The organism is Mycobacterium marinum, from assembly GCF_003391395.1.
GTDB classification, from domain to species: Bacteria; Actinomycetota; Actinomycetes; order Mycobacteriales; family Mycobacteriaceae; genus Mycobacterium; species Mycobacterium marinum.
Map to the genome: position 1 here is coordinate 3,223,966 of NZ_CP024190.1, position 115,343 is coordinate 3,339,308.

90 protein-coding genes, 14 pseudogenes and 1 riboswitch (1 of these 105 running past the window's edge) are annotated in these 115,343 nt (G+C 64.0%); of the genes and pseudogenes, 53 read left to right on the forward strand and 51 right to left on the reverse strand.

Annotated elements, in window-relative coordinates:
- From CCUG20998_RS29265 to CCUG20998_RS13505, 3 genes and pseudogenes are all read left to right on the forward strand, one after another.
- Positions 1-73 (forward strand): annotated as a pseudogene (locus CCUG20998_RS29265) (PE family protein); it begins 2,652 nt to the left of the window's first position.
- 164 nt (positions 74-237) lie between these two features.
- A complete protein-coding gene (locus CCUG20998_RS13500; RefSeq protein ID WP_020729031.1) occupies positions 238-2,169 on the forward strand; it encodes a flavin-containing monooxygenase in 1,932 nt (643 codons plus the stop codon).
- 10 nt (positions 2,170-2,179) lie between these two features.
- A pseudogene (locus CCUG20998_RS13505) lies at positions 2,180-3,320 on the forward strand (zinc-binding dehydrogenase); the annotation flags it as partial.
- Here CCUG20998_RS13505 and CCUG20998_RS13510 read toward each other — a convergent pair.
- Positions 3,201-4,106: pseudogene (locus CCUG20998_RS13510) on the reverse strand (class I SAM-dependent methyltransferase); the annotation flags it as partial. The pseudogenes CCUG20998_RS13505 and CCUG20998_RS13510 overlap by 120 nt on opposite strands.
- 41 nt (positions 4,107-4,147) lie before the next feature.
- Positions 4,148-4,579, reverse strand: a complete 432-nt coding sequence (gene dtd / locus CCUG20998_RS13515; protein ID WP_020729034.1) for a D-aminoacyl-tRNA deacylase — start codon at positions 4,577-4,579, stop codon at positions 4,148-4,150.
- Positions 4,580-4,875: 296 nt separating this feature from the next.
- On the opposite strand from dtd, the gene CCUG20998_RS13525 reads away from it, so the two are divergent.
- The gene (locus tag CCUG20998_RS13525) at positions 4,876-5,202 is read left to right on the forward strand and encodes an MTH1187 family thiamine-binding protein (protein WP_036455672.1); all 327 of its coding nucleotides are present in this window, start codon (positions 4,876-4,878) and stop codon (positions 5,200-5,202) included.
- On the opposite strand, the gene CCUG20998_RS13530 is transcribed toward CCUG20998_RS13525, so the two are convergent.
- Positions 5,199-5,693 carry a macro domain-containing protein gene (locus tag CCUG20998_RS13530; RefSeq protein ID WP_012394499.1) on the reverse strand — a complete coding sequence of 165 codons (495 nt, stop codon included), beginning with the start codon at positions 5,691-5,693 and terminating at the stop codon, positions 5,199-5,201. The two genes, CCUG20998_RS13525 and CCUG20998_RS13530, sit on opposite strands and share 4 nt — an antisense overlap.
- Positions 5,694-5,892: 199 nt before the next feature.
- Positions 5,893-6,234 carry a hypothetical protein gene (locus tag CCUG20998_RS28115; RefSeq protein ID WP_038579689.1) on the reverse strand — a complete coding sequence of 114 codons (342 nt, stop codon included), beginning with the start codon at positions 6,232-6,234 and terminating at the stop codon, positions 5,893-5,895.
- Between the two features lie 125 nt (positions 6,235-6,359).
- Here CCUG20998_RS28115 and CCUG20998_RS13540 point away from each other — a divergent pair, with 125 nt between their 5' ends.
- Positions 6,360-7,631, forward strand: a complete 1,272-nt coding sequence (locus tag CCUG20998_RS13540) for a competence/damage-inducible protein A (RefSeq protein WP_456319719.1) — start codon at positions 6,360-6,362, stop codon at positions 7,629-7,631.
- A 95-nt stretch (positions 7,632-7,726) separates the two neighbouring features.
- Here the strand turns inward: CCUG20998_RS13540 and CCUG20998_RS13545 are convergent, their stop codons facing one another.
- A complete protein-coding gene (locus CCUG20998_RS13545) occupies positions 7,727-8,995 on the reverse strand; it encodes a sialate:H+ symport family MFS transporter (protein WP_036455917.1) in 1,269 nt (422 codons plus the stop codon).
- A gap of 66 nt (positions 8,996-9,061) precedes the next feature.
- Between CCUG20998_RS13545 and CCUG20998_RS13550 the strand changes: the two genes are divergently transcribed.
- The 3 genes from CCUG20998_RS13550 (at position 9,062) to CCUG20998_RS13560 (ending at position 11,272) form a co-directional block, all read left to right on the forward strand.
- Complete coding sequence (locus CCUG20998_RS13550) at positions 9,062-10,129, forward strand: amidohydrolase family protein (protein WP_020729040.1); 1,068 nt, start codon at positions 9,062-9,064, stop codon at positions 10,127-10,129.
- A gap of 16 nt (positions 10,130-10,145) precedes the next feature.
- Complete coding sequence (locus CCUG20998_RS13555) at positions 10,146-10,547, forward strand: phage holin family protein (RefSeq protein ID WP_020725326.1); 402 nt, start codon at positions 10,146-10,148, stop codon at positions 10,545-10,547.
- Positions 10,548-10,840: 293 nt separating this feature from the next.
- Positions 10,841-11,272, forward strand: coding sequence for an anti-sigma factor antagonist (locus CCUG20998_RS13560; protein WP_011740808.1), 432 nt, complete (start codon positions 10,841-10,843; stop codon positions 11,270-11,272).
- Between the two features lie 14 nt (positions 11,273-11,286).
- Here CCUG20998_RS13560 and CCUG20998_RS13565 read toward each other — a convergent pair whose 3' ends face one another.
- From CCUG20998_RS13565 to CCUG20998_RS13595, 6 genes are all read right to left on the reverse strand, one after another.
- A complete protein-coding gene (locus CCUG20998_RS13565) occupies positions 11,287-12,270 on the reverse strand; it encodes an FAD-dependent oxidoreductase (RefSeq protein WP_020729041.1) in 984 nt (327 codons plus the stop codon).
- 12 nt (positions 12,271-12,282) lie between these two features.
- On the reverse strand, positions 12,283-12,753 hold the full coding sequence (locus CCUG20998_RS13570) for an Rv1352/Rv1906c domain-containing protein (RefSeq protein WP_020729042.1): 471 nt from the start codon (positions 12,751-12,753) through the stop codon (positions 12,283-12,285).
- A gap of 48 nt (positions 12,754-12,801) precedes the next feature.
- Positions 12,802-13,227 carry a hypothetical protein gene (locus CCUG20998_RS13575; RefSeq protein ID WP_036455673.1) on the reverse strand — a complete coding sequence of 142 codons (426 nt, stop codon included), beginning with the start codon at positions 13,225-13,227 and terminating at the stop codon, positions 12,802-12,804.
- The gene (locus CCUG20998_RS13580; RefSeq protein WP_237708331.1) at positions 13,215-13,850 is read right to left on the reverse strand and encodes a hypothetical protein; all 636 of its coding nucleotides are present in this window, start codon (positions 13,848-13,850) and stop codon (positions 13,215-13,217) included. Before CCUG20998_RS13580 ends, CCUG20998_RS13575 begins: the two co-directional genes overlap by 13 nt.
- 843 nt (positions 13,851-14,693) lie before the next feature.
- On the reverse strand, positions 14,694-15,935 hold the full coding sequence (locus tag CCUG20998_RS13590; protein ID WP_038579692.1) for a PPE family protein: 1,242 nt from the start codon (positions 15,933-15,935) through the stop codon (positions 14,694-14,696).
- A gap of 333 nt (positions 15,936-16,268) precedes the next feature.
- Entirely contained in the window at positions 16,269-16,868 is a 600-nt protein-coding gene (locus tag CCUG20998_RS13595) for a TetR/AcrR family transcriptional regulator (protein WP_038579694.1), read from the reverse strand.
- A 114-nt stretch (positions 16,869-16,982) separates the two neighbouring features.
- On the opposite strand from CCUG20998_RS13595, the pseudogene CCUG20998_RS13600 reads away from it, so the two are divergent.
- From CCUG20998_RS13600 to CCUG20998_RS13615, 3 genes and pseudogenes are all read left to right on the forward strand, one after another.
- Positions 16,983-17,285 (forward strand): annotated as a pseudogene (locus CCUG20998_RS13600) (NAD(P)-binding protein); the annotation flags it as partial.
- A 668-nt stretch (positions 17,286-17,953) separates the two neighbouring features.
- Positions 17,954-18,892, forward strand: a complete 939-nt coding sequence (locus CCUG20998_RS13610) for a metal-dependent hydrolase (protein WP_036455674.1) — start codon at positions 17,954-17,956, stop codon at positions 18,890-18,892.
- Positions 18,892-20,025, forward strand: coding sequence for a hypothetical protein (locus tag CCUG20998_RS13615; protein ID WP_036455675.1), 1,134 nt, complete (start codon positions 18,892-18,894; stop codon positions 20,023-20,025). Before CCUG20998_RS13610 ends, CCUG20998_RS13615 begins: the two co-directional genes overlap by 1 nt.
- Before the next feature lie 387 nt (positions 20,026-20,412).
- Here the strand turns inward: CCUG20998_RS13615 and CCUG20998_RS13620 are convergent, their stop codons facing one another.
- A complete protein-coding gene (locus tag CCUG20998_RS13620; RefSeq protein ID WP_038579694.1) occupies positions 20,413-21,012 on the reverse strand; it encodes a TetR/AcrR family transcriptional regulator in 600 nt (199 codons plus the stop codon).
- Positions 21,013-21,126: 114 nt separating this feature from the next.
- On the opposite strand from CCUG20998_RS13620, the gene CCUG20998_RS13625 reads away from it, so the two are divergent.
- The gene (locus CCUG20998_RS13625; RefSeq protein ID WP_038579702.1) at positions 21,127-22,707 is read left to right on the forward strand and encodes a phytoene desaturase family protein; all 1,581 of its coding nucleotides are present in this window, start codon (positions 21,127-21,129) and stop codon (positions 22,705-22,707) included.
- A 50-nt stretch (positions 22,708-22,757) separates the two neighbouring features.
- Here the strand turns inward: CCUG20998_RS13625 and CCUG20998_RS13630 are convergent, their stop codons facing one another.
- From CCUG20998_RS13630 to CCUG20998_RS13645, 4 genes are read right to left on the reverse strand one after another with little or no spacing between them, the layout of a single operon-like run.
- Positions 22,758-23,762: a zinc-binding dehydrogenase gene (locus CCUG20998_RS13630; protein WP_020729052.1), complete on the reverse strand. Its 1,005-nt coding sequence runs from the start codon at positions 23,760-23,762 to the stop codon at positions 22,758-22,760.
- Between the two features lie 42 nt (positions 23,763-23,804).
- Complete coding sequence (locus CCUG20998_RS13635) at positions 23,805-24,233, reverse strand: SRPBCC family protein (protein ID WP_036455676.1); 429 nt, start codon at positions 24,231-24,233, stop codon at positions 23,805-23,807.
- Positions 24,230-24,556, reverse strand: a complete 327-nt coding sequence (locus CCUG20998_RS13640) for an ArsR/SmtB family transcription factor (RefSeq protein WP_036455677.1) — start codon at positions 24,554-24,556, stop codon at positions 24,230-24,232. Before CCUG20998_RS13640 ends, CCUG20998_RS13635 begins: the two co-directional genes overlap by 4 nt.
- A gap of 58 nt (positions 24,557-24,614) precedes the next feature.
- Complete coding sequence (locus CCUG20998_RS13645) at positions 24,615-25,637, reverse strand: hypothetical protein (protein ID WP_231389678.1); 1,023 nt, start codon at positions 25,635-25,637, stop codon at positions 24,615-24,617.
- Between the two features lie 151 nt (positions 25,638-25,788).
- Between CCUG20998_RS13645 and CCUG20998_RS13650 the strand changes: the two genes are divergently transcribed.
- A complete protein-coding gene (locus tag CCUG20998_RS13650) occupies positions 25,789-26,511 on the forward strand; it encodes an MBL fold metallo-hydrolase (RefSeq protein WP_020729056.1) in 723 nt (240 codons plus the stop codon).
- Positions 26,512-26,517: 6 nt separating this feature from the next.
- Here the strand turns inward: CCUG20998_RS13650 and CCUG20998_RS13655 are convergent, their stop codons facing one another.
- Positions 26,518-26,886, reverse strand: coding sequence for a hypothetical protein (locus CCUG20998_RS13655; RefSeq protein WP_020729057.1), 369 nt, complete (start codon positions 26,884-26,886; stop codon positions 26,518-26,520).
- Between the two features lie 134 nt (positions 26,887-27,020).
- On the opposite strand from CCUG20998_RS13655, the gene aceA reads away from it, so the two are divergent.
- Positions 27,021-29,309 (forward strand): isocitrate lyase ICL2, encoded by a 2,289-nt coding sequence (aceA, locus tag CCUG20998_RS13660; RefSeq protein ID WP_020729058.1) that lies wholly within the window; start codon positions 27,021-27,023, stop codon positions 29,307-29,309.
- Positions 29,310-29,404: 95 nt separating this feature from the next.
- On the opposite strand, the gene CCUG20998_RS13665 is transcribed toward aceA, so the two are convergent.
- The gene (locus tag CCUG20998_RS13665; RefSeq protein WP_116267864.1) at positions 29,405-32,470 is read right to left on the reverse strand and encodes a PPE family protein; all 3,066 of its coding nucleotides are present in this window, start codon (positions 32,468-32,470) and stop codon (positions 29,405-29,407) included.
- 770 nt (positions 32,471-33,240) lie between these two features.
- Between CCUG20998_RS13665 and CCUG20998_RS27650 the strand changes: the two genes are divergently transcribed.
- Together CCUG20998_RS27650 and CCUG20998_RS13675 are read left to right on the forward strand one after the other, a co-directional pair.
- Complete coding sequence (locus tag CCUG20998_RS27650; protein ID WP_041299155.1) at positions 33,241-33,651, forward strand: hypothetical protein; 411 nt, start codon at positions 33,241-33,243, stop codon at positions 33,649-33,651.
- A gap of 150 nt (positions 33,652-33,801) precedes the next feature.
- The gene (locus CCUG20998_RS13675; RefSeq protein ID WP_020729061.1) at positions 33,802-34,965 is read left to right on the forward strand and encodes an LLM class flavin-dependent oxidoreductase; all 1,164 of its coding nucleotides are present in this window, start codon (positions 33,802-33,804) and stop codon (positions 34,963-34,965) included.
- A gap of 58 nt (positions 34,966-35,023) precedes the next feature.
- On the opposite strand, the gene CCUG20998_RS13680 is transcribed toward CCUG20998_RS13675, so the two are convergent.
- Entirely contained in the window at positions 35,024-35,491 is a 468-nt protein-coding gene (locus CCUG20998_RS13680) for an SRPBCC family protein (RefSeq protein WP_036455678.1), read from the reverse strand.
- 137 nt (positions 35,492-35,628) lie between these two features.
- On the opposite strand from CCUG20998_RS13680, the gene CCUG20998_RS13685 reads away from it, so the two are divergent.
- The 3 genes from CCUG20998_RS13685 to lipD all read left to right on the forward strand — a co-directional run bounded on the left by CCUG20998_RS13685 (position 35,629) and on the right by lipD (position 39,318).
- On the forward strand, positions 35,629-36,453 hold the full coding sequence (locus CCUG20998_RS13685) for a lysophospholipid acyltransferase family protein (protein WP_020729063.1): 825 nt from the start codon (positions 35,629-35,631) through the stop codon (positions 36,451-36,453).
- Positions 36,454-36,719: 266 nt separating this feature from the next.
- The gene (locus tag CCUG20998_RS13690) at positions 36,720-37,913 is read left to right on the forward strand and encodes a serine hydrolase domain-containing protein (protein WP_020729064.1); all 1,194 of its coding nucleotides are present in this window, start codon (positions 36,720-36,722) and stop codon (positions 37,911-37,913) included.
- A 121-nt stretch (positions 37,914-38,034) separates the two neighbouring features.
- Complete coding sequence (gene lipD, locus CCUG20998_RS13695) at positions 38,035-39,318, forward strand: lipase LipD (RefSeq protein ID WP_012394530.1); 1,284 nt, start codon at positions 38,035-38,037, stop codon at positions 39,316-39,318.
- A gap of 20 nt (positions 39,319-39,338) precedes the next feature.
- Here lipD and CCUG20998_RS13700 read toward each other — a convergent pair whose 3' ends face one another.
- Entirely contained in the window at positions 39,339-40,052 is a 714-nt protein-coding gene (locus CCUG20998_RS13700) for a maleylpyruvate isomerase family mycothiol-dependent enzyme (protein ID WP_036455679.1), read from the reverse strand.
- A gap of 258 nt (positions 40,053-40,310) precedes the next feature.
- Positions 40,311-42,929: a TetR family transcriptional regulator gene (locus tag CCUG20998_RS13705; protein WP_020729067.1), complete on the reverse strand. Its 2,619-nt coding sequence runs from the start codon at positions 42,927-42,929 to the stop codon at positions 40,311-40,313.
- A 770-nt stretch (positions 42,930-43,699) separates the two neighbouring features.
- Here CCUG20998_RS13705 and CCUG20998_RS13710 point away from each other — a divergent pair.
- The 3 pseudogenes from CCUG20998_RS13710 to CCUG20998_RS13720 all read left to right on the forward strand — a co-directional run.
- Positions 43,700-45,031, forward strand: a pseudogene (locus CCUG20998_RS13710) (ISL3 family transposase).
- A 45-nt stretch (positions 45,032-45,076) separates the two neighbouring features.
- Positions 45,077-45,567, forward strand: a pseudogene (locus tag CCUG20998_RS28450) (transposase); the annotation flags it as partial.
- An 87-nt stretch (positions 45,568-45,654) separates the two neighbouring features.
- A pseudogene (locus tag CCUG20998_RS13720) lies at positions 45,655-45,924 on the forward strand (transposase); the annotation flags it as partial.
- 16 nt (positions 45,925-45,940) lie between these two features.
- On the opposite strand, the gene CCUG20998_RS13725 reads toward CCUG20998_RS13720, so the two are convergent.
- Positions 45,941-47,002 carry an IS110 family RNA-guided transposase gene (locus CCUG20998_RS13725; protein ID WP_116269112.1) on the reverse strand — a complete coding sequence of 354 codons (1,062 nt, stop codon included), beginning with the start codon at positions 47,000-47,002 and terminating at the stop codon, positions 45,941-45,943.
- Between the two features lie 240 nt (positions 47,003-47,242).
- Between CCUG20998_RS13725 and CCUG20998_RS13730 the strand changes: the two are divergent.
- Positions 47,243-48,088, forward strand: a pseudogene (locus CCUG20998_RS13730) (IS3-like element ISMyma1 family transposase); the annotation flags it as partial.
- Positions 48,089-48,130: 42 nt separating this feature from the next.
- Positions 48,131-48,391, forward strand: a pseudogene (locus CCUG20998_RS13735) (integrase core domain-containing protein); the annotation flags it as partial.
- Here the strand turns inward: CCUG20998_RS13735 and CCUG20998_RS13740 are convergent.
- From CCUG20998_RS13740 to CCUG20998_RS28470, 5 genes and pseudogenes are all read right to left on the reverse strand, one after another.
- Positions 48,388-49,556 (reverse strand): IS3 family transposase gene (locus tag CCUG20998_RS13740; RefSeq protein WP_116269108.1). Its coding sequence is split into 2 segments (ribosomal slippage): positions 48,388-49,269 and positions 49,272-49,556, totalling 1,167 coding nucleotides; the frame shifts between segments, so codons are not numbered across the junction. The pseudogene CCUG20998_RS13735 and the gene CCUG20998_RS13740 sit on opposite strands and share 4 nt — an antisense overlap.
- Positions 49,557-49,742: 186 nt before the next feature.
- A pseudogene (locus CCUG20998_RS28455) lies at positions 49,743-50,007 on the reverse strand (hypothetical protein); the annotation flags it as partial.
- Positions 49,952-51,856 carry an AMP-binding protein gene (locus CCUG20998_RS29445; RefSeq protein WP_479687393.1) on the reverse strand — a complete coding sequence of 635 codons (1,905 nt, stop codon included), beginning with the start codon at positions 51,854-51,856 and terminating at the stop codon, positions 49,952-49,954. The pseudogene CCUG20998_RS28455 and the gene CCUG20998_RS29445, both read right to left, overlap by 56 nt.
- An 80-nt stretch (positions 51,857-51,936) precedes the next feature.
- Positions 51,937-56,426: pseudogene (locus CCUG20998_RS28465) on the reverse strand (amino acid adenylation domain-containing protein); the annotation flags it as partial.
- The gene (locus CCUG20998_RS28470; RefSeq protein ID WP_265339031.1) at positions 56,375-60,256 is read right to left on the reverse strand and encodes a non-ribosomal peptide synthetase; all 3,882 of its coding nucleotides are present in this window, start codon (positions 60,254-60,256) and stop codon (positions 56,375-56,377) included. The pseudogene CCUG20998_RS28465 and the gene CCUG20998_RS28470, both read right to left, overlap by 52 nt.
- A gap of 708 nt (positions 60,257-60,964) precedes the next feature.
- Between CCUG20998_RS28470 and CCUG20998_RS28120 the strand changes: the two genes are divergently transcribed.
- Positions 60,965-61,327 carry an ISL3 family transposase gene (locus CCUG20998_RS28120; protein ID WP_051173363.1) on the forward strand — a complete coding sequence of 121 codons (363 nt, stop codon included), beginning with the start codon at positions 60,965-60,967 and terminating at the stop codon, positions 61,325-61,327.
- A 41-nt stretch (positions 61,328-61,368) separates the two neighbouring features.
- On the opposite strand, the pseudogene CCUG20998_RS13755 reads toward CCUG20998_RS28120, so the two are convergent.
- Positions 61,369-63,005: pseudogene (locus CCUG20998_RS13755) on the reverse strand (IS1634 family transposase).
- A 149-nt stretch (positions 63,006-63,154) separates the two neighbouring features.
- Between CCUG20998_RS13755 and CCUG20998_RS28475 the strand changes: the two are divergent.
- Positions 63,155-63,635, forward strand: a pseudogene (locus CCUG20998_RS28475) (hypothetical protein); the annotation flags it as partial.
- A 260-nt stretch (positions 63,636-63,895) separates the two neighbouring features.
- Positions 63,896-65,182 (forward strand): annotated as a pseudogene (locus tag CCUG20998_RS13765) (ISL3 family transposase).
- A 192-nt stretch (positions 65,183-65,374) separates the two neighbouring features.
- Here the strand turns inward: CCUG20998_RS13765 and CCUG20998_RS13770 are convergent.
- From CCUG20998_RS13770 to CCUG20998_RS13790, 5 genes are all read right to left on the reverse strand, one after another.
- The gene (locus CCUG20998_RS13770) at positions 65,375-65,917 is read right to left on the reverse strand and encodes a TetR/AcrR family transcriptional regulator (RefSeq protein ID WP_012394533.1); all 543 of its coding nucleotides are present in this window, start codon (positions 65,915-65,917) and stop codon (positions 65,375-65,377) included.
- A 210-nt stretch (positions 65,918-66,127) separates the two neighbouring features.
- Positions 66,128-67,066 carry a hypothetical protein gene (locus CCUG20998_RS28480; RefSeq protein WP_020729079.1) on the reverse strand — a complete coding sequence of 313 codons (939 nt, stop codon included), beginning with the start codon at positions 67,064-67,066 and terminating at the stop codon, positions 66,128-66,130.
- Between the two features lie 37 nt (positions 67,067-67,103).
- Positions 67,104-67,322 (reverse strand): ATP-binding protein, encoded by a 219-nt coding sequence (locus CCUG20998_RS28485; RefSeq protein ID WP_036455681.1) that lies wholly within the window; start codon positions 67,320-67,322, stop codon positions 67,104-67,106.
- Positions 67,313-67,810, reverse strand: coding sequence for a TetR/AcrR family transcriptional regulator (locus tag CCUG20998_RS28490; protein ID WP_036455682.1), 498 nt, complete (start codon positions 67,808-67,810; stop codon positions 67,313-67,315). The genes CCUG20998_RS28485 and CCUG20998_RS28490 overlap by 10 nt, the downstream gene beginning before the upstream one ends.
- Positions 67,811-68,403: 593 nt before the next feature.
- Positions 68,404-68,784 (reverse strand): hypothetical protein, encoded by a 381-nt coding sequence (locus CCUG20998_RS13790; RefSeq protein WP_020729082.1) that lies wholly within the window; start codon positions 68,782-68,784, stop codon positions 68,404-68,406.
- Between the two features lie 154 nt (positions 68,785-68,938).
- On the opposite strand from CCUG20998_RS13790, the gene CCUG20998_RS13795 reads away from it, so the two are divergent.
- Entirely contained in the window at positions 68,939-70,813 is a 1,875-nt protein-coding gene (locus tag CCUG20998_RS13795) for a fatty acyl-AMP ligase (RefSeq protein ID WP_020729083.1), read from the forward strand.
- A gap of 3 nt (positions 70,814-70,816) precedes the next feature.
- Here CCUG20998_RS13795 and CCUG20998_RS13800 read toward each other — a convergent pair whose 3' ends face one another.
- The 4 genes from CCUG20998_RS13800 to CCUG20998_RS13820 form a co-directional block, all read right to left on the reverse strand.
- Positions 70,817-72,679, reverse strand: a complete 1,863-nt coding sequence (locus tag CCUG20998_RS13800) for a GNAT family N-acetyltransferase (protein WP_020729084.1) — start codon at positions 72,677-72,679, stop codon at positions 70,817-70,819.
- 80 nt (positions 72,680-72,759) lie between these two features.
- Entirely contained in the window at positions 72,760-73,365 is a 606-nt protein-coding gene (locus CCUG20998_RS13810; protein WP_020729085.1) for a hypothetical protein, read from the reverse strand.
- Between the two features lie 90 nt (positions 73,366-73,455).
- Positions 73,456-73,980 (reverse strand): hypothetical protein, encoded by a 525-nt coding sequence (locus CCUG20998_RS13815; RefSeq protein ID WP_231389680.1) that lies wholly within the window; start codon positions 73,978-73,980, stop codon positions 73,456-73,458.
- 67 nt (positions 73,981-74,047) lie between these two features.
- Entirely contained in the window at positions 74,048-74,527 is a 480-nt protein-coding gene (locus tag CCUG20998_RS13820) for an MPT63 family protein (protein ID WP_020729087.1), read from the reverse strand.
- A 231-nt stretch (positions 74,528-74,758) separates the two neighbouring features.
- Between CCUG20998_RS13820 and CCUG20998_RS13825 the strand changes: the two genes are divergently transcribed.
- Positions 74,759-77,086 (forward strand): arylsulfatase, encoded by a 2,328-nt coding sequence (locus CCUG20998_RS13825; RefSeq protein WP_020729088.1) that lies wholly within the window; start codon positions 74,759-74,761, stop codon positions 77,084-77,086.
- Between the two features lie 183 nt (positions 77,087-77,269).
- Positions 77,270-77,941 (forward strand): GAP family protein, encoded by a 672-nt coding sequence (locus CCUG20998_RS13830; RefSeq protein WP_231389709.1) that lies wholly within the window; start codon positions 77,270-77,272, stop codon positions 77,939-77,941.
- 36 nt (positions 77,942-77,977) lie between these two features.
- On the opposite strand, the gene CCUG20998_RS13835 is transcribed toward CCUG20998_RS13830, so the two are convergent.
- The gene (locus CCUG20998_RS13835; protein ID WP_231389710.1) at positions 77,978-78,829 is read right to left on the reverse strand and encodes a bile acid:sodium symporter family protein; all 852 of its coding nucleotides are present in this window, start codon (positions 78,827-78,829) and stop codon (positions 77,978-77,980) included.
- 75 nt (positions 78,830-78,904) lie between these two features.
- Positions 78,905-79,903 carry an antibiotic biosynthesis monooxygenase gene (locus tag CCUG20998_RS13840; protein WP_020729090.1) on the reverse strand — a complete coding sequence of 333 codons (999 nt, stop codon included), beginning with the start codon at positions 79,901-79,903 and terminating at the stop codon, positions 78,905-78,907.
- Positions 79,904-80,292: 389 nt separating this feature from the next.
- Here CCUG20998_RS13840 and CCUG20998_RS13845 point away from each other — a divergent pair, with 389 nt between their 5' ends.
- Positions 80,293-81,642 (forward strand): 8-oxoguanine deaminase, encoded by a 1,350-nt coding sequence (locus tag CCUG20998_RS13845; RefSeq protein WP_020729091.1) that lies wholly within the window; start codon positions 80,293-80,295, stop codon positions 81,640-81,642.
- A 422-nt stretch (positions 81,643-82,064) separates the two neighbouring features.
- Here the strand turns inward: CCUG20998_RS13845 and CCUG20998_RS13850 are convergent, their stop codons facing one another.
- The gene (locus tag CCUG20998_RS13850) at positions 82,065-82,796 is read right to left on the reverse strand and encodes a peroxiredoxin (protein ID WP_020725361.1); all 732 of its coding nucleotides are present in this window, start codon (positions 82,794-82,796) and stop codon (positions 82,065-82,067) included.
- 176 nt (positions 82,797-82,972) lie between these two features.
- Here CCUG20998_RS13850 and CCUG20998_RS13855 point away from each other — a divergent pair, with 176 nt between their 5' ends.
- The 3 genes from CCUG20998_RS13855 (at position 82,973) to CCUG20998_RS13865 (ending at position 85,796) form a co-directional block, all read left to right on the forward strand.
- Positions 82,973-84,442, forward strand: coding sequence for an alpha-L-fucosidase (locus tag CCUG20998_RS13855; protein ID WP_020729094.1), 1,470 nt, complete (start codon positions 82,973-82,975; stop codon positions 84,440-84,442).
- Positions 84,443-84,557: 115 nt separating this feature from the next.
- A complete protein-coding gene (locus CCUG20998_RS13860) occupies positions 84,558-84,926 on the forward strand; it encodes a SpoIIAA family protein (RefSeq protein WP_015355594.1) in 369 nt (122 codons plus the stop codon).
- Positions 84,927-85,022: 96 nt separating this feature from the next.
- On the forward strand, positions 85,023-85,796 hold the full coding sequence (locus CCUG20998_RS13865; protein WP_012394550.1) for a YqjF family protein: 774 nt from the start codon (positions 85,023-85,025) through the stop codon (positions 85,794-85,796).
- Between the two features lie 57 nt (positions 85,797-85,853).
- Here the strand turns inward: CCUG20998_RS13865 and CCUG20998_RS13870 are convergent, their stop codons facing one another.
- Complete coding sequence (locus CCUG20998_RS13870) at positions 85,854-86,621, reverse strand: SDR family oxidoreductase (protein WP_020729095.1); 768 nt, start codon at positions 86,619-86,621, stop codon at positions 85,854-85,856.
- A 56-nt stretch (positions 86,622-86,677) separates the two neighbouring features.
- Here CCUG20998_RS13870 and CCUG20998_RS13875 point away from each other — a divergent pair, with 56 nt between their 5' ends.
- Together CCUG20998_RS13875 and CCUG20998_RS13880 are read left to right on the forward strand one after the other, a co-directional pair.
- The gene (locus tag CCUG20998_RS13875; protein WP_036449942.1) at positions 86,678-87,154 is read left to right on the forward strand and encodes a nuclear transport factor 2 family protein; all 477 of its coding nucleotides are present in this window, start codon (positions 86,678-86,680) and stop codon (positions 87,152-87,154) included.
- A gap of 31 nt (positions 87,155-87,185) precedes the next feature.
- On the forward strand, positions 87,186-88,040 hold the full coding sequence (locus CCUG20998_RS13880) for an alpha/beta fold hydrolase (protein ID WP_020729096.1): 855 nt from the start codon (positions 87,186-87,188) through the stop codon (positions 88,038-88,040).
- Positions 88,041-88,070: 30 nt separating this feature from the next.
- Here CCUG20998_RS13880 and CCUG20998_RS13885 read toward each other — a convergent pair whose 3' ends face one another.
- On the reverse strand, positions 88,071-88,631 hold the full coding sequence (locus tag CCUG20998_RS13885) for a dihydrofolate reductase family protein (protein WP_050674542.1): 561 nt from the start codon (positions 88,629-88,631) through the stop codon (positions 88,071-88,073).
- A 97-nt stretch (positions 88,632-88,728) separates the two neighbouring features.
- Here CCUG20998_RS13885 and CCUG20998_RS13890 point away from each other — a divergent pair, with 97 nt between their 5' ends.
- Positions 88,729-89,319 (forward strand): DUF2781 domain-containing protein, encoded by a 591-nt coding sequence (locus CCUG20998_RS13890; protein ID WP_020729098.1) that lies wholly within the window; start codon positions 88,729-88,731, stop codon positions 89,317-89,319.
- Positions 89,320-89,457: 138 nt separating this feature from the next.
- On the opposite strand, the gene CCUG20998_RS13895 is transcribed toward CCUG20998_RS13890, so the two are convergent.
- The 3 genes from CCUG20998_RS13895 to CCUG20998_RS13905 form a co-directional block, all read right to left on the reverse strand.
- Positions 89,458-90,201 carry a DJ-1/PfpI family protein gene (locus CCUG20998_RS13895; protein WP_020729099.1) on the reverse strand — a complete coding sequence of 248 codons (744 nt, stop codon included), beginning with the start codon at positions 90,199-90,201 and terminating at the stop codon, positions 89,458-89,460.
- 18 nt (positions 90,202-90,219) lie between these two features.
- Positions 90,220-91,170, reverse strand: a complete 951-nt coding sequence (locus CCUG20998_RS13900) for a GlxA family transcriptional regulator (RefSeq protein ID WP_020725364.1) — start codon at positions 91,168-91,170, stop codon at positions 90,220-90,222.
- Positions 91,171-91,331: 161 nt separating this feature from the next.
- Positions 91,332-92,753 carry a TIGR00366 family protein gene (locus tag CCUG20998_RS13905; protein WP_103653959.1) on the reverse strand — a complete coding sequence of 474 codons (1,422 nt, stop codon included), beginning with the start codon at positions 92,751-92,753 and terminating at the stop codon, positions 91,332-91,334.
- Between the two features lie 439 nt (positions 92,754-93,192).
- Between CCUG20998_RS13905 and CCUG20998_RS13915 the strand changes: the two genes are divergently transcribed.
- From CCUG20998_RS13915 to tpx, 3 genes are all read left to right on the forward strand, one after another.
- Positions 93,193-93,588, forward strand: coding sequence for a hypothetical protein (locus CCUG20998_RS13915; protein WP_020729101.1), 396 nt, complete (start codon positions 93,193-93,195; stop codon positions 93,586-93,588).
- 37 nt (positions 93,589-93,625) lie between these two features.
- Positions 93,626-94,795, forward strand: a complete 1,170-nt coding sequence (locus CCUG20998_RS13920; protein ID WP_081651012.1) for a radical SAM protein — start codon at positions 93,626-93,628, stop codon at positions 94,793-94,795.
- Positions 94,796-94,882: 87 nt separating this feature from the next.
- Positions 94,883-95,380 carry a thiol peroxidase gene (gene tpx, locus CCUG20998_RS13925; RefSeq protein ID WP_020729103.1) on the forward strand — a complete coding sequence of 166 codons (498 nt, stop codon included), beginning with the start codon at positions 94,883-94,885 and terminating at the stop codon, positions 95,378-95,380.
- A 21-nt stretch (positions 95,381-95,401) separates the two neighbouring features.
- Here tpx and CCUG20998_RS13930 read toward each other — a convergent pair whose 3' ends face one another.
- Genes CCUG20998_RS13930 through CCUG20998_RS13940 form a run of 3 tightly spaced genes read right to left on the reverse strand, consistent with a single transcriptional unit; the run spans position 95,402 to position 98,686 of the window.
- Complete coding sequence (locus CCUG20998_RS13930) at positions 95,402-96,490, reverse strand: acyl-CoA dehydrogenase family protein (protein ID WP_020729104.1); 1,089 nt, start codon at positions 96,488-96,490, stop codon at positions 95,402-95,404.
- Position 96,491: 1 nt separating this feature from the next.
- A complete protein-coding gene (locus tag CCUG20998_RS13935) occupies positions 96,492-97,721 on the reverse strand; it encodes an acyl-CoA dehydrogenase (RefSeq protein WP_020729105.1) in 1,230 nt (409 codons plus the stop codon).
- Positions 97,722-97,735: 14 nt separating this feature from the next.
- Complete coding sequence (locus tag CCUG20998_RS13940) at positions 97,736-98,686, reverse strand: enoyl-CoA hydratase (RefSeq protein ID WP_020729106.1); 951 nt, start codon at positions 98,684-98,686, stop codon at positions 97,736-97,738.
- A gap of 234 nt (positions 98,687-98,920) precedes the next feature.
- Here CCUG20998_RS13940 and CCUG20998_RS13950 point away from each other — a divergent pair, with 234 nt between their 5' ends.
- Genes CCUG20998_RS13950 through CCUG20998_RS13975 form a run of 6 tightly spaced genes read left to right on the forward strand, consistent with a single transcriptional unit; the run spans position 98,921 to position 106,072 of the window.
- Positions 98,921-100,057, forward strand: a complete 1,137-nt coding sequence (locus CCUG20998_RS13950; protein ID WP_012394565.1) for an LLM class flavin-dependent oxidoreductase — start codon at positions 98,921-98,923, stop codon at positions 100,055-100,057.
- 27 nt (positions 100,058-100,084) lie between these two features.
- The gene (locus CCUG20998_RS13955; RefSeq protein WP_020729107.1) at positions 100,085-102,604 is read left to right on the forward strand and encodes an FAD-binding oxidoreductase; all 2,520 of its coding nucleotides are present in this window, start codon (positions 100,085-100,087) and stop codon (positions 102,602-102,604) included.
- A gap of 11 nt (positions 102,605-102,615) precedes the next feature.
- Complete coding sequence (locus tag CCUG20998_RS13960) at positions 102,616-103,674, forward strand: alpha/beta fold hydrolase (protein ID WP_020729108.1); 1,059 nt, start codon at positions 102,616-102,618, stop codon at positions 103,672-103,674.
- The gene (locus tag CCUG20998_RS13965; protein WP_020729109.1) at positions 103,671-104,204 is read left to right on the forward strand and encodes a flavin reductase family protein; all 534 of its coding nucleotides are present in this window, start codon (positions 103,671-103,673) and stop codon (positions 104,202-104,204) included. Before CCUG20998_RS13960 ends, CCUG20998_RS13965 begins: the two co-directional genes overlap by 4 nt.
- Complete coding sequence (locus CCUG20998_RS13970) at positions 104,201-105,298, forward strand: 3,4-dihydroxy-2-butanone-4-phosphate synthase (protein ID WP_020729110.1); 1,098 nt, start codon at positions 104,201-104,203, stop codon at positions 105,296-105,298. Before CCUG20998_RS13965 ends, CCUG20998_RS13970 begins: the two co-directional genes overlap by 4 nt.
- Before the next feature lie 3 nt (positions 105,299-105,301).
- Positions 105,302-106,072, forward strand: a complete 771-nt coding sequence (locus CCUG20998_RS13975; protein WP_020729111.1) for a glucose 1-dehydrogenase — start codon at positions 105,302-105,304, stop codon at positions 106,070-106,072.
- A gap of 18 nt (positions 106,073-106,090) precedes the next feature.
- Here CCUG20998_RS13975 and CCUG20998_RS13980 read toward each other — a convergent pair whose 3' ends face one another.
- On the reverse strand, positions 106,091-106,900 hold the full coding sequence (locus tag CCUG20998_RS13980; RefSeq protein WP_036455932.1) for a YoaK family protein: 810 nt from the start codon (positions 106,898-106,900) through the stop codon (positions 106,091-106,093).
- A 248-nt stretch (positions 106,901-107,148) separates the two neighbouring features.
- Between CCUG20998_RS13980 and CCUG20998_RS13985 the strand changes: the two genes are divergently transcribed.
- On the forward strand, positions 107,149-107,499 hold the full coding sequence (locus CCUG20998_RS13985; protein WP_050674543.1) for a helix-turn-helix transcriptional regulator: 351 nt from the start codon (positions 107,149-107,151) through the stop codon (positions 107,497-107,499).
- 307 nt (positions 107,500-107,806) lie between these two features.
- A riboswitch (guanidine-III (ykkC-III) riboswitch) is annotated at positions 107,807-107,872 on the forward strand.
- Between the two features lie 10 nt (positions 107,873-107,882).
- The gene (locus tag CCUG20998_RS13990) at positions 107,883-108,197 is read left to right on the forward strand and encodes a DMT family transporter (protein WP_020729115.1); all 315 of its coding nucleotides are present in this window, start codon (positions 107,883-107,885) and stop codon (positions 108,195-108,197) included.
- 326 nt (positions 108,198-108,523) lie between these two features.
- On the opposite strand, the gene CCUG20998_RS13995 is transcribed toward CCUG20998_RS13990, so the two are convergent.
- Positions 108,524-109,726, reverse strand: coding sequence for a TetR/AcrR family transcriptional regulator (locus CCUG20998_RS13995; protein WP_020729116.1), 1,203 nt, complete (start codon positions 109,724-109,726; stop codon positions 108,524-108,526).
- Between the two features lie 471 nt (positions 109,727-110,197).
- Here CCUG20998_RS13995 and CCUG20998_RS14000 point away from each other — a divergent pair, with 471 nt between their 5' ends.
- Positions 110,198-110,617 (forward strand): SCP2 sterol-binding domain-containing protein, encoded by a 420-nt coding sequence (locus CCUG20998_RS14000; RefSeq protein ID WP_020729117.1) that lies wholly within the window; start codon positions 110,198-110,200, stop codon positions 110,615-110,617.
- Positions 110,614-112,137, forward strand: a complete 1,524-nt coding sequence (locus CCUG20998_RS14005; protein ID WP_020729118.1) for an aldehyde dehydrogenase family protein — start codon at positions 110,614-110,616, stop codon at positions 112,135-112,137. Before CCUG20998_RS14000 ends, CCUG20998_RS14005 begins: the two co-directional genes overlap by 4 nt.
- A 2-nt stretch (positions 112,138-112,139) precedes the next feature.
- On the opposite strand, the gene CCUG20998_RS14010 is transcribed toward CCUG20998_RS14005, so the two are convergent.
- Positions 112,140-113,336, reverse strand: a complete 1,197-nt coding sequence (locus CCUG20998_RS14010; RefSeq protein ID WP_020729119.1) for a LuxR C-terminal-related transcriptional regulator — start codon at positions 113,334-113,336, stop codon at positions 112,140-112,142.
- 116 nt (positions 113,337-113,452) lie between these two features.
- Between CCUG20998_RS14010 and CCUG20998_RS14015 the strand changes: the two genes are divergently transcribed.
- The 3 genes from CCUG20998_RS14015 to CCUG20998_RS14025 are packed head-to-tail and all read left to right on the forward strand — an operon-like array spanning position 113,453 to position 115,340.
- The gene (locus CCUG20998_RS14015; RefSeq protein WP_036455685.1) at positions 113,453-114,736 is read left to right on the forward strand and encodes a cytochrome P450; all 1,284 of its coding nucleotides are present in this window, start codon (positions 113,453-113,455) and stop codon (positions 114,734-114,736) included.
- Positions 114,733-115,149, forward strand: coding sequence for a nuclear transport factor 2 family protein (locus tag CCUG20998_RS14020; RefSeq protein ID WP_012394578.1), 417 nt, complete (start codon positions 114,733-114,735; stop codon positions 115,147-115,149). The genes CCUG20998_RS14015 and CCUG20998_RS14020 overlap by 4 nt, the downstream gene beginning before the upstream one ends.
- Entirely contained in the window at positions 115,146-115,340 is a 195-nt protein-coding gene (locus tag CCUG20998_RS14025; protein ID WP_011740769.1) for a ferredoxin, read from the forward strand. The genes CCUG20998_RS14020 and CCUG20998_RS14025 overlap by 4 nt, the downstream gene beginning before the upstream one ends.
- Positions 115,341-115,343 lie beyond the last annotated feature (3 nt).

The window sequence follows — 115,343 nt, forward strand, 5'->3', positions numbered from 1 at the left end:
TTCCGGCGGAACCGGTGGCGCCGGCGGCACAGGTGGATCTCTGGCCGGCCACGATGGGTCCGACGGAGACTAAGGTGCCTGCCGCTTATTGATAGCGGTTGCCACCATCTGGATGACGCGCCTCGGTGCGCAAGAAATGGCGACTCTTGCTCAGGTACCGCAAGCAACGGTAGCGTTGTGCTGCTAATTACGACACGTAGAGTAGCGTAATTGCGGTCCGCCGAGAGAAAGGCCGAAATGCGAAGTCGTTACGCCGGCCTGCCGTTCGCCACGACCACAGCAGAGATCGCCGCCGCACTCGAGGACGTAAGCATCCCGACGCTGTTGCTCTCCCTGGTGCACATCACCGGCGATGCCCGTTTCATCCGTGACTTCAAGCCCATGGGTCTATTTCTCAACGAAGTGCAGGGATTCATGTCGGAGGACGACAAGGCCCGAGCACGCACTGAGGCTCTGGCGGTGATCAGCGAGTATCGCGACCAGGGCTGCCCCGAGCCCAAGCCCCTGAGCGGTGAGCTCATCCGGGAAATGCTGGACTGGGCCGCGTGCGAGCACGTCCCCGATGACTACTTGCCTCTGCTCGCTGAAGAGATGGACCTCGAGGGGCTGGACCCACGCCGGCCGGTAGCCCTGCCTTCGGAGAGCGCGGCGGAGTTCCCGGTCATCGTGATCGGCTGCGGCGAATCGGGGATCCTGGCCGGAATTCGCCTCAAGCAAGCCAACATTGCGTTCACGATTGTGGAGAAGAACGCCGGACCGGGCGGAACGTGGTGGGAAAACCGCTATCCCGGCGCGCGTGTTGATGTAGCCAACCATTTCTACTGCTACAGCTTTGAACCCAACAACGATTGGACGCATTTCTTCGCCGAACAGTGGGAGCTGCAGGACTATTTCGCAAAGGCGATCGACACGCACGATCTGGGTGGGCATATCCAGTGGAATACCGAAGCCCTGGGGGCCGAGTGGAACGATGACGACGGAGTCTGGACCGTTCGGCTGCGGTCGGCCGACGGCACAACGCGCACCCTCTCGGCGCGGGCGCTCATCACCGCCGTGGGTCAGCTGAACCGTCCCTATGTCCCGGAATTCGACGGCGCCGACACCTTTGCCGGGCCATCGCTTCACTCCGCAGCCTGGGACCGGTCGGTGGACCTGACCGGTAAGCGGGTCGCCCTGGTCGGGGCCGGCGCCAGCGGTTTCCAGATCGCACCGGCGATTGCCGGGGATGTGGCGCAGCTGTCCGTGTTTCAGCGCACGGCCCAATGGATGTTTCCCAACACCATGTATCACGACGAAGTCGGAGACGGCGTGCGCTGGGCGATGCGCCACCTGCCGTTCTACGGCAGGTGGTACCGATTCCTGCTGCTCTGGCCGGGAGCCGACAAGGGCCTCGACGCCGCCCGTACCGATCCGAACTACGCCGACCAGGACTATGCGGTCAGCGATATCAACGCCGCGGCGCGGATGATGTTCAGCCAGTGGATCAGCAGCCAAGTCGCCGACGGCGACGCGCTATTGAGCAAGGTGCTGCCCGACTATCCGGCTACCGGCAAGCGGACCCTGCAGGACAACGGTAGCTGGCTGGCCACGCTGCAGCGCGACAACGTGGACTTGGTGCGCACTCCGATTCAGCGCATCACACCCACCGGCATCGTTACCGAAGACGGCGTGACGCACAGCGTTGACGTGATTGTCTACGCCACCGGCTTTCGGCACACCGATGTGCTGTGGCCGCTGCAGGTCATCGGCCGCAATGGAATCGACCTGCACCGCGTGTGGGGGAGACGGCCCTACGCCTACCTGGGGATCACGGTTCCGGGATTTCCCAATCTCTTTCTCATCTACGGGCCCGGCACGCATCTCGCCCACGGCGGCAGCCTGATCTTTCAATCGGAACTTCAAATGCGCTATATCAACCTGTGCCTGGAACGCTTGGTGGCCGATGGCATTGGTTCACTGGAACCGACTGACGAAGCGGCCGCGGGCTGGCACGAGCGGACGCAAGCCGAGATCAAGAAGATGGTGTGGTCGCACCCGGCCGTCAAGCATTCCTACTTCAAGAACGCCGACGGGGAAATTCATACGGTCAGCCCGTGGCGGCTCAACGAGTATTGGGCCGCGGTACGTCAGCCCGATTGGTCTCAGTTCGTTCTCCGACAAAGAAAGTGAGCACGCCGACATGCGCACCGTAGTCATCGACGGGCCGGGCAGTATCCGCGTCGACAACCGCCCCGACCCGGCACTGCCCGGATCTGACGGAGTCATAGTCGCCGTGAGCGCCGCGGGCATCTGCGGTTCCGACCTGCATTTCTACGAGGGCGAATACCCCCTGGCCGAACCGGTGGCCCTGGGTCATGAGGCGGTTGGCACGGTGGTGGAGAAAGGACCCGACGTCCACACCGTCGAAGTTGGTGACCAGGTCATGGTGTCCTCGGTGGCCGGGTGCGGTGCCTGCGCGGGTTGCGCCACCCGCGATCCGGCGATGTGTGTTTCCGGGCCACAGATCTTCGGATCCGGCGCGCTGGGCGGCGCGCAGGCCGACCTGCTCGCGGTCCCGGCCGCGGACTTCCAGGTGCTCAAGATTCCCGCTGCGATCACCACCGAGCAGGCGTTGCTGCTCACCGACAACCTCGCAACCGGCTGGGCGGCCGCACGCCGGGCCGATATCCCCTTTGGCGCAACGGTGGCAGTCATCGGCCTGGGCGCGGTGGGGCTGTGCGCGGTGCGCAGTGCCCTCGCCCAAGGCGCTGCGACCGTGTTCGCGGTGGATCGAGTGCAGGGGCGCTTGCAGCGGGCCTCCGAATGGGGAGCGACCGCCGTCGCTTCTCCGGCGGCCGAGGCCATTGTCGCAGCGACGGGTGGGCGCGGCGCCGATTCGGTGATTGATGCCGTGGGCACCGACGCATCAATGACCGACGCGCTCAACGCCGTTCGGGTCGGCGGCACCGTGTCCGTTGTCGGCGTTCACGATCTGCAGCCGTTTCCGCTTCCCGCCCTGACCTGCCTGCTGCGCAGCATCACATTGCGACTGACCATCGCACCCGTGCAGCGCACCTGGTCAGAATTGATTCCGTTGCTCGAGTCGGGACGCCTTGATGTGGACGGGATCTTCACCACTTCATTGCCACTGGACGAAGCTGCCAAGGGGTACTCGATTGCCGGTTCCCGGTCCGGCAATGACGTGAAGGTGCTGCTCAAGGTTTAGTAGCGACGATGTACTCAGAGTGCATGATGGCGTCGAGGCGCACATCCACCGCGGGGGGCGTCATTCCATAGCCGGCTTCCAACTCGAGCGTGTTGCGAACAGGTTCGACGACCCACCCGCGCGCCGCCAGCCATTGGGCCGGACTGGTCTTGTCGTCATACGTCAAGGCAGAGAAGTTCACGTCGCCAGACAGATTGACCCCGGGGTGCGTCTGCTCCAGGGCGACGAGCTGATCGTGATCCAACCGCGACCCCAGGGCCCCCGTGGCGATTCGGCTGCCCGGCGCACAAAGGTCATCGATCCGCGCGAATAGGGCATCTTGCGCGTCAGCGGTCAGATATGGCAACAGTCCCTCCGCCGACCAGGCGCTGGGCTGACCCGGCTCGAACCCAGCTGCGTGCAGCGTCGCCGGCCAGTCGGTGCGCAGATCCGCCGCTACCTCGTTTCGTCGCGCTTTGGGCTCGACACCATGGCGCTGCAGCACCCGTGCTTTGAACTCGAGAACTTGTGGCAGGTCGATTTCGAATACCATTGTTCCGGATGGCCATTCGAGCCGATAGGCCCGCGAGTCAAGACCGGCGGCGACGATCACCGCCTGTTTGGTTCCCGCGGCGGCGGCGGAGCGGAAAAAGTCATCGAAAAACCGGGTCTGGACTCCGTAGAGGCGGGGGAACGCGGTTTCGTCCACGGAGGTTGGCGGATGGGCGAGTTGGTCGTTCAAATACGCATCCCCGGACGCCGCGATGAAGTACTTCGCATACTCGTCGGGAGCCAGCGGTTGCGGCCCGACCGTGTCCAGCGCGCGCCATCCCGCCACCAGCAATGCGGTGTAACCGACGCCGCTGACGATGTCCCACTGGTCATCGTCGGAACGACGAGATCCATATTCGGATGTAGTCATCGATACCTCCCGCTACGGCGCCAACCTACCGCCGCACGCGATCACAGTTCCAGCATGACGGTCACCGGACCGTCGTTGATGAGTTCAACCTGCATGTGGGCCCCGAAGACACCGGCTTCCACGTGGGCGCCCAGCGCCCGCAAGGCCTCAGCGAACGCGGCCACCAGCGGCTCGGCCACCGCCCTCGGCGCCGCAGCGTTCCACGATGGCCGCCGTCCCTTGACGGTATCGGCGTAGAGCGTGAACTGACTGACCACCAGAATCGGCGCGCCAAGGTCAGAAGCCGATTTCTCGTCGGTGAGAATACGCAAATACCAGAGCTTTTCGGCAAGCTGCCGGGCCTTGTCGCCGTCGTCACCGTGAGTCACACCGACGAAGGCCAGCAGTCCCTGGCCGGGCGGCCGGACGGCGCCGACCACGTCACCGTCGACCGTCACCGCTGCCGAGCACACCCGTTGCACCAGAACCCGCATGGGCCTCGATGCTGCCAGGTCGGGTCGTAGCGCCAAGGTGCCGGTCTGGGTAGGCGCATGTCGCTGTGAGCGTGAGGGTGCCACGTGTTGCGGTGGCGGAAATTCGATCGCCTGGTCTGGCGGTAGCGGCGGCACTGGCGGAAGCAACCGATCTCGCCAATTGCCGACGGCTGTTCTCCCACTGCGGGGCGTATCGTGCTGAGGGCCGGATTCTTGCTGCCGTGGCCGCGGTCCTGGCCGTCGCGGTGCCGAGTACAGCCGTGCCGACCGACAGCGGCTTGACATAGGAGAAAAGCGTGTCTGTGCTTGTCGCGTTTTCCGTTACCCCGATGGGCGTTGGTGAAGGCGTTGGCGAGATCGTGGCCGAAGCGGTTCGGGTGGTTCGCGATTCCGGATTGGCCAACCAGACGGACTCGATGTTCACCGTGATCGAAGGCGATACCTGGGAAGAGGTCATGGCGGTGGTACAGCGCGCGGTGGAGGCCGTCGCGGCCCGCGCGCCGCGAGTCAGCACCGTGATCAAGGCGGACTGGCGCCGGGAAGCCAGTGACGCAATGACCGGCAAAGTCGCGTCGGTAGAGCGTTACCTAGCTCAGCCCGGCAGCGATCAGCCAGCACCTTAGGCCTGCACTGCAGCGACAAATGCTTTCTCGGCCGCATTTCCGTGCACGGCAAAAACCACCCGCTTTAGCGAACCCGGGTGGTGTCGCCGCACCGCTTCGACCATCAGCCGTGCCGCCCGTTCGAGCGGGAAGCCGCCAACGCCGGTGCCAAATGCCACCAAGGCCAGCGAGCGGCAACCGAGCTCATCGGCCTTGCGCAAGGCAGAGCTGGTGGCCCGAGAGATGATCTCGGACGAGGTAGGACCGCCCAGCTCCATTGTCGCCGCGTGGATCACGTAGCGCGCCGGCATCTCGCCGGCCGTGGTTTCGACCGCCTCTCCGAGCCCGATCGGCGCCTTTTCATTCGATTCACGTTGGATATCCGGCCCACCGGCGCGGGAGATGGCCGCTGCGACGCCACCGGCATGGCGAAGTTGGGTATTGGCGGCGTTGGTGATCGCGTCGAGTTCGAGCTTCGTGACGTCGGCCTGGACTACCTCTAGCTCGATCATGGGCCCATTGTCCGTCGCGCACCGCCGGAAACGCCATCAAACGGCCGGCTTCGGCCAGCCAGCCGCGACGGCGCGGACCAAAGCGGAGGGACTGCCACGGCACGACCTGGAGTCTGATGCCGGTCGAGGCGGCCGCTGAGATAACGTGACACAACCGAGGAAGTTTGGCTGGCCCACCAGGAGGCACACCGATGGCTCGTCACTGCACACCCCTACCGGCGCGAATCGCATGAGTAGCGATACCGGTGAGCCCGGCGGCCAAGACAGCCAAGGCGGGGCGGGTGGCCGCGGTGGTGCCGGCGGAGCCGGTGGTGCCGGCGGCAGGGGCGGTGCCGGCGGCAGGGGCGGTGCCGGCGGTGCCGGCGGTCCTGGAGGTCAAGGCGGCCGGGGCGGCGCCGGCGGACCGGGCGGTGCGCCTGGCATAGGCGGTCGGCCCGGCGAGGGTGGTCCGGGCGGCGCCGGCGGTGAGCCGGGCCCCGGCGGAACCCCCGGTCAGCCCGGTCAGCCCGGCCAGCCGGGTCAACCTGGCAGCCCGGGCCACTAGATCACCTGCAGGCGCTGAGCGCCGAATATGCGGCCCCGGCCGTAGCACCCCAGCTGGGCACTAATCGACTTGCCAAGAAGGCACTTTCGTCGCCGGATCGGCCGGTGCGTAGGCTGATGGCGGTGAGCGCACGTGCGGGCATCGTGGTCACCGGAACTGAGGTTCTCACCGGCCGTGTCCAAGATCGCAACGGTCCGTGGATCGCCGACCAGCTGCTCGAGCTGGGTGTCGAGCTGGCCCACATCACCATCTGCGGCGACCGCCCTGCCGACATCGAAGCGCAGCTGCGATTCATGGCAGACCAGGACCTCGACCTGATCATCACCAGCGGTGGTCTAGGACCTACGGCCGATGACATGACCGTCGAGGTGGTCGCTCGTTTCTGTGGACGCGAGCTGATACTGGACGCGGAACTGGAAGACACGATCGCCAACATCCTCAAGAGGCTGATGGCGCGCAACCCGGGTTTCGACCCCGGCAACTTCGACTCGGTACTGGCCGCCAATCAGAAGCAAGCGATGATCCCGGCTGGTGCGCAAGTGATCAATCCGGTGGGTACCGCGCCTGGTCTGGTGGTGCCGGGAAAGCCGGCGGTCATGGTGCTTCCAGGACCCCCGCGCGAGCTTCAGCCCATGTGGCACAGTGCCATTCAGATGCCCGGGGCGCAGGAGGCGATCGCCGGCCGAACGACCTACCGGCAAGAGACAATACGGATGTTCGGACTGCCGGAGTCCGGGTTGGCCGAGACCTTGCGCAGCGCCGAGACGACCATCCCCGATTTTGGCGCGCTAGAGATCACAACATGCCTGCGACGCGGAGAAATCGAGATGGTCACGCGGTACGAACCGGGCGCGGCAGACACCTATGCGCAAGTAGCGCGACTGCTGCGCGATCGCCATGGCGATCAGATCTACTCCGAAGACGGCTCGCAGGTGGACGATCTGGTGGCACGATTGCTTGCCGACCGGCGCATCGCGACCGCGGAATCGTGCACCGCTGGACTCCTGGCCGCTCGGCTCACCGACCGTCCTGGCTCTTCGGCCTATGTCATGGGCGGTGTGGTGAGTTACTCCAATGAGGCTAAGGCCGAGTTGCTCGGCGTCGACCCAGCACTGATCGAGATGCACGGGGCAGTTTCAGAACGGGTGGCGCAGGCCATGGCGGCGGGGGCATTGCAGCGCTTCGGCGCCGACACCGCGGTCGCGATTACCGGAATCGCCGGTCCCGGTGGGGGAACCGAGCAAAAGCCGGTCGGGACAGTCTGCTTTTGCGTGTTGGTCGGCGACGGTCGCAACGTCACTCGAACGCTGCGGCTGCCCGGAAATCGGTCCGACATCCGCGAACGCTCAACGACCGTTGCCATGCACCTGTTGCGGCGTGCGTTGAGCGAATAACTCGGCCGACGATTCACCGCCGGTCGATCGTGCGGCGACCGCCCCCGAGTCGGGCTTGCCGGAGCGCGCATTTCGCGATCCCGACGCTGTCTGCGTCATGTCTTCCCTGGTAAAAAGGCGGTCTCGGCAGTGCCGAAGTGGATACCGGTCGCGTCCTTGCCGATCAGCGCCAGCACCGCGACCACGGTCAACACCGGCACGATTGTGACGGCCAAGGCAAACGGATACCCGTGGGTTTCGGCCAGATGTTCCTGAATGGGCAGGTTCATCGCCGCCAGCAGGTTGCCGAGCTGATAGGTGACCCCGGGGTAGAGGCCACGAATGGCGTCCGGCGACATCTCGGTCAAGTGCGCCGGGATCACGCCCCAGGCCCCCTGCACGCATAGCTGCATCAAGAAGGAACCCAGGCACAGCATCGCGGCGGTACGCGAATAAGCGAATATCGGCACGATCGGCAACGCCAATACCGCGCAGAACGCAATCGTGTATCGCCGGCCGAAGCGCTGCGAAAGGGTGCCGAACATCAGCCCGCCGATGATGGCGCCCGCGTTGTAGACGACCACGATCCAGCGGGCGGTAGCCGACGACAATCCGGCACCGTGGTCGGTGGTGGCGGTGAGGAAACTCGGGTAGACGTCCTGGGTACCGTGGCTCATCCAGTTGAAGGCGGTCATCAGCAACACCAGGTAGACGAACCGGCGGATGATCGCCGCGTTGCGCAGCACGTCTCGGACTCGGGTCTTGGTGAGCTTCATCCGGTCCTGCGCGGCCTCCCACACCTCGGATTCCTTCACCCGGTACCGAATGATCAGGCTGATCAACGCGGGGATGATGGACAACCCGAACAGCCAGCGCCAGGACAGACCCAGCCAGTTCATCACCACCAGGCTCGACACCGTGGCTAGCAGATAGCCGAACGCATAGCCCTCTTGCAGCAGCCCAGAGAAAAATCCGCGCCGACCGACGGGAACCTTCTCCATGGCAAGCGCCGCACCCAATCCCCACTCACCACCCATGCCGATGCCATAGAGCAGGCGCAAGATCACCAGCACCGTGAAGTTGGGGGCAAAGGCGCACAAGAACCCGACCACCGAGTACAAGGCCACGTCGACCATGAGCGGAACGCGCCTGCCGACCCGATCTGCCCACAGCCCGAAGATCAGCGCACCCACCGGCCGCATGGCCAGCGTCGCGGTGGTCACGAACGCGACTTCGGTCTTGGTGTGATGAAAGGTTTTTGCGATGTCGGCGTAGACCAGCACCACGATGAAGTAGTCGAACGCGTCCATCGTCCAGCCCAAGAACGCCGCGATAAACGAATTCCGCTGGTCGACGTTCAGCCACGGTGTTTTCACGTTCTGCATCGTGGCGTACCGCACGCCGGACCGCGCACCTGGGGTAGCGGCCACCCGCGAGTAGCTTGGGCGTATATGCGAATCATCGATGCCGATGGACATGTCGCCGAAAACGCGTCGCTGACCGGCGAAGCGCTGCGTCGTTGGCCGGACCGGGTGCGACTCACCACGCGCGGTCGACCGCATCTGATGATCGAGGGCCGGCACTACCCGCAGGACAACGGTCCCGGGGCCGGGTGTCCGCCCCAACACGGCATCAGCAAAGCGCCCGGAATCAACTGTGCGACAGCCGATGGCGTACTCGCCGACGCCGATCGCGATCACCTGGACACGATGGTGCTCTATCCCAGCGTCGGGCTCTGCGTTCCCAGCCTGGAAGACCCGGCGTTCGCCGCCGGTTTCGCGCGCCTCTACAACGAGTGGATCGCGGACTTCTGTGCCCCGACGAACGGGCGACTACGCGGTGTCGGTGTCACTCCCATCGAACACGGGCAAGTGGCCATCGACATCATGAAAGAGGCCAACGAGCTGGGGCTGGTCGCAACGTTGGTCCCACCCGCGCTCAAGTCCCGCAACCTTGACCATGCTGACCTGGATCCGTTCTACGCCGCCGCCGCCGAGCAGGGGATGCCGCTGGGAATTCACGGCGCCCCCGGCATGCACCTGCCCAAAATCGGCGTGGACCGCTTCACCAACTACATCCAGGTGCACTGCATCAGCTTCCCTTTCGACCAGATGACGGCGATGACCGCGCTGGTGTCGGGCGGTGTCTTTGACCGTCATCCCCGATTGCGAGTTGCCTTTCTGGAGGCGGGCGTCGGCTGGGTCCCCTTCTTTGTCGACCGCCTGCACGAGCACTACGAGAAGCGCGGTGACTGGATCGACGGAGGCTGGCGCCGCGACCCGCACGACTACCTGCGCGCCGGCAACGTCTGGGTGACCTGCGAGCCCGACGAGCCAATCCTGCCTGGCGTGATTGACGTGCTGGGCGATGACTTCATCATGTTCGCCAGCGACTACCCGCATTGGGACGGCGAGTGGCCCGAGAGCACGAAGCAGCTGCGCACCAGGACCGACATCGGTGAACAGTCTCGGAACAAGATCGCTGGACTCAACGCCCAGCGCTTCTACGAGCTGAATTGAATGGCAGGATCGGCGCATGGGACCTTTTCTGCTACGCGCCGCCGTCACCGGATTTGCATTGTGGGTGGTCACGCTCTGCATCTCGGGGATCCGATTTGTCGGTGGCGATACGACGTTGGAGAAGATCGGGATCATCTTCGTTGTCGCGGTGATCTTCGGCCTCGTCAACGCCATCATCAAGCCCATCGTGCAATTTCTGTCAATCCCGCTCTACATCCTGACGCTGGGCCTCATTCACGTCGTCATCAACGCGTTCATGTTGTGGATCACCGCCCGGATCACCGAGGACACCACCAGGTGGGGCCTGCAGATCGACCACTTCTGGTGGACCGCCATCTGGGCCGCCATCCTCTTGTCGATCGTGAGCTGGCTTCTGTCGTTGCTGACTCGTGATTTGCGCCGCGTAGCGCGCGGCTAGCCATTATTAGTTGGCCTTCGATTAGGTTGCTGAGGGCAGGTAGAACACGACCATAAATCGAAGTTCAGCCACCTACGTCGATCGATGTGACAAACTTGCCGAGCAAGAGCGCCCAAAATTACCGCACGCGACACCCTATGTTGTCAGCCACAGTTGCACATATGCTTACGAACACAGCTCGCTAACGCGCTCGGAGACAGTAGCTCTGCTGCGATTGCGAGGACCGATGGTTTGTCCTCGCGGATCCAGGTCGGCGCTACCTAACGGCACACTAGGACGGGATAGTGCGAAGAGTGAACACCGTCGCGATGGGGTCATCGCCCAGTTCATCGAGCACCCGGCTGAGTTCACCCGCCGGGGATCCGCATACCGGTCTACGGGCGGTCACCGAGTGCACCGGCTCGGCAGTGGTTGTTCACGTCGGAGGAGACGTTGACGCCAGCAATGAGGTGGTCTGGCAGCGGTTGGTGAATCGCAGCGCTGCCATCGCCATCGCGCCGGGTCCGTTCGTGATCGATATCCGTGACCTGGATTTCATTGGCTCGTGTGCCTATGCGGTTTTGGCCCAAGAGTCGGTGCGGTGCCGTCGGCGCGGCGTGAATCTGCGATTGGTGAGCAACCAGCCCATCGTTGCCCGCACCATTGCCGCGTGTGGACTGCGCCGTCTGCTGCCGATGTATTCGTCGGTCGAAGCCGCGTTGTCGCCCGTTCCCAACGGGCACTGAGCGGGCGCTGCCCTTCAGCAATCGAGGCCGGCCAGCCGCGCAACATCAAGCGCGCAACCCCACGACAAAGTCACACCATCGCCCCCGTGACCGTAGTTGTGAATGCACCGCGTCGCCCCAATCTGCTCGACTTCCACGCGCACCGACGGCCGATCGGGCCGCAGTCCGGTAATTGTTTCGATGACCGGCGCGTCGGCCAATCTGGGTTCGACCCGCCGGCAGTCTCGCAGGATACGGTCGGTCACCTGGGGATCCGCAGTGGTGTCCCAGCGATCAAGAATGCTGATGCCGCCGCACACCACCCGGTGCGGGTGAGGGAAGTAGCAGATCCATTCCGGGCCATCACCTAGCTGCATGAACAGTTGGTCCAAGCCAGGGTTGGCCAGCACAACATGCTGGCCAAATCGCGGCCGAAGGGTGTCATCGCCGGCCAACTCTCTGGCACCCAGACCAGAACAATTGATCACGATCGGTGTGCTCTGAGCGGCTTCGGTTAGCGACCGCACCGGGTGTATCTCAATTTCACAACCCGCCGCGGCAAGCCGCGTCGTCAAGTAATCAAGGTAGCGGGGCATATCGATCATCGGCAGGGTCGCTGCAGTGGCCGTGGGAAAGCCATCCGGAACGTCGGTGTCGGCGACCGGACGCAGGCCGGGAATCATGTCCTCCCCAGACGCCGTCACGTCCACCTCGGCTATCTCCCCAACACTGATAGCGGGCATCAGCTGCACACCGCTGGTCGGATCGTCGGCCAGCTCGCGAAACCGATGCAGTGACTGCTCGGCCCACTTTCGGGTCTTGACGACGGGTTCCACAAATCGCGGTCTCCACACCGCACCCGCCACCGCGGAGGTGGTTTGCCGTGGCAGCAGATCGGTCCACACCCGCACCGGCCAACCCGCTTCGGCCAGGCACAGGGCCGACGTCAGCCCGCTGACGCCGGCACCGATGACGACGACTTGTCGCGCATCACTTGCCGCAGTGCGACCGCTGCCCAAGATCGACCTCAATTAGGACGGGGGTACTTGCTGACCATTCGGAGCAAGCAGCCCGTTGAGTATCCCCAGATTCATCTGCAACTGGCCCCCGGCGGCCGGGCCGGGAAGCACGGCGGGCACATCGGCGTCAGGGGTGCTCTGCCAGGGTTGGCAGCCGCTCGTCTTGAACGCCTTGTCGGTCGGCTCGATTTGCACTACCTGAGGCCTCTTGGTCATCGCGTTGTCGATGAGGGCGCCATCGGGGTTGCTCATGCGCTTCCAATAACAGGTCCCGTCGCCGACCGGCCCCGCCGACGTATAGGTACCGGGAACGATGTCGGTGCCCACGGCATACGTGCCGTCGTGATCCATCGTCGTCTTCGGCGCGGGCGGCGCTGGTTGGGGATCGGCCGCGGCAACGCCCATCGACCCCGCCCAGCCCGCAAGCAGCAATCCCGCAGCGCCAAGGCGCGCCGCGTGGGATGCCATTACCTTCGAGCCCATAGCACTGCAGCCTACCGGGGTGAGCAGCGCATTTCGAACTGCTGGTATCTACGCCGCCAGACTCGGGTGCCCGCGTCCGCGGCGCGCGAGCATCCCGCGCGCATATAGATAGCAGAATGCGGTGCCGACCATCAGTGACGGCGCGATCGTGGTGGCAACGTGCGGCGTACCTACCAGGACGTGCCCCGTCACCAATGCGGTCGCGGCCAGCATCGACGACCCCAGCCACGACAGCCAAAAGCCGCGTCTGGGAGTGCGCCCCAAGCGAAATAGCCGTTCCAGCACCAGCTCCAACATCAGGGTCGCGGCCATACTCAACAGCATCTGTGTCAAAGCCGCGCGCAGCGCCACCGCGGCGCCGCCCGCCTGATTGGCAAACGCCGCCCAGCTGCCATACAACACACCGGCACCTAACGCGAGTAACACCTGGCGGGCGCCCTCGCGTGTCCAGCCGTTGCGAACTACTGCGACCATCGGAAGACGCGCAGCCTTACCTGGCGATACAACCCGCCGACGATGTTGGCGGCATTGAGCGGTATCCAGACCAACAGAGCATCACCCTCGCAGAATCGCGGATTGATTCGGCTGTAGAACCTCACGTCCGGGTGATCGTCGAGCTTGCTCATGCGAGACGCGTCGCGCGGAATCGCGTCCGAGCGCACCACCCAGGAATCCGCGTTGGTCCGAACGTAGTGTCGCCCCTCGCCAATGCTCTGCACCAAGTTGTCGACCTCAACCGGCGTCGCGCAGGTGCGACACGGATATACCCGCGGCATGGTCCGGGTGAACAGGCAGTAGGCAACCGGGGAGGAGGTGCGAGCGAGGTACCCCAAAGCGGTGCCCGGCTGGCGGAGTTTGAAGCGCAGCGCCTGACGCAGTCCGAAAAACATGGCGACCACGCCGCATCCGTTGTACCCGGGCCGGAAGAAGCCACCGCCGGAAAACGCCGCCATCCGACTTTTCCCATGAGTGACGCATTGAACACCGTTAAAGGCGAACCCGGCCAACTCGCCAAAAGTGCCGTAATAAAGCGCAAACGTGAGCTCGCCAGCGCTGAACAGGTGCTTTTCGAATTGTTCGCGCGTGTGCCCGTACATGGTCTCGCTGTAGACACAATAAAGACGGTCCAGCAGCGCCGAACGTTGGTCGTAAGACAGCGATCTCGACGGAACTCGCTCACATCTCACGATCCGATGATTTCCGGCTTCGGCAGACGGCGGTAAAGACGGCGGCGGCGGTGCAGGCGCCGATTCCGGTCGAAGTAGGGGAGACGTCGCCGCGGCGGACACCCGCGCAGACCCCTTGGAGCGAGTTGCTTTTAGCGTGAAAATGATGGCTCCTCTCTGGTCCTGCGTTCGGCGTGGCCTCGCGCAGCTGGCCACGTAGGCAATCCTGACATCGACCAGAGAAATGTGAGCACAAAATGGCCGAATTTTCGCACACGTTTAACAAATGAAGCTCATTTTGAATTCAAAACTACATTCTAGAATCTACATTTCATGATGCGATGAATTTTTGCTGCGGGGAGTTCGCATAAGCGCCGAACACGCATTCGCCCATATAGCACGTTAGCCTGCGGTGATGTAGCACGATATGGAGGGACGGAATTACCTCGCTGTAACCAGCAATCGCAGCGGGGAGTCATGGCACGCCCGCCAGAATGGCGCTAATAATTCACTTGACAGCACGTCAATTTTGTGATTGTTGACAGCCTCGGGGTCGACGAAGACATCCGCCGCATAGCCGTCGACGAGTCGATGCTCACCGAGCAGGGTTTGCGATCTCATATCTGATAGTGGCCGAGGACGGCGGCATACCCCGAAGCGCATCGGATCCCGGTCGGCGGCCACGAACGGGAAGCCATGGCCCCCGCGTTGGCCGGCGGGAAGGGCTGCCAGCTGTTGCGCTCTGGGTGGTCGGTAGTTGTCGGTGGTGTGCTCTCACAGGGCCGGCGGCGAGACCCCGCTACCGCTAGTGGAGCCGACAACCTGCAGCGGCCAGGTAGCCGGCAAGACGGGCACGCCGGCACCACTGCCGAATTCACCACCACCGGTCGCCGACAAACCCGCGGGCCGCACCTTGGTGCCGGTGGCGGAGACCCCCGCGAAGCCCACCGTTCCTGCACCACGGCCGCCTGCCAGCTCCGACACCGGCCTCCCATCGGACGCTGCCTGCACCACGGAGGCCGATCCCACTCCGGGACGCACCGAACCTGACGCCCCCGACTGGGCTGTGCCCGCGCGAGAATCACTGACGAGCATTTCGTGGGGTGCGTCCACCACAGCGCGATCGGAGTTGTCTCGTGCTGCCATCATCTGAAGGTCGCCAACGTGACGGGTGACCCCCAACGGCGTGCTGGTCGCCAACGGCACCCCAGCGCAGATGTGGCCGGTGGGAGCTAACGCCGCTCCCGAAAGCGGCGAGCCCGGTACTGCGGTCACATCCATAGCTGCGCCGAATCCCTGAGTCGTGGAGACGCTGACCAACTGGCAACCGTCAAGATCAAGGCCGTCGAACGGGTCAAACTCGCATAGTTCCCCCGCAACGTCCAGCCCAAGAACGCCGTCGTTGAAGGAGGAGACGGAGAATTCGTCGCTGTCGGCGAAGCCGGACCAACTGGTGGCATTGCCAACCCCCTCGACGCCGGGATTGACCAACACCGGGGATGGACAGGTCGGCGGCACCTCGAGTAGCGCCGCACTCGTGCAGGATTCATAAACGCCCATCACGCCGGCGGCCTGGATCCACATCCGCACATAGTCCGCCTCGTTCACAGCTATGGGAACCCCGTTTAGGCCAAAGAAATTCGTCGCGACCAGCACCCCGTGTACAGCATGATTTTCCTGCAATTCCGCCATCGTGGGCATCTCGGCTAAGGCATCGCCATATGCCGCCACCATCATCTGGAGCGCAGCACCAGCCCGCTGACAGACGATTGCGGCGTGGTCGAGCCACACCACGTAAGGGGTGTGCGCTGCTACATAATCATCGGCAGCACGGCCCTGCCAGAGGCGTATCGCTTCGCAAATTTGATGATCGACCTCTGCCGCTGTTGCCTCGAAAAGCGCACCCAGCGATAGCCACCCGGCGGCGGCCACCAGGATTCCTCCGGGCCCCGGTCCAGTGCTCAGCAACGACGAATGCACCTCAGGCGGCGAAGCCATCCAGAGCGGCGATGTCATGCCCGACTACCTCCGCAACAGCCAGGCTCACCGATCCGGCCCAATCCCGCGACACCGTAATCGGCCAGCGCGGTAGCGACCGTACCGGCGCTCGCCACCCCTGCACGAACCCGCAGGCTCACAACAATGCACCTCCAATGCATCACGCGAATCAAGGGCAGCCCGCCATGGCCGATCCCTGGCGTAACACTCACACTTCAGAAATCCTGGACTTGTCTTGCCCGCCTACGAATTTCGGTCGCCCTGGCCTGCCATGCCCCGGGACGCCGTAGACTAGAAGCCGCGACTGGCGTAACGCAGCGCCGTTGACAATACCGGACACCTTCACCGCCGCTAGGACAGCGGCGCCAAACCGGACCGCACCAGATCCAGGCTCGCGGCCACCAGTTCGCCGAGGTCTACGACACACCCGTTGCGGCCCCAATTTTCCACCGCCACCACAAGAGCCGCTGCAATCGTCGCGCCGGCGACCTCCGCAACCAGGTCGACATTGGCCACATCCGCATACCGGTCTCTGACGAACGCGGCCAGCACCTGCGCGAACGACGACTGCACCACCCGCAGATGGTTAGCGATCCGATCCGCGCTGATCAACTCGCTTCGAGCGGTTGCGGCCTGGCGCACCACTTCCAGATCATGAGGAAAGGCGGCGACACTGGCCAAGACCGCATCAAAGAGCGGCTCGGACACCGGGCGTTGGGCAAGCGCCTGCGCGAGCCACTCCAGCTGGTTCTCATAGTCCTGGAACAGCACCGCTTCTTTGGTCGGGAAATGCCGGAAGAACGTCCGTTCGGTAACACCGGCCTCTCGTGCCAGCTCGGTCACCGTCACCTGAGCAAATCCCTTACGCGCAAAGCTCTTTAATGCAGCCCGCCGCAGCGCTTCGTGGGTGGATCGTCGACGCAGTTCGTGACGGTTGGTGGGCACGGCCATCTCGCACCGATGCTATCTCAGCGGCGCCAAGGATGTCAGGGCCGACATCTTCAAATTATGTCAGTACTGACATAACCTGGGACGTGCGCATTGCCTACTCGGGAGGAAATAGCCGTGACGGACTATGACGCGATCGTGGTGGGAGCTGGGCACAACGGGTTGACCGCCGCCGCGGTTCTGCAACGCGCGGGACTTCGCACCCTATGCATGGAAGCCAACACATACGCCGGAGGAATGGCCGCAACGGTTGAACTGATCGACGGCTTCCACTTCGAGATCGCAGGATCGGTGCAATTTCCGACGGCCAGCCAAATCAGCAAAGAGCTTGGGCTGGACACCTTGCCCACCGTGGCACCCGAGGTGATGTCGACCAACATCGGCGAATCCGGCGAAGAGGCGATGATCTTCTATACGGATATACCCGCGGCATAGTCCGGGTGAACAGGCAGTAGGCAACCGGGGAGGAGGTGCGAGCGAGGTACCCCAAAGCGGTGCCCGGCTGGCGGAGTTTGAAGCGCAGCGCCTGACGCAGTCCGAAAAACATGACGACCACGCCGCATCCGTTGTACCCGGGCCGGAAGAAGCCACCGCCGGAAAACGCCGCCATCCGACTTTTCCCATGAGTGACGCATTGAACACCGTTAAAGGCGAACCCGGCCAACTCGCCAAAAGTGCCGTAATAAAGCGCAAACGTGAGCTCGCCAGCGCTGAACAGGTGCTTTTCGAATTGTTCGCGCGTGTGCCCGTACATGGTCTCGCTGTAGACACAATAAAGACGGTCCAGCAGCGCCAAACGTTGGTCGTAAGACAGCGATCTCGACGGAACTCGCTCACATCTCACGATCCGATGATTTCCGGCTTCGGCAGACGGCGGTAAAGACGGCGGCGGCGGTGCAGGCGCCGATTCCGGTCGAAGTAGGGGAGACGTCGCCGCGGCGGACACCCGATCAATCGTTGCCTCGGTTGATTCCTTCCCATGCAGGCACCGGCCACACGATCATACGACCACACACATCAATATGTGACTGTATGGTAACTTGGCGTGAGCCCCGACGCGGCTTCCCCGAGCAGAGAGATGTCAAGCGGTGACAGATCTGATTGTGCGAAAAATGCGCTTCGCGTTCGCTGACCACTACGTTCCGTTCCTGTGGAACGAAAAGAACCCGGCGTTTTCCAGCATGGCCAACGCGGTGTCGTTCCTAGCGATCGCGTTCGAGAAGATGGTCGTGAGCATGATCTCTGAGGCCAAGCCGATGATCACCGACCCCGCGATCGCTGAGGAAGCTGACGCGTTTGTGCGCCAAGAAGGCCAGCATTCGATGGCCCATCGCCAGCACGCCCGCGGACTTATCAAGAGTTATCCAGCCCTCAAGGAGACCCTCGACGAAGTGATCGCCGCCTTCGATGATCTGACGGCTAGCAAGCCCTTGAAGTACCGGTTGGCCTACACCGCCGACCTCGAGGCAACGTTCACGCCGGCGTTCAAGCTGATGCTCGACCACGATGACACCTTGTTCGCCCCGGGAGACGATCGGGTGGCCTCATTGTTTTTATGGCACTTCGTCGAAGAGGTCGAGCATCGCAGCTCAGCGTTGATCATCTACGACGCGGTGGTCGACGACCCCTGGTACCGCATGCGGGTAGCACCGTCGATCTTCAAACATGTCTGGTCGGTGTTGCAGATCGCCTGCCACGGGTTCAACAAGCACGTCCCGGTCGAGGAACGCAAGGTGGACGCCCTGTCGATGTTTGGCATGCAGCGCCAGAAGAAGGCCCTGATGCAGAGGCTGCCCTTCTTCGATGTCGCTGATGACGGCCCGTTGGGCAACGCCTTCGGACACCTTCCGTGGCGCGAGCAGCTGATCGCCATGTTCGGGGTCGTGCGCAGCCAAATTCCAGGCCACAATCCCGCTCACGAGAACCTACCGGCCCTGGCCGATGAATGGTTCAAACGTTACGCGGCGGGCTACGACGTCACTCAGTGGTATACGGCACCCGTCCAGCAGCTCGCGAGGGATCGCTGATGTTTGATCTGTGCGCCCCGACATTCGCCGGACTTGCTGCGCGGCTAGGCTTTTCGTGCGATGACGCGGGCGGGCTCATCGAATTGCGCAACCCATTCAGCCTGGCGAACTGGACGCTGCCCGTCCTGGAAGTCACCATGATCGCCGGGGCGGTGCTGACGTTGGTGTACGCGATCGTGCGGCTCCGTCGCCACAACGATCCGACCAACCTCGTGCTGTGGTTGGGCGCGATCTCCTACCTGGTCATCATCGAGCCGCCGTTGTACTTTCCCGCAGCCTTCGGCATCAGTAGCCACGTCGACACGATGTTTGCCCACAACGTGTTCACCGTCGATTTCTTGTGGGGCCGGCTACCGCTGTACATCGTCGCTGTCTATCCGACGATGGCGACAGTGGCTTATGAAATTGTCCGAATGCTGGGGGTTTTCCGGCGGTACGGGGCCCTGGTCGGCGCCGTCTGCGTGGGATTTGTGCACCACGCGTTCTACGAGATCTTCGACCAGCTCGGGCCACAACTGCGCTGGTGGGAATGGACGCTGGACAACCCGATGAACCGGCCATTCTTCGATTCGGTGCCACTGCCCAGCGTCGTGGTATTCGCTGCGTTGTGGCCGATGTCCCTGGCACTGTTCGTCCAACTTTTCGTTGGCCGCCACGTCGATGAGGGCAAGACCTTCTCAGCGGTGCAGCTGCTGTGGCGCACGATCGCTGTTGGCGTCCTGGCCTCGATCGGCACCGCAGTGCTGCCGCTGCCCGCCACGATCGCGGGAGCCCTGTCTCATAGTACGACCGTTGTGGGTTTCATCTACGGAGCCGAACTTGCCCTAGCCACCGTCATCGCCCTCGTGGTGATGAGCAACCAATGGCGCGGCCTACGCCGCGGCGACGTGCCCGGCGTCCTGCAATACGCCAACCCGCTCATCCTCGGCTACGCTGCGGCCTACCTGGCCGTCATGACGATCCTCTGGGCGACATCTCTGCCGGCCTACTTCGCGGCCGTCGACGGCGTAACTCCCAACGGTGATCCCATCGGCAGCCTCTGGTACACGATCGCCTGTCTTGTCATCGCCACTCTTAGCGTCACGGCCGCCAAGACCGTTGCCGTGCCACGCCAAACAAGTGTCCTCGTGTGATGGCGATGCGGGAGCTAGCACTATCCGGGACTCTCACATAGGCGAGCATCGATGCCTTGTCCCACGAGTGGCCCATTTGGCGGTGCGCGTGATGTTCCCGCGATGGCTGCCACGGGCTTGACGGATGCGTCGCGTTCTCGGCGGTCCGGAAACCGCACCGAGAGCATCTGCTCAATCTAGAGGTCAGCTGGTGTCGAGGTTGGGCACGAAATGGACTGGAAGCAATCGTCTGCGGGTAATGTCCGAAGTGCCCTAACGTCGCCGAATTCTGGCTTGCAGCACTCATGTCCACCACATCTGTGACGATGGCTCAGAAGCACGGTGCCTACTCCAGCGACGAGCGGGAGGGGGCTGCCGGCTGTTACGTTGCGAGGGGTCGGTAGTTGTCTAGGACAGCGGCGCCAAACCGGACCGCACCAGATCCAGGCTCGCGGCCACCAGTTCGCCGAGGTCTACGACACACCCGTTGCGGCCCCAATTTTCCACCGCCACCACAAGAGCCGCTGCAATCGTCGCGCCGGCGACCTCCGCAACCAGGTCGACATTGGCCACATCCGCATACCGGTCTCTGACGAACGCGGCCAGCACCTGCGCGAACGACGACTGCACCACCCGCAGATGGTTAGCGATCCGATCCGCGCTGATCAACTCGCTTCGAGCGGTTGCGGCCTGGCGCACCACTTCCAGATCATGAGGAAAGGCGGCGACACTGGCCAAGACCGCATCAAAGAGCGGCTCGGACACCGGGCGTTGGGCAAGCGCCTGCGCGAGCCACTCCAGCTGGTTCTCATAGTCCTGGAACAGCACCGCTTCTTTGGTCGGGAAATGCCGGAAGAACGTCCGTTCGGTAACACCGGCCTCTCGTGCCAGCTCGGTCACCGTCACCTGAGCAAATCCCTTACGCGCAAAGCTCTTTAATGCAGCCCGCCGCAGCGCTTCGTGGGTGGATCGTCGACGCAGTTCGTGACGGTTGGTGGGCACGGCCATCTCGCACCGATGCTATCTCAGCGGCGCCAAGGATGTCAGGGCCGACATCTTCAAATTATGTCAGTACTGACATAACCTGGGACGTGCGCATTGCCTACTCGGGAGGAAATAGCCGTGACGGACTATGACGCGATCGTGGTGGGAGCTGGGCACAACGGGTTGACCGCCGCCGCGGTTCTGCAACGCGCGGGACTTCGCACCCTATGCATGGAAGCCAACACATACGCCGGAGGAATGGCCGCAACGGTTGAACTGATCGACGGCTTCCACTTCGAGATCGCAGGATCGGTGCAATTTCCGACGGCCAGCCAAATCAGCAAAGAGCTTGGGCTGGACACCTTGCCCACCGTGGCACCCGAGGTGATGTCGACCAACATCGGCGAATCCGGCGAAGAGGCGATGATCTTCTATCGAGATCCGCTGCAACTGATCTCACACCTAGGCGAAAAGCACGGCTCGGCGGCTGTCACCGGCATGGCCGAGCTGATCGGCTGGAGTCAGGGGCCGGCCCGGGCACTCGGCCGCTTCGAGGTGCGCACGCCGCCCCGGACCCTCGACGAGATGTATGCCTGCGCCACCAACCAGGCCGAGCGCAGGGCTATTCATGAAATGCTATTCGGCTCCGCGATGGACGTGATCGACCGATTCCTGCCGGACAAGGAAAAACATGCGGTGATGCGCGGAATGTTGGCGTTTCTGGCCGTCAATTCCACCTACCGTGGACCATTTACTCCTGGCAGCGCCGCCTGCCTGGCGTTTGCCCTTGCGGTGCCCGACGACAGCACCGCGATGATGACCAAGCTCAGAGGCGGCATCGGTGCCCTGACCGATCACCTGCGGGAGCTTTTCGCATCGGCCGGCGGCGACATCCGATTCCGCTCGAAAGTAGTGGAGATCGTCGTTGACCGCGGGGCGGTGTCTGGTGTGCGACTGCCCGACGGCTCGGTGATCAGCACGCCGGTCGTGGTGTCCAACCTGGCGCCGGACGTGACCCTAGCCAAGCTCGTCGGGCCGGAACACGTCGGGGCAGATCTGCTGGCACGGTTGGCCGGGCGCGACCATCGGGCCTCCTTCGTACAGATCCACTTCGCCCTCGACGCGCTACCCGAATTCGCACCACCGTATGAGCTGTTGAACGAGCCGGGAATGCAGCAGTCGGTCGGCATCTTCGGAACGCCCGAGGAACAGCAACAGCAATGGGAAACCTGCAGGCGAGGCATCGTGCCGGAGAATCCCTCGATGGGGATGCAGATTCCCTCGGTCCACGACAGCGGCCTCGCACCGCCGGGCAAGCACGCCGCCAGCGCTTATGCGTACGCGTTTCCGGTGGAGGTCGACCGCGACCAACATGGTCATCTGAAACGGCTTATGGCCCAACGCGTGATCGACAAGATCACCCGATTCGCCCCCAACTTCAAAGACATTGTGATCCGCTACATCACGTTCGCGCCGTATCACATGCAAACAATGTTCGGGGCCCCCTCGGGTGACTTCTGCCACGGGTTGTTGCATCCGGATCTGATGGGGCCCAACCGCCCCGGCCCCAAGGGATTTCTCGACTTTCCGATTCCCATCGACGGCCTCTACCTCGGCGGCGCTGGATGCCATGGCGGCCCGGGCATCACCTTCATACCGGGCTACAACGCTGCCTATCAGGTGCTCGAGGATGTGGCCACACGGCAAACATCGGGATAGCGCAACAGCATTGGCGACTGGCTATACGTGTACCGATGCACGCCTAACACTCATGGCACCAGCACAACCTTGCCGATGTTCTCCCGGGCCGCCAGAATGCGGTGCGCTTCGGGCGCTTCGCCGAACGGTATCGCCGCGTGAACGATCGGCGCAGCGGTACCTTGACCGAGCGCCTCACTCAGGGGCGCGATCCAGGGCTCGAGCGTGCCACGGTCGTCCCACAATCGCAGCATGTTGAGACCGATCACGGTTTTGGACTCCTCGAGCTGCTTCATCAGGTTGAAGCCGCGCAGCATCGATAGCGCATGTGGGGCCACCCGGCGCAGCGAGCGCTTCTCGCCCTCCTGCATGTTGGAAACCCCGTAGCCGACCAGCCTGCCTCCCGGACGCAGCAGCTCATACGATCGGCGCAGGGAGGTGCCCCCGAGCGCGTCGAGCACGAGGTCATAGGAGTCCAGGCCCTTCCACCAGCCGTCCCGGCGGTAGTCGATGGCCCGATCGACTCCCAATTCTGCAAGCCGCTGATGCTTCCCAGGAGATGCGGTTCCGTGCACCTGAGCACCCGCCGCCTTGGCGAATTGAACAGCCGCGATGCCAACACCACCGGCCGCGGCGTGCACCAGCACACGCTCTCCGGCCCGCAACGACCCGTACCCGTGCAGAGCCGCCCACGCGGTGGCGTAGTTCACCGGGACCGCGGCCCCCTGTTCAAAGCTCAATCCTTCGGGGAGCACCACCGCGTCGGTCGCCGTGACGTTCACTATCTCGGAATAGCCGCCGAACCGTGTCCCAGCCAAAACTCTTTCGCCGATCCGGCTTTCGTCGACGCCGGCGCCCACGGCCTCGACGGTCCCGGCGACTTCGTAGCCAACCACCGCCGGAAGCTTCGGTGCATCCGGGTAGAGACCCACGCGGGCGAGGTGGTCAGCGAAGTTCACCCCCGCCGCGCGAACCGAGATCCGCAGCTGACCCGGGCCGGGCGGCGGCGGGTCGGGCCGCTGCTGCACCTGCAGGACAGACGGGTCACCATGTTTCGTGATTACGACAGCACGCATTGCTCCTCCATATCAGGACTCATCGAACCGCAGCTTGCGGAATTACTCGCCGACGGCTGCTTTCTCGGCCCCATCGGCAGTCGCCGTGACGGCCGCCGCCAGGCGGGGGAGAACCACATCGCGCCAGCCGGGCCCCATCCGCAGGAACGCATCGGCCATGCGCTTATCGTTGCGATCAAAGCCACTGTGCTCCAAGAACACCCGGGTGCCCGCGCCTTCGGGCTCCAAGGTCCAGGCGAGCGTCCAGGCGGCGGTGAAGGTGTAGACGAAGCGGTGCGGCGGGTCCACCTCGAGCACTTTGCAGGGTTGCTTTCCAAAACCCGGCATGTCGAGTTCGAACTGGTGCCCGACCACCGCGGCCACCTCACCCTCGGCCCACCAGCGCCGCAGCAGATCGGGTTCGGTTAGCAGCCGCCACACTTTCTCCGGGGGCGCAGCCACGAACTGGTCCACGCAAATCGTCGGGCTCACTGCTGCTCCTCGGCCGTTTCGGAAAGTGCGGACAACTTATCTCGCCAGAGCTTCTCGAATGGATGCAGCCACTCACCCAGCTCGGCCAGCGGTTCGGCGGTCAGCCGGTAGATGCGCCGGCGCCCCTGCGCCTCGTCACTGACCAGCCCGGCTTCGCGCAGCACCTTGAGGTGTTCTGCGATGGCAGGGCGACTCAGCTCGAACCGATCGCTGAGTTCCCCTGCCGATAGCGGCTGCCCGGTCAGAATCTCAAGTAGCTTGCGCCGCACCGGACTAGCCAGCGCGACGAAGATCCGGTCGCAAATGCGTTCCGGGGTGCACACCCGACGAATATATGTCGGAAATTTCCGACATGTCAACTTTTTCCGACATAACGCTCGGCTAGTTCGCGTAGGGGTCCGCCTTATCCGCCACGATGACCTCGTCACCCGCCGCGGCGTCGGCCGGCAGCAACGGAGCAATGGCGTACCTGACTCGTAGTTCGTCGAGTTCGGCATCCACGACCGACCAGAAGTCCCAATTCGGCGCCAGCACATCAGTGGTCATCGAATCCCCGCGCTGCCAGCTGACCAAGAACTTGACCGGGTCCAGCGCTCCTAGGCGCGCGCCGATGCCGTTGACCTCGTGGCTCACCTGCCACTCGAAGATCACCGGCAAGATATGGGCGCGCAGCGCATCGCGGCGGTGCATTGCACCGGTGAAGGTACTCACCAGCAGTTCACCCTGAATCGAGGTGCTGTAACCGGACAGCACATGTAGACCGTCATGAAGAACAGCAAACAATCCCGTGAACGCTTCCGTTTCACCGGGAAATCCGAAACCGTGCCGCCGGAAGTGAGCCCAAAACTGATGCCCGAAAGTTCCTTCAGGCAATCCTTCCAAGGCCAGGAACCGAGCGGCCAGTCTCTTGTCCTCGTCGGTCTGCGCCCGGTAGGGCATCATCTCGGTGAGCGTGTCGTCTGGGCTTGCCCAGCCGGGGAAGGTCGACCTGTTGCGTCGTGTCATGTCCGCCATCGCCCAGGCGAGATGCCCACGAGCCACCTGGAGCACGTCTCGCACCCAGCCCGCCCGAACATGCATCGCGTGGGCGTACTCGACCACCTTGCGCAGCCGCCCAGGATCGATCCGGCCATCGGAGAGCGAGGCGCAGGCGATCAGCGCCGCGGCGTGTTCGGCCAGATCACGATCCGGTCCCACCGCGCGAGCCAGTTCCTGCGGCTCGATGCGTCCCAATCCACTCGGCTCTATCTCCACGGCGGGCCGAAACAACAACCGGCCCGCGGCGACGACGACTCCCTCGCCGCGGCCGGAGCGGGGATCGGCGGGATCGATGGTCTGCTGGGTGACACAATGCGCGGCCGCCAGGATCGCCCGGGCCTGCTCGGCACTCGCGTCCTCGAACACTTTTCCGTCATAACACAGCCGTACTCCGCCGCGCACCGCCCGCAGTAAGTTGGCGCCCGGCGCTGCAATTGTCGACTCCCAACCAGACCGACGGGCAAGACGCATGCCGCAATTGGCCCGCGCACGCCCGCGACGGCCTACGTTGCTAGCTGTGAACTACGACTGGGAACAGCTGCCGGGCAGCGTCTATCGCTGTCGGCTGCCGTTCTGCGACGTCACAGTCGGTTTGGTGATCGGCCGCGACGACGCACTGCTCGTCGACTCCGGTTCAACGCTACGCGAAGCGGCCGCAGTTCAGGCCGACATTCGGCAGCTCGCCGAGCGCCGTGTGGCACACATCGCGTTGACGCACAAGCATTTCGACCACGTGCTGGGCTCCTCGGCTTTTGTCGGCGCCGAAATATACTGCGCGCCCGAAGTCGCCGAATACCTCTCCTCGGCTGGCCACCAACTGCGCGAGGACGCGCTGCACCACGGCGCGGATGCCGGGGAGATCGATACCGCAATCGCAGCCTTGCGACCGCCTCGGCACCCGATCTTGGACGCCGACGTCCACCTCGGCGACCGCCGCGTGCGGATCACCCATCTCGGCCGTGGCCACACCAGCGCAGACCTGGTGGTCGTGGCGACCCCGCCGGCTGCGCAGACCGGACCGGTCGTCGTCTTCACCGGTGACCTTGTCGAGGAGTCCGCCGACCCCGCCATCGACGCCGATTCTGACGTCGCGGCATGGCCCGCAACACTCGAGCGTCTACTGGCGATCGGTGGACCCGACGCCATTTACGTCCCCGGTCACGGCAGCGTCGTTGACGCCGACTTCGTCCGCGGGCAGCGAGATTGGCTGAAGCAGCGGGCGCACCCCGGCCTGCGCTGAGCGCAGCTAGGGAGTAGCGCATGCGGCAATGAGCGCATCCGGATCGGTGACACTGATCCACAAGGAGCGCACCCGCACCGACATGAACACCGCCTTGGCTTGCGCCGGCGGCTCGATCGTCAGTGCCACCAGGCCCTTTCCGGACCCGTTGACCAACCACCGGCCGCCAGAATAGTGGACCCCCGCCGCGAACACCCTGGCATTGGTGAGCGCGGCACTCTTGATCGACGCTACGGGAATGTCGGCGGCGAACGCCCAACCCATCCGCACGTACAGGTTGCCGGCCTCGACCCGAACCGCGCAGTTTTTGGGTCCCAGGCCCAGCGGCACCGAAAGGGGCAGAAACCACCGTTCGAACCGCAATTGCGTTTTCACAGAAAAACGATACCGGCGCCGCCCGCCCGGCTGCGAACGATTTCAGAGACTCGCTTAGCCGATGATTTTGTCGCCTGCTACGGGGATACACTCGGTCCGTTGAGGTAACCGGGCGCACAAAGGAGCGCAAGCCCATGGCTATCGCCGAAACGGACACTGAAGTCCGCACACCGTTCGAGCAAGAAGTCGCCGACACACAGCGATACTTCGACAGTTCCCGTTTTGCCGGGATCGTTCGCCTCTATACGGCGCGACAAGTCGTAGAGCAGCGCGGCACGATTCCGAACGACTACACCGTCGCACGAACCGCCGCGGGCGCCTTCTACCAGCGCCTACGCGAGCTCTACACCGAGAAGAAGAGCGTAACCACCTTCGGCCCCTACTCGCCGGGCCAGGCCGTGAGCATGAAGCGCATGGGCATCGAGGCGATCTACCTAGGCGGATGGGCGACCTCGGCCAAGGGTTCCACGACCGAGGATCCCGGACCCGACCTGGCCAGCTACCCGCTGAGTCAGGTGCCCGACGATGCGGCGGTACTGGTACGCGCCCTGCTTACCGCCGACCGTAATCAGGAGTACCTGCGCCTGCAGATGACCGACCAGCAGCGCGCCACCACCACGGCCTACGACTTTCGGCCCTTCATCATCGCCGACGCCGACACCGGCCACGGCGGTGATCCACACGTGCGCAACCTCATCCGCCGCTTCGTCGAGGTTGGAGTGCCTGGCTACCACATCGAGGACCAGCGCCCGGGCACCAAGAAGTGCGGCCACCAAGGCGGCAAGGTTCTGGTGCCGTCCGACGAACAGATCAAGCGTCTCAACGCCGCTCGTTTCCAGCTCGACGTGATGCGAGTCCCGGGCATCATCGTCGCGCGCACCGATGCCGAAGCAGCCAATCTGATCGACAGCCGCGCCGACGAACGGGACCAGCCTTTCCTGCTGGGCGCCACCAAACTCGATATCCCCTCCTACAAGTCCTGCTTCCTGGCCATGCTCCGGCGCTTCTACGAACTGGGCGTCAAGGAACTCAACGGTCACCTGCTCTACGCTCTCGCCGATGCCGAGTACGCCGCCGCCAACGGCTGGCTCGAGCGTTCCGGCATCATGGGCCTGATCTCCGACGCCGTTAACTCCTGGCGCGAAGACGGGATGCAGACTATCGACGACCTTTTCGACCAAGTCGAATCCCGGTTCGTGGCCGCGTGGGAGGACGACGCCGGCCTGATGACCTATGCAGAGGCCGTGGCCGAGGTGCTCGCGTTCGGTCAAAGCGAAGGCGATCCGGTGGCGATGAGCCCCGAAGAATGGCGGACTTTCGCCGCGCGCGCATCGCTTTATGCGGCTCGGCAAAAGGCGAAGGAATTGGGCGTCGACCCCGGCTGGGACTGCGAGTTGGCAAAAACGCCAGAAGGCTACTACCAAATCCGGGGCGGCATACCGTATGCCATCGCCAAGTCGCTTGCGGCGGCACCATTTGCCGACATCCTCTGGATGGAGACCAAGACGGCCGACCTCGCCGACGCGCGGCAATTCGCCGAGGCGATCCATGCCGAGTTCCCGGACCAGATGTTGGCCTACAACCTCTCGCCGTCGTTCAACTGGGATACCACCGGCATGACCGACGAGGAGATGAAGCGCTTCCCCGAAGAGCTGGGCAAGATGGGCTTCGTCTTCAACTTCATCACCTACGGTGGGCATCAGATCGATGGTGTTGCCTCCGAAGAATTCGCAACGGCGTTGCGACAGGACGGCATGCTGGCGCTGGCTCGGCTGCAGCGCAAGATGCGCCTCGTCGAGTCCCCTTATCGCACACCACAGACCCTGGTCGGCGGCCCGCGCAGCGATGCTGCGCTGCAAGCCTCGTCCGGACGCACGGCGACTACCAAGGCGATGGGCAAGGGCTCCACACAGCACCAACATCTCGTGCAGACCGAGGTGCCCAAGAAGCTGCTGGAGGAGTGGCTGGCGCTGTGGAGCGATCACTACCAGCTGGGCGAAAAGCTGCGCGTTCAGCTGCGGCCTCGCCGCGCCGGCTCCGACGTGCTGGAACTGGGAATCTACGGCAACGACGACGAACAGTTGGCCAACGTCGTGTTCGATCCCATCAAGGACCGCCACGGCCGCAGCATTCTCACCGTGCGTGACCAGAACACGTTCGCTCACAAGCTTCGCCAGAAGCGGCTGATGACCTTGATCCACCTCTGGCTGGTCCACCGGTTCAAGGCTGACGCGGTCTACTACGTCACGCCTACCGAAGACAACCAGTATCAGACCTCAAAGATGAAGTCGCATGGGATCTTCAGCGAGGTCAACCAGGACGTGGGCGAGATCATTGTCGCGGAGGTCAACCGCCCGCGCATCGAGGAGTTGCTGACGGCGGACCGGGTGGCGCTGCGACAGTTGATCACCAAGGGCGACTAGGCGTACATCTGCCGCTCGGGAGTTCACCCAGCGAGGTTCCAGTCAGCCGGATGGCGCGATGGATTGACCGTGCCATCCGGCAGGAGCTACGACGGCTACGGGGTGACGCTCTGGAAGAACAAGCCCGACAGGCTGCTGCCGACATTGGCGAAGCCCGACACCAGACTGGTCATCGCTAACGGCAACGTGCCGGTGTTGGCGAAGCCCGAAACACCGGTGCCCAGGTTGGAGAAGCCCGAGAACACGCTGCCGTAGTTTTGGTAGCCCGAGCCACCAATCAGTCCGGTGGCGTTTGTGTTGAACCAGCCCGACAGCCCCGATCCGTTGTTGCCAAACCCAGAACTGCCGCCCGCTCCGGCATTGAAGAAGCCCGATGACGGCGCAGTGCTCGAGTTGAGGAAACCTGAACCGGCGGGGATCGAAACTTGCGCCAACGTACCGGCCGGCACGTGAATGCTCGGGATGGTGAGCGCAGGCGTGGTGAAAGACGCCAGGCCTATCGGCGGGATGGTGAGTTCCCCTGTTGTCGTGGGCGGAATGTTGATCTGCGGGAGGGTGAACCCACCAACCGCAATCGGATCGATGGTGAACGGCTCAGTCGTAATCTGCGGAGTACTGATCTGCGGAAGCGTGAACCCACCAACCGCAATCGGATCGATGGTGAACGGCTCAGTCGTAATCTGCGGAGTACTGATCTGCGGAAGCGTGAACCCACCAACCGCAATCGGATCGATGGTGAACGGCTCAGTCGTAATCTGCGGAGTACTGATCTGCGGAAGCGTGAACCCACCAACCGCAATCGGATCGATGGTGAACGGCTCAGTCGTAATCTGCGGAGTACTGATCTGCGGAAGCGTGAAGCCATCAAGCGCAATCGGATCGATGCTCAACGGGGGAGTCGTGAACTCGGGAGTGGTAATCGCCGGCAATGTGAAATCGGCGAGGTGAATGGGCGGAACGTTGATACCCGGGATGGTGAAGTTGGGCAGGCTGAAGCCGGAGATAGAGATTGGACTGATGGTGAATCCGCTGAGGCCAATGGGCCCGAGTGTAAGCGTTCCGGTCTCGAGGTAGGCCCCCTCCATCCCATAAAAATTACCAATGGCCGGATACTGGCCCGCGATACCTGTTTGCAAAGCAATTATGTTGTTGGGAATGAGCGCCTTGAAATCGAGATGGAAGCCCGGAATTGTGACAACGGGACCAGCTATTGTGGGCGTTACTATCGTAGGCGTGGTAAACGAACCCGTAGTGATGTTGTTGACGAATATCGACTGAGTGGTGATCCCCGGCAGATCAAAACTACCAATAGCGGTACCCGCAGGTATCGATATCGATGGAATTGTCAACGATGGGATCGCCAATCCCGGCAAGTTAAACGCACCCACCGTAATATTCGCCGGCGTCGTCGCCGCCGGAATCGTCAACGGCGGCAGCGTCAACCCAGGCAGATCAAACGCACCCACCGTAATATTCGCCGGCGTCGTCGCCGCCGGAATCGTCAACGGCGGCAGCGTCAATCCCGGCAAGTTAAACGCACCCACCGTAATATTCGCCGGCGTCGTCGCCGCCGGAATCGTCAACGGCGGCAGCGTCAACCCCGGCAGATCAAACGCACCCACCGTAATATTCGCCGGCGTCGTCGCCGCCGGAATCGTCAACGGCGGCAGCGTCAACCCCGGCAGATCAAACGCACCCACCGTAATATTCGCCGGCGTCGTAATGGCAGGTAGCGACATCGAGGGCAGTGTTAGGGCAGGCAGATTGAAGCCCGGAACCGTGATCCCCGGAACGTCAAGAGGCGGCAACGTTAGCTCGGGCAGTCCGATTCCGAAGTACAGGCGGCCCTGACCGACGCCGCGGAAAAAGATGCCGTTATTCATGTCTCCCGTGTTGAACAGGCCGTTGTTCATGTCTCCCGAGTTGAGAATTCCGGTGTTGATGCTGCCGGAATTCAACCAACCAGTGTTCGCGCCCCCGATGTTAAATGAACCCGTGTTGGACGAGCCTGGATTGAAACCCCCCATGTTGTAGCTGCCGGTGTTCAAGATTCCCGTATTTCCATCGCCCACGTTCAGGACGCCGGTGTTAAATGAACCGGCATTGAAGAGGCCAGTACTGCCATTGCCCGAGTTGAATATTCCCGTGCCGAAGTTGCCGGTATTGCCAATCCCAAAATTGCCGCTACCAGAATTGAAGAAACCGATGTTTCCATCGCCCGAGTTGAACAGACCGACGTTGCCGGTGCCGGAATTCAGTAGGCCGATGCCGACCTGATTATTCCCGTTGAGCCCGATACCGATGTTGTTGTTTCCATTATTGCCAAACCCGAAGTTTCCACTTCCAATATTGGAGAAGCCATTATTGAAGTTTCCCAGATTTCCGAATCCAAAATTGTTGCTCCCGAGGTTTGAGGCTCCGATATTTGAACTACCAAAGTTTCCCGATCCAAAGTTGCCGCTACCTAGATTGCCGCTGCCGAAGTTTCCGAAGCCGTTGTTCCCGTTGCCAACGTTGCCACCACCGACATTGGCCAGACCGAGGTTGAGAGTTGTGACGCGATCCGGGACGGCCGGGGCGGCAGCGGCTCCGGATGCACCACCGCTCATCGCGGTCGACAGGCCGGACTGCAGACCCGCCAGGCTCTGCAGCGGAGCAAACGGCGTCAGCGCCGTGACAACCGCCGACGCGCCGGAATGGTAGGCCGACATCACCGACACATCGAGAGCCCAGATCTCCTCATATGCCGCCTCCACGGTGGCAATCGCTGGCGCGTTTTGCCCGAAGAGATTCGAAAGCACCAACGACACCAGGTTCGAACGGTTAGCCGCCACCAACGCCGGCGGCACCATCGCAGTCCGCACGGCCTCAAATTCGGCCGCCATGGCACTGGCCTGGGCGCCCGCCTGCGCGGCCTGGCCAGCCGCAGTGGCGAGCCACCCTGCGTATGGCGCCGCGGCGCCGGCCATCGCAAGCGATGCCGCGCCTTGCCACGACCCGCTCAGAATTCCCGAGGTAATAGATTCGAAAGATGAAGCCGCCATTGATAGTTCGTCGGCCAGCCCGTCCCAAGCCACCGCGGCCGTCAGCATGGGTTCCGATCCCGCGCCAGCGAATATGAGTGCCGAGTTGATCTCGGGTGGAAGCACGGAGAAGTTCATCGCCAACCCTTTCGCTGAAGGCTCCACGCCAGGACCAACGACAGTGGGCCCGGGTGTCAGTCGGCGGCCGTCACGCCAACCTCGTAGCGGACAAACTACGCGCATAACCGGTAGAGACTTTGGCATATTTATCATAACGCGATCATTCTGTTATCTGATCGTGATTCTATATCCGGGCTATTGCCAAATTTCTTTACACGGGCCGTTCAGGACATATCCAGCGGTCTCGATGTCAAGCCCGAATCAGGCGTTGACCTCCCGAAGCAAGGGGAGATGCAAGGGAATTCGGTAGCGGATCCAAGCCGCTTTCGCGCGGAACTTCCTCGCCGAGTATGCGTTAAATTCAGCTGCCGCAAACCCGCAATTTGCGCCATCAGCGCCCGGAAAATCTCAACAATGCAGAACAATGCAGCTAGGCTCGTCCGGCGACAGCGCAACTAACGGCGAATCACCCCATGGTCGCCATGGCAGCAAACCGCGGACCCGGTCCACAGACGTGATTGCAGGCGTGTCGGTGCTCAGACCCAGTGCGGCCACAGCCCCCAGCGAAGCCGCGCAGACTTCTACGATGGCGCCGATAACGGGCAACTGCGGCGGCGGGATGCGGTATGACGGAAGCTGGCTTGGTGCCAACGGGCATGCGACGACCGCAGCGACCGTCAGGATGCTTCGTTTCCATCCACAGCCGATCGGGTATGGGAACGAATGGTTGCAGCAAGGCCCGACCAAACAATGCCCGACCAACAGTGGCGACGAGAGCGGAGAGTGACATGAGATCCCAAGCCAGGACGACATTCGCGGTTTTTGGCGGCGGCGCCATGCTTGTTCTGGCGGTGGCCTGCGGTGGCGGCGAAAACAAGGCGCCAAGTAGCACAACGCCGACCACGACACCCACAACAACAGTCCCATCCAGCCCATCCAGCTCACCTACGACAGAGTCGTCACCGGCGCCGGGCGGTCCGTCCGGCACTGGCGGCCCAGAGGGCGGGGGCGGCGGCGTGCCCGGCGGTCCCACCGGCAGCGGCGGTCCGGGTGGGGGAGGCGGTAGCATCCCGGGTGGGCCCACCGGCGGCGGTGGACCAGGCGGTGGCGGCGGCACCATTCCCGGCGTGGGTGGGGGCGGCGGCGGGCCGGGCGGTGGCGGCGGCTGCATCGGCAACATCTGCGGCAGCTACCCGTGATCGCGAGACGTCACTGAAACTTCCTTGAACTTTGCGGCGACGTTCGCCCCGGCCATGGTGACCCAGGCGCGTTAGTTGATGCGTTCCGGCGACGGTCGGTCCGCGTTATGGTTCGGTCAAGGCCGATCGCAAGCGCAAGGGAGCCTCGACATGGCCAAGCTCAGGTTCGGATATTTCATCGCCCCGTTCCACCGTGCCGGCACCAATCCAACACTGGCCCTACAGCGCGATCTGGAGTTCGTCGAACATCTGGATGCCCTCGGGTTTGATGAGGCCTGGATCGGGGAACATCACTCGGCCGGCAGCGAGATCATCAGTTCACCGGAGGTCTTCATCGCCGCCGCCGCCGAACGGACCAAGCGGATCCGCCTTGGCACGGGGGTCATATCGCTGGCCTATCACAACCCGCTCTGGGTCGCTGACCGGCTGATGCTGCTCGATCATCTCACCCACGGTCGGGTGATCGGAGGCATGGGACCGGGTTCATTGCCCACCGATTCAGCGATGATCGGGCTTACCCCCACCGACACCCGCGAGCTGCTGGAAACCAACCTCGACATCGTCGTCCGGCTGTTGGCTGGGCAAACCGTGACCGCCAAGACCGCAACACATCAACTGTTCGACGCGAGATTGCAGCTTGCGCCCTTCTCGGAAGGAGGGATCCCACTGGCGGTCGCCGCCGTCGCGTCGCCGACCGGTGCGCGGCTGGCCGGCAGGCATGGCATCGGCCTGCTGTCGATCGGAGCGACGCTGACGATCGAGGGCTTCGATGCGCTGGCCCATCACTGGGGCATCGTCGAAGAGCGCGCCGCGGCGTTCGGCACCCACGCCGACCGCAAGAACTGGACCCTGGTCGGGCCGTTTCACATCGCCGAGACCGATGCGCAAGCCCGTGCCGACGTGAAATTCGGCATCGAGCCTTGGTTCCGATATTTCCAAAAAGTTGCCGCGTTCCCCCAGATGACCATGCCTGGAGAACAACTTGACGAGATGATCGACATCATCAACGAGAACGGCGCCGGTGTGATCGGTACCCCGGAGCGGGCGCGGGCACAGGTCCAGCGACTGTGGGATCAATCTGGCGGATTCGGCTGCATGCTGCAGATGGGCCACGAATGGGCAAATCCCGCGGCGACCAGACGTTCCGCCGAGCTGTTCGCCGCCGAAGTGATGCCGCACTTTCAGGGACAAGCCCAGCCCACCCTCGACGCTGCCGTGCGTGCCGGCGAAGTGCGGGAAGGTCTGGCCCAGACGCAGCTGCAGGCCATCGACCACATGACCAAGAAATATCAGCAAGAACTCGACAGCAAGTAGCCGCTGGGGCCGAAAGCCGTTGCAGCTGAAGCTCAGCACTCACCGATTAGGGCAAGCGCTAGCCGGTGTTGGAGGCCTCCCGCTCGGCCGCCTTGACGAGTCGACCTGCAAAGAACTTGACCGCGTTGCCCAACGCCGCACGCATCACCGGCCCCGTTCCGCGAACTCCCTCGGAAAAAGAGCCGCTCCAGCGGATGTCGGTGCCGCCGGATGCGTTCGGGGTGAAGACCACTTCGCCGTGATAGTCCTTGGCCGGAGTCGAAGACCCAACCATCTTGTAAACGTGGCGGCGGTCCTGCTCGTACTCGACGGTCTCCTCCTGCACGAGCATGGGCCACATGCCTACCTTGCGAATCGCCCCGACACCGCCCGGTGCCGGGTCACCTTGCCGCGCCCAGCTCGACTGCATGACGATTGGCTTGGCCCAGTTAGCCCAGTTGGCGCCGTCCGTCGCGAGCCGGAACAGCGTCGCGGCAGGCGCGCTACTGGTCTTGGTGACTTCGAAGGAGAACTTGCGACCCGACATACCCACTCCCGATCTCACGAATGCCTGCAACGGTGCTGCCGCGTACCCTACCGGCACGCCCGACGCTGATCCGTCCGGCCCAACGCCGACCAGGCAAAATGGCCCCCTTGCCCGAATCTCGAGGGCATACTCAGCTTGTGTCGAACGTCGAAGCCCCCGCTGTTCCGCCCCCGCCGTCACAAGCCGACGTCGACGCGGCGTTGCGGATCATCAAGCCGCTGCGAAAACTGATCAAGCCCAAGGTATATGGCATCGAGAATGTGCCAACCGAGCATGCGTTGCTGGTCGGCAACCACAACACACTCGGCATGGTCGATGCCCCGTTGCTGGCCGCGGAGCTGTGGGAGCGGGGCCGGCTGGTCCGCTCCCTCGGAGATCACGCACACTTCAGAATTCCGGGGTGGCGCGAGGCCCTGATGCGGATGGGCGTCGTCGAAGGAACCAGAGAGATCACCTCGGAGCTGATGCAGCGCGGCGAGCTGATCATGGTGTTCCCCGGTGGCGGCCGGGAGGTCAACAAGCGCAAGAACGAGCGCTACAAGTTGGTGTGGAAGAACCGACTGGGGTTCGCACGCTTAGCGATCCAACACGCATATCCCATCGTGCCGTTCGCTTCGGTCGGGGCTGAGCACGGCATCGACATCGTGCTCGATACAGATTCACCGCTGATGGCACCGACCCAGTTCCTGGCCGACAAGCTGCTCGGCATGCGCGAAGGGCCGCCTCTGGTCCGCGGCGTCGGGCTGACTCCGGTGCCCCGGCCCGAGCGGCAGTACTACTGGTTCGGCGAGCCGATCGACACCACGGAGTTCGCCAGCCGGGAAGCCGACGATAGCGCCGCGCGCAAGGTGCGCGAGCGTGCGGCGGCTGCGATCGAGGAGGGTATCGAGCTGATGCTCGCCGAACGCGAACGCGATCCGAATCGCTCGGTGGTCCGCCGATTGTTGCGGTCGGACGCCTGATAAATACGCGAGTCGCACCCGAAAATTCGGCGCTGTGATTGGACCCGCGAGCCGGCCGCTGGCCGCCTGGCCGTCCGTCGATGACGCTGGCTGAGTCGTGGCGCCGCCGACCTCCACTCGCTAGCGCATTCAATCGCTGGCGCAGCCGGGGGAGAGATTCCTGGTTGTGCGACTCGCTTATCCGATGGACCGTCCGATCCGACGAGGTTTACGGGCAGCACGCGGGCGTGTGCGAGTCTTTATGTGGTGAAGGGGATTCGACAACGGTGATCGCGCGTGATGAGGCTGAGGCTCAGGCGTCGTCTGCACCCGACCAGGTGGGCTTGGTTCGGTGGAATCCGGTTTCCTCGACGCATCGGCGCGGATGGCGAAGCAAGTGGGCACCACTTCTGGTGATTGCGGTGATGCTCGGCGCCTGCGGCGGCCCGCCCCCTGCCGTCACCCCGCCGGCTACTACGGACAATTCCGATCTCAAGACCCGCAGCCAGCGGGTGCTCGACGGCGCCGTCAATCCCGATGAACCGGGCTGCTCGGCCGCAGTAGGCGTTGAGGGCGTTGTCATGTGGACCGGTGTCCTCGGGATTGCGGACCTGGCTACCAACAAGAAGGTCACCAAGGACACCGTGTTCGACATCGGCTCGGTTTCCAAGCAGTTCACCGCCACCGCGGTGCTGCTCCTGGTCAACGAGGGCAGGCTGACGCTCGATGACCCGTTGGCCCACTATGTTCCCGACCTTCCGGACTGGTCGTCCGCCGTCACCGTCGCGCAACTGATGCACCACACCAGCGGCATCCCCGACTACACCGGCTTGCTCGAGGCCCAGGGGTACCAAATGAGTGACCGGACAACCCAAGCTCAAGCCTTGGCCGCGATACAAGGGGCACCTGAGCTGGAATTCAAGCCCGGTACCCGCTTCGAGTACTCGAACTCCAACTATCTGCTGCTCGCCGAGATCGTGCGGCTGGTCTCCGGCAAATCGCTACCTGACTTCCTGAGCATCGAGATATTCCGCCCGCTGGATCTGGCCATGGTCGTGGATCCGATCTCGGCAGATCCCGATGAGGCGGTCTCCTACGGCGAGGGCGACACCGGCAACCCACCGCAGTTCCCGGTGCTCCACTCAGGTTGGGAGCAGGTCGGCGATGGCGCTATCCAGACCACGCCCAGCCAACTCGTGCTCTGGGCCGACAACTACCGAACCGGCAAAGTGGGCGGCCAGAAGCTGCTTGACGAGCAACTTGCCGGTGCCGTGGAAACCGAACCCGGCAGCGGCGACCGGTATGGCGCCGGCATCTTCTCCCGTGCCAACGGCACCCTCGACCACGACGGCAGCTGGGCCGGATTTGTCACTGACTTCCGGATCAGCAGCGACCGGCGTACTTCGGTGGCCGTCAGCTGCAACATGGAAGGACAAGATCCCCAAAGCCTGGCCGATGCAATTGGACGCCTGTGGATGTAGCCGCGGGCACTCCAGGTTGACGGCCGCTCGAGCACCGGATTCGGGTGTCAAACCCGGCCAACGACGACCAAAACGTCATTCCGATGTAACAGAGCCAGAGCGGGCTGCAATCATTCACGGTATGGCGCAACCTTCTGTCCTCACCACCGATGATGGCCTACCGTCCGGCGTAGCGGGTGCCTGCGACTCCCGGTTCTCCGGGGTCGTGCGTGCCTTCGCGGGGTTGTACCCGGGACGCAAGTTCGGCGGCGGGGCGCTATCGGTATACATCGAGGGCCGTCAAGTGGTCGACGTCTGGACGGGCTGGGCCGATCGCAACGGCGAAGTCCCTTGGACTGCTGACACCGGAGCAATGGTGTTCTCGGCCACCAAGGGCCTGGCCGCCACCGTGATTCACCGCCTGGTGGATCGCGGGCTGCTGGATTACGACGCCCCCGTGGCCGACTACTGGCCGGAGTTCGGGGTCAAGGGCAAGTCGGCAATCACCGTCAGCGACCTGCTGCGACATCGATCCGGGCTATCGCACCTCAAAGGTGTCGGTAAGAAGGAAATATTGGACCACCTCCGGATGGAGGAGAAGCTGGCGGCGGCACCGCTGGATCGCACGCACGGCAAGATGGCGTACCACGCAGTGACCTACGGTTGGCTGCTGTCCGGTCTGGCCCGCGCGGTGACCGGCAAAGGTATGCGTGACCTGTTCCGTGAAGAACTCGCCCGCCCGCTCGACACGGATGGTCTCCATCTAGGCCGCCCGCCGGCCGATGCGCCGACCACCGCGGCACAGACGCTGCTACCACAATCCAAGATCCCCACGCCACTACTGGACTTCATCGCGCCAAAAGTTGCCGGACTGTCCTTTTCTGGTCTACTTGGCGCCGTCTACTTCCCGGGAATTCTGTCGATGTTGCAGGACGACATGCCATTTCTGGATGGCGAGATCCCAGCGGTCAACGGCGTGGTGACGGCGCGCGCCCTGGCCAAGACGTATGCGGCGCTGGCCAATGACGGTGTCATCGACGGCATGCGACTGTTGTCGTCGGACGCGGTAAGCGGACTGACCGGCAAGGCCGAGCTGTGGCCAGATCTCAATCTTGGTCTTCCCTTTACTTACCACCAGGGCTACCAATCCTCTCCCGTCCCAGGACTGCTGGGGGGATACGGCCACATCGGTCTGGGCGGAACCATCGGATGGGCGGACCCCGAGAGCGGCAGCGCCTTCGGCTACGTACACAACCGGCTGCTGACCTTGCTGCTCTTTGACATCGGTTCGTTCGCCGGGTTGGCACCGCTGTTGAGCAGTGCTGTCTCGACCGCCCGGCGGGAGGGCCCGCTAGAGGTACCGCACTTCGGTGCTTCCTACCGCGAGACTGGTCAGCAACCGCTGGCGGCCGGAGAAACCAGCTGAAACCAGCCGGTCGGTGTGGCTCAGAAGGTCGCCCGGGCCAAGAATCGTCTCAGTGCCTCGGCCGCGCCGTCGACATCAACCCGATCTGGGCGACGACGCCCCCACAGCAGCAGAACCAGATCCGACGCGGTGGCACTGACCGTGGCATCGGCCACGGTCTCGATTGGCATGGCATGGCAATGCCCATCCCCGACTCGGACCGTCCATTGGGTATCGGTATCGCAGGCGCGTAACGAGATTGTCTGAAACGGCCCGGCCAAATCCTTGGACATCGCCGGCAACACATCATCGATGAACTCTGACACGCCATCGGCGGCTAACTCTGATTCGATCGGTTCCTCGGGCCCTACCGCAGTTACGGCGTCCCAACAGTGCACCGCGGTTTCGTGCGCAACTCGGCGCCGGATAAAACCCACGTCTTGTCGACGTCCCCAAGTCCATGCCGGTACGGCGGGATCGATACCTGCGAGCGCGTCACTGGTCTCGGCCACACCGTCGCGAAACCAGTCCACCAGGTTCGGCGGCCGGGCAGGCTCCTGGTAGGTCTCCGGCCCAGTAATGGCTCCGACAGCCACTTGCCGCCAAAACGTGTGCACGACACCGACATGCCAGATCAGGTCTGCGATGGTCCATCCGGCGCAGCTCGGCACCGGACGATCCAGGCCCGCCTCGGACACGCTGACAATCCGATCGCCGTCGCGCCGCAGCGCGGCTAGGTAGTCGACCCGCCCCATGCCTGGCGATGGTACCGCCAGCCCTCGCCACGGCAGCATCGGGAAGCCCGCCCCCAGAATCAGGCCGCAGCCGCTAGGTCCGTGTTTGGGGATGGGCATATCCGATCACGGTCTACTGACATGACAGACGGTGCAACCGTGCTCTTGCGCGGGTCGATTGGCCGCGGTCACTGGGGTTGGCACCGGGCCCCGGCGGACTTGCCAGGCGATGGCTGATTCGTGTTGCTGTGCACCCGGCCAGTTACACCGCCCGACCTCTCACCCTCCATACCCTCGATCGGGCAGCACCTCCATACCCAGAACGAGGGCCGCGGCCTCGTCCAGGGATAGGAGTCCGCCCTCGTTGGTGGCGGTGCGGTAGTCGGCTTCGGAAAGTTGCTTGCGGACTTGGCGTTCGCATTGTTCGTGGAATGGCCCCACGTGTGCCGAGACGGCGCCGCCGGCGCCGGCAGCGCGGCTCACGGCGGCTGCGGCGGCCATCAAAATCGCGGCGCGCCGCGGATCATTTCCGGCCGCGGCAATCCAGGAACTCGTCTCCAGAAATGTCGCGCAGGTGATGGTGTCGTTGATCGTCCGCGACAGTTGCAGGCCTTCGCGAACCGCGTGCTCGGCCAGGTCCAGTTGCCCCAGCGCCAGGCGACTGGCCGCCAGGCCCGCCAAGAGGTAGGTCCGCAAGACGATGTCCTGGCCGTGGGCTTCGGACAGGACGAGGCCCTGCTCGGCGTGGGCCACCGCGGTGTGGGCGTCATTGGCGGCAGCCGACGTCCATATCATCACCAGGCGGGCATAGATTTGCACCCGGAATTCATCGGCGCTAGCCAGCGACTGCTCGGCCAAGGACCGCGCCAGGTCTAGCTCGCCACGCAGCAGGGCAAGCGCTCCTTCGTTGGCGTTGAAGTTGGCGAGGGAGTTGTGGTCGGTCACGGTGGTGAGCAGTTCACCGGCTTCTGCCTGTCGAGCGGCCATGGTGGGCATATCGACCTGCAAAAAGGCTAATTCGGCCGCTGCGACGATCGCCTGCAGTCGCGCCGCGGTGGGTTCGGCGGGGGCGGCGTCGAGGGCCTTTTCGATCCACCGGCGCCCTTGCTGCAGCATCCCGATAGCGGTCCAGGGGTCGCGTAGGTTGATGGCCATCTCCACGGCATCGGCGGGTGCAACGGTCAGCGCAACCTGCAGCGCTTCTTGCAGGTTGGGCATCTCCCGCCGCAGGCGGTGAAGCCAGTCGAGTTGATGTTCACCAAACCATTCCTCGCAGGCTTTCCCGGCGAGCTGGCGGTACCAATCAAGGTGGCTGCGGTGCAGCTCGGCTTGCTCTTGTGAACTGAGCTTGCCGTATCCAAATTCACGCAGCGTTGCCAGCTGCCGAAAACGCAGCACGTCTTGGGCCGCGGTGCGGATGAGGATCGATTTGTCCTCGAGGGCACACAACGCCTCGAGTAGCTCATCGTCGGACATCTCTGGCGCGCAGATCCGTTGAACGGCGTTTGGCTCAAAGCCACCGGCGAACACCGACAACCGTGCCCACAGTTGTTGCTCGGCCGGGGTACAACGCTCATAACTCCAGCTGATGCACCAGTTCAACGTGCGCTGGCGAGCCGGCGCCCCGCGCTTGCCATGGGTCAAGAGCCCCGCCCGGTCCGAAACCCGCGCGGCGATCTGTTCGACGGCCATCGTCCGCAACAACGGAGCGGCCAGTTCGATGGCCAACGGCAGCCCGTCAAGCTGAGCACAGATGTGCGCGACGGCCGCAGCATTGCGCTCGGTGAGCTTGAAACTGCGCTGGCTGGCACGGGCATGTTTGACAAACAACGCCACGGCATCACAGCGGGCCAAATCCTGCAGACCAGGCAGGTGACTGGTATCGGGAACCGACAGCGGAGGAACCGGCAGCACCACTTCGGTATCGATGTCAAAGAACTCTCGGCTGGTCGCCAGAATCTTCAGCCTCGGGCAGCGTGCCAGCAGTGTCTGGATGAACGGGACCGCCGCGTCAATGATGTGTTCACAGTTGTCGAGCACCAGCAGTGCCTCACGGTCAGCCAGAGTTTCGACCATCACCTCCAACAGCGGCCTGGCGGTCTGATCGCGAATGCCCAGCGCCGCGGCCGCCGCCGCAACCAACAGCTCACCATTGCTCAGGTCGCCCAGCTCGATCAACCACACGCCATCGCGAAATTCCCCGACACATTCGTGGGCGGCCCACACCGACAAGGTCGACTTACCGATTCCACCGATCCCGGTCAACGTCACCAATCGCGAATTCAAGATCAACTCTTTGAGTTCGGCAAGTTCGGCCTCACGACCGACAAACCCAACAAGCGGTGGCGGCAGATTCCCCTGTGCCGGCGCTCTGACTCCGTCAAGCAACAAAGCGGTAATCATGTGGGTGAATTCGCGACGAGCGACCCGCCCATGCTGAACGGACCACCCTGCGCCCGAGACGAGGCTGAAAAACGCTTCGGTCAGCCAGCCCGCGGTCACGTCGGTGCGGAACTCTCCGGCGCGTTGGCCGCGCAGAAAAATCTCCTCGATCTCGGAGTTGATTCCACGCCACTCGGCAACCGACTTCCGAGTCTCAAAGCTTTGACCTTGCACGTAGCGCAGCGTCAAGTAGCCCGCCACCGGCTCGCAAGCCGCAACCAGTATCCGCAGCGCATCAGTAGGTGAATATTCCTGCCAGTGAGAGGTTTTCAGCGCATCACGCATCTGCTCGATGGCCGCGTGATCCAGCGCCTCGAGCAATGCGGTACGTCCGTCGAAGTGGCGGTACAGCGTTGAGTGGCTGACCCCCGCGGCAGCGCCGATCTCATCCAGGGTGGCGTTGGGCCGCGTGCTGAGAAAGTCAGCTGCGGCGCGCAGCAGACGCTCGGTTTCCATTCAGACTCTCACTTGGTCTCTACTTCGTCTACGGCATTCGGTGCTACTGGTCATACCGAGCACCCTTCCGCACCTGCTCACCGGTTGCCACCCGGCATGGACCACGCGCGGGAGTGAAACCGTGGATCCGCCTGGCAAGGCGGATGCTTATTGAAGACCTCAGTCTAGATTCCAGGCTTGCCTCTCGCGGCGAGTCTGGGTGACTTCGCCGCGCCGCGCGCGTGCACAGCTACCTACACAGGCCCAACACGCACCGTCCGAATCCGCTCCCACCAGCTAAACTGGGCCAGACCATGTCGGCGCCAGCTTTGCCATCTCCAGTTGCTGCTGAGCCCAGCCGGGCCCGCAGGCCCAACTGGCCGCGCGTGCTACTTGCCGCACCAGCGCTGGTGGCGGCAACCGCATGGCTCCCACCCACCCCCGGCGTCACGGCCAGTCCAACCGCGACCAACTCCGCCAAGGTCGACACACAAACCAACCCCACTGAGCCACAACACAGTTGGACTTCCCAGGCCGCACAAGAAGAACGAGGATGCAGCAGCGCGTCTACCCCGGTCCGGATCCGTCCCACCCGTTCGTCGACGACGTCACAGCGAAGCTGACCGACGACCCGCACGCCGACCGCTCCAAAGCGGCTCTTCCGGAAATGGAGTGCAGCCGTAGTTGGGGATGAGGGCGACGTTGGGGTCGTGACGGTGATCTGGGGCGGGCCCCGGTCGGCAGATGATGCTGGTTCCTACGCCTTAACGGCTACCGTGCCGGGGAACCCTGTGTCTGACCTTACGTCGTCTGCTGCTGCCGTTGTTGCTGACACGATCGTGCGGACCGTGGAGTTGGGCCTCACGATCACCGACGCGACTGTCGACGGTGATACCACGGTGGTGTTCTTGCGACCTGCTCGACGACGGTCAGCGCGGCTGCCCGGGCTGTGGTAGCGCGGGTGTCTACCGCGACAGCGTGGTGCGCAAGGTGACCGATGTGCCGGTGGTCGGGCATCCCTTGCGACTGCGGCTCCGGGTGCCGCGGTATCGCTGCATGGCCACCGGTTGTGATCGGGAGGTGTTCGCCCACAACACCTCCCGGCTTGCACACCCAGGCTGGTCGACCACCCGCCGCTGCGTTCGCTACATCCTGCGCCGGCTCATGATCGACCGCATGACCGTCGCCGCGGTGGCCCGAGAGCTGGGGTTGTCCTGGGACACCGTCAACACCATCGCCTTGGATGCCAACCAACAGATCGTGTCCGCCAATACCACCCGTTTGGATGGGGTGCGGGTCACCGGCGTCGACGAGCACCGCTGGTCGCACACCCGCAGTCGCCGCGGCGACGACGGGTTCGTCACCGTAATCATCGACTTGACCCCGGTCCTGGACGGCACCGGCCGCCCACGACTTCTCGACCTGGTACCCGGTCGCTCTGCGGCAGAGCTGAAGACCTGGTTGGCCGCACAGACCACGGACTTCCGCGACCGAGTCGAGGTGGTGGCCATGGACGGATTCGGCGGCTACAAGACCGCCGCCACCGAGCAGCTGCCCGAGGCCACCACGGTGATGGACCCGTTTCACGTCGTGGCCTTGGCCGGCGCGAAATTGGACCTATGCCGCCAACGTATCCAGCAGCAGACCTGCGAACATCGCGACCGCAGCGGCGATCCGCTCTACGGGGTCCGCCGCACCCTGCGCACCCGACTCCCGCTGCTCAGCAGTCGCCAACAAGTCCGGTTGACCACGGCGTTCGCCATCGATGACCACCTGGCGGTCCCCAGGTGACCTGGAGCGTCTACCAACGCATCATTGCCGCCTACAGCCAGCCCGACCTGCGCCGCGGCAAGACTATGATGAGCGCGATCATCGACTCACTACGCCGCGCAGTACCAGCCGCGCTCGAGGAACTGGCGCAACTGGGCCGCACCCTGTGGCGCCGCCGCACCGACGTGCTGGCCTACTTCGACCACCACGCCGCCAACGGCCCCACCGAAGCCATCAACGGCCGACTAGAGACACTGCGCCGCAACACCCTGGGATTCAGGAATCTGACCCACTACCGAATCCGCTCACTGCTGCACTGCGGCAACCTCACCCGACAGATCGATGCACTCTAAATCCGGAAGAGCCAGTTTGTCTGGACGGTCGACATGCGCGGGGTGCGGCGGATCACACCCGAAGGCCTCTACGGGCGGCGGAAGATGGCCCGGCTGGTGCGCCGATCGATGCCCCACGCGTCGGCTGGCAGTGTGGATCGAGCGATGCGATCCCCTTGTTTGCAAGGGATTCGCCGCAGCAAGGGAATCCGGACCACGATCCCGGCCAAAGACGGCAAGCGCGCCGGTGACCTGCTCAACCGCAACTTCACCGCCGCCGGCCCCCCAACCACACCTGGGTCATGGACTTTACATATGTCCGCACATGGGTCGGGTTCGTCTACACGGCGTTCATCCTCGACGTATTCGCCCAGAAGATCGTCGCCTGGAACACCGCCACGGCCAAGGACGTCGAGCTGGTCATGACCCCGCTGCGGATGGCGACCTGGCAACGTCGCCGCGAAGGAAACCCCGTCGTGGCTGGCGAACTCATCGGTCACGCCGACGCCGGATCTCAATACACCGCCATCCGGTTCACCGAGCATCTTGAACTGGAAGGCCTTCTGGCCTGACCCCGATCGGTTGATCCACGGCTTGTGAGAGTCTTGCGACCCACGTTGTGGGCAGGAAGGCTCGACAAGATCATGGCGACGAGGAAACGGCACAGTCCGGAGCAGATTGTGCGCAAGCTGATGACCGCGGACCGGCTGTTGGCCGAGGGCAAGGACACCGCGGCGGTCTGCCGCGAGCTGGGGGTCTCTGAGGCTACCTACCACCGGTGGCGCAACCAGTTCGGCGGCCTGAAGGCCGAGGACGCTAAACGGCTCAAGAACCTCGAACGCGAGAACGCCGCACTCAAAAGGTTGTTGGCCGATGCCGAGTTGGAGAAGGACGCGCTGCGGGAGATCGCCCGGGACGCTCCTATAGATGTCAAGTGCTGAGTTGGGCGTAGTCGGCGCGTAGTGCGTCGAAGATTTCGCGGGCCAGGTAGCGCTTCTGGCAGCGAATGATTTCGGGCATGGACAGGCCCTCGGTGGTGCGGCGGTCGGCGTAGGCGCGGCTGCGGGGGTCGTAGCGCAGCCGGACGACTGTGGCGATGTGTAGGGCGCTGTTGGCGGCCCGGTCGCCGCCGCGGTGCAGTCGGTGTCGGTGGGTTTTGCCCGAGGATGCAGGGATGGGGGCGACCCCGCAGAGGTGGGCGAAGGCGGCTTCGCTGCGTAGCCGGTCTGGGTTATCGCCAATGGTGATCAGCAGTGCGGAGACGGTGTCTGGACCGAGCCCGAATACGGCACTAGTGGCGGGTGCTGCAGCTTGGGTCAGGTCATTGAGTTGCATTCGCAGAGTCCGTGTTTCGGTATTGAGGTGTTGAGCGCGCAGAGCCATCGAACGTAAGGCGTGTTTAGCTGCCTGGACGGGGTCGGCGAGTTTGGTCAGGTCGGGACGCAGGTGTGCGCAAGCGGTAACAAGCTGCGCGGAGGTTAGGGAACGCAGCTGGGTGCGTAGCGGCTCGGGAGCGGTGATGACGAGCGAGCGCAGGGTGTTGAGGGTGGCGGTGCGGGCCTGGACCGCTCCGTTGCGGGTAACGCGGAGCATTCGGATGGCTTCGATCGGGCCGTCGGCCAGTTTCGGGGCGCCGCTTGCTTTGCCTGCCAATACCGTTCGTGCAGCGGCTTCGGCATCGATCGGATCGCTTTTGCCCCGTTGGCGGCGGATACGCCGGTCAGGGCGCGGAACTTCGAGCACGTCGATGCCTTGATCGTGCAGGTAGCGGGCCAGCCCCGCCCCGTAGGCCCCGGTTCCTTCGACACCGACACCGACTAGGCCAAGTTTTCCCTTGCTGCGCATCCATGTCAGCATCGAGGCGTAACCGGCTGGTGTGGTGGGGAATTCGGCATCGGCAATCAGCCGGCCGTTGACGTCGATGACCGCGGCGTGATCGGTTGCCGTATGGGTGTCGACGCCGCCGATGATGGATCGTTTGTTGCGCGTCATCTCAGGCCCGGTTCCTTTCCTTGGCCGGGCGCCGTGCGCAGAGGGTGGACAGGCCAGTGATGGGCCGTCGGGTGAAGCACGCTCCTATCAGGTCACACCCTTCGCGCCGAAGCCCGAGTTCTCTGTGTGGTCGGGCGCCGGCCCCGCAGGCTCGACAGGTCCAAAGAAAGGCACCACGATCAGCCAGGAAATTTCGGGGTCACAACCTCGGAGCCAGCGTCCAGAAACCATCATCACTGGAAACTTCTAAGCCCGGAGCGCCGGCGGGCGGCTGTTCGTCATCTCCAGCGCGTGCTGGCGGTCAGCGAGCGGTTTGCCTGCCGCGTCACCGGGCAGCACCGCGCCACCCAACGCCACGAACCGGTTGCGGGCACGCCGGCCGATCCGGACGCCGCTCTGAGGGAGTGGCTACGCGACTACGCCAACAAGCATCCTCGTCGCGGGTTCCGACCGGCCTACCACGATGCCCGCGGCGAAGGCTGGGAAGTGAACCATAAGAAGGTGCAACGGCTTTGGCGTGAGGAAGGACTGCGGGTCCCGCAGCGCCGCAAGCGCAAACGGCACGGCACCTCCACCGCCCCGCCAGAGGTAGTCGCCGATGCACCCGATCGGGTGTGGGCGGTGGACTTCCAGTTCGACGTGACCACCGATGGGCGGCCGATCAAGATCGTGTCGATCATCGACGAGCACACCCGCGAATGCCTCGGCGGTATGGTCGAGCGCAGCATCACCGGTGATCACCTCACCGAGGAGTTGGGCCGCATAGCCGCCGGGCGCGGGGCCTTACCCGCGGTGCTGCGGTGTGACAACGGACCCGAATTGGCTTGCAGCGCAATGGCAGACTGGGCCGAGGGCCAGGTCGGACTCCACTTCATCCCGCCCGGCGAGCCGTGGCGCAACGGCTATGTCGAGTCGTTCAACTCCCGCATCCGCGACGAGTGCCTCAACATCAATAGCTTCTGGTCGCTGGCCCAGGCCCGTGTCGTCATCGGCGACTGGAAGCACGAGTACAACCATCATCGGCGGCATTCATCGCTGGGCTACCTACCGCCTGCCCGCTATGCTGCCGCCTGTACCCACCGATGAATGACTCTCGTTCGCCGCGGACCAGTTCACGGGGTCCGGCCAGTTCGCCCGCCGATCGGGTCGGTCGGTGACGCCTACGACAACGCCCTGATGGAGTGCGTGATCGGCCTCTACAAGACCGAATGCATCTGCACCACCGTCTTCCACGATGGGCCCTACAGGATCATCGCCGAGGTCGAGTACGCCACCGCCGGCTGGGTCGATTAGTACAACAACAGACGCCTGCACAGTAGCCTCAACTACGTCTCGCCCGTCCAATACGAAGCAGACGGGTCTGCTGCACAGATAGGTGACAGCGGTTAGGCCGCCTGTTCGGCGGTCTGGGTCATGATGGTCTCGAATTCGATGGGCGTCAATCGGCCGAGTGCTGTCTGACGGCGACGACGATGGTAGGTGCGTTCGATCCAGGTGATGATCGCGATCCTCAGCTGTTCGCGGGTGTCCCAGGTTCGGCGGTTCAGGACGTTTTTCTGCAGCAGCGAGAAGAAGGACTCCATGGCGGCGTTGTCGCCGGCCGAGCCTACTTGGCCCATCGAGGCAAGCATGCGGTGACGAAACAGGCTCTGCTGCAACTTCCTTGACCGAAATTGACTACCGCGGTCGCTGTGTAGCACACAGCCGGCCACCTTCGCGGCGCGGCGAGCAACCGCGGAATCGAGTGCGGCAACAGCGATGGAGGATTCCATCCGCTCAGCCATCGAATAGCCGACGATGCGGTTGGACCACACGTCCTTGATCGCGCACAGGTAGAGCTTGCCTTCCCGGGTCGGGTGCTCGGTGATGTCGGACAGCCACAGCTGGTTGGGGCCCGCGGCGGTGAAGTCCCGGCGCACGAGATCGTCATGCGTCGGAGCCCCCACTTTGGCCTTCTTCCCGCGTTTCTTCTTGCCGAAGACGCTGAACCAGCCGTTGGCGCTGCAGATCCGCCACACCGTGCGCTCCGCTACACAGAACCCGGCGGCCTTGGCTTCATCGGCCAGAAACCGGTAGCCGAATTCCGGGTCGTCGCGGTGGGCGTCGAACAGGGCGTTGGCCAGATGCGCCCGGTTCCACTCGGTGTCGGTCACGGGTTGGTCGAGCCAGCGGTAGTAGGGCGCGCGAGCGATGTTGAGGACCCGGCACGTCACCGTGACGGGGATACCGTCGGCGGCCAACTCACGGACGAGCGGGTAGATCATTTTCCCGGAAGATGCGCCTGCGAGAGATAGGCCGCCGCCCGGCGCAGCACTTCATTTTCCTGCTCTAGCAAACGAATTCGCTTACGCGCTTCCCGCAGTTCGGCTGATTCGCTGGTGGTCGTCCCGGCCCGCTTACCGTCGTCGACATCGGCCTTCTTCAGCCACCCGTACAGCGTCGTGTAGTGGATCCCGAAATCCGAGGCAATCTGCTCCAACGGAACCTCGGGATCACGGTTGCGGGCGACCCGGACAACGTCGTCGCGGAACTCCTGAGGGTACGGCTTAGACACAGTGACATCCTTCCAGCCCAGCCCCGCAGGACTAGACACATCAGATGTCACCTATTCATGCAGCAGACCCGACCACTACGCGGCCCTCAACCAAGAGCCGCAACGCATATGAGAGCGGCAAAGAACCAGGGGCGCTTCAGTTTCAGAAGACGGCCGAAGGTGACCTAAGTCAGGGCGTTGGACCTAGATCGGCATCCGCCGCTTGACGGTGGCATAGGAGATCGGCCGGACCCTGATCTCGGTGAGCACTCGTTCGGTGTCGATCATGGTGTTGGGCCCAATGATCCGCGCCATCACGAAACACGTTGTCGCTATAGATGGTTGAGCCGAACCCTAGGATCCGGTAAGACGCGCACAGGCCGTTTCGCAGATGTCTTCTTTGGATGACTTGTGTGTCATTGGAGGAAGTTTTTGAGGTGGTTGGTGTAGGTGGGGGTGTGGTTGGGGTGGAGGAGTTGGTGGTGTGTGCTGTTGGTTGAGTGGGTTGTGGTGGGGCCGGTGAGGTGTGGTTGCCAGGCGTGGAGGAGGTATGCGGCTTTGGTGTGGGTGCTTTCGTAGGGGGGGTGGTTGGGGGGTGGGGTGTGTTCGGCGGCGATGAGCAGGGTGGGGCCGGTGTAGGTGTGGGGTTGGTGGTGTTGGTAGAGGGTGATGTTGTTGTTGTGGTTGGTGGTGAGGTGGTGTAGCTGGTCGTCGGGGATGGTGGTGTGGTGGTGGCCGAGCAGTGTTTGCAGGGTTTGGTGGTCGTTGCGGGGGGTGGTTGTTGGGTTGGTGTTGGTGTCGAGGGTGGGTAGTGAGTCGAGCAGGATGAGTCGGGTGTCGGTGTGGCCGCGGTGGTGTAGTTCGATGGCGATTTGGTGGGCGAGGACGCCGCCGAAGGACCAGCCGAGGAGGTAGTAGGGGCCGGTGGGGTGGGTGTTTTGGATGCGGGTGGCGTAGTTGTGGGCCATGGCTTGGAGGGTGTGGGGTGGGGTTTCGTCGGCGTTGAGGGTTTGGTTGATGCCGATGAGGGGGTTGGTGAGGTGGGTGGCGAGGGTTTGGTAGGGCCAGCTGATGCCGCTGGTGGCGTGGATGCAGAACAGGGGTGTGCCGGTGCCGGTGCGCAGGGTTTGGATGGGGGGGATGGTGGCGGGTTGGGCTTGGGTGTCGATTCGGTGGGCGAGGGTGGTGATGGTGGGGGTGTCGAAGATGTCGGCGACGTGGAGGTCGGTGTGCAGGGTGGTGTTGGCGGCGGCGATCAAACGCATCGCCGACAGGGAATCTCCGCCGAGCTCGAAGAACGAGTCGGCGGCGCTGACCCCGTCCACACCGAGGATCTGGGCATAGAGGCTGGCCAGCACTTCTTCCACCGGCCCCTGCGGCGCCACATAAGCCTGCGCGCTGGTGGTGGTGTAGTCGGGGGCGGGCAGGGCACGGCGGTCGAGTTTGCCGTTGACCGTTAGTGGTAGTTCGTCGATCTCGATGAAGGCGGCCGGAACCATATACGCCGGCAACACCTGGCCCAGCGAGGCGCGGATGTCGGTGGTGTCGAGCCCGGTCCCGCTGGTGGTGGTGTAGTAGGCCACCAAGCGGGGTTGGCCGGTGTCTTCGCGGGCGATCACCACCGCGTGCTCTACCCCGTCGAGGGCGGCCAGGGCGGCGGTGACTTCGCCGCATTCGATGCGGTAGCCACGGATTTTGACTTGTTCATCAGCGCGGCCCAAATACTGCAGTTGCCCGTCGGGGCCCCAACACACCAGATCACCGGTGCGATACATCCGCGACCCGCCCGCCCCGAACGGACACGCCACAAACCGGGCCGCACTCAACCCACCCCGACGCCAATACCCCACACCCACCCCAGCACCGGCAACATACAACTCACCCACGGTCCCGGGAGGCACCGGGCGCAGCCAACTGTCGAGGACAAACAGTGCGGCCCCGGGTACCGGGGCGCCGATGGGCACCACGGTCTCGCCGGCGTGCAGGGGGTTGCTGGTGGTGGCGTAGATGGTGGTTTCGGTGGGGCCGTAGGCGTTGAGCAGGGCGCGTCCCGGCGCCCACTGATCGACCAGCTTTGCTGGGCAGGCCTCGGCTGCGACGATCACCGTGGCGGTATCGAGGGTTTGTGGTGAGAGCTGGGCGAGTGCGGAAGGGGTGTGACTGAGCACGCTGACGTGTTCGGTGGCCAGGAGGTGGTGCAGGTCGTGGGGTGAGGTGATGACGTCCTCGGGGATGACGACCAGGCGGGCTCCGCGCAGCAGGGCTCCGAAGATTTCCCAGACGGAGACGTCGAAGGCGTAGGAGTGCCATTGCGACCACACCCGTCGGCGGGGATGTCGAGATCGAGTTGGGTGGTCAGGGTGGTGGCGTTGTGGTGGGTGATGGCTACGCCTTTGGGGGTTCCGGTGGTGCCGGAGGTGTAGATCAGATACGCCAGGTCATGGGGGTCGGGCGGGGGTAGCGGGGTGGTGGGGTGGTCATCGAGGTGGTGAGGGTGTCGAGAGTGATCACCGGAACACCACTGGCAGCGGTGCTGGTGCTGGTGCTGGTGGGGAGGTGTTGGGCGAGTTCGGTGGTGGTCAACACGGCGGCGGGGGTGGTGTCGGTGAGCATGAACGCGATACGCGTGGGGGGGTGGTGGGGGTCGATGGGGAGGTAGGCGGCCCCGGTTTTGAGGACGGCCAGGATCGCCAGGATGGCGTGGTCGCTACGCGGTAGCAGCAGCGCGACGACCGCACCCGCTCGAGCCCCGTAGGTGGTGGTGAGGTGGTGGGCGAGTTGGGTGCTGGCGGTATCGAGGTCGTGGTAGGTCCAGGTGCGGTCCTCGAACGTCAGGGCCGGGGCGTGGGGGTGAGCGACCACCACGCTGGCGAAGGCGGCCGGGATCGAGATCGCCGCCGTGGTGGCGGGAGTGTGCAGGGTGGGGTGGTTGCCCCAGGTGCGTAGTTGGGTGTGTTCGGTGTCGGTGAGGAGGTCGAGGTGGTGCAGGGGCTGATCGGGGTGGGTGGTGAAGGCGTGCAGGGTGTGGTGCAGGCGGGTGGCCAGGGTGTTGATGGTGGTGGGGTCATAGACGTCGGTGCGGTATTCGATGGTGCCGGTCAGGGCCGGCGCTGTGTCGGGGCTGGTGGCGTGTTCGCCCAGGGAGATGACCAGGTCCATGCGGGCGGTGTGGGTGCTGACCGGGTAGGGACTGATCCGGGCCTCACCCAGGGCCAGAGGGGTGTCGTGTTGGGTCCAGGGGTGGTTTTGGAAGGCGAGCATGACCTGGATGAGGGGGTGGTGGGTGCGGGAGCGGGTGGGGTTGAGGTGTTCGACCAGCAGTTCGAAGGGCACGTGTTGGTGTTCGAACGCGGCCAGGCTGTCCTCGCGGATGTGGGCCAGCAGGTCGGTGGGAGTGTGGTGGCCGTGGGTGTGGGTGCGTAGCACCAGGGTGTTGACGAAAAACCCGATCAACTCATCGAGGTGGGGGTGGGTGCGTGCGGCGATCGGGACACCGATGGCCACATCGTCGGTGTCGGCGAGGGTGGCCAGGACCACGGTCAGGGCGGCGTGGATGACCATGAAGACCGAGACGTGGTGGGTGTGGGCCAGGGTGTGGATCGCGGTGGTTAGTTCGGGGGGCCAGCTGAATTGGTGGCTGGCGCCGCGGTAGTCGGCGATCGGGGGGTAGGGGCGGTCGGTGGGCAGGGCCAAGTGTTCAGGGAGTCCAGCCAGGGTGTGGCGCCAGTAGGCCAGGTCGGTGGCCAACAGACTGGCCGGGTCGTGGGGGTCGCCGAGGAGTTGGTGATGCCACAGGCTGTAGTCGGCGTAGTGCACCGGCAACGGCACCCACACCGGCGGGTGCCCGGCGGTGCGGGCGGTGTAGGCGGTGTCCAGATCACGGGCGAGCGGGCCCAGCGACCAGCCGTCGGCGGCGATGTGATGAATCAGCAACACCAGCACGTGCTGGTCGGGCCCGGTGTGCAAGACGGTGGCGCGGATCGGGATCTCGGCGGCCAGATCGAAACGGTAGCTGGCGGCTTCGTCGATAGCGGTGCGCAGGTGTTGGGGTGTCCAACCCTGGGCATCCACCACCTGCCAGAAGATTTCGGCCTGGTCGGGGGGCAGGATGTCTTGGTAGCCGGTGCCGTCGATGCTGGGAAAGCGGGTGCGCAGGGTTTCGTGGCGGGTGATCACATCGTCGAGTGCGGCCCCGAGTGCCTCGGTGTCCAGCGGCCCGTCCAGATCCAGGACCACCGGGATGTTGTAGACCGCCGACGGGCCTTGAAGCTGCTCAAGAAACCACAATCGGGACTGGGCAAACGACAACGGCACCAACGCCGGACGCTCACCGGCGACCAACGGCAGCTGAGCGACCGGGTCGGCCCCGACACGGTGTGCTAACCCGGTGATGGTCGGGGTATCGAACACATCAGCAACCCGCAGACCGGTGTGCAGGGTGGTGTTGGCGGCGGCGACCAAACGCATCGCTGAGAGCGAATCCCCACCCAGATCAAAGAAAGAGTCGGCGGCGCTGACCCCGTCCACACCGAGGATCTGGGCATAGAGGCTGGCCAGCACTTCTTCCACCGGCCCCTGCGGCGCCACATAAGCCTGCGCGCTGGTGGTGGTGTAGTCGGGGGCGGGCAGGGCACGGCGGTCGAGTTTGCCGTTGACCGTCAACGGCAACGCGTCGATCACCACGAACGCGGCCGGAACCATATACGCCGGCAGGACTTCACTTAACCGGTCACGCAGCCACGCCGTATCGATCCCACCGCCACCGGTGGTGGTGGTGGTGTAGTAGGCGACCAAGCGGGGTTGGCCGGGGGCGTCGGTACGGGCGATCACCACCGCCTGCTCCACCCCATCGAGTGCAGCCAGAGCAGCGGCGACTTCTCCACATTCGATGCGGTAACCACGGATCTTGACTTGCTCATCAGCGCGGCCCAAATACTGCAGTTGCCCATCAGGACCCCAACACACCAGATCACCGGTGCGATACATCCGCGACCCGGCCGCCCCGAACGGACACGCCACAAACCGGGCCGCACTCAACCCACCCCGACGCCAATACCCCACACCCACCCCAGCACCGGCCACATACAACTCACCCACAGTCCCGGGTGGGACCGGGCGCAGCGAACTGTCGAGGACAAACAGTGCGGCCCCGGGTACCGGGGCGCCGATGGGTACTGGGTTGGTGTCGGGTTGTAGGGGGTTGCTGGTGGTGGCGTAGATGGTGGTTTCGGTGGGGCCGTAGGCGTTGAGCAGGGCGCGTCCCGGCGCCCACTGATCGACCAGCTTTGCTGGGCAGGCCTCGGCTGCGACGATCACCGTCTCTACATCCAAAGTCGTCGGCGCTAACATCGCCAATGCTGAGGGGGTTTGGCTGAGCACGCTGACGTGTTCGGTGGCCAGGAGGTGGTGGAGGTCTTCGGGCGAGGTGACGATGTGTTCGGGTACGACCACGACTCGTCCGCCGCCGAGGAGGGCGCCCAAGATTTCCCAGACGGAGTAGTCGAAGGCGTAGGAGTGGCATTGTGACCAGACCTGGTTGGTGGTGGGTCCCAGTTGCGGGGTCAGGGTGGTGGTCAGGGTGGTGGCGTTGTGGTGGGTGATGGCTACGCCTTTGGGGGTTCCGGTGGTGCCGGAGGTGTAGATCAGATACGCCAGGTCATGGGGGTCGGGCGGGGGTAGCGGGGTGGTGGGGTGGTCATCGACGGTGAGGGTGTCGAGAGTGATCACCGGAACACCACTGGCAGCGGTGCTGGTGCTGGTGCTGGTGCTGGTGGGGAGGTGTTGGGCGAGTTCGGTGGTGGTCAACACGGCGGCGGGGGTGGTGTCGGTGAGCATGAACGCGATACGCGTGGGGGGGTGGTGGGGGTCGATGGGGAGGTAGGCGGCCCCGGTTTTGAGGACGGCCAGGATCGCCAGGATGGCGTGGTCGCTACGCGGTAGCAGCAGCGCGACGACCGCACCCGCTCGAGCCCCGTAGGTGGTGGTGAGGTGGTGGGCGAGTTGGGTGCTGGCCGTATCGAGGTCGTGGTAGGTCCAGGTGCGGCCCTCAAACGTCAGGGCCGGGGCGTGGGGGTGAGCGACCACCACGCTGGCGAAGGCGGCCGGGATCGAGATCGCCGCCGTGGTGGCGGGAGTGTGCAGGGTGGGGTGGTTGCCCCAGGTGCGTAGTTGGGTGTGTTCGGTGTCGGTGAGTAGGTCGAGGTGGTGCAGGGGCTGATCGGGGTGGGTGGTGAAGGCGTGCAGGGTGTGGTGCAGGCGGGTGGCCAGGGTGTTGATGGTGGTGGGGTCATAGACGTCGGTGCGGTATTCGATGGTGCCGGTCAGGGCCGGCGCTGTGTCGGGGCTGGTGGCGTGTTCGCCCAGGGAGATGACCAGGTCCATGCGGGCGGTGTGGGTGCTGACCGGGTAGGGACTGATCCGGGCCTCACCCAGGCGCATTTCGGCGCCGGTGGTGTCGTGTTGGGTCCAGGGGTGGTTTTGGAAGGCGAGCATGACCTGGATGAGGGGGTGGTGGGTGCGGGAGCGGGTGGGCTGCAGGTGTTCGACCAGCAGTTCGAAGGGCACGTGTTGGTGTTCGAACGCGGCCAGGCTGTCCTCGCGGATGTGGGCCAGCAGGTCGGTGGGAGTGTCTGCGGGGTGGGTGTGGGTGCGTAGCACCAGGGTGTTGACGAAAAACCCGATCAACTCATCGAGGTGGGGGTGGGTGCGTGCGGCGATCGGGACACCGATCGCCACATCGTCGGTGTCGGCGAGGGTGGCCAGGACCACGGTCAGGGCGGCGTGGATGACCATGAAGACCGAGACGTGGTGGGTGTGGGCCAGGGTGTGGATCGCGGTGGTTAGTTCGGGGGGCCAGCTGAATTGGTGGCTGGCGCCGCGGTAGTCGGCGATCGGGGGTAGGGGCGGTCGGTGGGCAGGGCCAAGTGTTCAGGGAGTCCAGCCAGGGTGTGGCGCCAGTAGGCCAGGTCGGTGGCCAACAGACTGGCCGGGTCGTGGGGGTCGCCGAGGAGTTGGTGATGCCACAGGCTGTAGTCGGCGTAGTGCACCGGCAACGGCACCCACACCGGCGGGTGCCCGGCGGTGCGGGCGGTGTAGGCGGTGTCCAGATCACGGGCGAGCGGGCCCAGCGACCAGCCGTCGGCGGCGATGTGATGAATCAGCAACACCAGCACGTGCTGGTCGGGCCCGGTGTGCAAGACGGTGGCGCGGATCGGGATCTCGGCGGCCAGATCGAAACGGTAGCTGGCGGCTTCGTCGATAGCGGTGCGCAGGTGTTGGGGTGTCCAACCCTGGGCATCCACCACCTGCCAGAAGATTTCGGCCTGGTCGGGGGGCAGGATGTCTTGGTAGCCGGTGCCGTCGATGCTGGGAAAGCGGGTGCGCAGGGTTTCGTGGCGGGTGATCACATCGTCGAGTGCGGCCCCGAGTGCCTCGGTGTCCAGCGGCCCGTCCAGATCCAGGACCACCGGGATGTTGTAGACCGCCGACGGGCCTTGAAGCTGCTCAAGAAACCACAATCGGGACTGGGCAAACGACAACGGCACCAACGCCGGACGCTCACCGGCGACCAACGGCAGCTGAACGACCGGGTCGGCCCCGACACGGTGTGCTAACCCGGTGATGGTCGGGGTATCGAACACATCAGCAACCCGCAGACCGGTGTGCAGGGTGGTGTTGGCGGCGGCGACCAAACGCATCGCTGAGAGCGAATCCCCACCCAGATCAAAGAAAGAGTCGGCGGCGCTGACCCCGTCCACACCGAGGATCTGGGCATAGAGGCTGGCCAGCACTTCTTCCACCGGCCCCTGCGGCGCCACATAAGCCTGCGCGCTGGTGGTGGTGTAGTCGGGGGCGGGCAGGGCACGGCGGTCGAGTTTGCCGTTGACCGTCAACGGCAACGCGTCGATCACCACGAACGCGGCCGGAACCATATACGCCGGCAGGACTTCACTTAACCGGTCACGCAGCCACGCCGTATCGATCCCACCGCCACCGGTGGTGGTGGTGGTGTAGTAGGCGACCAAGCGGGGTTGGCCGGGGGCGTCGGTACGGGCGATCACCACCGCCTGCTCCACCCCATCGAGTGCAGCCAGAGCAGCGGCGACTTCTCCACATTCGATGCGGTAACCACGGATCTTGACTTGCTCATCAGCGCGGCCCAAATACTGCAGTTGCCCATCAGGACCCCAACACACCAGATCACCGGTGCGATACATCCGCGACCCGGCCGCCCCGAACGGACACGCCACAAACCGGGCCGCACTCAACCCACCCCGACGCCAATACCCCACACCCACCCCAGCACCGGCCACATACAACTCACCCACAGTCCCCGGAGGCACCGGACGCAACCAGCCATCGAGCACAAACACCCCGGCCCCGGGCACGGGTGCGCCGATGGGCACCACCGTCTGGCCGGCGTGGAGAGGGGCGGTGATGGTGGCTGCCACGGTGGTTTCGGTGGGGCCGTAGGCGTTGAGCATGATCCGCCCTGGTGCCCAGCGATTCAGTAGGTCAGCAGGACAGGGCTCACCTCCGGTGAGGAGGGTGGTGTTTTCCAGTCCTTCTGGTGGCAGGTTCTGGAGTGCAGCGGGGGTTTGGCTGAGAACGGTGACCTGCTCGTCGATGAGGAGGTGGTGCAGGTCGTGGGGTGAGGCCACGATGTGTTCGGGTACGACCACGACCCGTCCGCCGCCGAGCAGGGCGCCCAAGATTTCCCAGACGGAGTAGTCGAAGGCGTAGGAGTGGCATTGCGACCACACCCCGTCGGCGGGGATGTCGAGATCGAGTTGGGTGGTCAGGGTGGTGGCGTTGTGGTGGGTGATGGCCACGCCTTTGGGGGTTCCGGTGGTGCCGGAGGTGTAGATCAGATACGCCAGGTCATGGGGGTCGGGCGGGGGCAGCGCTGTGGTGGGGTGGTCATCGAGGTTGGTGAGGGTGTCGAGAGTGATCACCGGAACATCACTGGCAGCGGTGCTGGTGCTGGTGCTGGTGCTGGTGGGGAGGTGTTGGGCGAGTTCGGTGGTGGTCAACACGGCGGCGGGGGTGGTGTCGGTGAGCATGAACGCGATACGCGTGGGGGGGTGGTGGGGGTCGATGGGGAGGTAGGCGGCCCCGGTTTTGAGGACGGCCAGGATGGCGAGGATGGCGTGGTCGCTACGCGGTAGCAGCAGCGCGACGACCGCACCCGCTCGAGCCCCGTAGGTGGTGGTGAGGTGGTGGGCGAGTTGGGTGCTGGCCGCATCGAGTTGTTGGTAGGTCCAGGTGCGGCCCTCAAACGTCAGGGCCGGGGCGTGGGGGTGGGTGGCGACCACGCTGGTGAAGGCGGCCGGAATCGACACCGCGGGTGCGGTCACGGGAGCGGTGAGGGTGGGGTGGTTGCCCCAGGTGCGCAGTTGGGTGTGTTCGGTGTCGGTGAGTAGATCGATTGCGGAGACCGACTGGTCGGTGCCGTTGATCATCGCCGTCAAGATTTGTTCTAGGCGTTGTGCCAAGACTTCGGTAGTCGCAAAGTCTGACGCGGGGTCACCGGTTCCTTGGGTACTCACCAGTAGTTCGTGACCGTTGTTTTGGAAGTAGATTCCGAAACCGGCGACACCGCCGAAGGCAATACAGATGGCTGTTGCCGGGGCTTGCCCGAACGGGTGGGTCGCGGTGCTGGGGATGAAATTGACTGCCAGGCCGGCGTTGGCTTGCGCGCGCATGCGCCTGTGGTCTTGGTTTTGCAGGGTTTCTACGGGGAATCGCTGATGTTGCACCGCTTTTTCGATCCGGGCATGGGTGTGTCTGCAGAACTGGGCGATGCTGGATCCCGGTGTGGAGGTCAACGTTAACGGGACAGTGCCCACCATCAACCCGGTGAAGGTCATTGACTCAGGTTCGACACGGCGGCTCACCGGGAAATCGATGACAACCTCAGAGTGGTGATCGCACCACTTTCCGACCAGCAGCGCGCACGCCGCGGTTAATATCGCCGATCGGCGCACTCCTAGCGCCCGGCAAAGTTTCTGCACCCCGGTGACGATCGCGGGATTCAGCTGCACCGGCGCGGAAACGCCGTCGCTTTCGGTGTTGTCGTCTAGGGGGCTGACGAAGCGATAATCGACATCGTTTGCGGGCAGATGATTTGCCCAATAGTTGTGATCGCTGTCGTAGTCAGGCGAGTTCTCGTAGGTGGTCTCGAGGGCGATGAGGTCCTGCAAGGAACCGATGAAGCTCGGAGGAACCGGAGCATCAGCGATCAGGGCTGAGTAGATGATAGCGATCCGGTTGCAGTGGACCATCAAGCCGAATCCGTCACTGACGAGATGATGGAAACAGGAATAGAAATAGAATTGGTCGGTACTGACCTGGTATAGAGCGTATCTGTGCAAGCGTTCGTCGAGTGCCATGGGCTGATTTCGGCTCAGTAATGCACGCCGGTAGGCCTCTTGGACAGGGTCGTCATATGAGCGGAGATCATAAAACGGCATTTCAACGTCATCGCCGGGGTCAATGTGCTGAGAAACTTCGCCGTCTTTTTCGAAGAAAACAGCTCTGAGTGAATCGCTTTCCTGCAACGCTTGCTGTATGGCCGTTTCGAGAATGTGCGGAATTATCGGGCCATCGATCACGACAAAATTTGCGATGTTCCATCGCGGCCCAGTGCCGTTGATCTGCAGGTCAAGCCAGATGCCCAGCTGGCCGCGGGTTAAAGGCAATCCGCCCTGCCGTGGCCCCACTGATGAACCTCCGATATTACCTATAGCAAGCGGGAAATGGTACCTACGCAAGCTGGAAAGCTATGCGTCCAGACTTGTTAAGGCAGCTACTTCGCCGCAACGTGCACGGCCAATTTACACATGCGCAGCGCAAACCTTCAACTGGCGACAACTTGGGACCACATATGAATTTTTTAAGTTCCCCGCCACCGCCACTGCAGCGCCCGCTCATGCGGGCGGGATCAATCGCGATGGCGCGGGTATCGAGTGTCATGGCCTGGTAAGCGTCCCTCAGAGTGGTGGGGTTTGGGGGCTCATCCGGAAATGGGGTGAAGGTGAGGGTGGCCAATCCCGGGTTGATGGGGGCGTGTCCGTGAGCTGAGGCGGGCCCGGGCGGCAGATGATGCAGGTCCCTACGCCTTTGCCGCCTGCCGTGCCCGGGGAGCCCTCTGTCTGACGTTACGTGCTGCTGCTGACACGATCGTGCGGACGGTCGAGTGGGAGGTGACGACAACTGATGCCGCTGTCGACGGTGATCTCACGGTGTGTTTTGCACGCTGCTCGATGATGGGCAGCGTGGCTGTCCGGGGTGTGGTATCCAGGGCCGTTACCGCGACACCGTGGTCCGCACGGTTACTGATGTGCCGGTGGTTTTGCATCCCTTGCGACTGCGACTGCGGGTGCGGGTGCCGCCGCTATCGGTGTGCCAATGCCGCCTGTCAGCGGGAAGTGTTCGCCCACAACACCGATCGTCTGGCCCGGCGCGGCTGGTCGACCACCCGTCGGTGTGCCCGCTACATTCTGCGCCGGTTGATGATCGACCGGACCACGGTAGCGGCGGTCGGCCGCGGGTTGGGGTTGTCCTGGGACACCGTGAACACCATCGCCGTCGACGCCACGCAGATGATCGTGGTCGCCGACACAACCCGCCTGCACCTGGACGGGGTGTGGGTCATCGGTGTCGATGAGCACCGCTGGGTGCACACCCGCCATGCCGTCGGGGATGGGTTCGGCACCGTGATCATCGACTTGACCCCGGTGCTCGACAGCACCGGCCCTGCCCGGCTGCTTGATCTGGTGGCGGGGCGCTAAGCGGCTGCCCTGAAGACCTGACCTGAGTTAGGACATTTTGCTTAGTGCCCTGGGTCGGGGATGTTGAGGCTGGCCAGAATTTGTCGCTGGGGCTCGGGGATCTCGGGTGGGAATGTCTCGGTGGTCCCGTTGTGGCGATGGTCGCTGAGCGAAGGGGCCGCAGCTGGTTGATGACGTTGGCGATGGCCAGGGCGGTGCGTTCCTGGATGTTGTGGGCCACGGCCAGGGCGGTGACGACGATCGTGAGGTGGGCTTTGATGGCGTCGCAGGTTCGGTGGAATATCGGCCGGGCACGAAGGTCGCTCTTGGACATCCGGAATGAACGCTCGATCCGCCACAACTCGTGGTAGTGGGCGATCACTTCTCCCGCGGGCATGACCGTGGTGGGGACGTTGGTGACATAACCCTTGAGGCCGACCAGCGATTGCGCGCGAGCCAGGCTGGCCCCGTCGAGGACGCGGTCTCCGGCGGCGGTCTTGACGAAGCGAGTAGATTTGGCGACACGGTCACCGTTGACCACCGCCCGCGCACGATATTCTTGGGCGTAGAGCGTCTTCTGGTCGCGGCGGTCCCGTTTGGCCGAGTACGCCCAGATCGCCCGCCAGGCGTTGGTGTGTTCGTCGGGATCCCAGATTGGCTCAGCGCAGTTCGCCAGATCGTTGACGGTGGTGTTGGCGTGCCGAGGGCTGACGGTGTCGATGATCTGACCGTCAGTGAAAACATCGCCATGCCCATGGAAATGCGACTCCAGATCGCCGGGCGCTTTGGTCATCCGCGAGCCGACGATGAACCCCAGCCCGGCCTCATCCAACGCGGCCAGGTTCGATGCCGACAGCATGCCGGCATCAGCGGCGATCACCATCGGCGTGCCACCGAGATCATGGCGGGCCGCGAACGCGGTAACGACCGGGATCAACATGGTCGTCTCGGCGGTGTTTCCCTCGAAACACCCGATCTCCACAGGGAATCCGCTGCGGTCGACCAACAACCCGACAACGATTTGCGGATCAACGCGACGCTCCTTAGAACACCCGATCTTGCGCAGGTCGTCCTCATTCTCGGCCTCGAAATACAAGGTGGTGACGTCATAGAGCAGAAGGCTCAAACCGCCCCGATCCGCGGCGTGTGTGAAGCATTCGGCCGCGATCTGCTCCCGGTAGTTGCCGGTGTTGACCTTGGCGAGATGCCGTTGAATCGTCCTATAGGACACAGTGTCTGCGCCGAGGTCGGCGAGTACTCGGGCAGCGGCGGCCTTGCTGGTGAGCTCGACGATCCGGGCGATCACCAAGTCCCGGAACACCGAGTCCTCGATCACATCGAAGCCCAGCCAGTCATAAACCGTGCCGAGCACGTCGTAGAGCAACCGCGAATGTGTGGCCGCGGTACGCCCGGCCGGCACCGGAGCACCCTGGGGCACACCTGGCGACAAGGACAAGGTACCCGAGCGCCAGTCGGCGACGCCATCGATGGACTGGGTGGTCCGAGCGTGCACCTCGATATCGAGAACGCCTTGATCCTCGGCCACGATCCGGCGGGCCTGCTCAAGTAAGATTCCCAGCTAGGCATCGGTGTGCGCCGACCCCACATGCGCCAGGATTGTCTGCTGACCTCGATGTTTCCGCACGACCTGCACCGCCACCGCGCCCGAGGCCGTGCGCACCTTCCGCACGTACGCCACCGCCCGAAATTACCCGCTTAGTGCCCCAAACAGGGCACTAAGATCACAGAACTCGCAGGTCAGCGAATCGCAGTTTCAAAAGACGGCCGAAGGTGACCTAAGTCAGGCCTGACTATCAGCGCAGAGCGCCTCTTTTCGGTGATCAGGTCGAGGTGGCGGCGATGGACGGATTCGGTGGCTACAAGACCGCGGCCACCGAGGTCTTGCCCGCAGCCACGCCGGCGATGGATCCCTTCCATGTCGTGGCCCTGGCCGGGGCGAGGTTGGACCTGTGTCGCCAACGCATCCAGCAGCAGACCTGTGGGCACCGTGGCCGCACCGGGGATCCGCTCTACCGGGTGCGACGCACTCTGCGAATCCGCTACTCGCTGCTCACCGATCGCCAAAATCCCGGCTGGAAGCTATGTTCGCTGACGAAGCCGACCTCGCGGTGGAACTGTGCTGGGGCTTCTACCAGCGCCTGATCGCCGCCTAATCCCACGCCGACCGACGCCGAGGCAGGACCATGATGACTGCGATCTCAATACCCTGCGCACCGCCAGGCCTCCAACGGGCCCACCGAGGCCATCAACGGCCGCCTGGAAGCCCTACGACGCAACGCCCTCGGAACTCCGCAATCTGACCCACTAACGAGTGCGTGGACTGATGCACTGCGGCAACTTGGCCCAATTGATCCATGCGCCCTGCTTACGGAAGTACCACTAAAGCGGCTCTTCCGGAAATGGAGTGCAGCCGTAGTTGGGGATGAGGGCGACGTTGGGGTCGTGACGGTGATCTGGGGCGGGCCCCGGTCGGCAGATGATGCTGGTTCCTACGCCTTAACGGCTACCGTGCCGGGGAACCCTGTGTCTGACCTTACGTCGTCTGCTGCTGCCGTTGTTGCTGACACGATCGTGCGGACCGTGGAGTTGGGCCTCACGATCACCGACGCGACTGTCGACGGTGATACCACGGTGGTGTTCTTGCGACCTGCTCGACGACGGTCAGCGCGGCTGCCCGGGCTGTGGTAGCGCGGGTGTCTACCGCGACAGCGTGGTGCGCAAGGTGACCGATGTGCCGGTGGTCGGGCATCCCTTGCGACTGCGGCTCCGGGTGCCGCGGTATCGCTGCATGGCCACCGGTTGTGATCGGGAGGTGTTCGCCCACAACACCTCCCGGCTTGCACACCCAGGCTGGTCGACCACCCGCCGCTGCGTTCGCTACATCCTGCGCCGGCTCATGATCGACCGCATGACCGTCGCCGCGGTGGCCCGAGAGCTGGGGTTGTCCTGGGACACCGTCAACACCATCGCCTTGGATGCCAACCAACAGATCGTGTCCGCCAATACCACCCGTTTGGATGGGGTGCGGGTCACCGGCGTCGACGAGCACCGCTGGTCGCACACCCGCAGTCGCCGCGGCGACGACGGGTTCGTCACCGTAATCATCGACTTGACCCCGGTCCTGGACGGCACCGGCCGCCCACGACTTCTCGACCTGGTACCCGGTCGCTCTGCGGCAGAGCTGAAGACCTGGTTGGCCGCACAGACCACGGACTTCCGCGACCGAGTCGAGGTGGTGGCCATGGACGGATTCGGCGGCTACAAGACCGCCGCCACCGAGCAGCTGCCCGAGGCCACCACGGTGATGGACCCGTTTCACGTCGTGGCCTTGGCCGGCGCGAAATTGGACCTATGCCGCCAACGTATCCAGCAGCAGACCTGCGAACATCGCGACCGCAGCGGCGATCCGCTCTACGGGGTCCGCCGCACCCTGCGCACCCGACTCCCGCTGCTCAGCAGTCGCCAACAAGTCCGGTTGACCACGGCGTTCGCCATCGATGACCACCTGGCGGTCCCCAGGTGACCTGGAGCGTCTACCAACGCATCATTGCCGCCTACAGCCAGCCCGACCTGCGCCGCGGCAAGACTATGATGAGCGCGATCATCGACTCACTACGCCGCGCAGTACCAGCCGCGCTCGAGGAACTGGCGCAACTGGGCCGCACCCTGTGGCGCCGCCGCACCGACGTGCTGGCCTACTTCGACCACCACGCCGCCAACGGCCCCACCGAAGCCATCAACGGCCGACTAGAGACACTGCGCCGCAACACCCTGGGATTCAGGAATCTGACCCACTACCGAATCCGCTCACTGCTGCACTGCGGCAACCTCACCCGACAGATCGATGCACTCTAAATCCGGAAGAGCCTCCAAAGCTTCCCTGTGGCTCGCCACCCCGACAGCGATGATGTTGGTGGTACTGCCAGCCCTCGCCACAGCAGCACCGGGAACCCCGCACCCAGAATCAGGCCGCAGTTTGCGCCCCATTGTGAGCGCGGCGCCGAGTGGATTCTGTGGGTGGACGGGCGCAGCACCCCAGAACGCATCTCATGAACTCCTTGCCCCGCGCAGCAGTAGCTCGGTGACCATACCGGTGAAGTCGCTGCGGGCGATCCGCCCAGTATTCGCCGACCGCCCCGCACCGGCTACCAGGCTGAAGAACGCTTGGTTCAGCCAAAGGGTGGGCAGGTCACGTCGGAATTCGCCGCTACGCTGACCCCGCAGGAATAGCTGCCTGAGCTGAGCGTCGATCTCAGCCCAGCCCTCGGTCAATTGGTCTGATTCAAAATCTTGGGCCCGGATGTAGAGCAACCTGAGATAACCGGATACTGGGCGGCAGGCCGCCACTAACCGCTGTAGCGCTTCTGCGGCGGTTCCCTCCTGACATCGCGAGATCGTCATCGCTTCGCCCAACTGGGAGATCGCCAATCGATCTAGCGCCTCGAGGAGGGCGCCTCGCTTGGCAAAATGCCGGTGCAGGGTCGCTCGACTTACGCCGACCGCAGCAGCAATCTCGTCCTGGGTTGCGGTCGGCCGCTTGCCGAGGCATTCTGCCGCCTCCCGGAGTATCCGATCACGGTCTACTGACATGACTGACAAATATATATCTGCAGAACAAGATGCAATCTATAAATGGGAAACGGTGTCCCATCTATAGATTCGGCGCAAGCCGATGCAACCGTGCTCTTGCACGGGTCGATCGGCCGCGGTCACTGGGGTTGGCACCTGGCCCCGGCGGACTTGCTAGGCGATGGCTGATTCGTGTTGCTGTGCACCCGGCCAGTTACACCGCCCGACCTCTCACCCTCCATACCCTCGATCGGGCAGCACCTCCATACCCAGAACGAGGGCGGCCGCCTCGTCCAGGGACAGGCGTCTGCCCTGGTTGGTGGCGGTGCGGTAGTCGGCTTCGGAAAGTTGCTTGCGGACTTGGCGTTCGCATTGTTCGTGGAATGGCCCCACGTGTGCCGAGACGGCGCCGCCGGCGCCGGCAGCGCGGCTGACGGCGGCTGCGGCGGCCATCAAAATCGCGGCGCGCCGCGGATCATTTCCGGCCGCGGCAATCCAGGAACTCGTCTCCAGAAATGTCGCGCAGGTGATGGTGTCGTTGATCGTCCGCGACAGTTGCAGGCCTTCGCGAACCGCGTGCTCGGCCAGGTCCAGTTGCCCCAGCGCCAGGCGACTGGCCGCGAGACCTTCCAAGAGGTAGGTCCGCAAGACGATGTCCTGGCCGTGGGCTTCGGACAGGACGAGGCCCTGCTCGGCGTGGGCCACCGCGGTGTGGGCGTCATTGGCGGCAGCCGACGTCCATATCATCACCAGGCGGGCATAGATTTGCACCCGGAATTCATCGGCGCTAGCCAGCGACTGCTCGGCCAAGGACCGCGCCACGTCTAGCTCGCCGCGCAACATGGCGACGGCCGCCGTATTGGTGTTCAAGTGAGCGAGCGCGTAGGGGTCGGTCACGGTGGTGAGCAGTTCACCGGCTTCTGCTTGTCGAGCGGCCATGGTGGGCATATCGACCTGTAAAAAAGCCAACATGGCCACGTTGATGATCGCGCGCAGTCGCGCCGCGGTGGGTTCGGCGGGGGCGGCGTCAAGGGCCTTTTCGATCCATCGGCGCCCTTGCTGCAGCATCCCGATAGCGGTCCAGGGAGCGCGTAGGTTGGTGGCCATTTCCACGGCATCGGCGGGTGCAACGGTCAGCGCAACCTGCAGCGCTTCTTGCAGGTTGGGCATCTCCCGCCGCAGGCGGTGAAGCCAGTCGAGTTGATGTTCACCAAACCATTCCTCGCAGGCTTGCCCACACCGACAAGGTTGACTTACCGATTCCACCGATCCCGGTCAACGTCACCAGTCGCGAATTCAAGATCAACTCGTTGAGTTCGGCCAGTTCGGCCTCACGGCCGACAAACCCGACAAGCGGTGGCGGCAGATTCCCCTGTGTCGGCGCTCTGACTCCGTCAAGGGTCGCTCGTCGCGAATTCACCCACATGATTTCTGCTTTGTTCCCCGCCCATGCTGAACGGACCACCCTGCGCCCGAGACGAGGCTGAAAAACGCTTCGGTGAGCCAGCCCGCGGTCACGTCGGTGCGGAATTCTCCGGCGCGTTGGCGGCGCAGGAAAATCTCCTCGATCTCGGAGTTGATTTCACGCCACTCGGCAACCGACTTCCGGGTCTCAAAGCTTTGACCTTGCACGTAGCGCAGCGTCAGGTAGCCCGCGACCGGCTCGCACGCGGCAACCAGTATCCGCAGCGCATCGGTAGGTGAATATTCTTGCCAGTGAGAGGTTTTCAGCGCATCACGCATCTGCTCGATGGCCGCGTGATCCAGCGCCTCGAGCAATGCGGTGCGTCCGTCGAAGTGGCGGTACAGCGTTGAGTGGCTGACCCCCGCGGCAGCGCCGATTTCATCCAGGGTGGCGTTGGGCCGCCTGCTGAGATGGTCGGCTGCGGCGCGCAGCAGACGCTCGGTTTCCACTCAAACCCCCACTTGGCTTCTACTTCATCTATGGCATTCGGTGCTACTGGTCATACCGAGCACCCTTCCGCACCTGCCACCCGGCACAACCACGCGCGGGAGTGAAACCGTGGATCCGCCTGGTAAGGCGGGTGCTTTTGAAGACCTCAGTCTAGATTCCAGGCTTGCGTCTCGCGGCAAGTCTGGGTGACTTCGCCGCGCCGCGCGCGTGCACAGCTACCTACACAGGCCCAACACGCACCGCCCGAATCCGCTCCCACCAGCTAAACTGGGCCAGACCATGTCGGCGCCAGCTTTGCCATCTCCAGTTGCTGCTGAGCCCAGCCGGGCCCGCAGGCCCAACTGGCCGCGCGTGCTACTTGCCGCACCAGCGCTGGTGGCGGCAACCGCATGGCTCCCACCCACCCCCGGCGTCACGGCCAGTCCAACCGCGACCAACTCCGCCAAGGTCGACACACAAACCAACCCCACTGAGCCACAACACAGTTGGACTTCCCTGACCGCACAAGAAGAACGAGGATGCAGCAGCGGACGCGGCGTATGGTGGCGCTGCGGGCGAGATTGAACCCCGCGCCAAACACCATCGCCCGACGCTAGAACTCAACAATCAATACCCACACCAGGGCGGCTGCCACCAACAACAGCGCGGTCAGAATCGCCGCGCGCACAATCGCGGACTGCCGATGGAACCAGTCACGCAGCTGGGCGAACCGCCAATCGGTCCAGCCATACGCGCGCGCGGCCCAATCGGACTCGATCGCCAGGACACGGAACGCGACCAGGACCGCAGGAATGCCCAGCTCCGGCAGCAGCACCATGAGAGGTACGGATGCGATCAGCAGCGCCGCACCGAAGACGGCGAGCAGTACGCGAAGCACCATCGGCTTGGCCCGCGCTCGGTCTCGGTAGGCGAGCACGCGCGCGAATGCCGCATCGCGAGTCGTGGCCGCGGGGTTGCAGTCGCCTGAGTCCACGGATACCCCTGCCTCGAGCCGATCGACGGGCCCGCTAGGCACGGACTTTAGTGGACCGATAGGCCAGCCAAGGGGTGATCGGTGCGTCGCCGGGGTGGCCGAGGCCACAAGGTGCTTGCGGTGCCAGACCTGCGCGGTTGCTTAGACTGCGGTTATGAATGACGGTTCCCGGCAGGACTCCGCGGCTCCAAAAGGCCTGCTAGAGATCGAGGACTGCCTGGATGCCGGCGGCAACATCGAGCTGCCGCCGGGCACCACGCTGATCTCTCTCATTGAACGCAACATTGCCAATGTCGGCGACTCGGTGGCGTATCGCTACCTGGACCACAATCGGACGGCGCAGGGGCACGCCCTGGAGGTCACCTGGTCAGAATTCGGCGTCCGGTTGCAGGCCATCGGTGCCCATGTGCAGAAGTTCGCCGGCGACGGTGATCGGGTTGCGATTCTCGCGCCGCAGGGCATTGACTACGTCGCCGGGTTCTATGCGGCGATCAAGGCGGGCACGATCGCGGTACCGCTGTTCGCACCCGAACTCCCCGGCCACGCTGAACGTCTCGATACCGCGCTGCGCGACTCGGAACCTACGGTCGTGCTCACCACCGGCGCGGCAAAGCCTGCCATCGAGGAGTTTCTGGCGAACCTTTCCCACCTACGCAGGCCGCACATCATCACCATCGATGATGTGCCGGATTCGGCGGGGGAGTCTTTCGTTCCGGTCGAGCTCGACATCGATGCCGTTTCGCACCTGCAGTACACGTCCGGATCGACACGTCCACCGGTCGGTGTGGAGATCACCCACCGTGCCGTGGGCACCAACCTGGTGCAGATGATCCTGTCCATCGACCTGTTGAACCGCAACACGCATGGCGTCAGCTGGTTGCCGCTGTACCACGACATGGGTTTGTCCATGATTGGCTTTCCCGCGGTGTACGGCGGGCACTCCACACTCATGTCGCCGACTGCGTTTGTCCGCAGACCGCAACGATGGATCCATGCCTTGTCGGCTGGATCGCGCACCGGACGCGTGGTCACCGCAGCGCCAAACTTCGCCTACGAATGGGCGGCCCAGCGTGGTCTACTCACACCCGGCGACGACGTCGATCTGAGCAATGTCGTACTGATCATCGGTTCGGAGCCGGTCAGCATCGATGCCGTCACGACGTTCAACAAGGCGTTCGCGCCCTACGGGCTACCGCGCACAGCGTTCAAACCCTCCTACGGGATCGCAGAGGCGACGCTGCTGGTGGCAACCATCGACCATGCCGCTGAGCCCACGGTCGTCTACCTCGACCGCGAACAGCTGGGCGCCGGTCACGCCGTACGCGTGGCCGCCGACGCACCCAACGCGGTGCTTCAGGTGTCCTGCGGCCGCGTCGCCCGCAGCTTGTGGGCCGTGATCGTCGATCCCGATACCGGCACCGAATTGCGTGACGGCGAAGTCGGCGAAATCTGGCTGCAAGGCAACAACGTCGGTCGCGGTTACTGGGGACGGCCCGAAGACACCGAGCGGGTGTTTGGCGCCAAGCTGCATTCGCAGCTCGACGAAGCTAGCCACGCCGCCGGCGCCGCGGTCGACGGCGCCTGGCTAAGAACCGGTGACCTGGGCGTCTACCTCGACGGCGAACTGTATGTCACCGGCCGAATCGCCGATCTGATCGTCATCGATGGACACAACCACTATCCCCAGGACATCGAGGCCACCGTTGCCGAGGCCTCACCCATGGTCCGGCGGGGATATGTGACAGCGTTCGCGGCACCCGCCAACGAATTGCCTACGGCCCAAGACTCGGATAGCCACAACACCAGCCCACAGCTGGTCGTCATCGCCGAACGGGCGGCCGGAACCAGCCGCGACGATCCACAGCCCGCGATCCAAGCCATCCGCGCCGCGGTGGCAAACCGCCATGGATTGGCGGTGGCCGAAGTGCGTTTCCTTCCCGCCGGCGCCATTCCGCGCACGACCAGCGGCAAGTTGGCTCGGCGGGCATGCCGCGGCCAATACCTCGGCGGGGTATTGGGAGTGCACTAGCACTCACCACGAGCCAAGCGAGCCGCTGCGCCGCTGATCGGCGAGGATTTCGCTGATGACATGGCGGGCACTGCCGGCCAGCTGAGGGTTGGTGGTCTGGTAGTAGGGAAGGGCAACGAGGGCGATCGACAAAGCCCGACCGCAACCGCGTGCCCAGGTTTCGGCGTCTACCCGCAGCATGGTGCGGAACTGCTCGCGCGCCGGCGCGGACAGCAGATTCCACGCGGGGATGAGGTCGACACTGGGGTCGCCCACGCCCATCAAGCCGAAATCGATCACCCCCGCCAACCGGCCGTCGACGGTCAGGATGTTGAACGGGGACAGGTCGCCGTGGAACCACGTCGGCGGCCCCGCGTACCCGGGGATGCGCAGCGCTCGTTCCCACGCGACGGTAACGGCCTGGACGTCGAGGCGTCCGTCCAGCATCGCCAACGCGCCGCGGACCTGGTCATCCTGCTCGGCCAAGGGCTTTCCCCGCACCGCGTCCGGCCCGCCTGCGGGGTCGATGCGGCGCAGGGCGCCGATGAAGTCGGCCAGGTCCCGAGCAAGTCCGATAGGATCGACAAGCTGGCCGACCTTCGGATTCTCACCGGTGACCCAACGGCAGATCGACCACGGCCAAGCGAACCCCTGCGCCGCGGCACCCAGCCCCACTGGGGCCGGGCTGGCGACGGGCAGCTGCGGGGCGATTCGACCGAGCCAGCGCTGCTCGGTTCGCAGGCTCGCCACCGCCCAGTGGATCCGCGGAAGCCGAACCGCCATGTCGGTTCCGAGCCGGTACATGGCGTTGTCTGTGCCGGCCGAGTCGATCGGTGTCAGTGGCAGGTCCGCCCAGTGCGGGAATTGGGTGGACACCAGCCGCCGGACCAGCGATGCGTCGATGTCCACCTCGTCGGCGTGCATCTTGGCGGCGGGAGCTCTCAGCCGCTTCTCGAACCTGATACTGCCGTCGGGTAGATCCCCGGCCGCGCTCCAGCCCAGTTTGCGGTAGAAGCCGGCGGCACGACTCAAGCCGTCGGTAGTCAGCCAGATCTCCGTGTGCCGTTCAAACAGTGTTGCTTCCACGCGCCGCATCAACGCGCTTCCCACACCGCGACCCTGAAACTGCGGTCGAACAAAGCAGGCGAACACGCTGCCGGCGGTCGCATCGGCCATCGTGAAACCCGCGGTGACCCCGTCGACATCTGCGACCCACAGGCACGGCGAGGCGCGCATGGCCTCTCGCACCGATTCTTTGGTGATGCCGAGTTCGGCGAGTTGCTCGAGCGACAGATGGTTCTCGGTGACACTGGTGCGGATCTCGAACACCGCGTCGATATCGGCCTCGCCGGCGATCCTGACCCAAACCCCCCTGCTGAGGGTGCGCTCGTAGCGATCGAAGACGTTTCCGTCCGGCTCGCGGATCCGGCTGGTGCGGCCAAAGCCAGCCCGCAGCGCGACCCGCGCCGAAGCCGAGTTCTCCGGCTCCACCTTGACCACCGCAACGGTGGCATCCAGCTCTGCCGCATAGCGGCACACCAGGTCGACCGCGCGGGTGGCCAGGCCGCGCCCGCGCCAGGCCGGGTAGAGGCCGTAGGCGACGTTGACCTCGCCGAAGGCCAGTCCCTCACCGGCAAATCGCAGGTCGACCGTCCCCGCCGGAACCTGCTGCGGCCCCACTCGGATCGCGAAGGCCCGCAGTGATCCGCCGGTAGCCCATTGGTCACGGCAGTGTTCGAAGTACGCCGCCGCGCTGTGCTGGGTCACCACCCCGCCGCTGAGCCAGCGCGCTGTCAGCTCGTCTTGGCCGGCGACGTGCGCACTCACCTCATCGGGACGAAACGGCGAGAGCGTGACCGTGCCATCCGATAGCGGTGGGTCGACCATTCAGCGATTGTTGCCACCGACGTGTGCCGGGGCAACCGAATATTCCGGGAGCCGCAACGCATCTCGCACCAGCAGCGATATCACGGCCGAATGTCCGTGTACTGCAGGGTGTAGCCGTCGCTGGAAAACGTGAAGCCTTGTGCGCTCGTTTCACTTGCACAGGAGACACCGACGGATTCCTGAAAGTTGCACCGGAAACCGGCCGCATCGAGGACTTCGTTGAAGGGCAGAACCTTCGCCGGCTCAACGGCCGCAAAGGATTGTGCCTTGCTCAGCACGGCGAAGTGCGCCTCACCGGTCTCCTCGACCACGATCGCATTCGGCGCGTCGGTAGTCCCATCGGAGTTGGTCACCGTGTCTGGCGCACCGTGGATCCCGATCGCCGAACCACTGGCAGACTGACAACCGGCCTGGACATGGGGCAGGATCGCGCAACGCCAGCGACCGCTGGGCGATTCGAAGTAGTAGCCCGCGCGAGCGCTGCCGGTGTCCAAGAAGTAGTCGGCCGCGTTCGCCAGCTGCAGATTATTACTGGGAGTCGGCAGTGTGGACGTAGAAATCGTGGTGCCGGTTGGCGCCGGAGAGCTCTCTGCGGTGGTAACGCCCGGCCCATCGCCACACCCCGCCGTGCTCGCCAACAACAGAATTGCTGCCCATCTCCCGACGCCGGTACCGCTGATTCGCATACGGCCATGGTGGCATTACCGCACCCAAGGCGGCCCCGGCTGGTCGAGCCGACGGTGCTGAACTTCGCACCGGCATGCGGTCGTGCGCTTTCACAGGCTCGTCGCCTGCCCCATGATCAGCGGCGGTGGCGCCCCGGCGTGCGGATCGGCGCTGGCCTTGTAGAACGCCGGCAATGCGCCGGCCGCGGCGACGTATTCGGCATCAAGTGTCACCCGATACCACTGGATACCCATCGAGGCAGAGATCTGCGGGTCGGCGCTTCCGACGTTGACGATCTCGGTGACCCGCACGCACCTCACACGTTGGTCCATGCGTAATGAGAACTGCGCCAGCCCGTCTCGGTCGTGATCCGGCGATGTTGCGCCATAGATCGCACGCATCGGCCGGCCCAGGTACCCCCAAGCCGCGCCGTAGTCGCGGTCGTTGACCGCGTTGAAGTAGTCCACGATCACCCGCTCGCCTCCATCAACGGGCCTGGTGACAGGCCTGCCGCCGGCGCATCCGACCTCTGCCGATGGCCGCCCGCACAGCGGGTAGCCGGCTCCGAAAAGTGCCGTCACCGCGACCAATGCCGCACCGGCCGCGAGCCTGCCTCGCTTCCGTGAAGGACCCACGGCAACCACGATAAGGCCGTGGTGCGAGCGGGCAGGCCCGCACCGTGCCGGTCAATCAGCAACCGTTCTAGGGACCCCAAATCATGAGATCTTCCATTCCATTGTTCATCGCAACAATGGTCGGAGCCGGACCGGTGACATCGAAGTAGATCTTCCCGGTCGATGATGCACCCTGTGGGATGGTGGCCCCGCTAATGGTGTTCGGGCCCGACGCTTGCCACAGGACTCGGTAGTTGACCCCGTCCGCGGTGCGAGCGTTGAACTGAGAAATCGCCGGAGTGACCGGGCCGCTGATTGCATTAACGGTGGCAGTGGCTTCCCAGACCTGGCCGGCTACCGGGTAGCCGGGGATCACGTCCGAGCTGGATTTGAGATCGCTGACTGTCCAGCCGAGCACAACTTGACCAACGGAGTCGGTCATCTTCAACTCACTGCCGAATTTGCCGGTGATCGGATATGCGGCGAATACGATTGGTGCAGTGATGGTCGCGATGGTCGCAATTGCCACGACGGCCACCGCCGTCTTTATCATCGTGGTGAGCTTCATTGGTCCTCCTCCACTATTTTTTTGGAGCGATCACGCCGTTCAAACCTCCCGGCATGACTAACTCTAGGTCTTAAATGGCGTATTGCTACCCGCAATTTGGCAGCAAACACCACTGCCCACCTGGCCCAAGTACCTTGCCGGTACGGCGGACAGACGCCGAAGAATCTGTAATGTGGCCGTCGAGAAGACCTCTGGCAGACAACAATCCGGGCACAGGAATCAGGAGCACGAATGGTCGACTTGCCGCGCAACGAGCAACCGTTCGGCGGAGTTATCAACCCGGTGGTGGCCGACTCCACCCCGGTCACCCCGTCGATCGACTATCCACCCGACGGGGCTCCCAACGTCGTTGTGGTGTTGCTCGACGACGTTGGGTTCGGCGCCCCTTCGACCTTCGGCGGACCAGTGCCTACCCCAACCCTGGACCGCATCGCCCAAGCCGGCTTGCGCTACAACCAATTCCACACCACCGCACTTTGCTCGCCCACCCGCGCCGCGTTGCTGACCGGCCGCAATCACCACAGCGCGCATATGGGGACGATCTGCGAGATCGCCTACGGGTTCCCCGGCTACGACAGTGTGCTGCCGCAGAGCACCGCCACCATCGCACAGGTCCTGCGCATGAACGGCTACAACACCGCACTGTTCGGCAAAGCGCATTTCACTCCCACCTGGGAGATTGGCCCGGCGGGCCCCTTCGACCGGTGGCCCACCGGGCTGGGATTCGAACGCTTCTACGGTTTCCTGGGCGGCGACACGTCACAGTACGAGCCCGCGTTATTTGACCAAACCACGCCGGTTGAACCATACGTCGGGCGCGACGACTACCACCTCACCGAGGATCTTGCCGACAAGGCGATCGAGTGGATTCAGCGGCAACAGACATCCGCGCCGGACAAGCCGTTCCTGCTCTACTTGGCACCCGGCGCAACGCACAGTCCCCACCACGTCTGGCCAGAATGGTCGGACCGGTTCGCCGGACAGTTCGACGAGGGCTGGGACGCGCTGCGCGAGCAGACGTATGCCCGCCAGCTCGAGAGGGGAATCATTCCCCCCGGGACCCAACTAACACCACGACCCGAACAAATTCCGGCCTGGGCGGACTACGACGATCGGTACAAGCCGGTGGCGCGTCGCCTGATGGAGGTTTATGCCGGTTTTCTGGCCCATACCGATGCCCAGATAGGCCGTATCGTCGATGCGATCGACGACCTGGGGCAGTGGGAAAACACCTTGTTCATCTACATCTGCGGCGACAACGGCGCCTCGGCCGAAGGAACGGTGCACGGCGCCTGGAGCTCTCCTTCGTTTCAAAACGGGTTGCCCGAGGACCCCGAATGGCTGCTGGCCCACTTGGCCGATTTCGGCACGGTGCGCTGCGAGAACCACTACAACGTCGGCTGGGCCTGGGCGCTGGACTCACCGTTTCAGTGGATGAAACAGGTGGCATCCCATTTCGGCGGAACTCGCAACGGGATGGCCGTCTCCTGGCCCCGCGGGATTACCTGCGCGGGGGAGCAGCGCAGCCAGTTTCACCACGTCATCGACGTCGTTCCGACGATCTTGGAGGCCGCCGGAATCGAGATGCCCGAGCGCGTCAACGGTATCGAGCAGAAGCCGATCGAAGGTGTGAGCATGCGCTACTCCTTCGACGAGGCCGATGCCCACAGCCGACGCCGGACCCAGTATTTCGAGATCTTCGGCAATCGCGCCATCTATCACGAAGGTTGGATCGCGTCCTGTTTCCACGGCCGGCTGCCGTGGGTCCGCACCCAGCGAACCAACCCCTTCGGCGACTCCGAGCGCTGGGAGCTCTACCACCTCGCCGACGACTTCAGCCAGGGGGTAGATCTCGCCGAGCAATACCCGGACAAGCTCGCCGAGCTGCGGGCCGTGTTCGACACCGAAGCCCGCAAGTACGACGTCTACCCGCTCAGCGACGCGACGCTGGCCCGCGCGCTGCCCGCTAACCGGCCGAACCTGCTCGCCGGCCGCACCTCGGCTACTTATTACCCCAGCCATGTGCGGATCCCCGAGACCTCGACGCTGCCCTACACCAGCACTTCATTCGAACTGCGGGCGCAGCTGCAGATCCCACGCGGCGGCGCCCAGGGGGTGGTCATCTGCATCGGTGGGTCAATGGGCGGGTGGAGCCTGTATCTGCAAGACGGCATCCCCACGTTCGCCTACAACTACTTGGGCCACGAACTCACCACGGTCGCCGCCACCGATCCGCTTCCCGAGGGCCAGATAACCCTGGCGCTTTCGTTCGACTACGACGGCGGGGGACTGGGGAAGGGCGCGTTGGTCACCTTGGTCGTCGACGGCACCACGGTGGCCAGCGGGCGCGTTGAGCAGACGGTTCCGTTCCGATTTTCAATGAGCGGAGAAACCCTCGATGTTGGACTCGACACCGGCTCACCCGTCGCGCCCTACGAGCACAGTTTCCCGTTCACCGGCCGTATCCACCGGATAGATGCCAGTGTGAGCCCGCGTCCGGCCGACCTTGCCGCCGCCCTTTCCGACATCGAGATGCGCGCGGCACTGGGCTCCCAATAGATCGCGCTGGTCGGTGACCTACACCGCACCCGTCGGTGATCACGGCAACCCACCCACCGCGTTGCCGTGCTGCCTGAAGCGCTCGCATCGTTAGTGGCTCAAGTTTCACAACCGAACCTGGACACCGGCGCCAGGTTTGGCCCCATCGGCGCGCCGGCTGGTTATTCTCACCCGGTGTCCGCCATGTGGAGCAGCCTGCTGCCGTTGATTCTTGGCAGTCTGCTGGAACCGATCGAACTTGCCATAACCATCATGCTGCTGGGCACGCCCGCGCGTACTCGAACCGCCGGCGCTTGGATCGCCGGCCATGGCTGCACACGTCTGCTGCAGGGCCTGGTCTTCGGCACCATCCTGCACTGGGGAGCTCGCCGCTCTGCACCCAACCACGCGCACCACTGGATTGTGTCGACCGTCCTTCTGATCGTGGCGCTGATATTTCTGGTCACCGCGGCCCGAGAGTTCTTCGGCGATAACGACCCGGAGGCGCCACCGCCCAAGTGGATGGCGATGCTGATGTCGGCGACACCCACCAGGGCGTTCCTCATCGGCGCGGGCCTGGTGACCGTATCGGTGAAATCGTGGGTCTTCACGCTGGCGGCGATCAGCGTGATCGGCAACGCGGGCCTGCCACGAGTCGGCAACATGGCTTCCTACGTGCTTTTCGTGTTGCTTGCCCTGAGTACAAATCTGCTCGTGGTAGCCATGGCCGCACTGTTCCCTGATCAGTCGCGCGCCCTGCTGGACCGGATCCAGCGCTGGCTGCAGGACAACGACAGACCGATCATGATCGTGGTGGGATTGGGGTTTGGGATCTGGTTCGGATTCAAGGCCCTGCACGGCCTCGGGGTGATCTAGGTCCCGCAGCCCAGCGATGCGCCAACGGACGGCCAGTCACGATGGTGAGGTGACCGCGCGTCGGCGCGTCCACAACGTATAGAGCATCCCCAACGCCGCGGTGAGCAAACCGTAGAGCGCCACGGCGGCGTGCTCGTCAGCGTTGGGAAAATTGGCCGACGCGATCGCCAACGCGGTCGCGGGATGGCGGCAGCTGCTGGCGAACGCCAACACCGTCGACGATTCCCGGTCGGGGCCGCCCAAGAGATGACCAATGGCGAAGGTGCCAGCAATGAATGCCAACATGGCCACCAAGGTCGATTCACCGATGAGCTTCCACATCTCGGGCGCAGCTGAGATCAGCAGCGCAATCATTGCGATCGGCAGCACCCACTTCTGCGCGCGCTGGATGGGCAGCGCGATGCGGGTTGCCGCATCCGGCCAGCGCGCTCTGATCGCCATCCCGGCGCCTAGCGGGGCCAGCACAGATATGGCCATCAGCTCTCCGATGGCCCCGGGTCTGGAGACGAGTTGGCGCCCGAAGATGTCATCGAGCAACATCGCGGCCATGGTTAGCACGGGAACGACGAGGACGGCGAGGATGATGACCAGGCCCAGGGCGTACTGAACGTGCCCGCCCGCTTTTTCTCCGCGACGCGGCAACAACGGGGGCAGCGGTGACAACGACAGTGTGACAAGCGCAATCGCGATTTGTGGACGCAGCTCCAGCAAGCGAACGAGCAGTATTGCTAGCACGGGTGCAACGATCAGCACGGCCAACACCGAACGGGCCAGCAGACCCGGGCGTCTCAGCACATAGAGCACGTCGGAAAAGTGTGCTGTCAGCCCGTAGCCGAGGATCACCACGAACAGGCTCAACTGAAAGGCGATCTTCGCCGCTTCGACCATCGTCACCGCGCCAGCTTGCCACGACCGGGAGATCGGTGAGACCTGAATGCGTTGCCGGCTAAAGCAATAGCGAGCCTATGGGTGCCAAAGCCGGACCGTAACCAGGTAGAACACCACGGCCCAGGCCCCGTTGACCAGCACTACCAACAGCATTCCGCCGACGTTGGTACGCGGCTGACGAGCGCTGGCCTTCGGCCTGAGCCACCACCCGATGATCGGCATGCTGTAGTAGGGCATGGTGATGTAGCTCATCACAAAGCTGGACAACAGGTTGCCCACCAACATCCCCAACCACAGTGGCATGCGCAGCGGACTGAGCAGCATCGTCAACAACACCACGGTGGGGTAGAGCCCTAACCACACCGCCACCGAAGTCTTGAAATCCGAAGGTGGCGGGGCTGTCTCGTCACCGAGGACGAACCAGCTGCCGAATGACTGATCGATCTTGCGCATCTTGTAGTCCCGGAAGTGCGGGTGGTGCATGAGTTGCTTGCGCGCCTCCGAAGTCAGCCAGGCGTCCAGATGCTCGGCGGTGTCGAATCGATAGCAGATTGTCCACTCGTCTTGGATGCCAGCGACCGGGCGGAACATCTCGGCACCGCGAAAGCCCGCGAACTTGCTTTCGGCTGCCACGATCTCCTTCTGCCAAGCCAGGAACTCATCCACCCGTTCTTCGGGAACCCGGTGCGACACTACGACGGTCATCAGCGCGTCATCAGCCTCGGTACTTCGTGCGATCACCTGACAACTGGCCGGTCCGGCAAAAATCCCCGCCGCCTCACTGACCATGAGCTGGCGGCTGGAACTGTCCAACCAACTTTTTGCGTTTGGAGCCGAGTCGAAGCGATAGACGGCAATCCACTCGGACTGCGCCCCGCCGGGTGGCCGCAGCTCGGAGCCGAGGTAGCCCGGATAGTGCGAGAGCCCCTTGTGAAGCTTCTGCTGCCAAGCCACGTAGTCGTCTTCGCGACCGGAATGTATTGCCTGACCGATGATCACGGTCACCGCGTTGTCGCGTGGCTCGACCGCACGGTAGGACCCGGACCGGTCGCCGCCGGGCGCCTTCCGCCCCATCAACAGCTGCCTTCGTTCGCGCTACGGCCCCGGACATCGCCTGGGGTTGAGTCGGAATATCGCAACTCGTGGTTGCGCCCGCCTGCCCGGCCGGCGCCAACCGATACACCGCCCAGCCGAATCGCCGTGGCCATGGACTGCTCAGGTGTCATCGTTTGTTCCCGTCAACAACTGTTCCCACCAACAACAATCGGTTCAGGCCGGTGAACTTCGGCTCAACCCTAACGCGATGGCGCCACGCCGACCGGAAAACAATCCGAATTTGGAATCCAAATTGGTACTGCCGAACCAATTGTGCACCGCTGGAGCATGTTCGAGCTGGTCGTGTCAACTTTACGTAGACCCCTCCCATGTCAACCATTCTGCTCACGCTGATGTTAGAGTGTCGCGTGCCCAAACTCGTGATCGACCGCGTATCCATAGCAACCGTTGACCCCAAGGCCGCCGAGTTCTCCGAAGGCCACATCATCGTCGAGGACGATCTGATCGTCGCGGTTGGTGATGGACCCGCGCCCGAGGTCCCCGGCGCAACTGTCATCGATGGCCGCGGTTGCCTGGCAACTCCCGGATTGGTCAACACCCACGAGCACCTCTATCAGTGGATCACCCGTGGTTACACCCAGAAGGGGACCTTGTTTCAGTGGCTGACCGAGATGTATCCGGTGTGGGGACGCCTGGACGCTGAGCTGGAGTTCGCTGCCGCCAGCGCGGGGCTGGCCAGGCTCGCCCTGACCGGTTGCACCACGACCATGGATCATCACTATGTCTTCCCGCATGCCGGGGGAGACATGCTGGGCGCGGAGATCGCCGCAGCAAAGCGCATCGGCGTCCGCTTTCATCCGACCCGCGGCTCGATGGACCTCGGCGTCGCATCGGGGGGACTCCCGCCGGAGCACACCGTCGAAGACATCGACACGATCCTGACCACCTGCCAAGACGCCGTACGCGAGCACCACGACCCCACGAAGGGCTCGATGGTGCAGATCTCCCTTGCTCCCTGCTCACCGTTTTCGGTCACCGGTGAATTGATGAAGCAGTCCGCGCTGCTGGCCCGCGACCTTGGGGTGCGGCTGCACACTCATCTTTCGGAGACCGTCGAAGAAGACGAGTTTTGTCTCGCCCAATTCGGTTCCCGGCCAGTTGATTACGTGGAATCGCTGGGCTGGCTGGGAAGTGACGTCTGGATGGCGCACTGCGTGCACCTGTCCGAGGGCGACATCGCCAAGCTCGCCGCTACCAGAACCGGGGTAGCCCACTGCCCGACCTCCAATGGCCGCTTTGGCGCGGGGATCGCCCCGATCCCCGAACTGCTGGCCGCCGATGTCGCGGTCGGATTGGGCGTGGACGGCGCCGGCGCCGAACACCGTGGGCTGGCGAACGAAATGCGCCAGGCCGCGCTGGCGGCCAGATTCCGGCTGGGCCCGCAGGCGCTCGACGCGCGCGAGGCCTTGTGGATGGCGACCGTTGGTGGCGCCCGGTGCCTGGGCCGCGACCAGGACCTCGGGTCCCTCGAGGTCGGCAAGCTGGCCGACATCGCACTCTGGCAGCTGGACGGGCTCGGCCATTCCGATGTCGAAGACCCGGTATGGGCGCTGATCTATGGTCCGCCTGCGCCGTTGCGGCTACTCCTGGTGGGCGGAAACACCGTCGTCGAAGACGGCGAGTTGCGCACCGCCGACACCGAGACCTTGGCAACAGACGCCAAGAACGCCGCGGTGACTCTGCGGGAACGCGGCTAGGTCTGGCCGACGCCGGCCGCTGAGCCCCGCGGCGCATCTGCCGGTAGCCCTCTGCTCCCTTTTGACGCAAATCCATTGGGAGCTATGGGATCCGGGGGGATCCCGCTAGCCGCAGCCCGCGCCCGTCGCCGAATGAGGAACGGCCGCCAAGGCCGAGTTAGGGCCGATTGGCGCTCAGTCGGCGCCGGACGGCGCAGGACCCAGCTCGGCACCGGGTTGACACCCCAAGTCATAGGGGTCATCGTCGGGTACTTCCCGGCATGTTGGCCGACTCGGCGCGGGGGGCGTGTTCGTTGCGTTCGCGGGGGCCGCAGCGCTCCCGTCCCGGCGCGGGCCGGCTGGCTCTCGGCATTTCGCCGACTCGTCCATGGTCGTCTCACCCATCTGGCCCGCGGCTTTTTCGGAACCGATGCCGGTGCCCGTCACGGTTGGGCACCGGCTGTGATCGCCGACTCGACGGTCTCAGCACTGAGTTCCTTGGTGCAGAAGAACCAGTCTTCGCATTCAACGCCGTCGACCTGACCCTCCATGCGCTCTTTCGCCGTGCCGCACGAGCCCGCGGGGGGCACGATCACCGGGTCACCCGGGCGCCAGTCCGCCGGTGTCGCGACGTCGTAGTGATCGGCAGTCTGCAGGGCCTTGATCACACGAAGGAGCTCGTCGAAATTGCGGCCGAGGCTGAGCGGGTAGTAGATGATGGCCCGGATCGTGCCGGTGGGATCGATGACAAACACCGCTCGTACGGCCTTGGTCGAGTCCTCACCAGGCATGATCATCCCGTACTTGCCGGCGATCTCCATCGAGACGTCCTCAATGAGCGGGAAGTTGACCTGCACATCGTGCATGTCGCGAAAACTGATCTTGTCCTTGATCGTTCGCAGCCATGCGATGTGGCTATAAAGCCCGTCCACGGACAGTCCGACCAACTCGGTGTTGTAGGCCGCGAACTGCTGCTGCATCGACGCGAACGTGATGAACTCGCTTGTGCATACGGGGGTGAAGTCGGCCGGATGAGAGAAGAAGATGACCCACTTGCCCGCATAGTCGGCCGGAAAATTGATGGGCCCCTGTGTGGTGACAGCGGTGAACTCCGGAGCCGGATCGCCGATTCGTGGCATGACTGCGGCTGGGGCCGGGGTGTCGGGGATGGTCATCGTGATGATCCTTTCGCGTATCTCAGCCCGTTCAACAAATACCCATAGGGGTATATTCCGGCCGTCCGAGTTTCCACCCATCGGGGTTGTTGATGGCCGGCGCCGCAGCGCGGGGTTACCGCCGACAACCACGATGGGACCAGGCACGATGCCGATAGTGCTAGTAGGGTGCGGGAGTGCCCGAATACCAGCCGACCAAAGACTCGGTCGCCACCCATCGTGTGCCCGACTGGTTTGAGAACGCGAAGTTTGGCATCTTCATCCACTGGGGTCTTTATTCGGTGCCGGGGTGGGCCCCACTCGAGGCCGACACCCAAGAGTTGATGGCCACCAGGGGGCCGGCGTACTGGCTCAAGCACAACCCCTATGCCGAGTGGTATCAGAACACCATCGGAATCCCCGGCAGCCCGTCGCAGCAGTACCACCTCAAGACCTACGGCTCCAACTTCACCTACGACGACTTCAAGCCGATGTTCAACAAGGCGGTCAAGCAGTTCGATCCCGACTCCTGGGCCGATTTCTTTGTCCGGGCCAACGCCCGCTACGTGGTGCTCACCACCAAGCACCACGACGGATTCACCATGTGGCCCAGCCGGCATCCCAACCCGCACAAGGACTCCTGGCATGCCGGCCGCGATCTGGTCGGAGACCTGACCAGCGCGGTCCGCGACCGGGGCATGAAGATGGGCCTTTATTACTCGGGTGGCTACGACTGGACGTTCAACCCGACCGTCATCACCGACCTACCGGGGATGGCATCCTCGCTCGTACAGACCGACGAGTATGCGCAGTACGCCGACAATCACATCCGCGAGCTCATCAACCGGTACCAGCCGTCTGTGCTGTGGAACGACATCGGCTACCCGCCCAAGTCGAACCTGGCCGAGTTGTTCGCGCATTACTACAACCAGGTGCCCGACGGTGTCATCAACGACCGGTGGGCGCAGTTGCAGCTCCCCAGGGTCCCCGGAATGGAGCCACTGGTCATGGGCGGGCTCGGTCTGGCCAACGCATTGTGGCGGTTCCTGCCCGACCGGGTTCGGGTCTTGGACTTCCCGACCAGCTTCCACTACGACTTCCGCACCCCGGAGTACGCCCAGTACGACGAGATCAAACCGTACAAGTGGGAATCGACCCGCGGTGTGGGCAACTCGTTCGGAAACAACCGCCAAGAGGGTCCCGACCAGATGTTGACCCTCACCGACCTCGCCCGCGGCTTCGCCGACCTGGTGAGCAAGAACGGAAACCTGCTCCTGGGTATCGGGCCCTACCCGGACGGCACCATCCCCGAGTTGCAGGCCAAGCTGCTCGCCGATTTCGGCGCGTGGCTCGACGTGACCGGCGACGCCTACTTCAACACCCGCCCGTGGGCAACCGCGCAAGCCACCGCTACAGATGGAACCCCGCTGCGCTTTACCCAAAAAGAGGACGCCGTCTATGTGACGTTCCTGCAGGCCCCCGGCGAACGCCGGGTCGGGTTGCGTGGACTCACCGGCACTTCGGATACCAAGGTCGAGCTACTCGGCGGTGGCACCCTCGAACATGAATGTGCCGACGACCGGATCAACGTGACGTTCCCCGACCGATTGGACGTCTGGCCTGCCTACGCCCTCAAGATCACTCCGAAGCCCCATCTGCAAGCTTGATCCCGGCTTCGCCCAATCCGGTGACTTTGGCCTCTAACCAGCCAGCACCGGGGTAGCCGATCATGGCGGCATGACAGTTCGCGGCCGACTGTCGCCTAGGAGCCTAGGAGCCCTCATGATCGATTTCTCTTTGGACACCGAACATTCCATTCTCCACGTACGGCCCGAAACGGCGCTGGACAAGGAAGATTTCGTCAAGCTCGCTGAAGTGGTGGATCCTCACATCGAAGCGACCGGCGATCTTGCCGGGCTGATTCTCAACGCCCCGTCCTTCCCCGGCTGGGACAGTTTCGGAGCGATGGTCAATCACTTCCGCTTCATTCGGGACCATCAGAAGCACGTGAAGAAAATCGCCGTCGTTACCGACTCCCACCTCGGGGATGTCGCCGAGCATCTGACATCACATTTCGTGTCGGCTGAGGTGCGCCACTTTCCCGCCGGCCAAGTCGAACAAGCACAACAATGGATCCTGGGTGGATCCTAGACGGATTGATGCTCGTAATACCCTGCGCTGCAACGTTGATCGCTGCGTTGCGGGTTCGGGGTCGCTGGATGGGACCGACCCTGCCACGATGGTGAAATGACTGTCGTACCGGGCCCCCCAGAATCGGATTCCAGCCACTGCGACCCCCTTGCCGGATACCCGGTGACGCCACCGCCATTGCCGCGCCCCGTCACCTTCGACCAGCGCTGGAGTGACCTGACCTTCGTCCACTGGCCCGTGCTGCCGGACAGCGTCGCGCACATGTACCCGCCCGGCACTCGTCCCGACATCTTCGCCGACGGTCTGACATATCTGGGCTTTGTTCCGTTCGCGATGACCAGCACCAAGATCGGCACCGCGCTCCCGCTCCCATATTTCGGCAGGTTTCTGGAGACCAACATCCGGCTCTACTCGATCGATGACTCCGGGCGCCACGGCGTGTTGTTCCGTTCCTTGGAAACAGCCCGGCTGGCCGTTGTGCCCGTCACCCGGATTGGGATGGGCATTCCTTACACCTGGGCGAAAATGCAGATGACATGGTCGGGCCAGCGCCTGAGCTATGCAAGCGTGCGGCGCTGGCCCCACCGCGGCCTGCGCAGCCTGCTGACGATCCGCGTGGGCGACGCGGTTGAACCGACTCCGCTGGAGACTTGGCTCACCGCGCGCTGGGGAGCGCACACCCGCCATGGGGGACGGACGTGGTGGATGCCCAACGAGCACGGATCGTGGCCGTTGCACTCGGCCGAGATCCTCGAACTCGACGATGAGCTCACCGCGGCCAGCGGGGTGCGGCCGGCCGGCAAACACCTGCGTGCCCTGTTCTCTCCCGGAGTACGAACCTTTTTCGGGCGCCCGTGCGTGGTTCGTTGAATGCGTGGTTCATTGCAAAGCGAGCCGAGCGGCATCCGGCGGCATCCGGATTCGGGGTCAGGGGCAGGTGTACCCGCCGTCGATCACGATGTCCGAGCCGGTCATATAGCTGGAAGCCGCACTGGCTAGGTAGAGGTAGAGGCCGGTGAGTTCTTCGGGCCGGCCCATTCGTCCCAGCGGAATCTTTGGCTCCCATAGGGCGTGGTAGTCCGCCAATGGCTCAACGAGCTCGGTGCGGATGTAGCCCGGGCTGACGCTGTTCACCCGGATCTGGTGCGGAGCCAACTCCACGGCCATGGCTTTGGTCAGATGAACAACCGCCGCCTTGGACGTGCAGTAGTGGCTGACCTGCTGAGGAATGTTGATGATGTGTCCGGACATCGACGCGGTCGTGATGATCGTTCCGCCAATGCCCTGATCGACCATCGCCCGGGCCGCCGCTTGTGCGGTGAGAAAGACACCAGTCACGTTCGTATCCTGAATGCGTTGGAACTCTTCGAGTGGCATGTCCAGCATCGCCTGGACCGAGACGATGCCGGCGTTGCAGACGGCGATGTCGATCCCACCCAGCTCGCCGGTCATCTGGTCGAGCATGCCCCTGACCTGGTCAGGCTGGGTGACATCACAGCGGATAGGCAGCGCCTTGCCGCCGACCCCAGCTATCTCGTCGGCAACCACCTGCAGCGCATCGGAATGCCTTGCCGCAAAGGCGACTTGGGCCCCGGCCTCGGCATAGGCCAGCGCCACCTTCTTTCCGATGCCGGTGGACGCCCCGGTGATCAGGGCGCGCTTGCCGCTCAAGTCGAACAGATCCAACACGCTCATTCGCCAGTCCCTTCAGACGGTGACCTCCAACCGAAACACGTTCTAGTGTGTCCGGTATGGGCAGGTTCACCAAGGCCGAGATAGAACAAGCCGTCAGGCACTACACCACCGTCGTCGAGGGGTGCTCAGCCTCCGGTGACTGGCGACCGTTCGCAGATTTGTTCACCGAGGATGTCGTCTACACCGAACACCACTATGGGGTCTTCCATGGCCGCGAGGCGGTGCGCGAGTGGATCGTTGCGGTCATGGCGCCTTTCCCGCATATGCGCTTTCCCTCGGATTGGACCGCCTACGACGAAGACAACGATGCTGTTGTCCTGATGATCAAGAACAGCCTTGACCACCCGACCGATCCAAACGGTGAGCCGTTCTGGTTCCCGAACTGGACTCGACTCGTCTACGCCGGCGACGGCCTGTTCTGCAGCGAGGAAGACATCTATAACCCCGACCGGGATGCGCCACGGGTGATAGCTGCCTGGCTGCTGGCCGGCGGCCAGCTCGCCTCCGACCAGATCCTGCAGCCCGGGCCCTAGGTTGCCACAACCCGGCTGGGCCGACGCGCACATGCAACACGTCCAGTGGACCCGATCCGGAGTACGCCTGATTCGCCGGATCGATCGCGCCGGTGACCTCAATTGGCTATTTCTGCCCGGTGGCCCGGGAATCGGCTCCGAGAGCCTGCACGAACTGGTCGACACGGTCGATGTCCCCGGCACCTGCTGGCTCGTCGATCTTCCCGGCGATGGCTCCAACGTCAATGCGCCGGGTGCCTCCGAGGATCCCTATCGTCTGTGGCCGCGGGTTGTCGCGGAAGCGGCCCGACAAGTCCCGCATCCCGTGTTTGTCGGGCATTCCACCGGGGGCGAGTACCTACTGTCGACGCCCGCGCTGGATGCAGTGCTCGAGGGGCTGGTATTGATCAGCACCGCTCCTGATGCCTCGTGGATGCCGGCCTTCGAGGAGATGACCCGCAACAATTGGCTGCCGGGCGTCGAGCAGGCGATGGCCCGCTACCAATCCGATCAAACACCGGAGAATCTTCGCGCCGTTACCGTCGAGTCGGCGCCCTGGAACTTCGTTGAACATAGCGTCGCCAGGGGCGCGCGGATACTGGCCCGGCTGCCTTACAACACGGGTGCGACGCAATGGTCGGACGCGAACTTCGATAGCAGCTACCGATTGGCCTGGTGGCCGACCAGACTACCGACACTCATCGTCAGCGGCGCGGCCGATCGCATCGTTACGCAGTCGCTGTGGCAAACCGAACGCTTCCAGGCAGACAACGTGATCCGGCGCGTCATCGCCGAGGCGGGGCACTTCCCCTGGATCGAACAGCCAGTCGCGGTGCGCGATGCGTTCACCGAGGTCGCACAGCGGATCATCGGCACGCGAGCTACGGGGTCGGACCGTCGGGACTGACCTGCCCGGGAACTTCATGGCAGTAGGGGGTCACTCTGGTGAGGTGACGGTGTAGACAAGACGGGCGAACTGCCCATGAGCAGCGGCGGAAACCAGGCGGAGCCGATCGGCCCCGATGCATCGCGGGAGTAACGGCGCTCCGCCGGTCAAGGCAGCAGGCGCAACGGACAACCTGATCTCATCCAGGGCGCCGGCATCGAGAAACTGGCCGGCAAGGTCTCCGCCACCGACCACCCAGATGTCTCCGGCGCCCGCGGCCTCTTCTATCGTCGGCAGCACATCGAGGACTGAGCCGGACACGAACCGCACATCTGCCCAGGCGGGGACGGGCAGCTCACGTGTAGTGAAGACGAATGTTGGTTTGTCGCCATAGAACTGCTGCCACGTCTCGGGGTGGTCGAGAATGCTCTCCGTCTCAATGACCCACTGGTAGGTTATCGAGCCCTCCACCATGACTGTCGCTTCGGTCGGAACCAGTCCGCTTTCGGGCATTCCGCTTTGGTCGACCGCGAACAGCCAAGCCAGCGAATAGTTTTCGTCGGCGATCCAGCCGTTGAGAGTCGTCGCGGTGTCGAACACAATCTGTCCCATAGACCAGACCATACGGCCGCACCCCAACATCGGTGCGGGGCCGCTGTCCGTGGTGGATTCATCCACACCCAAGGGTGACCCGCCTACCATTCGGAGCATGACAACCAGCCCCGCCGGGCCTGACCATACCGGTCGACACGATGCCCCATCGTTGTCGATCCCGCTGCGCGAGCGACGATATGACTGGTTCTTCGTCGTCGCATTCACAACGTTCGCATGTACATCGTTGGTGATCGATACCGCCAACATGGTTGGCCGCCCGAATCCGCATTCGCACAACCCGGTAGCACGGCTCCTCTACGCTCAGATAGGCGGTGCCGATCCGCTGATGATGGCCAATCCTCGTTTTGTGCAACTGTCCGTCGGGTTTGTTTCGGCGCTGCTGTTCGGCGGGTTCTACCTCGTGCTCAGCTACGCATTCGTACGGGGCCGCGAATGGATCCGACTGCCAGCAATTTTCGGCGCCGGCATGGTCGTCATGGCAACCGGGCTGTACCTTGCCGTCTTACTCCTCGGTGATGCACCGCTGTTTTCACTGGCCTGCGGGCCCGACTCCAGCTTCGACTACAAGTCACCAAACGCGTTGCACAGCGTCGCCGTCAACGCGCCCTACCCGCTGGTTGCGGTGCTGCTGGTGGCGCGACTGTGGCGGTCGCATCCGTTCACTCATCCTGTTCGGGACGGATAAGCGACACAGCCCCAGGATGCGCCCGACATGGATGCGATCAGGTCCGAGCTCATGTCCCAGCTAGCCCCAGCCGGAGGTGTGAAGGTGGAAATGGCGTCGCGGGATCATTGGCGACCGCGCGAAGACGGGCCGGGTCCGCTACGGCGTCGAGTCAACCGGCTGGCACTTGCGCCGTCGCGCCCGAGCCGCCGCCAGCGCCTGCTGCCACGCCAACATGGTGGCGGCCTTCAAGTTAACCGGCGTGGCGCTATCTTTCGACAACAGCGCCGTCGCGGCAACCTTCGTGCTCGCCGATGCCTTCGACATGTGACCGGAATCGAACGGCGGCTGAGGATCGTATTCGAGGGCCAGCTGGATCGCTTTCGCCCGGCTCTCGCCACCGATTTGCCCGGCCAGCCACAGCCCCAAGTCCAGTCCCGCGGACACGCCTGCACTAGTAATGATGCTGTCCTGCTGAACGATTCGCTTGTCAGCGACCGGAATCGCGCCAAACGCCTTTAGCGCCGGGATGGTCAGCCAGTGTGAAGTCGCGCGCCGGTCTTTGAGCAAGCCGGCCGCGGCCAGGATTACCGAGCCCGAACACACCGAGGTAGTCCAGCTGGCGCTCCGATGGGCTTGGCGCAGCCAGTCGAGTAGCTTCTCATCGCGCGCATGCACGGGAGTAGCCGGGCCACCCGGAACCACGACCACATCAGGCGCAGGAGTTTCAGCCAGCGAATGCGTGGCGCCGAGCACCAGCACCCCCGAGTCGGCGGTGATCGGTCCGGGATCATGCCAGACAAAACGCACCTCGGCGTGGGGGAGATTGCGCAATACCTCGTACGGGCCAATCATGTCCAGAGCGGTAAAACCCGGGTAAGCAACGAAAGCGAACTGGGGCATCGGTATTCTCCCTTCCGGTCAGGCGAAGGCCTTGCGGTATTGGTCTGGTGAGATGCCAACCCTGCGAATGAAGTTGCGCCGCATCGTCTCAGCGGTACCGAACCCGCAGCGGGCCGCGATTGCCACGACGGTGTCCTCGGTCTCTTCCAACTGTCGTCGCGCGGCCTCCGTGCGGACGCGTTCGACATACTGGCCCGGCGCCTCGCCAACTTCACCAGTGAATACCCGCGTGAAATGGCGGGGACTCATCGCCGCCCGATGGGCCAGCTCTTCAATGCTGTGCGGGCCACCCGGTTGGGCCTCGATCGCCTCCTGCACGTCCCGGATCGAAGGCCGCTTGGCCCGCGGCATCCACACCGGTGCCGCGAACTGCGTCTGGCCGCCGGGGCGACGCAGATACAACACCAGCCAGCGGGCAACCGTCTGGGCGATCTCGGTGCCGTGATCACCCTCGACCAAGGCGAGCGCGAGGTCAATACCCGCCGTCACTCCCGCGGCAGTCCACACCTTCGGGGAGCTGCGGATGAAGATCGGGTCAGGATCGACGTCGACGGCGGGAAACTCACGAGCCAGCCGGTCGGCGAAGGCCCAATGCGTGGTGGCCCGACAACCGTCGAGCAGCCCCGCTTCGGCGGCCAAAAATGTGCCAGTACAGACGGTGACAACGCGCCGGGCAGTACCCGCAGCGGCTTTGACCCAGTCCATCAGCGCCACGTTGTCGCGTGCGGCATCGACGCCACCGCCACCGGGGAGCACAACGGTGTCTACCGGCGCACTCGGGTCTGGCAGCCGCGTGGTCATGAATTCCAAGCCGATTCCGGTTGCCACCGGACGCTCGTCGATCGATGCGAGCGCCACGTCGTAACCGCCCTCGCTCAGCAGGGATGCACCCGCAAACACCTCGAACGGTCCCACCACGTCGAGCGGTTGGACCCCGGGGAAACCGACGATAACCACCTTGCGGGCCATGGGCTCAATGCTGCTCAGGTTCCGCTATGTCGTCTAGGTCGGGTACCCCACAAATTAGGCCAGGCCGTCGGCTGCCGGCGTGTCCCCGCCGCACCGGCAGCCGAGTAATGAGTCCAGGGGAGCACATGTCAGTGCATTGGTAGGCGCCGGAGTTGATCGATTCATAGGACGTGCGGCGCGATGAGGACGGCGGCGCTGGAGACCACCGAACCAATCAGGAAGGCGATGATGGTGAATCCCATTACCTGACGGACATTGAGTTTCGCGATTGCCAGCAGTGGTAGCAGCCAGAACGGCTGAATCATGTTGGCAACCGCCTCGCCGATTGCCACCGACATTGAGATCAGTCCGAGGTAGGCCGGCGAATGTTGGCCCAGCACGAGCGCCGAGTCGACCGCGACTGGCCCCTGCACCGCCCAGTGGCCACCACCGGAGGGCACAAACAGCGAGATGATGATCGAGCCGACGAAGGTCAGGAAAGGGAGGGTGTACTGGTTCGCGCCGCTGACCAGCACCTCGGCGAGCACCGTCTGCAGCGGCGTGCCCGAACCCGCGGGTGCTTGCGAGGGCAGATAACCCAGAAGCCCGATGATCCCGCCGTACAGCGGATACTGCAGCAGCAGCGGGCCCGACACTCTGGCCGCGCCGGAAAACGCCCGGATGAAGCGAATTGGCGTGCGATGTAGCAACGCTCCCGTCACGGTGAACAGCATGATCATCGACGAGATGTTCAGCGCAAAACCACTTAGCGAGAAGTATGTTAGTCCCGCGACAAAGACGATCACGTTGAGAATCCACAGGTTTTCCAACCAGTCAGCAAACGTCCGGTCGCCTGTGGCGGGGTCCGATGGCGTGTCCTCGTCCGCGAAGACCGCGGGGTCCGGCTCGAGGCGACGCGCCGGCTCCATGCGCCGGATCGCGATGGCCAGCAGCACCAGAACCGCCGCCGCGGCCACCCAGCTGTAGGGCTGAAAGATCGTCAGCCGCAGCGGCACGTTGATGCCGGTCATCTTGTGAATCACATTGATTGGGCTATTGGAGTCGGTGTTCGCCAGCGCGATCGACGACGACAGGCCCTGGGTCCAGACGATAAAGCCCATGAATGAGGCTGCGATGAGGTAGCCAAAATGCACGCCCTCGAGTCGCTTCGCCACCTGGCGAGCGACCAGGGCGCCCGCCACCAGACCGAGCCCCCAATTCAGCAGCGACAATGCGGCACTCAGGCTAAAACACAGCAGAGCGCCTTGAATCTGGTTCGTTGGCTTACTGGCGACGAATACGATCGCCCGCTTCAGCGGTGGCGCTTCGGCGAGCGTGTAACCAGTCACCAGGATCAACACCATCTGGAACGCGAAGGTAAAGATGTTCTGCGATCCCCAGACACCGTCGTACCAGGCGTTGAGGATGCCGCTCGGCGTTGCGCCCCGGACCAGTAGCGCGACCAACGCAACCACGATGACGGTAAGCAGGACCGCGAACAGGTACGGATCTGGCATGAAGCGTTCGACGTAGCGCACGCGCAGCGCCGTGAGGTGCTGCATCAAGCTGCGCCGCTTGGCCTTTCGATCCTGCCGTGTCGTCATTGGCCCGCCTTCGCTAAGTCGACCCGCCGCATCAATCCGCGCTTGTTGATTGTGCTGGCCCGACCCCGAAACCGTAAACAGGATCTCGGCGGCCGCTGCGTCTCGACCGCGGCGCAAGCTCGGCAGCGAGAAGACCGAGGCGCGCGACCGGCGTGATGCCGGCACCGCCAGCCGGAATCCCTCGTTCCAACGCCATCACTTGCTAAGGGTGAACCCGATACCAGAATGGCAAATTAGAATTGCGCTCGAATTTGCGGCCGCATTTCGCCAATGCAGACATCATGATGAATATCGTGTATGGTTTGCATACCACATTGTTTTGCGTCGTTGGCGAAGGGCGGCTGTCACTCAGCCGCATAGGCCGAATAGGTCACATATGCCACATTGACCACATCGAGCAAGCGATAGCAGTACAGCCACTTAACGTAAGGAGTACAACGTGACGATATTGCAGGAAACCGCCCAATCAGCTGTCAGCAAGGTGATCATCGAGGCGTTGGAGTCGGCGACCGCTACGTCGGTCATTTCGGCCCTCGCCGAAGGACGAAACACGGCTTCCAAGAACACTTTCCGCCCGAGCATCATCACACTTGAGACCATCGACGGACAAGAGATCCGAGTCAGCACGCTGACCAGCAAGTCCGCTACAGCGGCAGAGTTGGTCTCGGCGGGCACGACCATCGATGCCGCACCCACCGGCACCTACGTCCTGGCCTGCGGCAAGACATTGGTGATTGAAAATGGCCGCCTGGTAGGTGGTACCGCCGCGGCCGGAGATATCCCCGATTGGGCCGTGTTCTACCTCTTGCCGGTTGATCGGCAGCGATGCCAATAGGGGAAGAAGTGTCAGTCTTCGGACTGGGAGTGCCGCTATGCAATGGGTAATTAAGACCAGCAAGCTCTGCAATCTAAGGTGCAAATACTGTTACGAGTGGGAGCACCTATCGGACCCGACAAGGATGTCGGAGTCGGTCTGGCGGGACGCTTTAGTCGCCATCCGGGACTACGCCGATCTGACGACCCGGCGCTGCGGCTACGACATCCCCGTGGACATCATTTGGCACGGGGGCGAGCCCACACTGTTGCCGCGTGAATATTTTGAGCGAGTGTTCGCATTGCAGAGAGAGGTTTTCCCCAGCGATTGGCTACAAAGCCGCCGGGTCAGAAATGTCCTGCAAACGAACCTGTATTCCGTTCGCGACGAGCACCTGGATGTCTTCGAAGAACATGGCGTTGAACTGGGTATCTCGGTAGATTTCGCCGAAGGCGTGCGGTTGACGGCGGGAGGCAAGCGGACAGAGGCGGCGGTACGTTCGAACATCCGCCGTCTGCAGGACCGGGGCTTACCCTTCAGCATCATCACGGTGTTGGCTGGGCACACCGTCAGCCAGATTCAGCGCGTATTCGAGGAGATCAGCCAGCTCCAGAAGCCGGCACGACTGCTCCCACTGTTCAGCGGTCCCGCGGCGCGTCCGATGAACGGCGTCACCGTCGACAAGTCCGACATCCTCGACGCGTTGATGGTGTTCTTCGACCTGTGGGTCTCGGCCGGTATGACCCCGCGGGTCGATCCTCTTGATCAGTATCTGCGCACCGTGATCCTCGAGCGCATGGGCTTGGAGCGCCCGGGCCAAGACCGTGCGCTGTTGGGTAACGACGTCCTCGTCATCGACCGTGACGGCAGACTCAGCTGCGATGCCTACCGTGAGCATGGGGACCTCGGCAATATCACCGAGACGACCATCGAGGACATCGTGGATGGCGCCACCTACGGTTACCTTGTCGCGGAGGAGACAGCACTGAAGGATTCGGTATGCACGCAGTGCCCGTTCCTCGGCGCCTGCGACACCAGCCCGATCGCACGCAATTTCGACAGCCACATCCTGCAAGACTGCCCGATCGATCGATATATCTTGCCGCGCATCGAGGCCCACCTGGAGGATCGGGGCTTCTTCGACGAACAGTTCAGCGCCATGGTCCATGAGGTCACCGCGACCCATGTGGTGGAGGCGTTCGGAGCGCGGGTTTCGTATTCATGCTGAAGGTGTCCTTTGGGCGCCAACAGCGGCGGGTCAGCCCGGTCTGGACCTGATCGTGGGTCGCTTTGACGGTCTTGGCAGACTGTGCCCATGGCACAGATAACCCTGCGTGGAAATGCGATCAACACTGTCGGCGAACTGCCCGCCGTCGGATCTCCTGCCCCGGCATTCGCCCTGACCGGTGATGACCTGGGAACGGTGAGCAGCGACCAGTTCCGCGGCAAGGCCGTCGTGCTGAATATCTTCCCGTCCATCGATACACCGGTGTGCGCAACCAGTGTTCGGACCTTCAACGAGCGTGCCGCCGCGAGCGGAGTGAACGTGCTCTGCGTGTCGAAAGACCTGCCGTTTGCGCAGAAGCGATTCTGTGGGGCGGAGGGGATCGAGAACGTGACAAGCGCCTCGGCGTTCCGCGACGGCTTCGGTGAGGCCTACGGCGTCACCATCACCGACGGCCCGATGGCCGGACTCCTTGCCCGGGCCATCGTGGTCATCGGCGCCGACGGCAAAGTTTCCTACACCGAACTGGTGCCGGAAATCGCGCAAGAGCCCGACTACGAAGCGGCGCTGGCAGCGGTCGCCACCTAGATCGGCACCGTCGCTCACCGGCTAGAGGCCGACACGATCGGCCAACAGCGACCGCTGGTGCGCACTGCTGCCGAACAAGGCTTCGGTCGTCTTGGCCCGGCGGAAATACAGATGCAGGTCGTGTTCCCAGGTGAAGGCGATCCCGCCGTGAACCTGGATAGCCGAGCCCGCACACAATACGTAGGTGTCCGCGGCCTGCGCCTTCGCCAGCGGGGCGGTGGCGTGCAGTTCGTCCCCGCCGACCGCGCACAGCTGCGCAAACATCACCGCAGCGCGGGTGGCATCAATCTCGATCATCATGTCGGCGCAGCGGTGCTTGACGGCCTGAAACGAGCCGATCGGCCGATCGAATTGCTTGCGACTGCAGGCGTATTCGATTGCCAGATCCAGGCATGCCTCGGCGCCACCGAGCATCTCAGCGGCCAGCAGCACCCGGGCCACGTCCAGTAGTCGGGCTACCTCGTCGGCTGAGCTCGCGGCCAAGGCTTCCGCCGGGGCCCGAACCAGTCGCAGCTTGGCGACCGGACGGGTGATGTCGAACGAGGGGAGTCCGACGACGGTGACCCCTGGGGCAGCGGCGTCCACCACGTAGAGGATCACCGCACCGTCGGATTCGGCCGGGACGACGAACAGGTCCGCGACATGGCCATGCAACACCGGGGCGCACTCGCCGGTGAGCACCGGGCGGCCGTCGCGCCGGCCGGCTCGCACCGAGGTCACCGATAGGTCGGGTCCGGCCGCCGCCAGCGCCCCGATCCGATCGCCGGAGAGCAGACCGCTGAGCAGGCCCTTGCGCTGCTCGCTATCACCCATGCGCAGTATCGCCTCGATCGCGAGGATCGTTGCGGCGAAGGGAACCGGGGTCAGTGCCCGGCCGAGTTCGCCGAATGCGATCGCGGTCTCCACCAGCGTGCCGCCCGCTCCGCCGTATTCCGGCGGGGCGTGCAGCGCGGGTAGTTCCAGTTCGGCGCAAAGCCGGTGCCACAGCTTTTTGTCATGGCCACCCACGGCGGTAACCTGACGTACCCGCGCCGGTGGGGCCTGATCGCGAAGAAAGCCCCGCAACGACTCGCGGAAGTCGTCCTGCTCGGTGCTATAGCGGAAATCCATGTCAGTGCACGGCTTCTCGGCGTGGTTCCTTGGGGAGCCCGAGCAGTTGCTCGCCGATCACATTGCGCTGGATCTGCGAACTGCCGGCATAGATCGTCGCGGCGCGCGCGTATAGCAACTCGTCCATCCAGCAGGCAGGGGAGTTGGCGGTACCGGCCTGCGGAACAACGAGCGCCTCACCATTGCCCGGGCCGCTGGGGCAGAGCGCGTCCAACCCGAGAATCTCCACGGCAAGCTCGGTATAGCGCTGGAAGTATTCACTCCAGATGACCTTGCTGATCGCCGCTTCAGCGCCTGGCAACAGCCCGTTCAGCGCCCAGGTAAGGCTGCGGTAGCCGCGGTAGCGCATGATCTGGGTGCGGGAATAACACCACGCCAGCCGGTCTCGGATGCGCGGGTCGCTGTCCAAGCCCCGCGCTCGGGCCAGATCGCACAACCGGGACAGGTCACGGGCGAAGTCGATCGCCCCCGTGGTCGCCTGCGCGCCGCGTTCGAAACCCAGCAGAGTCATGGCGGCCGTCCAGCCGCTGCCGACTTCGCCCACTACATTGGCAACGCCGGTTCGGGCGTCGGCGAAGAAGACCTCATTGAACGGGGAATGTCCGGCGGCATTGATGATCGGCCGAACCACCACGGCAGGCTGGTCCATCGGCACCAACAACAACGACAGCCCCTGGTGCTTGGGCGCAACGGGATCCGTTCGCGCCAAGACAAAGATCCAATTGGCGGTGGATCCGGCCGATGTCCAGATTTTCTGACCGTTGATCACCCACTGGTCACCATCGAGTACGGCTCGGGTCCGCACAGAGGCCAGATCCGAGCCGGCCTCAGGCTCAGAGAAACCCTGGCACCAGCGATCGTCGCCGGTGAGGATGCGCGGCAGGAAATGCCGCTTCTGCGCTTCGGTTCCCAGGGCGATCAACGTGTTGCCCAGCAGATCGACCCCGAACAGATCGTTCTCCTCGCGCTCGGGTGCTCCCGTGCGGGCGAACTCTTCGGCGAGCACCACCTGCTCGACGGGGGAGTGACCGCCCCCGCCGTACTCCTTGGGCCAGGACACCGCGATCAACCCGGCTGCCACCAGGAGTTGGCGCCACCTCGCAGCGAAGGCCTTGCGGTCCTGCACCGCCAGAGCGCCGGGCCCCGACCAGCCGCACGGCAGGTGCTCGTCCAAGAACGCGCGGACCCGCTCGCGAAACTCTTCCGCCTCGGGCGGGTAAGCGACGTCCACGTGCGGCGCCCTGCTCAGGGCCGCCGCTTGGTTGCGGGCAGAATCTCCGGAGCGGCCCGCCAGTCGTCGAGTCCATACTCGACGGTGCCGTAGCACAGCTTTCCGCCGGTGACCTCGGCCCAGTGCGCATGATTGAGCTGATGGATCTTGAAGCACCCGTCCAGCGCCGTGGTGAAACCCATGGCGTCCACGGTCTGGTTCACCGATTCCTTGATGAGCAGCGCAGCCATCGTCGGTAGCTTGGCGATGCGGCGCGCAAATTCGATCGCGCAATCGGCTAGATCCTCGCTCGGAAATACCTTGCTCACCATGCCCAACGCGTGGGCTTCGTCCGCGCCGATCGAGTCGCCGGTAAGCAAGAGCTCCTTGGCCTTGCGCGGGCCGAACTCCCACGGGTGGCCGAAGTACTCGACTCCACACATGCCGAGACGGGTGCCCACGACATCGGCGAACACGGTGTCATCGGCAGCGACGATCAAGTCACAGCACCAGGCCAACATCAAACCCGCCGACAGCACCGTCCCGTGCACCTGGGCGACGGTGATCTTGCGCAGATTGCGCCACCTCTTCGTGTTCTCGAAGTAGTAGTGCCACTCCTGGCGGTTGCGTGACTCCACCCCGCCATAGGTGCCGCCATTGCACTGATAGGTGGGGTGCTGGTCGGGCCCCGGGGCGCGTTCCCGGACATCATCGGCCGAGCCCAGGTCGTGCCCGGCGGAAAAGGCGGGCCCCTCGCCGCGCAGGATGACCACCCGGACGGTGTCGTCAGCTTCGGCAAGTTCGAAGGCGGCACCCAACTCCACCAGCATTCCGCGCGTTTGCGCGTTGCGCTGTTTCGGGCGGTTCAGGGTGATCGTCGCGATACGGCCGTCGTCGATCGTTTCGTACCGGACGTATGTGAAGTCCGGCGCCGCACGCTCCCCGTTGGACCGGCGATCGACTGGACTGACACCGGCGACGTTCATGGCGGCTCCTTACTGCTCACTGGGCGCTGAACGGGTGATCTGTGCGAGGTTACGCGGCTACGGACCAGTATGTCCATAGCCAATACGGCCTATCGGAGTTCAACGACAGATAAACTCGCATGCAAATTGGGTCTTGTGCGCAGTCAAGTATCTTGCTAGTACTGTGGTATACCTACAGAAGACGCGATCACGGCGCCACGCATCAGGGCCGGGGACAGACCAGAAGGGTTAATGATGGAGATCGGAATATTCCTCATGCCGGCCCATCCGCCGGAACGCACTCTTTACGACGCCACCCAGTGGGACCTCGACATCATCGAACTGGCCGACCAACTCGGCTACGTCGAAGCCTGGGTCGGCGAACACTTCACCGTGCCGTGGGAGCCGATCTGCGCCCCGGATCTACTGTTGGCCCAGGCGCTGCTGCGTACCAAGCAGATCAAGCTCGCACCCGGCGCGCACCTGCTGCCCTATCATCACCCGGTCGAACTTGCCCATCGCGTAGCGTATTTCGATCACCTGGCACAGGGCCGCTTCATGCTGGGCGTCGGAGCCAGCGGTATCCCAGGAGACTGGGCACTCTATGACGTGGACGGCAAGAATGGCGAGCATCGCGAGATGACCCGCGAAGCTCTCGAAATCATGTTGCGGATCTGGACCGAAGACCAACCCTGGGAACATCGCGGAAAGTACTGGAACGCCAACGGTATTGCGCCGATGTTCGAAGGTCTGATGAGGCGCCACATCAAGCCCTACCAAAAACCCCACCCACCGATCGGAGTAACCGGGTTCAGCGCCGGCTCGGAAACCCTCAAACTGGCCGGCGAGCGGGGCTACCTTCCGATGAGCCTGGACCTGAACACCGAGTACGTCGCGACCCACTGGGATGCGGTCCTCGAAGGCGCCGCCCGCAGCGGCCGGACGCCCGACCGCCGCGACTGGCGACTCGTGCGTGAGGTGTTGGTGGCGGAGACCGATGAGCAAGCATTCCGGTACGCCGTCGACGGGACCATGGGGCGAGCCATGCGCGAGTACGTCCTGCCGACCTTCCGAATGTTCGGCATGACCAAGTTCTACAAGCACAACCCCTCGGTGCCCGACGACGACGTGACCCCGGAGTACCTCGCCGAAAACACCTTCGTGGTCGGCTCGGTGGACACCGTGGTCGACAAACTCGAAGCCACCTACGACCAGGTCGGCGGATTCGGTCACCTGTTGGTTCTCGGATTCGACTACCGGGAGAACCCGGGGCCATGGAAAGAGTCACTACGGCTGCTCGCCGAGGAAGTCATGCCCCGGCTCAATGCTCGCATCGCCAAGAAGCCGGGGGGACCCCACAAACCTCCAAAGCCCGAAGCCGCGATCGTCTAGCGAACCAAGGGCGAGAAGGGCACCGCCATGACAGTTCGGCACGTTACCGTCGGCTACTCGGACGGAACGCACAAGACCATGCCGGTGCGGCCCGACCAGTCGATACTGGAGGCCGCCGAAGAACACGGTGTCGCCATCGTCAACGAATGCCAGAGCGGAATCTGCGGCACCTGCGTGGCCACCTGCACCGCCGGCCGGTACGACATGGGACGTACCGAGGGCCTCTCCGATGTGGAGCGAGCGGCCCGAAAGATCCTCACCTGCCAGACCTTTGCCGAGTCCGATTGCGAGATCGAACTGCAGTACCCCGTCGACGACAACGCGGCGTTGCTGGTAAGCGGCGACGGCGTGGTGACCGGTGTTGACATGGTGTCACCGGGCACCGCCGTCCTGCGTGTCGATGTCTCGGCCATGGCCGGCACGATCGGATATCGAGCGGGCCAGTTCGCCCAGCTGCAGGTTCCCGGTAGCGACCAGTGGCGCAACTACTCTTATGCGCATCCGGCCGACGGAGGTGGTGAGCTCGAGTTCATCATCCGATTGTTGCCCGACGGCGCGATGTCGAACTATCTGCGTGACCACGCCAAACAGGGTGATCGAATTGCGTTGCGGGGCAGCAAGGGAAACTTCTATCTTCGCCCGATTGTACGGCCGGTGGTGCTGGTCGCCGGCGGTACCGGCCTGTCAGCAATCCTGGCCATGGCCCAGAGTCTGCCGGCCGATCCCGGCCAACCGGTAAGTCTGCTCTATGGAGTGACCTCGGCCGAAGATCTGTGCAAGCTCGACGAACTCGAACAGCTCGAGCACCGTGTTGCGGGCTTGCAGGTGCACGTCATCGTGGCGCGCCGCGACGACGACTGGTCCGGGCGCACCGGGCTGGTCACCGACTTGCTCGACGAGGCGATGCTGGCCGGCGGCGACGCCGACGTGTACCTGTGCGGCCCCGCTGCGATGGTCGAGGCTACCCGCACCTGGTTGTCGGCCAATGGCTTTCACCGAGCTGGGCTCTACCACGAGAAGTTCGTGGCCAGCGGGGCGGCGCGCCGCCGCACGCCGGCGCGCCTGGACTACTCGGCCCTGGATCTCGCCGCAGTGCGGCGCAGCGGTCGCGGTACCGCTGTGGTCATCGGCGGCAGCATCGCGGGCATCGCCGCGGCCAAGGTCTGCAGCGACGCCTTTGACCGCGTCATCGTGCTCGAGAAGGACGACCCCCACCGCCGCCGCGAGGGCAGACCGGGCGCTGCGCAGGGCTGGCACCTGCACCACCTCCTCACCGCCGGGCAGATCGAACTCGAACGTTTCTTCCCCGGCATCGTCGACGACATGGTGCGCGAGGGCGCATTCAAGGTCGACATGGCAGCCCAGTACCGGATTCGGCTGGGCGGAACCTGGAAGAAACCCGGTACGAGCGACATCGAGATCGTGTGCGCCGGGCGGCCGCTGCTGGAATGGTGCGTGCGCCGTCGACTCGACGACGAACCGCGCATCGACTTCCGCTACGAGTCAGAGGTCACCGACCTGGTGTTCGATCGCGCCAACAACGCCGTCATCGGGGTTGCCGTCCAGGGTGACGGCGGCGAACCGGAGGTGATTCCCGCGGAGTTCGTCGTGGATGCCTCGGGAAAGAACACCCACGTGCCGGAGTTCTTGGGGCGCATCGGCATTGGAGCCCCCGAGGTCGAACAGGACATCATCAACTGCTTCTACTCCACCATGCAACACCAGGTGCCGCCGGAGCGGCAGTGGCAAGACAAGGTGATGGTGATCTGTTATGCGTACCGGCCCTACGAAGACACCTACGCCGCGCAGTACTACACCGACAGCTCCCGGACCATCCTGTCCACCTCACTGGTGGCCTACAACTGCTACTCGCCGCCACGCACCGCTCGAGAATTTCGCGAGTTCGCCGATCTGATGCCGTCACCGGTCATCGGAGAGAACATCGACGGACTTCAGCCTGCCTCGCCGATCTACAACTTCCGATATCCCAACATGCTGCGGCTGCACTACGAAAAGAAGCGCAACCTGCCGCGCGCTCTGTTGGCGGTGGGCGACGCCTACACCAGTGCGGACCCCGTTTCCGGGCTGGGCATGAGTCTGGCGCTCAAGGAAGTTCGGGAGATGCAGTTGCTGCTGTCCAAATACGGTCCCACGCACCGGGAGCTACCGCGCAAGTACTACCGAACGATCGCCAAGATGGCCGACACCGCCTGGTTCGTGATCCGCGAGCAGAACCTGCGCTTCAACTGGCTCAAGGACGTCGACAAGAAACGCCCGTTCTATTTCGGTGCGCTCACCTGGTACATGGATCGGCTGTTGGAGCTGGTGCACGACGACCTCGACGCCTACCGCGAGTTTCTGGCCGTCGTCCACCTGGTCAAACCGCCGCTGGCGCTCATGAAGCCCGGAATCGCCAGCCGCGTCATCGGTAAATGGGCGCGAACCAGGCTGTCCGGCCAGAAGACGTTGATCGCCCGCAACTACGAAAACCACACCGCACCTGCCGAACCCGCGGACCAGCTGGTGACCGTGGGTGATCTGAGATAAGGAAGGCGACCATGGCGCAGGCTCATCGGATCTTGAACTGCCGGGGCACCCGCATCCATGCCGTCGAAGACGGCGAGGGACCGCTGGTGATACTGCTGCACGGGTTTCCAGAGTCCTGGTACTCGTGGCGCCATCAGATTCCGGCGCTGGCCGCCGCGGGCTACCGGGTGGTGGCCGTCGATCAGCGTGGCTATGGCCGATCGTCGAAGTACCGGGTGCAAAAGGCCTACCGCATCAAAGAATTAGTCGGTGACGTGCTTGGCGTCGTCGATGCCTATGGTGCGGACAAGGCATTCGTTATCGGTCACGACTGGGGCGCGCCGGTCGCTTGGACCTTCGCCTGGTTATCTCCGCAAAGATGCGCCGGAGTGGTGGGGATCAGCGTTCCATTCGCCGGGCGTGGTGTGATCGGCTTGCCGGGCAGCCCCTTTGGCGAGCATCGGCCCAATGACTACCACCTCGAGCTGGCGGGCGAAGGCCGGGTTTGGTATCAGGACTACTTCTCCGCTCAGGATGGCATCATCGCCGAGATCGAGGAAGATGTGCGGACCTGGCTACTCGGGCTGACCTACACGGTGTCCGGCGACGGCATGATCGCGGCCACCAAGGCGGCCGCCGATGCGGGTGTCGATCTGGCATCCATGGATCCGATCGACGTTATCCGGGCCGGCCCCTTGTGCATGGCCGATGGGGCGCGGCTCAAGGACGCGTTCGTCTACCCGGAGACGATGCCCGCTTGGTTCACCGATGCCGATCTTGACTTCTACACTGGCGAGTTCGAACGCTCCGGCTTCGGTGGACCGCTGAGTTTCTATCACAACATCGACAACGACTGGCACGACCTCGCCGACCAGGAAGGCAAGCCGCTGTCTGCGCCCGCGCTGTTCATCGGTGGTCAATACGATGTCGGCACCACCTGGGGAGCCGAGGCCATAGCGCGGGCACACGAGGTCATGTCCGACTACCGCGGCACCCACATGGTGGCCGACGTCGGGCACTGGATTCAGCGGGAAGCGCCCGATGAGACCAACCGGCTGCTACTCGAATTCCTTGGGGGGCTGCGGCAGTGAGTTGCGCCTTCGACATGATTCCGCAGACCGTCGACCCTCTCGACGGCGCCGCGTTGCGCTACGCCTTCAGCTGCTTCCCCTCCGGTGTGATTGCTGTCTGTGCGATGGTCGGCGATGCCCCGGTCGGGATGGCGGCGAGCTCGTTCACTTCCGTTTCGATCGACCCGCCGCTGGTGTCGATCTGTGTGCAGAACACTTCCACGACGTGGCCGAAGTTGCGCAACCGTCCGCGCCTCGGCGTCAGCGTTCTTGCCGAGGGCCACGACGAGACATGTATCAGCCTCTCGCGCAAGGAAGGTGACCGATTCGCCGGGGTGTTCCACAGCGAGCTGCCCGGCGGGGGCGTGGTCGTTCTCGGAGCCAGCGCCTGGCTGGAGTGCCTGCTGCACTCCGAGGTCCCGGCGGGGGATCACACCATCGCATTGCTTGAAATCTGCTCGCTGGGAGCCGATCCCGAGACACCACCACTGGTTTTTCATGGCAGCCGGTTCCGCCGGTTGGCCGCTCACCCCGCAACGGAGCCTGGATGAAAACCACCGATGTCCGGGTGCGCCGGGCGATCACCGCGATAGCGGCGGGACGCCCCGTCGTTGTCACCCACGATCACGCCGCCCAGGGATATCTGGTCTTCGCGGCCGAGGCCGCGACCTCGTCTCTGGTCGCTTTCACCGTCCGGCACACGGCGGGATATGTCCGCGTCGCGCTGCCGGACGCCGAGTGTGCGCGGTTGAACCTACCGCCGATGTGCCATGACAACCCGACACATCGGGTATCGGTCGATGTGCGAGCAACCGGCACCGGCATCTCGGCGCGCGACCGTGCCCGCACCATCGCGGCTCTCGCGTCGGCGGGCTCGCAAGCTGCGGATTTTCTCCGGCCCGGGCACGTGGCCCCACTACTGGCCGAGCCGCATGGGGTGCTCGCCAAGTGCGAGCCCGCCGAAGCCGCCGTAGACCTTGCCCGCCTAGCCGGACACCGGCCGGCCGCCGCATTGTGTGAGATTGTCTCTCGCCGTAACCCCACTCTGATGGCGCACGGCGCCGAGTTGGTCGAATTCGCCGTGGAACACGGATTGGCCGTCGTGTCCATTGCCGAACTCCTGGCTTATCGGCAACGGACCGAACCGCAGGTCATCCGGCTGACGGAGACGACCCTACCCACGTGGGCCGGCAATTCCCGCGTCATCGGCTTTCGTGATCTGGGGCCAGCCAACCTAGGAGGCGAGCATTTGGCGGTGATCATCGGTGCCCCCGACTCCGGCGTGCCCGTGGCACTGCACGTCCACATCGAGTGCCTCACCGGCGACGTCTTCGGGTCGACCGGGTGCCGATGCGGCGGGGAACTCAACGGCGCACTCAGCGCAATGTCAGCCCAGGGCAGCGGCGTGGTCCTGTACCTGCGGCCCCCAGGACCGCCGCGCGCATGCGGCCTGTTCGCCTCTGACGAGGAGACCCCCGCTGACTTCATGTCCGAGACCGTGACCTGGATGCTGCGCGATCTTGGGGTGTATGCGATCAAACTCTCCGACGACATGCCAGGATTTGGCCTTGTGATCTTCGGAGCCATTCGCGAGGCTGGTGGGGCCGCCGGGCCTGCAGACACGCCGCTCGCGGCCGCGGGCTAGCCCATGAGGTACCCGGACCTGGCCGGCAAAGCCGCGATCGTGACCGGGGCCGGGGCCGGGATCGGCCTCGCGATCGCCGAGCGGCTGGCCGCCGAAGGCGCCGCGGTACTCTGCGCGGACATCGACGTCGCTTCGGCCGAGCAAGCAGCGGCGAAAATCGGCTCCGGCGCAGTCGGGTATCAGGTCGATGTCAGTGCCGAGGAACAGGTCGCCGGCATGGTCGAAGCCTGCGTCACAGCGTTCGGCGGGCTCGACAAGCTCGTCGCCAATGCCGGAGTCGTTCATCTGGCCCCGATCCTCGACACCGCGGTCGAGGACTTTGATCGGGTCATCGGCATCAACCTGCGTGGAGCCTGGTTGTGCACCAAGCATGCGGCACCCAAGATGGTCGAGCGCGGCGGGGGAGCGATCGTCAACATGTCGTCACTGGCGGGCCATATCGGGGTGGGCGGAACCGCGGCGTACGGCATGTCGAAGGCCGGGATCAGCCACCTCAGCCGAGTCACGGCCGCCGAACTGCGCTCGGCCAATGTGCGCTCCAATGCGTTGTTGCCCGCGTTCGTGGATACCCCCATGCAACAGAGTGCGATGGCGATGTTCGACGAGGCGCTCGGAACGGGGGGCGCGAACACCATGATTGCCAGGTTGCAGGGCCGCATGGCCAGACCCGAGGAGATGGCTAGCATCGTGGCGTTCCTGCTGTCCGACGATTCGTCGATGATTACCGGAACAACCCAGATCGCGGACGGCGGAACCATCGCCGCACTGTGGTGAGCGTCGCTCGCCCAGCACTCACACGGTCACTGTTGCGGTTTCGCCGACGTCTCGCGCTGGGTTCTCGGCCGTTGTCGCCGTGGCCACTTTGGTCTTCCGGCTACGCAGCAAATACGTCGCCGCAAAGACCGCACACGCCCCCGCCGGAAGAAGCAGCGCATATCCGCCAAGCCAGGTTCCGATCAGCAGGCCGGCGGCGCCACCCACCAAGAAGAGCACCAAGGTCAGCGCAAGGACTGCGGCCTTCCAGCTCTCGATTCCTTCCCGACGGGCGCGGCCAAGCATCAAGCCGAGATCGGTCACCGTGCCGGTGAAGTGGGTGGTGCGAACCGCCATCCCGCGGAAGCTTGACGTCAGGCCGTTCTGCATTCCAAGGGCCGCCGCGATAAACAGGGCCTGCACGACGGGTTCCTCGACGCCCAGCGCCTGAATGCCCGCCTTGACCTGAGTTTCCTCCACACCGAGCGAGGCGAGCATCAGCAATATCGCCTCCACGGTCAGCACGATGGCGTGGTGCGACCCCCGGGGATGCTGGTTATTGCCGAGAATCGCTCCGGCCGTGATCGCGCCAATCCAGAACCCCATCAAGATCGCGGCCAGGATGTGACCCTCATACAGCCAGGGATTGGCTGTGTTCATGCCAAGCTGGGTTGTCACTCCCGTGAGGTTGCCGACCGGGAAGGCCAGCAGCAGCAGGCCAACCGCATTGACAAAGCCTGCGATGAAGGCCAGTGAGCCACTGTAGCTGAGCAGGACCCTCTTGGATGAGAGGTGGCCGTCGTGTCCCGTGGCCAACGACTGCGGTCGTGTGCCGGGGTGGGGTTTCATGAGGCTTCGCTTTCCGTGCTGCAGCATCATCGGACTACTACGAAGGTAATATGACGAAATCATCTTCGCCAATAGTTCTTCGTATGAGTTTGGCCAGAGCGCCCACACCGATGACGCGCCGCCAACCCGGGATCGCCGACTTCAGCCTCGGCGCCGAGCGGGCCGCGAGACGGCGCGGGCGCGCCAGGGTGATCGTGACAGCAAAGTCGCGCAATCTTTCGTCTATTTGAATTAGCGAAGTAATTTACATGAAAGCTCGGTGTAGTAACATCGAAATTGTGAGCGCTGCCAGGGCCGGGAAGCAAAGCCGACCGCACAATAGCGACTCCGAACGCGGATGGACATTCCTGACCAACCACGGACATGTACTGCTGTGCGTATCAGTCAGTGAACATTTGACCGCCCGTGAACTCTCGATGCGAATCGGCATCACCGAGCGGTCAGTACAGACGATCCTGGCGGACTTGACCGATGAAGGTTACCTGATCAAGTCCAAGGACGGCAGACGCAATGTCTACACCCTCAATCCCAAGGGCAGACTGCGCCACCCCCTGGAAGCCAGCCACACCGTGGGCGAACTCATAGAAGCGTTGTCATAGTTCGTTTGCACCTCCACCGCTCGGCCAACGTTCCCCGCCGCCCGCCTCCAAGTCGCTGTAATTCCTTGTGCCACTGCGGCTTCAGATGTCGCACCAAGGCAGTTCTCGCTGCGGGCCTGGAGCGCCTGTGCGAGTTGACTTTTGGCGTGTTCACCACCCCACGGTCGAGTGGCTGGCCCCCAACCAACCAGCGCGGGATGTCCGGTCAATACCCGAAACGGTGCCTGATTCCAGTTGACAGTTTCCGCGGGCCGCTGTGGTGACTGGGCTAACATTGCCACCCGACCGCGGGTGTGAGAAGTTCGTGACAGAGCCTTGATCAAGGCTTCCGGACGATGGGTGCCGTACCCGGTGCGCGACAAGACGGCCCGGGGAGAAACGCCGTGTCGTGGATAGTGCTGGTCATGTCTGGTGTTCTAGAAGCCGTGTGGGCAACTGCCCTTGGCAAGTCCGAAGGGTTCAGCAAGCCCGCGCCGAGCGTGGTGTTTCTGGTGGCGTTCATCGTCAGCATGGCCGGGTTGGCCTACGCCATGCGGGACCTGTCGGTCGGGACCGCATACGCCGTCTGGGTGGGCATTGGGGCAGTTCTCACCGTGGTCTACGCGATGGCCACCGGGGATGAGCCGGCGTCGCTTCTCAAGGTGGCGTTCTTGGCAATGATCATTGGAAGCGTGATCGGCCTCAAGCTCGCACACTGATTCCGTTCGAGCCTGACCGGGGTCTGCTCGCCATTCACCCAACGCGACGTCTGGCCCCGGCGGGCGGCTCCCTCTGGAATCATCTGGCCTGTTCGTGTTCTCGTTGCTACCGCGCGGCCAGGGCGATCGGCAGGCACGAAATGCACCAGGGCACCGAGCTGTACCCGCCGACCTAATTGTTCGTGAAACCGTGTGGATCCCACCTGTGCACTTGGATCGCGAAGGACCCCAACCCAATCCAAACCATCACCAGAAGAGATTCCGATCCGATGAGGGTCGCGACACTCCCGTTCCACCGTGCAAACAGTGCGCTACCAAGTTCGAAGTCAGGACCGGCTGGTCAGGATTGATAGTGCGATCGCGGTGATTTCGTCTGCCACCGCGGCGTAGCGCGTGAGATGCCAGGTACGCGCCACATCCTCGATAAAGCTGATGGCCGCCGCGACCAAAAGTCGCGCTTCGACCGAACTGGTCTGTGGAACCAGCTCGCCGATGAGATCAATCCAGAGGGTGTCACGGTCGGCTTGATTCCGAACATATCCGTCCCGCACGTCGCCGGAGGCGTGGTTCAGCTCGGTCACGCACACCGCAACCAGATCCGGTGCGTCCAAGCTGATCCGGACGTGTCCCTCGACCAGCCCGCGTAGCCGCTGCGCCGCTTGCCGATTCGCGCGTAAGGCGCGGATGCACTCCAGGCTTCGCCACTCATCAAGGCGGCGGATGAGCGCGTCCAGGATCGCCTGCTTGGACGAGAACGAGCGATACAACCCGGGCCCCGCGATTCCGGCACCCTTGCCGATTTCACTGGTGCTAACGGCCGGATAGCCCTGCGCACGGAATAGCCGTGCACCCGTGGCCAACAGGGTTTCATAGCGGGAGAACAGCACGTCCTGCCCGTCGCGCCCGCCAGCGGCCGTTCCAAGTGGCTCCAGCTCGCACACCGGGGGCGTCCTGGCAGCGGCCATACACGCCTGGTACAGGCGCTCTTTGAGCTCCTCGGCGGGAAGCGTCAGACTATGTCTACCGAGGCTGGTCAGCGTGCTGGACACCGCCCACGCCCGCAACTCCGAGTGCGCCGGGCTCAGACCGGGCACCTCCAGCAAGACGCTTTCGCGCATGCCGGCGACGATCGCGTTGATGCGGCGCCGGACCTCGATACGGTCGGCGTCATTGAGATAGCGCGCCTCGCGCTGCCACAACACCGTCAAGGACCGCGACGCAACAGCCGCGGCGATCAGGTCCGGAAGATCAACACTCAACGGGCGAGGCGTCGGCTCTTGCTCGCCCTCGGTGAGTCGGCGCGCACTTTGGTACTGATCCTGACCGGTCCGGATGGCCTCGGCCAGCAACGCTTGCTTGTTGTCGTAGTGGCGATAGAGCGCACGCGCGGTGACTCCCGCCGCCTCGGCGATGTCCTCCAACTTGACCGAATGAAAGCCACGGTCGATGAAGAGCCCAACGGCCTGCTCCAGAATTTGCTGCTTTCGATCCTTCGGCCGGCGCCTAACGGGCGCGACGACGGAGTCCATCGACTCGAACTCCCTTCTTGCACATCGGGGTTCCAAATCCTGCCAGAAGCACCGCCTAGGGCTTCGTCCCGCGCCGGATCAGGACAAACTTGTTGTCAGCTCGCCAGGCATCGATCATGTGGATAGCTCCTCCGGTCGTGGCCGCAGCACCCCAGTCGCGACAGATAACATCGGATTATCAAAATACATTATCCGACGCTAAAACGACATTACATGGATGTTTAACGTCCACGCCTTGGCCAATATTGCGTATCAGTTATAGACATGCCGGCTATCCATGGGACTGCGCGGCCCACTTGCGCCGGTATCGGCCAAGAGCTGCCAATCCGCGCTTTCCCCCCTTCGGGGCACCAAGACTTCTCCTTTGGGGGCTGACCACGGCCTCGACACGGTGATTGCATTGCGTGAGCACCATCCACGCACCATCCGGTGCCATCGAGCACCGCACATCGCGCAGGAGCAGGACCAATCATGGGCTTCTTCAAGGATTGCAGCGAGATCGACAAGTACATCGGCGGGGTCTTTCGCGATGCCGGCGACCACCCACAGTCGGGGCCGAAATTCCGCGCCGCCAACATCGTCATGCGGGTGGTCTACACAAATCCCGACTGCGAACTCACCGTCGCACTGCGCGACGATTTCCGAGTCGTCTGCGGCCCGAGCAATCTCACACCCGACGTCACGATGACCATGCCCGCCGATGTCGCCGACCAATTCTGGCGCGGTAACTACAATCTCACCATTGGCCTGGCCAAGGGCCAGGTCAAGGCCAAGGGCCCGATCGGAAAGATCCTGCGGCTGATCCCGTTGACCAAACCGCTGTTCGGCAGCTACCGCAAAAAGATTGCCGAGAAAGATCGCGAACAGTCCCGAGGTGGCCTGACCCGATGACGACGGTGGCTGTTCCGCATTATGCGATGTTGATCGGCGGCGAGTCGGTGGACTCCGATCGGCGGCTGTCGCTGGTCGACCCCGGCGACGAGAGCCCGGTCGCCACGGTGGCCTGCGGTGATGCATCGCACGTCGATGCCGCCGTGGCGGCCGCAAAAGCCAGCTTCGAGGACGGTAGCTGGCCGCGGGCCACGCCACAGGAGCGCGCCGCCGTGATGCGCCGCATCGTCGCCGCGGCCGACCAGGTCAGTGATGAGCTGATCGAGCTGGAGATGGCGTGCAACGGCGCGACCATCCGGCTGGCCACTGGATTCCACATCGGTTACGCACTAAGTCATTTCAGCTATTTCGCAGACCTTGCCGAGAGCTACGCCTACCAGCGTCCGGCACCAATCGAGACGTTCCCGGTGCTCAGTCAAAGTGTCGTGCACCGCGAGCCGATCGGGGTGGTCGGCGCGATCACGCCATGGAACTTTCCGCTACTACTGACCCTGTGGAAGGTCGGACCTGCGATTGCGGCGGGAAACAGCGTGGTGGTCAAACCCGACGAGCACACACCACTGTCGATACTCGAGTTCGCCCGTATCGCCGAACGCAGCGGACTACCGCCCGGAGTGATCAACGTGGTCCCCGGCGAGGGGCCCGAGGCCGGGGCCAGACTGGCCTCGCATCCCGACGTGGGCAAGATTGCGTTCACCGGCTCCACCGCGGTAGGACGCGAGATCATGCGGCTGGCATCCGGCACGGTCAAACAGGTGACCCTCGAACTCGGCGGTAAGGGCCCGACGATCGTCCTCGACGACGCCGATCTCGAGATGGCCGTCGAAGGTGTGCTCTACGGATGCTTCGCCTATTCAGGTCAGGTCTGCGAGTCCGGCACCCGCGCACTGGTCCCCACGACGCTCTACCACGAATTCGTCGATCGGCTGGTCAAGCGCGCCGCCACCATCGTGGTAGGCCCGACCAGGGACTGGGACACCGACCTGGGGCCGGTCATCGACGCCGCACAACGCACTCGCATCCTCAACTACATCCGTGGTGCGCAGACCGACGGAGCGACCGTGGCGCTCGGGGGAGAGGCACTGACGGGCGGAATGTTCGACAAGGGGTTCTGGGTGGCGCCGACGATCCTGACCGGCGTGCACAACGACATGGCGATCGCCCGGGAGGAAGTCTTCGGCCCGGTATTGGTGGTCATCGGCTACGACGGGGACGAACAGGCCATCGCGATCGCCAACGACAGTGACTACGGACTGGCCGCCAGCATCTGGACGTCCGACAACGCCAGGGGACTGGCGATGGCCGAACGCATCCAATCCGGCAGCGTGTGGATCAACGATGCCCACCAGATCAACTGTCGGCTCCCGTTCGGCGGTTACAAGCAGAGCGGAGTCGGTCGCGAACTAGGCCCCGATGCGCTCGATGCTTACACGGAGGTCAAGACGATCCATCTGGACCTGTCCGGCGGACGCGAAGCAAAACCCTACGACGTCCTACTCGGCCACCCCGAAACAGGTTGACGTCAACCAACTTCGGGAACGCTGGCCAACCGGACGTACGCCGAGGCCGCCTCGGCCCGATTCGTCGCATGCAGCTTCCGCAGCACCCTTTTGACATGAGATTTCACCGTGCCGGCCGAGATCACCAGTTCGTCGGCGATCTGCTGATTGGTGCGGCCGGCCGCCATCAGCCGCAGCACCTCCACTTCCCGGCGGGTCAGCATGGCCATCACTCGCGTCTGCACCTCGGCCAACGACCGTGCCGCGGGGCTACGTTCGACCGGCTCGATCTTGCGCAGGTCCAGATCGGCATCCTGCAGAGCGCGCGCCGCCTCGTCCGCGGACGCAAGCGCACTGCGCACCTCGGCGTGCTGGCGCCGCATGCGCTCCAGCAGAACCGTTCGCTCATAGGCATATCCGAAGCCTTCGGCGAACGCCCACACCGTGTCTCGGTCGATCTCGTCGACTATGCGCCCGGAGTACAACCGATCGGCGTGCAGGAAACCGATCACTTTGCCGGTCGGCATCACCGGGGCCGCCACATAGGAATGCGTCAGCGAAAAGTCCACGATCGGTCGATTCACCCGCGGATCATTGCGGGCATCGCGCACGATCGCGGGCGCGTGCCGGCGAATCATCTGGGTTTCGATCAGCATGTGATCCAACAGCGGTGCCACCGATTGCGCGAAGGCGACCATCTTCTCCGCACCTTCACGGTCTTCCCCAAAGTAGGCCGATTCCATCACCATTCGGCCTTCGTGCACTCGAAACAGCACAGCACGATCGAACCCGCACGACTCCACCAGTTCACGCGGCGCCCGGTCAACAATCATCGCGACGTCGTCCACGGCGCGCAGCTTGCTCAAGGCCTCCTGCACCTGCAACAGCGCCAGCGTGCGGCGTGCGGCACCGTCCTCGATCATCTCCCGTTCCAGCGAGGACAAATCCAACAGCGTTTCGAGGGCGTTGACCGCATGCACGTCACCGAGGGACTCCAGGGCGTGGCGCACCGCGGCGGCGTTGACGTCGATGGCCTCGGCAACCACCGCCATGGGGTCGTCGGTGGGATCGACGTTGCAATCGCCGAACGCTTCCCGATAGTGACGAGTGGCATCGCTTTCCCGTATCGGACGCGACGCCCAGCCGGGGTGCTCGTCGTCGGCCAACGTGGGGAATGCGGGGGGATCGGGCATATCGACCGCATCGATCACCCCTCCCACTGTCCTCTCCGGGATGGCCCGTCGCGGCGAAAAGCCCAAACTCCCCTCCTACGGGGGCAAGAGTCCTCCCCAACGGGGGATCGACCTGCCACCGGGGTTGTCAGAGGCTGGATGACATGTCAACCGAGACCGTTTCAGGGACGGTGCCAGCCGTCGAACTTCTGACTACCCCGCAAGGCATCGCCAATCCCTATCCGCTCTATGACGAACTCAGAGGGCTCTCGCCTGTTGCGGGGTATCGGGACTGGCCCCCTGGAACCGTCCCGGGCGCCGACGAACCGGTTACCGCCTGGGCGCTGTTCCGCTACGACCAGGTCTTTACCGCGGCGCGCGACGCGGCAACCTTCTCGTCCCGCGATCCCTTGCAGGAGGCGTCGTCGGCGCCGAGCCTGATGCTGGTCAACACCGATCCGCCCAAGCACGAAGTTGAACGCAAACTGGTCAGCCAGGCGTTTTCGCCGCGCCGGGTCAAGCGACTGGAGGGGTGGCTCAATGACCTGATCCCGCAGCTGCTCAACGATCTAGAAAAGGATTCTCGGGATGGGGCCGAAGACGGCTCACCGGACGGGGTCGTAGAAGTCATGGGCTTCGCCGCCGAGATTCCCACCCGGGCGATGGTGCGACTGCTGGGCCTGCCCGATGGCGACCACGTGCGGTTCCGGCGGTGGGCCAACGCCTTCATGCTGTCCTCGTCGCTCACCCCCGAAGAACGCATGGCGAGCAACCAGGAGATGGTGGGCACCTTCGCCACCCGGCTCGCCGAACACACCGCCCGGCTGGCCGAACGCGAAGCCAGCGATGACGTTGAGGATGCCGAAGACCTCATCTCGGCGCTGTTGCGCGCCGAGGTGGACGGGCAGCGGCTCACCCCCGAAGAGATCGTCCGGTTCTGTGTGACGCTGGTGGTAGCCGGTAGCGAAACAACGACATTCCTGATCGGAAATCTGCTGCACGCGCTGGCCCGAGAGCCCGAGGTGCAGGCACGCGTCCGCGCCGATCGGACCTTGCTGAACATTTTCGTTGAGGAGACGCTTCGGCTCGACGGGCCGCCACAGCGCCTATTCCGCATCGCCACGCGCGACGTCGAGGTCGGCGACAAGCTGATCCGCAAGGGGGAGTGGGTCGCGTTGTTCTTCGGCTCGGCCAACCGCGACCCCGCCGTGTTCCCCGACCCGGGACGATTGGACATCGACCGGCCGAACATTCGCCAGCAGCTCTCGCTGGGGCATGGCCTGCACTTCTGTCTCGGTGCCTCACTGGCCCGACTGGAGGTGCTCGCCGTCCTCAACGCCGTGCTGGATCGCTATCAGAAGATCGCGCTGACCGACGACCCCGGCACCAAGCAGACGGCCAGCCTGCTGACCCACGCATTTGTCCGGCTACCCCTGCACCTGTCATGACGGTCACCACCGAGTCACGGGAGTCGCGCAACATCGAGGCAACCAAGGCCATCTATGCCGCGGTGCCGGCCGGCGACCTGGATACCGCGCTGCACCACCTCGACCCCGACGTGCGCATCACCTACTACGGGACCGAAAAGATCCCCTACGCGGGCGATTACCGCGGCATCGACGAGGCGATGACATTCTTCGCCAAGGTTGGCCAGGCGATCGAGATCGTCGAGATGGAGCCGTGGAAGTTCATCGCGCAAGGTGACGATCTCGCGACCTGGGGCCGGCAGCGGTTCCGGCGGCTGGCCACCGGACACGAATGGGAATCGGAGTTCGCGCACATCATCACGTTGCGCGACGGTCGCTGGTTGCACTTCCGGGACTTCATGAATTCCGCCCTCACCCTGCAGGCCTTCTCATGAGGGTCGCCGCCGACCGGGAGATCTGCATGGCGACCGGCATGTGCGTAATGACGGCCGACGCCTTCTTCGATCAGGACGCCGACGGCATCGTGGTACTGGCCGCCCATGAGGTGCCCGCCGACGAAGAACGCCGGGTGCGAAATGCGGTCAAACTGTGCCCGTCGGGGGCGCTCGAGCTGATGTCGGACTGAGGG

What these genes read in the sequence shown, in the direction of transcription:
- CCUG20998_RS13500 (WP_020729031.1), top strand. Translation starts at nt 238, where the DNA reads ATGCGAAGTCGTTACGCCGGCCTGCCGTTCGCCACGACCACAGCAGAG.
- dtd (WP_020729034.1), bottom strand. Translation starts at nt 4,579, where the DNA reads ATGCGGGTTCTGGTGCAACGGGTGTGCTCGGCAGCGGTGACGGTCGAC.
- CCUG20998_RS13530 (WP_012394499.1), bottom strand. Translation starts at nt 5,693, where the DNA reads ATGATCGAGCTAGAGGTAGTCCAGGCCGACGTCACGAAGCTCGAACTC.
- CCUG20998_RS13545 (WP_036455917.1), bottom strand. Translation starts at nt 8,995, where the DNA reads ATGCAGAACGTGAAAACACCGTGGCTGAACGTCGACCAGCGGAATTCG.
- CCUG20998_RS13550 (WP_020729040.1), top strand. Translation starts at nt 9,062, where the DNA reads ATGCGAATCATCGATGCCGATGGACATGTCGCCGAAAACGCGTCGCTG.
- CCUG20998_RS13555 (WP_020725326.1), top strand. Translation starts at nt 10,146, where the DNA reads ATGGGACCTTTTCTGCTACGCGCCGCCGTCACCGGATTTGCATTGTGG.
- CCUG20998_RS13570 (WP_020729042.1), bottom strand. Translation starts at nt 12,753, where the DNA reads ATGGGCTCGAAGGTAATGGCATCCCACGCGGCGCGCCTTGGCGCTGCG.
- CCUG20998_RS13575 (WP_036455673.1), bottom strand. Translation starts at nt 13,227, where the DNA reads ATGGTCGCAGTAGTTCGCAACGGCTGGACACGCGAGGGCGCCCGCCAG.
- CCUG20998_RS13580 (WP_237708331.1), bottom strand. Translation starts at nt 13,850, where the DNA reads ATGTACGGGCACACGCGCGAACAATTCGAAAAGCACCTGTTCAGCGCT.
- CCUG20998_RS13590 (WP_038579692.1), bottom strand. Translation starts at nt 15,935, where the DNA reads ATGACATCGCCGCTCTGGATGGCTTCGCCGCCTGAGGTGCATTCGTCG.
- CCUG20998_RS13595 (WP_038579694.1), bottom strand. Translation starts at nt 16,868, where the DNA reads ATGGCCGTGCCCACCAACCGTCACGAACTGCGTCGACGATCCACCCAC.
- CCUG20998_RS13615 (WP_036455675.1), top strand. Translation starts at nt 18,892, where the DNA reads ATGTTTGATCTGTGCGCCCCGACATTCGCCGGACTTGCTGCGCGGCTA.
- CCUG20998_RS13620 (WP_038579694.1), bottom strand. Translation starts at nt 21,012, where the DNA reads ATGGCCGTGCCCACCAACCGTCACGAACTGCGTCGACGATCCACCCAC.
- CCUG20998_RS13630 (WP_020729052.1), bottom strand. Translation starts at nt 23,762, where the DNA reads ATGCGTGCTGTCGTAATCACGAAACATGGTGACCCGTCTGTCCTGCAG.
- aceA (WP_020729058.1), top strand. Translation starts at nt 27,021, where the DNA reads ATGGCTATCGCCGAAACGGACACTGAAGTCCGCACACCGTTCGAGCAA.
- CCUG20998_RS13665 (WP_116267864.1), bottom strand. Translation starts at nt 32,470, where the DNA reads ATGAACTTCTCCGTGCTTCCACCCGAGATCAACTCGGCACTCATATTC.
- CCUG20998_RS27650 (WP_041299155.1), top strand. Translation starts at nt 33,241, where the DNA reads ATGAGATCCCAAGCCAGGACGACATTCGCGGTTTTTGGCGGCGGCGCC.
- CCUG20998_RS13675 (WP_020729061.1), top strand. Translation starts at nt 33,802, where the DNA reads ATGGCCAAGCTCAGGTTCGGATATTTCATCGCCCCGTTCCACCGTGCC.
- CCUG20998_RS13680 (WP_036455678.1), bottom strand. Translation starts at nt 35,491, where the DNA reads ATGTCGGGTCGCAAGTTCTCCTTCGAAGTCACCAAGACCAGTAGCGCG.
- lipD (WP_012394530.1), top strand. Translation starts at nt 38,035, where the DNA reads ATGGCGCAACCTTCTGTCCTCACCACCGATGATGGCCTACCGTCCGGC.
- CCUG20998_RS13700 (WP_036455679.1), bottom strand. Translation starts at nt 40,052, where the DNA reads ATGGGGCGGGTCGACTACCTAGCCGCGCTGCGGCGCGACGGCGATCGG.
- CCUG20998_RS13705 (WP_020729067.1), bottom strand. Translation starts at nt 42,929, where the DNA reads ATGGAAACCGAGCGTCTGCTGCGCGCCGCAGCTGACTTTCTCAGCACG.
- CCUG20998_RS13725 (WP_116269112.1), bottom strand. Translation starts at nt 47,002, where the DNA reads ATGACGCGCAACAAACGATCCATCATCGGCGGCGTCGACACCCATACG.
- CCUG20998_RS13770 (WP_012394533.1), bottom strand. Translation starts at nt 65,917, where the DNA reads ATGTCAGTAGACCGTGATCGGATACTCCGGGAGGCGGCAGAATGCCTC.
- CCUG20998_RS28480 (WP_020729079.1), bottom strand. Translation starts at nt 67,066, where the DNA reads ATGCCCAACCTGCAAGAAGCGCTGCAGGTTGCGCTGACCGTTGCACCC.
- CCUG20998_RS28485 (WP_036455681.1), bottom strand. Translation starts at nt 67,322, where the DNA reads ATGTGGGTGAATTCGCGACGAGCGACCCTTGACGGAGTCAGAGCGCCG.
- CCUG20998_RS13795 (WP_020729083.1), top strand. Translation starts at nt 68,939, where the DNA reads ATGAATGACGGTTCCCGGCAGGACTCCGCGGCTCCAAAAGGCCTGCTA.
- CCUG20998_RS13800 (WP_020729084.1), bottom strand. Translation starts at nt 72,679, where the DNA reads ATGGTCGACCCACCGCTATCGGATGGCACGGTCACGCTCTCGCCGTTT.
- CCUG20998_RS13810 (WP_020729085.1), bottom strand. Translation starts at nt 73,365, where the DNA reads ATGCGAATCAGCGGTACCGGCGTCGGGAGATGGGCAGCAATTCTGTTG.
- CCUG20998_RS13820 (WP_020729087.1), bottom strand. Translation starts at nt 74,527, where the DNA reads ATGAAGCTCACCACGATGATAAAGACGGCGGTGGCCGTCGTGGCAATT.
- CCUG20998_RS13825 (WP_020729088.1), top strand. Translation starts at nt 74,759, where the DNA reads ATGGTCGACTTGCCGCGCAACGAGCAACCGTTCGGCGGAGTTATCAAC.
- CCUG20998_RS13830 (WP_231389709.1), top strand. Translation starts at nt 77,270, where the DNA reads ATGTGGAGCAGCCTGCTGCCGTTGATTCTTGGCAGTCTGCTGGAACCG.
- CCUG20998_RS13835 (WP_231389710.1), bottom strand. Translation starts at nt 78,829, where the DNA reads ATGGTCGAAGCGGCGAAGATCGCCTTTCAGTTGAGCCTGTTCGTGGTG.
- CCUG20998_RS13840 (WP_020729090.1), bottom strand. Translation starts at nt 79,903, where the DNA reads ATGGGGCGGAAGGCGCCCGGCGGCGACCGGTCCGGGTCCTACCGTGCG.
- CCUG20998_RS13850 (WP_020725361.1), bottom strand. Translation starts at nt 82,796, where the DNA reads ATGACCATCCCCGACACCCCGGCCCCAGCCGCAGTCATGCCACGAATC.
- CCUG20998_RS13860 (WP_015355594.1), top strand. Translation starts at nt 84,558, where the DNA reads ATGATCGATTTCTCTTTGGACACCGAACATTCCATTCTCCACGTACGG.
- CCUG20998_RS13865 (WP_012394550.1), top strand. Translation starts at nt 85,023, where the DNA reads ATGACTGTCGTACCGGGCCCCCCAGAATCGGATTCCAGCCACTGCGAC.
- CCUG20998_RS13870 (WP_020729095.1), bottom strand. Translation starts at nt 86,621, where the DNA reads ATGAGCGTGTTGGATCTGTTCGACTTGAGCGGCAAGCGCGCCCTGATC.
- CCUG20998_RS13875 (WP_036449942.1), top strand. Translation starts at nt 86,678, where the DNA reads ATGGGCAGGTTCACCAAGGCCGAGATAGAACAAGCCGTCAGGCACTAC.
- CCUG20998_RS13880 (WP_020729096.1), top strand. Translation starts at nt 87,186, where the DNA reads ATGCAACACGTCCAGTGGACCCGATCCGGAGTACGCCTGATTCGCCGG.
- CCUG20998_RS13885 (WP_050674542.1), bottom strand. Translation starts at nt 88,631, where the DNA reads ATGGGACAGATTGTGTTCGACACCGCGACGACTCTCAACGGCTGGATC.
- CCUG20998_RS13890 (WP_020729098.1), top strand. Translation starts at nt 88,729, where the DNA reads ATGACAACCAGCCCCGCCGGGCCTGACCATACCGGTCGACACGATGCC.
- CCUG20998_RS13895 (WP_020729099.1), bottom strand. Translation starts at nt 90,201, where the DNA reads ATGCCCCAGTTCGCTTTCGTTGCTTACCCGGGTTTTACCGCTCTGGAC.
- CCUG20998_RS13900 (WP_020725364.1), bottom strand. Translation starts at nt 91,170, where the DNA reads ATGGCCCGCAAGGTGGTTATCGTCGGTTTCCCCGGGGTCCAACCGCTC.
- CCUG20998_RS13905 (WP_103653959.1), bottom strand. Translation starts at nt 92,753, where the DNA reads ATGACGACACGGCAGGATCGAAAGGCCAAGCGGCGCAGCTTGATGCAG.
- CCUG20998_RS13920 (WP_081651012.1), top strand. Translation starts at nt 93,626, where the DNA reads ATGCAATGGGTAATTAAGACCAGCAAGCTCTGCAATCTAAGGTGCAAA.
- tpx (WP_020729103.1), top strand. Translation starts at nt 94,883, where the DNA reads ATGGCACAGATAACCCTGCGTGGAAATGCGATCAACACTGTCGGCGAA.
- CCUG20998_RS13930 (WP_020729104.1), bottom strand. Translation starts at nt 96,490, where the DNA reads ATGGATTTCCGCTATAGCACCGAGCAGGACGACTTCCGCGAGTCGTTG.
- CCUG20998_RS13940 (WP_020729106.1), bottom strand. Translation starts at nt 98,686, where the DNA reads ATGAACGTCGCCGGTGTCAGTCCAGTCGATCGCCGGTCCAACGGGGAG.
- CCUG20998_RS13950 (WP_012394565.1), top strand. Translation starts at nt 98,921, where the DNA reads ATGGAGATCGGAATATTCCTCATGCCGGCCCATCCGCCGGAACGCACT.
- CCUG20998_RS13955 (WP_020729107.1), top strand. Translation starts at nt 100,085, where the DNA reads ATGACAGTTCGGCACGTTACCGTCGGCTACTCGGACGGAACGCACAAG.
- CCUG20998_RS13960 (WP_020729108.1), top strand. Translation starts at nt 102,616, where the DNA reads ATGGCGCAGGCTCATCGGATCTTGAACTGCCGGGGCACCCGCATCCAT.
- CCUG20998_RS13970 (WP_020729110.1), top strand. Translation starts at nt 104,201, where the DNA reads ATGAAAACCACCGATGTCCGGGTGCGCCGGGCGATCACCGCGATAGCG.
- CCUG20998_RS13975 (WP_020729111.1), top strand. Translation starts at nt 105,302, where the DNA reads ATGAGGTACCCGGACCTGGCCGGCAAAGCCGCGATCGTGACCGGGGCC.
- CCUG20998_RS13980 (WP_036455932.1), bottom strand. Translation starts at nt 106,900, where the DNA reads ATGAAACCCCACCCCGGCACACGACCGCAGTCGTTGGCCACGGGACAC.
- CCUG20998_RS13985 (WP_050674543.1), top strand. Translation starts at nt 107,149, where the DNA reads ATGAAAGCTCGGTGTAGTAACATCGAAATTGTGAGCGCTGCCAGGGCC.
- CCUG20998_RS13995 (WP_020729116.1), bottom strand. Translation starts at nt 109,726, where the DNA reads ATGGACTCCGTCGTCGCGCCCGTTAGGCGCCGGCCGAAGGATCGAAAG.
- CCUG20998_RS14000 (WP_020729117.1), top strand. Translation starts at nt 110,198, where the DNA reads ATGGGCTTCTTCAAGGATTGCAGCGAGATCGACAAGTACATCGGCGGG.
- CCUG20998_RS14005 (WP_020729118.1), top strand. Translation starts at nt 110,614, where the DNA reads ATGACGACGGTGGCTGTTCCGCATTATGCGATGTTGATCGGCGGCGAG.
- CCUG20998_RS14015 (WP_036455685.1), top strand. Translation starts at nt 113,453, where the DNA reads ATGTCAACCGAGACCGTTTCAGGGACGGTGCCAGCCGTCGAACTTCTG.
- CCUG20998_RS14020 (WP_012394578.1), top strand. Translation starts at nt 114,733, where the DNA reads ATGACGGTCACCACCGAGTCACGGGAGTCGCGCAACATCGAGGCAACC.
- CCUG20998_RS14025 (WP_011740769.1), top strand. Translation starts at nt 115,146, where the DNA reads ATGAGGGTCGCCGCCGACCGGGAGATCTGCATGGCGACCGGCATGTGC.